The 113,286-nt window shown below is 69.0% G+C and carries 96 protein-coding genes and 1 pseudogene; 49 read left to right on the plus strand and 48 right to left on the minus strand.

Annotation, left to right across the window (positions count from 1 at the left end):
* Together ABWV53_RS15990 and ABWV53_RS15995 are read right to left on the minus strand one after the other, a co-directional pair.
* The coding region (locus ABWV53_RS15990) for a branched-chain amino acid ABC transporter permease (RefSeq protein WP_353367146.1) at nt 1-940 on the minus strand (940 nt) is incomplete at its 3' end.
* Between the two features lie 31 nt (nt 941-971).
* Nucleotides 972-2,189, minus strand: a complete 1,218-nt coding sequence (locus ABWV53_RS15995) for an ABC transporter substrate-binding protein (RefSeq protein ID WP_353367147.1) — start codon at nt 2,187-2,189, stop codon at nt 972-974.
* Nucleotides 2,190-2,419: 230 nt separating this feature from the next.
* Between ABWV53_RS15995 and ABWV53_RS16000 the strand changes: the two genes are divergently transcribed.
* Nucleotides 2,420-3,193: a ferredoxin--NADP reductase gene (locus ABWV53_RS16000; protein WP_056665029.1), complete on the plus strand. Its 774-nt coding sequence runs from the start codon at nt 2,420-2,422 to the stop codon at nt 3,191-3,193.
* A gap of 108 nt (nt 3,194-3,301) precedes the next feature.
* Here ABWV53_RS16000 and ABWV53_RS16005 read toward each other — a convergent pair whose 3' ends face one another.
* A complete protein-coding gene (locus tag ABWV53_RS16005) occupies nt 3,302-4,090 on the minus strand; it encodes an outer membrane lipoprotein (RefSeq protein ID WP_353367148.1) in 789 nt (262 codons plus the stop codon).
* Between the two features lie 286 nt (nt 4,091-4,376).
* Here ABWV53_RS16005 and ABWV53_RS16010 point away from each other — a divergent pair, with 286 nt between their 5' ends.
* Complete coding sequence (locus ABWV53_RS16010; protein WP_353367149.1) at nt 4,377-5,288, plus strand: DUF72 domain-containing protein; 912 nt, start codon at nt 4,377-4,379, stop codon at nt 5,286-5,288.
* A gap of 23 nt (nt 5,289-5,311) precedes the next feature.
* Here the strand turns inward: ABWV53_RS16010 and ABWV53_RS16015 are convergent, their stop codons facing one another.
* Nucleotides 5,312-6,250 carry a YihY/virulence factor BrkB family protein gene (locus ABWV53_RS16015; protein ID WP_353367150.1) on the minus strand — a complete coding sequence of 313 codons (939 nt, stop codon included), beginning with the start codon at nt 6,248-6,250 and terminating at the stop codon, nt 5,312-5,314.
* A 148-nt stretch (nt 6,251-6,398) separates the two neighbouring features.
* Here ABWV53_RS16015 and ABWV53_RS16020 point away from each other — a divergent pair, with 148 nt between their 5' ends.
* Nucleotides 6,399-6,917 (plus strand): shikimate kinase, encoded by a 519-nt coding sequence (locus ABWV53_RS16020; protein WP_353367151.1) that lies wholly within the window; start codon nt 6,399-6,401, stop codon nt 6,915-6,917.
* A gap of 31 nt (nt 6,918-6,948) precedes the next feature.
* Nucleotides 6,949-8,367 carry a GntP family permease gene (locus ABWV53_RS16025; protein WP_353367152.1) on the plus strand — a complete coding sequence of 473 codons (1,419 nt, stop codon included), beginning with the start codon at nt 6,949-6,951 and terminating at the stop codon, nt 8,365-8,367.
* A 138-nt stretch (nt 8,368-8,505) separates the two neighbouring features.
* Here ABWV53_RS16025 and ABWV53_RS16030 read toward each other — a convergent pair whose 3' ends face one another.
* The 7 genes from ABWV53_RS16030 to ABWV53_RS16060 form a co-directional block, all read right to left on the minus strand.
* Complete coding sequence (locus tag ABWV53_RS16030; RefSeq protein ID WP_353367153.1) at nt 8,506-8,865, minus strand: HdeA/HdeB family chaperone; 360 nt, start codon at nt 8,863-8,865, stop codon at nt 8,506-8,508.
* Between the two features lie 407 nt (nt 8,866-9,272).
* Nucleotides 9,273-9,683 carry an energy transducer TonB gene (locus tag ABWV53_RS16035; protein ID WP_353367154.1) on the minus strand — a complete coding sequence of 137 codons (411 nt, stop codon included), beginning with the start codon at nt 9,681-9,683 and terminating at the stop codon, nt 9,273-9,275.
* Nucleotides 9,684-9,825: 142 nt separating this feature from the next.
* The gene (locus tag ABWV53_RS16040; RefSeq protein WP_353367155.1) at nt 9,826-10,062 is read right to left on the minus strand and encodes a cupin domain-containing protein; all 237 of its coding nucleotides are present in this window, start codon (nt 10,060-10,062) and stop codon (nt 9,826-9,828) included.
* A 171-nt stretch (nt 10,063-10,233) separates the two neighbouring features.
* Nucleotides 10,234-10,491 (minus strand): hypothetical protein, encoded by a 258-nt coding sequence (locus tag ABWV53_RS16045; RefSeq protein ID WP_353367156.1) that lies wholly within the window; start codon nt 10,489-10,491, stop codon nt 10,234-10,236.
* 480 nt (nt 10,492-10,971) lie between these two features.
* Complete coding sequence (locus ABWV53_RS16050; RefSeq protein ID WP_353367157.1) at nt 10,972-11,880, minus strand: hypothetical protein; 909 nt, start codon at nt 11,878-11,880, stop codon at nt 10,972-10,974.
* Between the two features lie 33 nt (nt 11,881-11,913).
* Nucleotides 11,914-12,357, minus strand: coding sequence for a hypothetical protein (locus ABWV53_RS16055; protein WP_353367158.1), 444 nt, complete (start codon nt 12,355-12,357; stop codon nt 11,914-11,916).
* Nucleotides 12,358-12,918: 561 nt separating this feature from the next.
* Complete coding sequence (locus tag ABWV53_RS16060; protein WP_353367159.1) at nt 12,919-13,218, minus strand: DUF1010 domain-containing protein; 300 nt, start codon at nt 13,216-13,218, stop codon at nt 12,919-12,921.
* Nucleotides 13,219-13,422: 204 nt separating this feature from the next.
* Between ABWV53_RS16060 and ABWV53_RS16065 the strand changes: the two genes are divergently transcribed.
* Both ABWV53_RS16065 and ABWV53_RS16070 read left to right on the plus strand, forming a co-directional pair.
* A complete protein-coding gene (locus ABWV53_RS16065; RefSeq protein ID WP_353367160.1) occupies nt 13,423-13,608 on the plus strand; it encodes a phage integrase N-terminal SAM-like domain-containing protein in 186 nt (61 codons plus the stop codon).
* A 392-nt stretch (nt 13,609-14,000) separates the two neighbouring features.
* Nucleotides 14,001-14,540 carry a tyrosine-type recombinase/integrase gene (locus ABWV53_RS16070; protein WP_353367161.1) on the plus strand — a complete coding sequence of 180 codons (540 nt, stop codon included), beginning with the start codon at nt 14,001-14,003 and terminating at the stop codon, nt 14,538-14,540.
* A 231-nt stretch (nt 14,541-14,771) separates the two neighbouring features.
* Here the strand turns inward: ABWV53_RS16070 and ABWV53_RS16075 are convergent, their stop codons facing one another.
* Both ABWV53_RS16075 and ABWV53_RS16080 read right to left on the minus strand, forming a co-directional pair.
* Entirely contained in the window at nt 14,772-16,196 is a 1,425-nt protein-coding gene (locus ABWV53_RS16075) for an FAD-binding oxidoreductase (RefSeq protein ID WP_353367162.1), read from the minus strand.
* Nucleotides 16,197-16,388: 192 nt separating this feature from the next.
* Complete coding sequence (locus ABWV53_RS16080) at nt 16,389-17,312, minus strand: LysR family transcriptional regulator (protein WP_353367163.1); 924 nt, start codon at nt 17,310-17,312, stop codon at nt 16,389-16,391.
* 181 nt (nt 17,313-17,493) lie between these two features.
* Between ABWV53_RS16080 and ABWV53_RS16085 the strand changes: the two genes are divergently transcribed.
* The 7 genes from ABWV53_RS16085 to ABWV53_RS16115 all read left to right on the plus strand — a co-directional run bounded on the left by ABWV53_RS16085 (nt 17,494) and on the right by ABWV53_RS16115 (nt 23,621).
* A complete protein-coding gene (locus tag ABWV53_RS16085; RefSeq protein ID WP_353367164.1) occupies nt 17,494-18,192 on the plus strand; it encodes an orotate phosphoribosyltransferase in 699 nt (232 codons plus the stop codon).
* 32 nt (nt 18,193-18,224) lie between these two features.
* Entirely contained in the window at nt 18,225-19,448 is a 1,224-nt protein-coding gene (locus ABWV53_RS16090) for a hydantoinase/carbamoylase family amidase (RefSeq protein ID WP_353367470.1), read from the plus strand.
* Nucleotides 19,449-19,630: 182 nt separating this feature from the next.
* A complete protein-coding gene (locus ABWV53_RS16095) occupies nt 19,631-20,479 on the plus strand; it encodes a GntR family transcriptional regulator (protein ID WP_353367165.1) in 849 nt (282 codons plus the stop codon).
* Between the two features lie 20 nt (nt 20,480-20,499).
* Nucleotides 20,500-21,303, plus strand: a complete 804-nt coding sequence (locus tag ABWV53_RS16100) for a transporter substrate-binding domain-containing protein (protein WP_353367166.1) — start codon at nt 20,500-20,502, stop codon at nt 21,301-21,303.
* Nucleotides 21,304-21,507: 204 nt separating this feature from the next.
* Nucleotides 21,508-22,170 (plus strand): amino acid ABC transporter permease, encoded by a 663-nt coding sequence (locus ABWV53_RS16105; RefSeq protein ID WP_353367167.1) that lies wholly within the window; start codon nt 21,508-21,510, stop codon nt 22,168-22,170.
* 13 nt (nt 22,171-22,183) lie between these two features.
* Nucleotides 22,184-22,840, plus strand: a complete 657-nt coding sequence (locus ABWV53_RS16110) for an amino acid ABC transporter permease (protein ID WP_353367168.1) — start codon at nt 22,184-22,186, stop codon at nt 22,838-22,840.
* Nucleotides 22,824-23,621, plus strand: a complete 798-nt coding sequence (locus ABWV53_RS16115) for an amino acid ABC transporter ATP-binding protein (protein WP_353367169.1) — start codon at nt 22,824-22,826, stop codon at nt 23,619-23,621. The genes ABWV53_RS16110 and ABWV53_RS16115 overlap by 17 nt, the downstream gene beginning before the upstream one ends.
* A 77-nt stretch (nt 23,622-23,698) precedes the next feature.
* On the opposite strand, the gene ABWV53_RS16120 is transcribed toward ABWV53_RS16115, so the two are convergent.
* A complete protein-coding gene (locus ABWV53_RS16120; protein ID WP_353367170.1) occupies nt 23,699-23,971 on the minus strand; it encodes a hypothetical protein in 273 nt (90 codons plus the stop codon).
* A gap of 158 nt (nt 23,972-24,129) precedes the next feature.
* On the opposite strand from ABWV53_RS16120, the gene ABWV53_RS16125 reads away from it, so the two are divergent.
* A complete protein-coding gene (locus tag ABWV53_RS16125) occupies nt 24,130-24,693 on the plus strand; it encodes a cob(I)yrinic acid a,c-diamide adenosyltransferase (RefSeq protein ID WP_353367171.1) in 564 nt (187 codons plus the stop codon).
* A 51-nt stretch (nt 24,694-24,744) separates the two neighbouring features.
* Here ABWV53_RS16125 and ABWV53_RS16130 read toward each other — a convergent pair whose 3' ends face one another.
* Nucleotides 24,745-25,737: a YihY/virulence factor BrkB family protein gene (locus tag ABWV53_RS16130; protein WP_353367172.1), complete on the minus strand. Its 993-nt coding sequence runs from the start codon at nt 25,735-25,737 to the stop codon at nt 24,745-24,747.
* 368 nt (nt 25,738-26,105) lie between these two features.
* Here ABWV53_RS16130 and ABWV53_RS16135 point away from each other — a divergent pair, with 368 nt between their 5' ends.
* The 5 genes from ABWV53_RS16135 to ABWV53_RS16155 are packed head-to-tail and all read left to right on the plus strand — an operon-like array spanning nt 26,106 to nt 30,024.
* Entirely contained in the window at nt 26,106-26,798 is a 693-nt protein-coding gene (locus ABWV53_RS16135; protein ID WP_353367173.1) for a glycosyltransferase family 2 protein, read from the plus strand.
* Nucleotides 26,795-27,904, plus strand: a complete 1,110-nt coding sequence (locus ABWV53_RS16140) for an acyl-CoA dehydrogenase family protein (RefSeq protein WP_353367174.1) — start codon at nt 26,795-26,797, stop codon at nt 27,902-27,904. The genes ABWV53_RS16135 and ABWV53_RS16140 overlap by 4 nt, the downstream gene beginning before the upstream one ends.
* Nucleotides 27,892-28,749, plus strand: a complete 858-nt coding sequence (locus tag ABWV53_RS16145; protein WP_353367175.1) for a PIG-L deacetylase family protein — start codon at nt 27,892-27,894, stop codon at nt 28,747-28,749. Before ABWV53_RS16140 ends, ABWV53_RS16145 begins: the two co-directional genes overlap by 13 nt.
* The gene (locus ABWV53_RS16150) at nt 28,746-29,369 is read left to right on the plus strand and encodes a methyltransferase (RefSeq protein WP_353367176.1); all 624 of its coding nucleotides are present in this window, start codon (nt 28,746-28,748) and stop codon (nt 29,367-29,369) included. The genes ABWV53_RS16145 and ABWV53_RS16150 overlap by 4 nt, the downstream gene beginning before the upstream one ends.
* Nucleotides 29,370-29,415: 46 nt before the next feature.
* A complete protein-coding gene (locus tag ABWV53_RS16155; protein WP_353367177.1) occupies nt 29,416-30,024 on the plus strand; it encodes a sugar O-acetyltransferase in 609 nt (202 codons plus the stop codon).
* 104 nt (nt 30,025-30,128) lie between these two features.
* On the opposite strand, the gene ABWV53_RS16160 is transcribed toward ABWV53_RS16155, so the two are convergent.
* Entirely contained in the window at nt 30,129-30,551 is a 423-nt protein-coding gene (locus tag ABWV53_RS16160; protein ID WP_353367178.1) for a hotdog fold thioesterase, read from the minus strand.
* Nucleotides 30,552-30,679: 128 nt separating this feature from the next.
* On the opposite strand from ABWV53_RS16160, the gene ABWV53_RS16165 reads away from it, so the two are divergent.
* Nucleotides 30,680-31,450 (plus strand): zf-TFIIB domain-containing protein, encoded by a 771-nt coding sequence (locus tag ABWV53_RS16165; protein ID WP_353367179.1) that lies wholly within the window; start codon nt 30,680-30,682, stop codon nt 31,448-31,450.
* 40 nt (nt 31,451-31,490) lie between these two features.
* On the opposite strand, the gene ABWV53_RS16170 is transcribed toward ABWV53_RS16165, so the two are convergent.
* The gene (locus tag ABWV53_RS16170) at nt 31,491-32,774 is read right to left on the minus strand and encodes a solute carrier family 23 protein (protein WP_353367180.1); all 1,284 of its coding nucleotides are present in this window, start codon (nt 32,772-32,774) and stop codon (nt 31,491-31,493) included.
* A 323-nt stretch (nt 32,775-33,097) separates the two neighbouring features.
* Between ABWV53_RS16170 and ABWV53_RS16175 the strand changes: the two genes are divergently transcribed.
* The 5 genes from ABWV53_RS16175 to ABWV53_RS16195 all read left to right on the plus strand — a co-directional run bounded on the left by ABWV53_RS16175 (nt 33,098) and on the right by ABWV53_RS16195 (nt 42,812).
* The gene (locus ABWV53_RS16175; RefSeq protein WP_353367181.1) at nt 33,098-34,438 is read left to right on the plus strand and encodes an AsmA family protein; all 1,341 of its coding nucleotides are present in this window, start codon (nt 33,098-33,100) and stop codon (nt 34,436-34,438) included.
* 51 nt (nt 34,439-34,489) lie between these two features.
* Nucleotides 34,490-37,099, plus strand: coding sequence for a PAS domain-containing protein (locus ABWV53_RS16180; RefSeq protein WP_353367182.1), 2,610 nt, complete (start codon nt 34,490-34,492; stop codon nt 37,097-37,099).
* A gap of 943 nt (nt 37,100-38,042) precedes the next feature.
* The gene (gene ubiM, locus ABWV53_RS16185) at nt 38,043-39,356 is read left to right on the plus strand and encodes a 5-demethoxyubiquinol-8 5-hydroxylase UbiM (protein ID WP_353367183.1); all 1,314 of its coding nucleotides are present in this window, start codon (nt 38,043-38,045) and stop codon (nt 39,354-39,356) included.
* Nucleotides 39,357-39,481: 125 nt separating this feature from the next.
* On the plus strand, nt 39,482-41,218 hold the full coding sequence (locus tag ABWV53_RS16190; protein ID WP_353367184.1) for an ABC transporter permease: 1,737 nt from the start codon (nt 39,482-39,484) through the stop codon (nt 41,216-41,218).
* A gap of 271 nt (nt 41,219-41,489) precedes the next feature.
* Nucleotides 41,490-42,812: an ABC transporter ATP-binding protein gene (locus ABWV53_RS16195; RefSeq protein ID WP_353367185.1), complete on the plus strand. Its 1,323-nt coding sequence runs from the start codon at nt 41,490-41,492 to the stop codon at nt 42,810-42,812.
* A 23-nt stretch (nt 42,813-42,835) separates the two neighbouring features.
* Here ABWV53_RS16195 and ABWV53_RS16200 read toward each other — a convergent pair whose 3' ends face one another.
* Nucleotides 42,836-43,891, minus strand: coding sequence for an MBL fold metallo-hydrolase (locus ABWV53_RS16200; protein WP_353367186.1), 1,056 nt, complete (start codon nt 43,889-43,891; stop codon nt 42,836-42,838).
* Nucleotides 43,892-43,965: 74 nt separating this feature from the next.
* On the opposite strand from ABWV53_RS16200, the gene ABWV53_RS16205 reads away from it, so the two are divergent.
* The gene (locus tag ABWV53_RS16205) at nt 43,966-44,991 is read left to right on the plus strand and encodes a GGDEF domain-containing protein (protein ID WP_353367187.1); all 1,026 of its coding nucleotides are present in this window, start codon (nt 43,966-43,968) and stop codon (nt 44,989-44,991) included.
* Nucleotides 44,992-45,044: 53 nt separating this feature from the next.
* Here ABWV53_RS16205 and ABWV53_RS16210 read toward each other — a convergent pair whose 3' ends face one another.
* Nucleotides 45,045-45,968 (minus strand): LysR family transcriptional regulator, encoded by a 924-nt coding sequence (locus tag ABWV53_RS16210; protein WP_353367188.1) that lies wholly within the window; start codon nt 45,966-45,968, stop codon nt 45,045-45,047.
* Between the two features lie 49 nt (nt 45,969-46,017).
* On the opposite strand from ABWV53_RS16210, the gene ertE reads away from it, so the two are divergent.
* Entirely contained in the window at nt 46,018-47,385 is a 1,368-nt protein-coding gene (ertE, locus tag ABWV53_RS16215) for an N-carbamyl-l-glutamate amidohydrolase ErtE (protein WP_353367189.1), read from the plus strand.
* 141 nt (nt 47,386-47,526) lie between these two features.
* Nucleotides 47,527-49,437 (plus strand): B12-binding domain-containing radical SAM protein, encoded by a 1,911-nt coding sequence (locus ABWV53_RS16220; RefSeq protein ID WP_353367190.1) that lies wholly within the window; start codon nt 47,527-47,529, stop codon nt 49,435-49,437.
* 626 nt (nt 49,438-50,063) lie between these two features.
* Here the strand turns inward: ABWV53_RS16220 and ABWV53_RS16225 are convergent.
* Nucleotides 50,064-51,548 carry an aldehyde dehydrogenase (NADP(+)) gene (locus tag ABWV53_RS16225; protein WP_353367191.1) on the minus strand — a complete coding sequence of 495 codons (1,485 nt, stop codon included), beginning with the start codon at nt 51,546-51,548 and terminating at the stop codon, nt 50,064-50,066.
* 199 nt (nt 51,549-51,747) lie between these two features.
* Between ABWV53_RS16225 and ABWV53_RS16230 the strand changes: the two genes are divergently transcribed.
* The 4 genes from ABWV53_RS16230 to pssA all read left to right on the plus strand — a co-directional run bounded on the left by ABWV53_RS16230 (nt 51,748) and on the right by pssA (nt 60,805).
* Nucleotides 51,748-51,984: a DUF6139 family protein gene (locus ABWV53_RS16230; RefSeq protein WP_056669480.1), complete on the plus strand. Its 237-nt coding sequence runs from the start codon at nt 51,748-51,750 to the stop codon at nt 51,982-51,984.
* A gap of 244 nt (nt 51,985-52,228) precedes the next feature.
* Nucleotides 52,229-54,403 (plus strand): acetoacetate--CoA ligase, encoded by a 2,175-nt coding sequence (locus tag ABWV53_RS16235; protein ID WP_353367192.1) that lies wholly within the window; start codon nt 52,229-52,231, stop codon nt 54,401-54,403.
* 81 nt (nt 54,404-54,484) lie between these two features.
* Nucleotides 54,485-60,076: a diguanylate cyclase gene (locus ABWV53_RS16240; protein ID WP_353367193.1), complete on the plus strand. Its 5,592-nt coding sequence runs from the start codon at nt 54,485-54,487 to the stop codon at nt 60,074-60,076.
* Nucleotides 60,077-60,181: 105 nt separating this feature from the next.
* Nucleotides 60,182-60,805: a CDP-diacylglycerol--serine O-phosphatidyltransferase gene (gene pssA, locus ABWV53_RS16245; RefSeq protein WP_353367194.1), complete on the plus strand. Its 624-nt coding sequence runs from the start codon at nt 60,182-60,184 to the stop codon at nt 60,803-60,805.
* Nucleotides 60,806-60,851: 46 nt separating this feature from the next.
* Here the strand turns inward: pssA and ABWV53_RS16250 are convergent, their stop codons facing one another.
* Entirely contained in the window at nt 60,852-64,805 is a 3,954-nt protein-coding gene (locus ABWV53_RS16250) for an IPTL-CTERM sorting domain-containing protein (RefSeq protein ID WP_353367195.1), read from the minus strand.
* Nucleotides 64,806-65,003: 198 nt separating this feature from the next.
* On the opposite strand from ABWV53_RS16250, the gene minC reads away from it, so the two are divergent.
* The 3 genes from minC to minE all read left to right on the plus strand — a co-directional run bounded on the left by minC (nt 65,004) and on the right by minE (nt 66,924).
* Nucleotides 65,004-65,765 (plus strand): septum site-determining protein MinC, encoded by a 762-nt coding sequence (minC, locus tag ABWV53_RS16255; protein ID WP_353367196.1) that lies wholly within the window; start codon nt 65,004-65,006, stop codon nt 65,763-65,765.
* A 71-nt stretch (nt 65,766-65,836) separates the two neighbouring features.
* Complete coding sequence (minD, locus tag ABWV53_RS16260) at nt 65,837-66,652, plus strand: septum site-determining protein MinD (RefSeq protein WP_056669508.1); 816 nt, start codon at nt 65,837-65,839, stop codon at nt 66,650-66,652.
* 5 nt (nt 66,653-66,657) lie between these two features.
* Nucleotides 66,658-66,924 (plus strand): cell division topological specificity factor MinE, encoded by a 267-nt coding sequence (minE, locus tag ABWV53_RS16265; protein WP_056669510.1) that lies wholly within the window; start codon nt 66,658-66,660, stop codon nt 66,922-66,924.
* Between the two features lie 66 nt (nt 66,925-66,990).
* On the opposite strand, the gene ABWV53_RS16270 is transcribed toward minE, so the two are convergent.
* Nucleotides 66,991-67,470, minus strand: coding sequence for a flavin reductase family protein (locus ABWV53_RS16270; RefSeq protein ID WP_353367471.1), 480 nt, complete (start codon nt 67,468-67,470; stop codon nt 66,991-66,993).
* Nucleotides 67,471-67,658: 188 nt separating this feature from the next.
* Between ABWV53_RS16270 and ABWV53_RS16275 the strand changes: the two genes are divergently transcribed.
* Entirely contained in the window at nt 67,659-68,444 is a 786-nt protein-coding gene (locus ABWV53_RS16275) for an alpha/beta fold hydrolase (RefSeq protein ID WP_353367197.1), read from the plus strand.
* Nucleotides 68,444-69,619: a M14 family zinc carboxypeptidase gene (locus tag ABWV53_RS16280; RefSeq protein ID WP_353367198.1), complete on the plus strand. Its 1,176-nt coding sequence runs from the start codon at nt 68,444-68,446 to the stop codon at nt 69,617-69,619. The genes ABWV53_RS16275 and ABWV53_RS16280 overlap by 1 nt, the downstream gene beginning before the upstream one ends.
* 68 nt (nt 69,620-69,687) lie before the next feature.
* On the opposite strand, the gene ABWV53_RS16285 is transcribed toward ABWV53_RS16280, so the two are convergent.
* Nucleotides 69,688-70,047: an H-NS histone family protein gene (locus ABWV53_RS16285; RefSeq protein WP_353367199.1), complete on the minus strand. Its 360-nt coding sequence runs from the start codon at nt 70,045-70,047 to the stop codon at nt 69,688-69,690.
* Between the two features lie 282 nt (nt 70,048-70,329).
* On the opposite strand from ABWV53_RS16285, the gene ABWV53_RS16290 reads away from it, so the two are divergent.
* Entirely contained in the window at nt 70,330-71,943 is a 1,614-nt protein-coding gene (locus ABWV53_RS16290; protein WP_353367200.1) for an alkaline phosphatase D family protein, read from the plus strand.
* A gap of 22 nt (nt 71,944-71,965) precedes the next feature.
* On the opposite strand, the gene ABWV53_RS16295 is transcribed toward ABWV53_RS16290, so the two are convergent.
* Nucleotides 71,966-73,312, minus strand: a complete 1,347-nt coding sequence (locus tag ABWV53_RS16295) for a D-amino acid dehydrogenase (RefSeq protein ID WP_353367201.1) — start codon at nt 73,310-73,312, stop codon at nt 71,966-71,968.
* Between the two features lie 89 nt (nt 73,313-73,401).
* Here ABWV53_RS16295 and ABWV53_RS16300 point away from each other — a divergent pair, with 89 nt between their 5' ends.
* On the plus strand, nt 73,402-74,319 hold the full coding sequence (locus ABWV53_RS16300) for a LysR family transcriptional regulator ArgP (RefSeq protein ID WP_353367202.1): 918 nt from the start codon (nt 73,402-73,404) through the stop codon (nt 74,317-74,319).
* Between the two features lie 99 nt (nt 74,320-74,418).
* A complete protein-coding gene (locus ABWV53_RS16305) occupies nt 74,419-75,036 on the plus strand; it encodes a TetR/AcrR family transcriptional regulator (protein ID WP_353367203.1) in 618 nt (205 codons plus the stop codon).
* 25 nt (nt 75,037-75,061) lie between these two features.
* Here the strand turns inward: ABWV53_RS16305 and ABWV53_RS16310 are convergent, their stop codons facing one another.
* Nucleotides 75,062-75,910, minus strand: coding sequence for a metallophosphoesterase (locus ABWV53_RS16310; RefSeq protein ID WP_353367204.1), 849 nt, complete (start codon nt 75,908-75,910; stop codon nt 75,062-75,064).
* Nucleotides 75,907-76,896, minus strand: coding sequence for a LysR family transcriptional regulator (locus ABWV53_RS16315; RefSeq protein ID WP_353367205.1), 990 nt, complete (start codon nt 76,894-76,896; stop codon nt 75,907-75,909). The genes ABWV53_RS16310 and ABWV53_RS16315 overlap by 4 nt, the downstream gene beginning before the upstream one ends.
* A gap of 129 nt (nt 76,897-77,025) precedes the next feature.
* Between ABWV53_RS16315 and ABWV53_RS16320 the strand changes: the two genes are divergently transcribed.
* Nucleotides 77,026-77,466 (plus strand): hypothetical protein, encoded by a 441-nt coding sequence (locus tag ABWV53_RS16320; RefSeq protein WP_353367206.1) that lies wholly within the window; start codon nt 77,026-77,028, stop codon nt 77,464-77,466.
* 311 nt (nt 77,467-77,777) lie between these two features.
* On the opposite strand, the gene ABWV53_RS16325 is transcribed toward ABWV53_RS16320, so the two are convergent.
* From ABWV53_RS16325 to ABWV53_RS16365, 9 genes are all read right to left on the minus strand, one after another.
* Nucleotides 77,778-79,640, minus strand: a complete 1,863-nt coding sequence (locus ABWV53_RS16325) for a phosphoenolpyruvate carboxykinase (GTP) (RefSeq protein WP_353367207.1) — start codon at nt 79,638-79,640, stop codon at nt 77,778-77,780.
* Between the two features lie 320 nt (nt 79,641-79,960).
* Nucleotides 79,961-82,495: a TonB-dependent siderophore receptor gene (locus ABWV53_RS16330; RefSeq protein ID WP_353367208.1), complete on the minus strand. Its 2,535-nt coding sequence runs from the start codon at nt 82,493-82,495 to the stop codon at nt 79,961-79,963.
* Between the two features lie 84 nt (nt 82,496-82,579).
* Entirely contained in the window at nt 82,580-83,569 is a 990-nt protein-coding gene (locus ABWV53_RS16335; RefSeq protein WP_353367209.1) for a FecR domain-containing protein, read from the minus strand.
* Nucleotides 83,566-84,078, minus strand: coding sequence for a sigma-70 family RNA polymerase sigma factor (locus ABWV53_RS16340; RefSeq protein WP_353367210.1), 513 nt, complete (start codon nt 84,076-84,078; stop codon nt 83,566-83,568). The genes ABWV53_RS16335 and ABWV53_RS16340 overlap by 4 nt, the downstream gene beginning before the upstream one ends.
* Before the next feature lie 86 nt (nt 84,079-84,164).
* The gene (gene queC / locus ABWV53_RS16345; protein WP_353367211.1) at nt 84,165-84,869 is read right to left on the minus strand and encodes a 7-cyano-7-deazaguanine synthase QueC; all 705 of its coding nucleotides are present in this window, start codon (nt 84,867-84,869) and stop codon (nt 84,165-84,167) included.
* Between the two features lie 91 nt (nt 84,870-84,960).
* Nucleotides 84,961-85,113, minus strand: a complete 153-nt coding sequence (locus ABWV53_RS16350) for a hypothetical protein (protein ID WP_200933137.1) — start codon at nt 85,111-85,113, stop codon at nt 84,961-84,963.
* A gap of 122 nt (nt 85,114-85,235) precedes the next feature.
* Entirely contained in the window at nt 85,236-86,837 is a 1,602-nt protein-coding gene (locus ABWV53_RS16355; protein WP_353367212.1) for an OpgD/OpgG family glucan biosynthesis protein, read from the minus strand.
* 147 nt (nt 86,838-86,984) lie between these two features.
* Nucleotides 86,985-88,184, minus strand: a complete 1,200-nt coding sequence (locus tag ABWV53_RS16360) for a threonine ammonia-lyase (RefSeq protein ID WP_353367213.1) — start codon at nt 88,182-88,184, stop codon at nt 86,985-86,987.
* A 108-nt stretch (nt 88,185-88,292) separates the two neighbouring features.
* The gene (locus ABWV53_RS16365; protein ID WP_353367214.1) at nt 88,293-88,781 is read right to left on the minus strand and encodes an Lrp/AsnC family transcriptional regulator; all 489 of its coding nucleotides are present in this window, start codon (nt 88,779-88,781) and stop codon (nt 88,293-88,295) included.
* Nucleotides 88,782-88,959: 178 nt separating this feature from the next.
* On the opposite strand from ABWV53_RS16365, the gene ABWV53_RS16370 reads away from it, so the two are divergent.
* The 5 genes from ABWV53_RS16370 to ABWV53_RS16390 all read left to right on the plus strand — a co-directional run bounded on the left by ABWV53_RS16370 (nt 88,960) and on the right by ABWV53_RS16390 (nt 98,732).
* Nucleotides 88,960-92,532: an indolepyruvate ferredoxin oxidoreductase family protein gene (locus ABWV53_RS16370; RefSeq protein WP_353367215.1), complete on the plus strand. Its 3,573-nt coding sequence runs from the start codon at nt 88,960-88,962 to the stop codon at nt 92,530-92,532.
* Nucleotides 92,533-92,793: 261 nt separating this feature from the next.
* Nucleotides 92,794-93,129: a preprotein translocase subunit YajC gene (gene yajC, locus ABWV53_RS16375; protein WP_056669574.1), complete on the plus strand. Its 336-nt coding sequence runs from the start codon at nt 92,794-92,796 to the stop codon at nt 93,127-93,129.
* A gap of 164 nt (nt 93,130-93,293) precedes the next feature.
* Entirely contained in the window at nt 93,294-95,192 is a 1,899-nt protein-coding gene (gene secD / locus ABWV53_RS16380; RefSeq protein ID WP_353367216.1) for a protein translocase subunit SecD, read from the plus strand.
* A 13-nt stretch (nt 95,193-95,205) separates the two neighbouring features.
* On the plus strand, nt 95,206-96,159 hold the full coding sequence (secF, locus tag ABWV53_RS16385) for a protein translocase subunit SecF (protein ID WP_353367217.1): 954 nt from the start codon (nt 95,206-95,208) through the stop codon (nt 96,157-96,159).
* A 149-nt stretch (nt 96,160-96,308) separates the two neighbouring features.
* Nucleotides 96,309-98,732 (plus strand): DUF1631 family protein, encoded by a 2,424-nt coding sequence (locus ABWV53_RS16390; RefSeq protein ID WP_353367218.1) that lies wholly within the window; start codon nt 96,309-96,311, stop codon nt 98,730-98,732.
* A gap of 12 nt (nt 98,733-98,744) precedes the next feature.
* Here the strand turns inward: ABWV53_RS16390 and ABWV53_RS16395 are convergent, their stop codons facing one another.
* The 3 genes from ABWV53_RS16395 to recA all read right to left on the minus strand — a co-directional run bounded on the left by ABWV53_RS16395 (nt 98,745) and on the right by recA (nt 101,565).
* Nucleotides 98,745-99,722 carry a Bug family tripartite tricarboxylate transporter substrate binding protein gene (locus tag ABWV53_RS16395; protein WP_353367219.1) on the minus strand — a complete coding sequence of 326 codons (978 nt, stop codon included), beginning with the start codon at nt 99,720-99,722 and terminating at the stop codon, nt 98,745-98,747.
* 158 nt (nt 99,723-99,880) lie between these two features.
* Nucleotides 99,881-100,366: a recombination regulator RecX gene (gene recX / locus ABWV53_RS16400; protein ID WP_353367220.1), complete on the minus strand. Its 486-nt coding sequence runs from the start codon at nt 100,364-100,366 to the stop codon at nt 99,881-99,883.
* Between the two features lie 95 nt (nt 100,367-100,461).
* Entirely contained in the window at nt 100,462-101,565 is a 1,104-nt protein-coding gene (gene recA, locus ABWV53_RS16405; RefSeq protein ID WP_353367221.1) for a recombinase RecA, read from the minus strand.
* Nucleotides 101,566-101,705: 140 nt separating this feature from the next.
* Between recA and ABWV53_RS16410 the strand changes: the two genes are divergently transcribed.
* Nucleotides 101,706-102,215, plus strand: coding sequence for a MarR family winged helix-turn-helix transcriptional regulator (locus tag ABWV53_RS16410; protein WP_353367222.1), 510 nt, complete (start codon nt 101,706-101,708; stop codon nt 102,213-102,215).
* Between the two features lie 137 nt (nt 102,216-102,352).
* Nucleotides 102,353-103,936, plus strand: a complete 1,584-nt coding sequence (locus ABWV53_RS16415; RefSeq protein WP_353367223.1) for a methyl-accepting chemotaxis protein — start codon at nt 102,353-102,355, stop codon at nt 103,934-103,936.
* A 116-nt stretch (nt 103,937-104,052) separates the two neighbouring features.
* Here ABWV53_RS16415 and ABWV53_RS16420 read toward each other — a convergent pair whose 3' ends face one another.
* Nucleotides 104,053-104,202 carry a hypothetical protein gene (locus ABWV53_RS16420; RefSeq protein ID WP_353367224.1) on the minus strand — a complete coding sequence of 50 codons (150 nt, stop codon included), beginning with the start codon at nt 104,200-104,202 and terminating at the stop codon, nt 104,053-104,055.
* Between the two features lie 19 nt (nt 104,203-104,221).
* Here ABWV53_RS16420 and ABWV53_RS16425 point away from each other — a divergent pair, with 19 nt between their 5' ends.
* Entirely contained in the window at nt 104,222-104,425 is a 204-nt protein-coding gene (locus tag ABWV53_RS16425) for a hypothetical protein (protein WP_353367225.1), read from the plus strand.
* 110 nt (nt 104,426-104,535) lie between these two features.
* Here the strand turns inward: ABWV53_RS16425 and ABWV53_RS16430 are convergent, their stop codons facing one another.
* The 9 genes and pseudogenes from ABWV53_RS16430 to ABWV53_RS16470 all read right to left on the minus strand — a co-directional run bounded on the left by ABWV53_RS16430 (nt 104,536) and on the right by ABWV53_RS16470 (nt 112,944).
* Nucleotides 104,536-104,856: a hypothetical protein gene (locus tag ABWV53_RS16430; protein ID WP_353367226.1), complete on the minus strand. Its 321-nt coding sequence runs from the start codon at nt 104,854-104,856 to the stop codon at nt 104,536-104,538.
* Between the two features lie 11 nt (nt 104,857-104,867).
* Nucleotides 104,868-105,809, minus strand: a complete 942-nt coding sequence (locus tag ABWV53_RS16435; protein ID WP_353367227.1) for an RHS repeat-associated core domain-containing protein — start codon at nt 105,807-105,809, stop codon at nt 104,868-104,870.
* Between the two features lie 42 nt (nt 105,810-105,851).
* Entirely contained in the window at nt 105,852-106,307 is a 456-nt protein-coding gene (locus ABWV53_RS16440) for a DUF4279 domain-containing protein (RefSeq protein WP_353367228.1), read from the minus strand.
* 3 nt (nt 106,308-106,310) lie between these two features.
* Nucleotides 106,311-107,420, minus strand: a pseudogene (locus ABWV53_RS16445) (RHS repeat-associated core domain-containing protein); the annotation flags it as partial.
* Between the two features lie 74 nt (nt 107,421-107,494).
* A complete protein-coding gene (locus ABWV53_RS16450) occupies nt 107,495-107,893 on the minus strand; it encodes a DUF6258 family protein (RefSeq protein WP_353367230.1) in 399 nt (132 codons plus the stop codon).
* Between the two features lie 9 nt (nt 107,894-107,902).
* Nucleotides 107,903-110,335 (minus strand): RHS repeat-associated core domain-containing protein, encoded by a 2,433-nt coding sequence (locus tag ABWV53_RS16455; protein ID WP_353367231.1) that lies wholly within the window; start codon nt 110,333-110,335, stop codon nt 107,903-107,905.
* A gap of 6 nt (nt 110,336-110,341) precedes the next feature.
* A complete protein-coding gene (locus ABWV53_RS16460) occupies nt 110,342-111,649 on the minus strand; it encodes a hypothetical protein (protein ID WP_353367232.1) in 1,308 nt (435 codons plus the stop codon).
* A 95-nt stretch (nt 111,650-111,744) separates the two neighbouring features.
* Nucleotides 111,745-112,227: a hypothetical protein gene (locus ABWV53_RS16465; RefSeq protein ID WP_353367233.1), complete on the minus strand. Its 483-nt coding sequence runs from the start codon at nt 112,225-112,227 to the stop codon at nt 111,745-111,747.
* 72 nt (nt 112,228-112,299) lie between these two features.
* The gene (locus tag ABWV53_RS16470; protein ID WP_353367234.1) at nt 112,300-112,944 is read right to left on the minus strand and encodes a hypothetical protein; all 645 of its coding nucleotides are present in this window, start codon (nt 112,942-112,944) and stop codon (nt 112,300-112,302) included.
* Nucleotides 112,945-113,286: the final 342 nt, after the last annotated feature.

The following is a 113,286-nucleotide window of genomic DNA, read 5'->3' on the forward strand; positions in this document are numbered from 1 at the left end:
GGGCCTCGGCGGCGCCCGCCATGCGCGGCGGCGGCAGGGGCCGGCCCAGCAGGCCCCAGGGGCGCCACACCAGCACGGCCGCCATCACCAAAAATTCCACCACCAGCGTCAGGCGCGGGAAGGCGATGGCCACGCCCGCCACCTCCACCACGCCCAGCCAGATGCACACCGCCTTCAACTCGGCGATCAGCAGCGCCGCCACGAAGGCGCCGGGCATCGACCCCATGCCGCCCACCACCACCACCACGAAGGCGGCGCCGATGGTGGTCATGTCCATGTCGAGATGGGCCGGCTCGCGCGGCAGCTGCAGCGCGCCGCCCAGGCCGGCCAGCAGCGCGCCCAGCGCGAAGACGGCGGTGAACAGCCACGCCTGGTTCACGCCCAGCGCGCCCACCATCTCGCGGTCCTGCGTGGCGGCGCGCACCAGCGTGCCCCAGCGCGTGCGGTGCAGCAGCAGCCAGAGCAGGCCCAGCACCAGCGGTCCCACGCCGATCAGGAACAGGTCGTAGACCGGGAACTGCCGGCCCAGCAGCGGCACGGCGCCTTCCAGGCCGGGGGCACGCGGGCCGAAGAGTTCTTCCGGGCCCCAGGCCCAGAGCACCGCGTCCTTGATGACCAGCACCAGCGCGAAGGTGGCCAGCAGCTGGAAGAGTTCCGGCGCGCGGTAGATGCGGCGCAGCAGCGTCAGCTCGACCAGCGCGCCGAGCAGCCCCACGGCGAGGGGCGCCAGCAGCAGCGCGGGCCAGAAGCCGATGGCGCCCGCGAGGCGCTCCACCAGCGAATAGGCGATGTAGATGCCCAGCATGGTGAACGAGCCATGCGCGAAGTTGACGATGCGCGTGACGCCGAAGATCAGCGACAGGCCCACCGCCACCAGGAACAGGGTGGAGGCGCCGGCCAGCCCGTTCAGCAGCTGCAGCAGCAGGCCGGAGAAATCCACGGTCGCGGCGTGCGGGTCAGGTGAAAAGGTCTCAGGGCGCGGCCGGCCGCAGCTGGCGCACCTGGGCGTCGGAGGGCTGGAACTTCGCGCCGTCCAGGTAGCGGAAGTCCACCATCACGCCGCGGCCGTTCTCGTTCTTCGTTTTGCCGACGAAGGCGCCCATGGTGGACTGGTGGTCCTGCGCACGGTAGGTGATGGGGCCGAAGGGCGTGTCCAGCTGCAGGCCGCGGAAGGCGGCGATCAGCCGCTCCGTGTCGGCCGAGCCGGCGCGCTGCAGGCCGGCCGCCAGCGACAGGATGGCGTTGTAGCCCACCACCGAGCCGGCGCGGGGGTAGTCGCCAAAGCGCTTCTGGTAGGCGTCGAGGAAGGCCTTGTGTTCGGGCGTCTGGATGGCCTGCCACGGGTAGCCGGTGACGATCCAGCCGTCCGGCGTCTCGCTTTTGAGCGTGTCCAGGTATTCGGGCTCGCCCGACAGCAGGCTCACTACGCCCCGGCCCTGGAACAGGCCGCGTGTGTTGCCTTCGCGCACGAACTTGGCGAGATCTGCGGCGAAAAGCACGTTGAAGATGGCGTCCGGCTTGGCGTCCTGCAGTGCCTGCACGACGCTGCCCGCATCCACCTTGCCCAGCGGCGTGGCCTGCTCGGCGACGAATTCCACGTCGGGCTGGGCCGCCTTCATGAGTGCCTTGAAGGTGGCCACGGCCGATTGGCCATATTCGTAGTTGGGATAGACCAGCGCCCAGCGCTTCTTGCGCAGCTGCACCGCGTCGGGCACCAGCATGGCGACCTGCATGTAGGTGGAGGGGCGCAGGCGGAAGGTGTAGCGGTTGCCGTTCTCCCAGACGATCTTGTCGGTGAGCGGCTCGGCCGCGAGGAAGAACACCTTCTTCTGCCGGGCGAAGTCGGTCATGGCCAGGCCCACGTGCGACAGGAAGGTGCCCGTCAGCACGTCGACCTTCTCGCGCGCCAGCAGTTCCTCGGCCGCCCGCACGGCGTCGCCGGGGTTGCCGTTGTCGTCGCGGGTGACCAGCTGCAGCTTCTTGCCCTGCACGCCGCCGCCCGCGTTGACCTGCTCGATGGCCAGCTCCATGCCCTTCTTGTAGGGCTCCAGGAAGGCGGGCTGGGCCTTGTAGCTGTTGATTTCGCCGATCTTGTAGACCGACTGGGCATGCGCCTGGCCGGGCAGCAGGGGGGTGGCCAGGGCGAGGGCGGCAAGGGCTGCCAGGGAGGCGCGGCGGGTCGAAGGCATGGTGTGTCGTCCTGGGTGCGTAACCGGGGGCATAAGCTTCTGCAATATGGGAATGTACCCGCGCTGCCGGTTTGCCCGACAATGCTGGGGTTTGCCCGCATGGCAGGGGGCAGCTTCAGGAACGCTCCACCCCTTGGTGCGTGGGCCCGTTCCGGCCACCGGCCCTGCCGCCCGAGACGGGTCGACCGTCATCGTCGTCGAATCTTTTCTATTCCGGACACAGCCATTCCATGAGCGCCTTTCTCGAAGAACGCGTCTTGACCGTTCACCACTGGACCGACCGCCTGTTTTCCTTCACCACCACGCGGGACCCGGCCCTGCGCTTCTCCAACGGCCACTTCACCATGATCGGCCTGAAGGTGAACGACAAGCCGCTGCTGCGCGCCTACTCCATCGCCAGCCCGAACTACGAGGAGCACCTCGAGTTCCTGTCGATCAAGGTCGAGGACGGCCCGTTGACCTCTCGCCTGCAGCACATCCAGGTGGGCGACACCATCATCGTCGGCAAGAAGCCCACCGGCACCCTGCTGATCGACTACCTGCTGCCCGGCAAGAACCTGTATCTCATCGGCACCGGCACCGGCCTGGCTCCGTGGCTGGCCGTGGCGCGCGACCCCGAGACCTATGAGCGCTTCGACAAGGTCGTTGTGGTGCACGGCGTGCGCCAGGTCGAGGAGCTGGCCTACCAGGACCTGTTCGAGAAGGAGTTGCCCGAGCACGAACTGCTGGGCGACATCGTGCGGGACAAGCTGGTGTACTACCCCACCGTCACGCGCGAGCCCTTCCGCAACCAGGGCCGCATCACCGACCTGATCGAGAACGGCACCTTCCCGGCCAACATCGGCCTGCCGGCGTTCGACCCCGCCGTGGACCGCGTCATGCTCTGCGGCAGCCCCGCCATGCTGGCGGACCTGAAGGAGATGCTGGAAAAGCGCGGCTTCCAGGAAGGCAACACCAGCACGCCGGGCGACTTCGTGGTCGAACGCGCCTTCGTCGAAAAGTAAGCCAGGGCGCTGCGCTCAAAGCCCAGTCCCCAATGCAAAAGGCCGGCCCGGAAACTCCGGGGCCGGCCTTTTTGCTGGCGCGCGCGGCCGGCGACCGGCCGCAGGGCATCAGTACGCGTTCACCACGCGCACCGGCTGGCCGTTGCCGTAGCGGGCGTCACCGCCCTGGTCCACGCGGAACGAGCGGCCATCGACGCGCACCTGCGTGCCTTCGGCCACCGGCTGCGAGCGCGTGAAGGTGCGCAGCGAGCCGTCGTCCATGCGCACACGTACCTGGTAGGCCGTGGTGGTGCGGGTGCGCTGTTCCACGGTGTGGCCCAGGTAGCCGCCGCCCACGGCGCCCAGCACCGTGGCCGCCGTGCGCCCATTGCCCTTGCCCACCTGGTTGCCCAGCACGCCGCCCAGCACGCCCCCGGCGACCGCGCCGATGCCGGTGGCCGGCGCCGCCTGCTGCACGGCCTGCACCGACTCCACCCGGCCGCAGCTGGCGCACACGGGCTGGGCCGAGACGGGGCGGGAATACTGGGGCGACGCATAGCCGCCGCCCTGGGCATAGTCCTGTCGCGCGGGAGCGGTGGCCGGAGCGCGATTTGCTACGGAATTGGTAGCGGGCTGCGCCCGCTGCACCGGCGCTGCAGGCACTTTTGCCGCAGTATTTTCGTCCACCAGCGCGGTGTGTCCGGCCGCGCCTTCCGGCAGCGGCGCAGCGGCCGCAACGGACTGCACGGCCGCTGCGTTGCGGCCCGACTGCTGCACCACCAGGGTGGCGCCCAGCGCCAGCACGCTCACGCCCAGCGCGCCGACGGCGGCCCAGAGCCACTTGGTCGATGCGCCCGCCGGGGCGGCCTGCGCCTGTGCGGGGAAGAGGGGGTTGGAAGGTCGAACGATGAGACCCATGATGAAAGTCCTCCTTGGAGTAGTCGTCGGCAGCGTACCCGCGACATCGCTTTACAAGCCGAGGCCATTTGTAACGGCCGTAAGAAGCCGTCGGGGCCGCCTGCCGTGCCTGTAGGCGGTCTTCCAGCCTGTGTGTCCGCCGGTGGCGCACCTTCGGTTTGCGGCGTGCAGAGGGTGGTGACATCGGCGGCGCAAGTCCGTAGGCTGGATCGGTCCCCTGGCCCATGTGACCCGCTTTGCCACGCAGAGCGCACCAGGCACCTGCATACTCCTACGCACCGATCCCATGCAAGCACAGATCCGCATCGGCATCTCCGGCTGGCGCTATCCGCCGTGGCGCGGCCCGTTCTACCCGCCCGGGCTGGTGCAATCGCAGGAGCTGCGCCACGCCGCGCACCAGTTTCCGGCCATCGAACTGAATGGCTCGTTCTACGCGCTGCAGCGCCCCGCCAGCTACGCCCGCTGGGCGGCAGACACGCCCGAGGGCTTCGTGTTCACCGTGAAGGCGCCGCGTTTCATCACCCATGTGCTGCGCCTGCGCGATGCGCGCGCGGCGGTGGCCAACTTCTTCGCGTCCGGTCTGTTCGGCCTGGGCGCCAAGCTCGGGCCCATCCTGTGGCAGCTGCCGCCGAACCTCGCGTTCGATGCCGAGCTGCTGGACGCCTTCCTGGCCCTGCTGCCCCACGACACCACTGCCGCCGCCGCCCTGGCCGCCGACCGCGACGCGCAGCGCATGCGCGGCCGCGAGCTGCTGGAGCCCGAGCGGCCCTGGCGCGTTCGCCACGCGCTGGAAGTGCGGCACGACAGCTTCTGCCACCCCGACTTCGTCGCGCTGCTGCGCCGCTACGGTGTAGCGCTGGTGGTGGCCGACACGGGCGGCCGCTGGCCCGAGCTGGGCGACGTCACGGCCGACTTCATGTACCTGCGCCTGCACGGCGCGAGCGCGCTCTACGCCAGCGGCTACGGCGACGCGCAGATCGACCGGTGGGCGGCGCGCATCCGCGCCTGGGCCGCAGGCGGTGTGCCGGCCGATATGCGCACGGTGGCGCCCGCGGCACGCAGGGCTTCGGCCCCCGGCCGCACGCCACGCAACGTGTTCTGTTTTTTCGACAACACCGAGAAGATCCACGCGCCCGCCAACGCGCTGCGGCTGGCCGACCGGCTGGGGCTGGGCACGGGGCTGCAAATCACCCGCTGACCGGCGGGCGTGGCCTTGCCGCGTCAGGCAGAACGTTTCTCGGGCGGCAGCCCGGTGCGCAGGGCGTTCTCTTCGCGCACTTCCTGCAGCGCACGGGCGCAGGCGGCAGAAAACAGCAGCACGGCCGACGAGAAGAAGATCCACATCAAGAGCACCACCAGCGACCCCGCGGCGCCGTAGGCCGACACCACCGCCGCCGTGGAGAGATAGAGCGCCAGCAGCTGCTTGCCCACCGTGAACAGGATGGCGCCCACCACGGCACCGAACACCAGGCAGATCATGGACGGCTTGGGGCCGCCGCCGATGCGCATCAGGCCCACGAACAGGCCCACGGCGATGGCGAACGCCACCAGCTCGTTGACCACCAGCAGCAGCGTGCCCGAGCCGACCGGCAGCGCATCGCTGGCCCAGTGGCCCACCATGTTGATGCCGGTGGACACCACCAGCGACACCAGCAGCAGGAAGCCGATGGCCAGCACATAGCCCAGCCCGCGCAGCCGCAGCGACGCCATGCGCCACCAGGCCTTGGTGGTCTGCGGTGCCGGAGGCTGGCCGCCCAGCCAGAGGCGCTCCAGCGCCGACTGCAGCTCCACGAACACCCCGGTCGCGCCGGACAGCAGCAGGCCGAAGCCGAACAGCGACGCCAGCCGGCCCTGCGACGGCTCCTGCGCGCTCGCCAGCGCCACGCGGATCGCGTCCGCGCCGCGGTCGCCTACCACGTGCTGCACCTGGGCGATGAGATTCGTTTCGAGGTAGGCCTTGTCGATCCACCAGCCCATCACGCCCACCAGCAACAGCAGCAGCGGCGCCAGGCTCAGCATGCCGTAGAACGACATGGCGGCGCTCATGCGCGGGCCGTCCACGTCCATCCACAGATTGGCGGCGCGAATCAACGGGGCGATGGGCCGCAGCATGCGCTGGACGCGGTCGGCCACACGTTCCTTGAAAGAAGAAAGTGCCATGGCTGATTGTCGGCCACGCAGGCTGGGGCGACTGTCAGTTGATGCCGACAGGCCGGCCGTGGCGCAGAGGGCCATCGACCGAGAATGCGGGCCGTACACTCCACGGCTCCGATCGCACCCACCGATAACGACAGACAGGACACAAAGAATGCAGACGCGCTGCGCACTGGTTGGCATGCCAGGCTCGGGCAAATCCACGGTCGGCCGTCATCTGGCGCGGCGGCTCGATGTGCCCTTCGTGGACCTGGACCAGCGGATGGAAAGTGTCCTGGGCACCAGCATCCGCTCGTACTTCGAGCAGCACGGCGAAGACAGCTTCCGCGAGCGCGAAACCGCCTTGATGGCCGAGATCGCCGCCGAGCCCGGCGACATGGTGCTGTCGACCGGCGGCGGCATCGTGCTGCGCCAGCCCAACCGCGTGGCGCTACGCGACTTCGGCCACGTGCTGTATCTGCGCGCCTCGCCCGACGAGATCTTCAAGCGCGTGCGCCACGACAAGGCCCGCCCGCTGCTGCAGGTGGCCAACCCGCTGGAGCGCCTGCGGGAGCTCTATGCCGTGCGCGACCCGCTCTACCGCGAGGTCGCCCATTTCACGGTGGAGACCGGCCGCCCGACCGTGAGCACGCTGGTCAACATGATCATCATGCAGCTGGACATGGCCGCCTGACCCCTTCGCTTCCTCCTGCCCAGGTCCACCCATGACTTCCCACGACATCCAATTGCTGGTCACCGCGCTCGTCAGCGTGCTTTGCCTGGTGGCGCTCATCGTGTCGCGGCTGCGGGTGCACCCGCTGCTGGCGCTGCTGATCGTGTCGGTGGGCGCAGGCCTCTTCACCGGCATGCCGCTGGACAAGCTGGTCGCCGCCATCTCGGGCGGCGCGGGCAAGACGCTGGGCGCGGTGGGGCTGGTGGTGGCCCTGGGCGCCATGCTGGGCAAGGTGCTGGCGGACTCGGGCGTCACCGACAGCCTGGCCAGCGCCATCCTCGACCGCGCATCCCGCAGGGCGCTGCCCTGGGCCATGGCCGGCGTGGCCTTCATCGTCGGCATTCCGATGTTCTTCGAGGTCGGCCTGATCGTGCTGCTGCCGCTCATCTTCGGCGTGGCCCGCAAGCTGGAGGCCGAGCAGCAGGGCAGTGGGTCGGCGTACGTCTACGTCGGCGTGCCCGTCATCGCCGCGCTGGCCGCCATGCACGGCATGGTGCCGCCGCACCCCGGCCCGCTCACCGCCATCGCCACGCTCAAGACCAGCGTCGGCGCCACCATGATCTACGGCTTCATCGCCGCGCTGCCGGCCATCGTGCTGGCCGGGCCGGTGTATGGCAGCTTCATCGCCAAGCGGCTGACGGTGCGCCCGGACGACGCCCTGATCGCGCAGTACGCACCCGACACCACCGCCGACGCCACGGCGGCAACGGAAGCCGCCCACAGCGCCCCGGCGGCGCACAGGCAGCCTCCCGGTCTGGCCCTGGGCGTGCTGGCGGCGCTGGCGCCGGCCCTGCTCATGCTGATGCATGCGCTGGGCGAGATGCTGCTGCCCAAGGGCTCCGCGCTGCTGCACTTCACCGCCTTCGTGGGGAACCCGATCATCGCCATGCTGCTGGGCGTGGTCTTCGCCGTGCTGGCGCTGCGCCCCGGCCAGCCCGAGGCCGTGCGCAAGGCGCTCAGCGACAGCATCAAGCCCATCGCCAACGTGCTGCTCATCATCGCGGGCGGCGGCGCCTTCCAGCAGGTGCTGACCGACGCGCGCGTGGGCGACGCCATCGTCCACCTGAGCCAGCAACTGCCCGTGTCGCCGCTGCTGCTGGGCTGGCTGATTTCCATGCTGCTGTCGGTCTCCACCGGCTCGGCCACCGTCGGCATCGTGGGCGCAGCGGGGCTGCTGGCGCCGCTGGCTGCCTCCGGCACGGCCGTCAACCAGCCGCTGCTGGCGCTCTCCATCGGCTGCGGCTCGCTGTTCTTCAACTACGCCAACCATGCGGGCTTCTGGCTGGTGAAGGAATCGTTCGGCATGAGCCTGGGCGAAGCCACCAAGACCATCTCGGTCGTGCAGTCCATCGTCGCGCTGGTGGGGCTGGGCATGGTCCTGCTGATGAACCTGCTGCCGCCGCTCGGGTGAGGGCGCCGCCATCGATCCGCGCTGGCAGGCGGTCAGAACGACGTAAAACAAAGAGCCCTGCACCGCATCGCTGCGGTGCAGGGCTCTTTGTTTTGGGGCCGGAGCCTGCGGTGGGGTCAGGCGTGTGCCCTTCCGTGCTTACTTCGACGTCTTGGGCGCGTGGTAGTTGTTGCCCACCGGGTCGGTGGCCATGCTGCTGGCCAGCACCTTGTCGTAGGCCGACTTGCTCAGGTTCACGGCGCAGTACTGGTCCAGTTCGGGCTTGATCTTCTCGATGGCCTCTTCCTCGAACACCACCTCCTTCGCGCCCTTCTTGCCGTGGCCCACCGCGTAGTAGATGAACTTGGGCTTGATGGTTTCGTTCAGCGCCACATAGTCCGCGCAGGTGGTCTTCACGACCGGCTTGGCCGGTGCGGCGGGTGCTGGCGTCTGGGCCATGGCGGCGGTGGCGGTCACGGCGGAAACCGTCAGGGCGGTGAGGTAGGCGAGAACTCGCATGGTGTGACTCCTTCATTCAGTGGTTCATCCGATTCGGCCCCGGCACTGCGGTGCGCCGCGCCGGACCCATTGCGTTGACGCTGCCCGGCGGGTGGATTGCAGCGACGAATTCACTGTAGGAGCGGCCACTTAGGCGGCGCTTAAATTCGCGCCGCGTCGGGAAGACTGGTGCACCAGATCGCATTGGCATTGCACCCGCGCTTTCACCGCGTTGGCGATAAAGCACGCCGCTTCTCTCAGATCCCGCCACCGGTGCCGCTATCAGGTCCTGGGCACAACGCATTCGTCGTGCAAGTGCCGTTCGGCGCAACCATCGCCCCTGGCTAGCAGCTGCCGTAGGAATCGGCGTTCGAGTTGCTCACGATGCGCACGGGCACGCCGCTGGTGCCGCCAGCGAACGCCCGAGCCTATTCAAGAACGAACCGATAAGGCGCGCTGATGCAGCTTTTCACCCACTTGCCCGACGCCGTCTGCGCAGGCCGGAACCGCGAACGCTTCACCGCATCGACCGCCGCGCCGTCCAGCTCCGCGCTGCCAGAGCTTTCCTTGACGTGGATATCCACCACCGCGCCATCGGCCCGCACGCAAAACTGTACGCGCACGGCGCCTTCGATACCGTACAGCCTGGCAGTCAACGGATAGACCGGTACGGCAGCCTGCACACTCGCCACCGGATGAACGATGGCATCGGTGGGTAGCGTGCAGGCGGTCAGCATCGCTGCGAGCAGGGTTGCGGCGAGCAGGAGCGTGGAGCGGCCTCGGTAGGGCTGGGCGCCAGGCTTGGAAGGACGGCCGGGGAAAAAGGGCGAAATGGTCATACGCCATTTTCCTGAGTCAGAGTTCGACTCTGAAATCGGTACGCGTGCCAGCGGCCGCGATGGGTTTGATTTATTGAGCGGTCTAACGCCCGAGTCGACAGGCACCAGAGCGTGCACCGGAGGCGTCCGCTGCGATGACTAATTATGACTCGCCGCTCTGAGGCCCACAAAACACAACCCACGTAGAAAAGTCGGCACTGAATTTCACAAACTTGTGGTCAGCACCCGCTGGAACAAAGGCAATCGTGCCTGGATGGCACTCATGGGAATCGGATCCAATGAGAAGGGTCGCGTGACCCGAATGTACGAAGTAAAGCTCGTCTTGCTCATGTGGCGTTTGCGGGTCAGTGCCGACCGGTGAGTAGATCTCGACTGACATGGTTCATGCGCGAGCGCATGAACAAAGCGCTTGCCGTCCCGCCCTTTCGAACTGACGACGCTTGGCAATTGCGCAAGTAGATCTGCGGCGTGGGAGATGAGCGCCATGGCTACAGTGTCCTAACGAATCAGCTAAGCCGACCGCCGAAGGCGGTTCGGCTTGAGCGCCGTGTTAGATCGCGACGGCGTATGCAACGAGCCCTCCAGCGAGCAGCACATAGAACGCTATTCCAACAAACAGCTGGCCAGTAGTTGTTATCACACGATGCCCTTCTCGTACAAATGAAAGAGCACCTGCAGCACCGTGGATTCGACCCTCTTGACCATCGAACGATTCGCCTCGCCAACGTCTGAGAGTGAGGATCGAAATAATCATCCTCCCCGTGAGGCTCACCACCATGCCCAAAGAGATTCCGATCACTTCATCCATGTGATCTAACGCTTACGGTAAGCCGCGCCGGAGTGCAAAGCACGGAGGGTACCCACAAGCGGAGCTTGTGGGCGTCGGCTTGACCAACCGGTTAGACTGGTGGCAAAGACTCGTTCGGTGGGAGCACTCACCCGCGCGACCTCTTTTGCCTGTCGTTAGGAGGAACTAGCATCGGTTCAAGCCATGCCTTGTTTGCAGGCGTTGAGAACATTGAAAGTTCTCGGAGTTTGCCTTGATATCGGCGGTAGAGAGCAACCAACTCTAAGATAGAGCTACGGCTCAAGCGCGTGGATCGAATTTGGATATGAAGCTCTCGTCCCAAACCCTTTACGGAAAGGATGCCGGGAATGTATTGCAGGCAGTTGAAGAAAGCTGCTTCTTCCCCTGGTGCGTAGTAGCTCATTGGAGCCTTGTTGCCATAAAAAGGCCTAACGAAATAGGTAAGCTGCCCGCAGTGTGCGGGTCGGCTTGAGTGCTAGGTTAGCTTGTTTTGGCCTTCCATTGTGCACTAATCTCCTTGCAAGCCGCTTCAATATCAATCATTCTCTTCTTTTCCGCTTTCGGTGCAGAAATAACACTTGAAGAGGGTACGTCAATGATAATGCATAACTTATGATCAATCGTATTTTCTGAGTTTTCTTGAACAAATGTTTTTAAAGTGGTTGCAACATATTCTCCAGAAATTTTATCCAGGGGATTTGATTTTGGAAAATGAAGCTTTAATGCGCCAATCACTTCATCATTGTCATTTTTTATATAAGCATCGGGTCTGATGGAGACGTCAACACCTGCTATTCCCATAGTTGATTTTTCATTTGCAGGTGCTTTTTCAAATTTGTAATTTTCTGGCAATTGATCCGATATTTCAAGAAAACTATCTATAGCATCAGCCGATAGATTCTTGTCTTGTGCAATAAATTTGCTTTCATATTCTTTATTTCGTAGATCTTCTGCTACCTGAGTTAGCTGGTCTTCAGAAATAATTCCTGCAATGCAGTTGACAATGCTTTCGCGTGCATCGGTGTATCGAGCCACAACAAAATCCTTCGGGGCAATCTGATCTTCAATGATGCGCCGCCGTCTTGCTGGTGTGGCACTCATATACTCGCCAAGCTTATTCAAACTGATTTTTGGAGCTGACATTGAAAGCCCTTCAAAGCTAACGTACGAGCTAAGCGGCGAAGCAAAAGCGCAGCTTTTGCGTAGTCCGCTTGCGCGAAGGGTTAGATCACACGGTTCACCACTTGAGGCGAAAGTAGTGATGCAAGAGGGCAAAGAATACATCTGTGTCTGCCAGCGTACTAACCCCATGCCGTCTACCGCTGAGTTCTTGCTTCGACTTGCGAAGAACTCTTGCGGCAAAGCTCTCTTGCTTTGGGACCAACTCAATAAATCCGTAGCTCCGCAAGAATTGCAGCTCATCTATGGAATGGGCAAGACCTGAACTCTCATGGATGAGCTTCTGCTGCTTAGGCGAGAACCGCCAACCGCCATAGGAGAAGAAGCCGCTAGCATCAACTTGACTGACATATTTTTGACGCGCTGATCAAAAGTCTTCGCGCATATGGCATCGAACGCCTGTTGCAACTGGTCGACACGAGCGTGCTTAGTTGACGACGTGAGCGTGGATTGCTCAGTCACTTGGATATGTTCTCCATCGCGCATGACAAGCAAGAACGACATGGCTGGGTCGTGACTTTCAGTAACGCCTACCGAGATATGCCGCGTCTGATGGATAACCCGGGAGCTTCGGGTTTCCACTACATCGGCAAATGCATACTTCCGACCGCGAAAGTTGAACCCCGCTTCATCCACTTGGAAACTCGTTTGCTCAAGCGTATTCTTCTTGAATAATGGGGCGATCATGGATGTGGGCTTTTTGAGGACTAACGGACAAAGTAAGTCGCCCCCCGTAGGCGGGTCGGCTTGACTGCAATGTTAGAACTCAACAATGGACAACTAAATGCCCAAAATGGCAGAGTATGACTACCTGCCCTCCAGTTTCAATCATATGAAGGCCTCGTGCTTGAGCCTTTTAAATAATTTCCAAGAGCGATGAATATTGATCGACATCAGCACGCGAGCGACGAACAACACCACCGTTTGCGGCAACTGCTTGAAAAATTTGATCAGACCATGCACTCATAGATTATCCTTAAAATTATAATGCACCAAGCTAAAAGGCGGAGTAAACGTCCGCTTGAGCGACGGGTTAGAAAAGCAATTTAACGAGAAAAGCTTCATTTATTTTTTTGGGGATTAATCCATTTGCTAGGTTTGAGGTTTGGTGTATTGCCTGGTGTAGTTTTGTTATCCCGACGGCGCTTATCCAGCTCTCCTGTTGAGGGTGCTATCGGCTTTGGTCCTGGTTTAAGTGGCATGAGTTATCTCCTTAGTGGTTAAAAAATTACAGTGCTCGCATATCGTCTAACGGCGGAGGTAAGCCGCCCGCCGGAGGCGGGTCGGCTTGACCGAATGGTTAGGCGAGGACGCCAAGAGGGAGAGCCACGATGTGCAGACGTGCGCAGCCCGAGAAAAAGCGCTGTGCCACGGAAGAGGCGCAGCGCTGCCAAAACGATAGCAGGTGGCGGTGGGTGAATGGGCGCCAACAGCCAAAAAGGCTTGAAATTGACGAAGCGAACGCAGGCGAAGCCCAGCAAAGCGCCAAAACCCCCAAGGAGAAACCTTCGAGAAAGGCGAAACGCTGGAATGGGTGCGGGCCTGCATGAAGCGGAATACGAGGCTAACTAGAAATAGACGACGTTCATCCTACCGTTCGCAGTCCGCCAACACAACACACTTGGTCGCATCCACTCGCAAACCCCAACATCATCACATTTAGGCAAACCTAAAATTTTGCAGGTGGCATCCATGCAGCCTCTACTATCCGATCCGCTGGCGGAAAGGCCGCCGCCCAAGTTGCTAGACCGAATGCGCATCCACCTGCGCACCCGGCACTACAGCATTCGCACGGAGCAGGCGTACGTTGACTGGGCGCGCCGCTTCATTCTCTATCACGGCAAACGCCATCCGCAGGACATTGGCGCGGTGGAGGTCGAGGCGTTTCTGAGCAATTTGGCGGTCGACAGGCACGTTGCGGCATCCACGCAAAACTAGGCCAAAGCGGCGGTTCTGTATTTGTACAAACAGGTTTTGGGAATGGAGCTGCCCTGGCTGAATGAAGTCGCACAGGTCAAGCGGCCACAGCGTCTGCCGGTGGTGCTCACGCCGACCGAGGTGCGCGGACTGCTGTTGCACGTCGATGGCACGCCGGGGTTGGTGGCGCAGTTGCTATACGGCACGGGGATGCGGCTGGTAGGGAACCTCTGCACGAATCGCCGCGTCGCGTGCATCTGCGGACTCGGGCAGTCTTCGGCGTTGCCAATCCTCGCGATAGCTACGGCTATCACTGCGGCTTGCGCCTTGCAGCCCTCCCGATCCGCAGCGCCCACTTTCCGCTTGATTCGTGCAGAGCTTCCCTGGAGGCGCTCCGCCTGCGGGTCTAGGACGTGGAATTCGCCCGGCGCGAGGTGATCGTGCGCGAAGGCAAGGGCAACAAGGACCGGGTGACGGTGCTGCCGGAGAACCTGATTGCGCCCTTGCAAGCGCAATTGCACAAGGCTCGGGCTTTGCACGACAAGGATGTGGCGGCGGGGTTGGGCCGGGTGTATCTGCCGCATGCGCTGGCGGTGAAGTACCCCGACGCAGACCGCAGCTGGGCGTGGCAGTGGGTGTTTCCGTCACCGGTGCGATCCATCGACCCGCGCCCGGATGCGCGTACCGGGCAGTCGGTGGAGCGGCGCCACCATGTGTATCCGGAGTCGGCGCAGCGTGCGGTGCGAGAGGGTGCGCGGCGTGCGGGCAGTGACAAGCCAGTGTCGCCCCATGTGCTGCGGCATTCGTTCGCTACCCATCTGCTGCAGGCGGGCTATGACATTCGCACAGTGCAGGAGCTGTTGGGCCACGCGGATGTGAGCACCACCATGATCTACACCCACGTGCTGAACAAGAGTGGGCGCGACATCTTGAGTCCGCTGGATGCGCTGTGAACCCGCGAACTTGCGGCCGAAACGCCTGCCTGATGGAGTACGCCAGGGCAACACTGTTCGCTCGCCAGCCCTCCAGCCGTGATGTCCAAAACGTGCCCTGGCTTCGACAAGCTCAGCCCGAACGGTGGAGGCGCGGCTGGGACACGTTGCTTGATAGTCAGGCCAAAATGGCTTGTGGCGCCCGCCCATCCAGCGCGGGTAGCTACCAAATCAATAGCGACCAACGCTCGATCACATCGCAAAGATCTTCCCCGGATTCAAAATGTTCTTCGGGTCCAGCGCCTGCTTGATCGCCCGCATCATCGCCACGGCCCCCGGCCCGGTCTCGTCCAGCAGAAACCCCATCTTGTGGATGCCCACGCCGTGTTCACCGGTGCAGGTGCCGCCCAGCGCCAGGGCACGGGCCACCAGCTGGTGGTTCAGCGCTTCGGCCTTCTGGCGTTCTTCCGCGCTGTTCGGGTCGATCAGGTAGCCGAAGTGGAAATTGCCGTCGCCCACGTGGCCGACGAGGAAGTACGGAATGCCGCTGGCGTCGGCTTCGATCACCGAGTCGAGCAGGCAGTCCGCCAGGCGGCTGATGGGCACGCAGGTGTCGGTGCTGATGGCGCGGCAGCCGGGGCGGCTTTGCACGGCGGCGAAATACGCGTTGTGCCGCGCGGTCCAGAGGCGGGTGCGCTCCTCGGGCGTGGTCGCCCATTCGAAGGCGTTGCCGTTCCATTCCTGCGCGATGGCCTGCACGGTCTCGGCCTGTTCCTGCGCGCCGGCGGGGGAGCCGTGGAATTCCATCAGCAGCATGGGCTCTTCGCGCAGGCCCAGCTTGCTGTGGGCATTCACCATGCGCACGGTGTGCTGGTCGATCAGCTCCACGCGGGCAATCGGCACGCCCAGCTGGATGGTCTGGATGACGGTGCGCACGGCCTCCTCGATGCTGGGGAAGGAGCAGATGGCGGCGCTCACCGCTTCCGGCAGGGGGTACAGGCGCAGGGTGACTTCGGTGATCACGCCCAGCGTGCCTTCGCTGCCCACGATCAGGCGCGTCAGGTCGTAGCCGGCGGCGCTTTTCTTGGCGCGGGTGCCGGTGCGGATGGCCTCGCCGCTGGCGGTCACCACTTCCAGCGCCAGCACGTTCTCGCGCATGGTGCCGTAGCGCACGGCGTTGGTGCCGCTGGCGCGGGTGGCGGCCATGCCGCCGATGCTGGCGTCGGCGCCCGGGTCGATGGGGAAGAAGAGGCCCGTGTCCTTGATGGCTTCGTTCAGCTGCTTGCGGGTGATGCCGGGCTGCACGGTGACGGTGAGGTCGTCCGCATCCACGCGCAGCAGGCGGTTCATGCGGCTCACGTCGATGCTGATGCCGCCCTGGATGGCCAGCAGGTGCCCTTCCAGCGACGAGCCGGCGCCGTACGGAATCACCGGCACGTCGTGCTCGGCGGCCAGGCGGATGGCATCGGCCACGTCCTGCGTGCTTTCGGCAAACAGCACGGCCGAAGGCGGCGGCGCTTGGATGGAGCCTTCGTCGCGGCCGTGCTGTTCACGCACCGCCAGCGCGGTGGACAGCTGCGCGCCGAAGCGTGCCGCGAGCGCATCGAGCATCGCAGGGGGCACCGGGCGCAGGGGCACTTCGGGCAGCAGATGGGTGGCGGTGGCAGGGGCGTTCATGGCGGCGGTCTTTCGGCAAGTCGCAGGCGGTGGGCTGCCCCCGGCAGGGCGTGGGGCGCGCCGGGGGCCCGAAGGAAGAAGAGGCAGGGGTGACCTTCATTCTAGAAGCCGCTGCCCGCGGGCGTGCGCCCCGTGTCGCTTCACCCCGCGCAGCGGCGGCGTGTCCGCCGGGCCGGGCCGGTGCGGTGGCGGTCAGGTCCGCTGCGGCGTGACGTGGTCCGCAAAGCGCTGCGCGGCCACGGGCAGGTCGGCAAAGCGCAGGGCGTACAGATTCAGCTCGCGGTCGGCCCAGGCGTCGGTGAGCGCGACGGAGCGCAGCTGGGTGGCCTCGCCCAGCGCGCGGAAGGCGCCCTCGGGCATGACGCCCAGGCCCAGGCCGCTTTCCACCATGCGGCACAGCGCGCTCAGGCTGTCCACCTCCATGCGGCGGGCCAGTACGCGGCGGGTGGCGCGGGCTTCCTGCGCCAGCGACTGCTGCACCGTGCTGCTGTCGCGCAGGCCGATCTGCGGGTAGGCCAGCGCGCGCTCGTATGGCACCTGCTTGAGCCGCGCCAGCGCGTGGCCGCGCGGCACCACCAGCACCAGGCGCTCGCACCGGTAAGGGCGCGACTCCAGCCCCAGCACTTCGTCGCTGGCGCCGCAGATGCCGATGTCGGCCGCGCCTTCGCGCACCGCCTGCGCCACGGCGCGGCTGGCCGCCTGGCGCAGGTCGATGCGGATGTCGGGATGGCGCTGCATGAAGCCGGCCATCTCCGCCGGCAGGAACTGCTCGACCACCGACGCGCTGGCGCACACCCGCACGTGGCCGCGCACGCCGCGCGCGAATTCGCCCAGGTCGGCGTGCAAATGCTCCACCGCCAGCAGGATGGCGTGGGCGTGCTGCAGCAGCTGCTCGCCCGCCGGGGTGGGGCGGGCGCCGCGCGCGTGGCGAGCCAGCAGCGGCGCCTGGGCCAGGGTTTCCAGCTCGGCGATGCGCTTGCTCACCGCCGAGGGCGCCATCTGCCCGCGCTCGGCCGCGCGCGCGATGCTGCCGGCCTCGCAGACCATGATGAAGAGATCGAGCGTGCCCAGATCGAGCTGGCGCAGAAAGCTGCGGGATGAGAGGAGACGGGACATGGGAAAGGGAAGGGGCTGGCGGGCACTGCTGCGACCGGCCCTCGATGCAAGAGCCAAGCCAGCGCAGCCGCCGGGGTCGGGCGAGCCATCGCGTTTCGGAACGGCTGGCGGAGATTTTTGCACTTCTCCCCACCCGCGCCTCTGCCTACAGTGCATCACTTGCTCATTCAGCAGGTAGCCGATGGTCTTCTCACCCTCCGATGCGGAGCGCACCGCCCGCGCCCTGGTCGCCACCGATGCCGTGCGCATCGCGGGCGACACGCCCTTTTTCTACACCTCCGGCTGGGCCAGCCCGGTCTATGTGGACGTGCACGCCCTGCTGAGCGACGTCGCCTGGCGCACCGACCTGATGGACGCCGCCGCGCGGGCCGTGGCGCCGCTCGTCACCCAACAGGGCATCGGCGCCGTGGTGGGCTCCGAAAGTTCCGGCATCGCCTTCGCGGCCTGGCTGGCCGACCGGCTCGCGCTGCCCATGCTGTATCTGCGCAAGCGGCCGATCGGCTGGGGCGTGCAGGCGCAACTGCAGGGGCGGCTGCCGCAGGCGGGCGCCAACGTGCTGCTGGTGGACGACGTGACCACCGACGGCCGCTCCAAGCGGGCCGCCGCCGCCGCGCTGCGCCAGGCCGGCACGCAGGTCACCGATGCGCTGGTGCTGTTCGACTACGCCATCTACCCGCACGCCGCCACCGGGGCGGCCGCGCAGCAGGCGCTGCAGCTGCACGCGCTGGCGTCGTGGCCGCACCTGCACGCCGCGCTGATCGCATCGGGGCGGCTCGGCGCGCAGCAGTTGCGCACGCTGGCCGACTTCACCGCATCGCCCACGCAGTGGTCGCTGGCCCACGGCGGCACCGGCGGCGCGCCGGTCGGAGGTGCCGCGTGAGCGCCGCCGCGTGGCGCGTGCAGGCCGTGGCGATGCTCACCGAGGTGGCCGACGCCACCCGCGACGGCCCCGGCATCACCCGCGAAAGCTACGGGCCCGGCGAAGACGCGGCCCTGCAGGTGCTGGAGCGGCATGCCGCCGCCCTGGGCCTGGCCTGCGAATACGACCGCGCGCGCAACCTGTGGATGCGGCTGCCCGAAGACACGCGCCCCGGCCCGGTGGTGGTCATCGGCTCGCACGTCGATTCCGTGCCCCAGGGCGGCAACTACGACGGCCTGGCCGGCGTGGTGGCGGGCATGCTGGTGCTGGCCGCGCTGCGCGGGCGGCATGACCGCGGCGCGCCGCTGCGCGTGCTGGCGCTGCGCGGCGAGGAAAGCGCCTGGTACGGCCGCGCCTACATGGGCTCGATGGCGCTGCTGGGGCGCCTGCCCGCCGCCGCCCTGCGCCTGCCGCACCGCGCGGACGGCGGCACGCTGGGCGACGCCATGGCGCGCTGCGGCGCCGACGTGGAGGCCATCGCGCAGGGCACGCCGCTGCTGCCGTGCGCCGTGGCCGCCTATCTGGAGCTGCACATCGAGCAGGGCCCGGTGATGGTCGCACGCGGCTGGCCGGTGGCGGCCGTCACGGGCATTCGCGGCAACGTGCGCCACAACCGCGTGCGCTGCATCGGCGAGACCGGCCACTCCGGCGCCGTGCCGCGCTGGCTGCGCAAGGACGCGGTGCTGGCCGTCTCGCAACTGCTCTCCCGCATGGACGAGCACTGGCGCGTGCTGCTGCAGATGGGCATGGACCTGGTGATGACCAGCGGCATCTGCACCACGCCCGCCCAATCGCACGCCGTGTCGGTGATTCCTGGCGAGGTGCAGTTCAGCTTCGAGGCCCGCAGCCAGGACGCGGCCACGCTGGAGCGTTTTCACCAGCTGATGCAGGCCGAGTGCAGCGCCATCGCGGCCGACCGGGGCGTGCGCTTCGAATTCGACGAGCGCCTGACCACGGCCCCCGCCACCATGGACGAGGGCTGGATCCAGCGCTTCGAAGCCGTGGCCGCGCGTGCCGGGCAGACGCTGGAGCGCATTCCCAGCGGCGCCGGCCACGACGCGGCGGTGTTCGCCGCCGCCGGCATTCCCGCCGCCATGCTGTTCGTGCGCAACGCCCATGGTTCGCACAACCCCCAGGAGGCGATGGAGATCGACGACTTCCTGCTGGGCACGCAGTGGCTGGCGGAGGGGTTGCTGCAGGGGCCGCTGGCCGACTGATCGGCGCGCGGGTGTGCCCCGCAGGGGGGCGCCCGCCGCCCCGGGCGGCGCCACCCTGGTGCGCTGGCGGCGCCTGGCCCGGTTCAGGGGCGGGCCCAGTCCCTGGTATGGCGCGCTGAGTGAACCAGTGCTGTGCACGCAGCTTGCATACAAGCAGGCACGGTTCCTGCTGAGACCTGGGCATGGCTCCTGCCGCATCCGTTCCCTCTTCCTCTGCTCCCGCCTCTTCCGCGTCCGCCATCAGCGACCGCATCATGGAAGCCGTGATGGCGCAAAAGCTCGCGCCCGGCACCCGGCTGGGCGAGCAGCAGCTCGCGGCGCTGTTCGACTGCAGCCGCACCGTGGTGCGCGAGGCGCTGATGCAGCTATCGGTGCGCGGCATCGTCACCGTGAGCGCACGGCGCGGGTGGTACGTGGTGGAGCCCTCGCAGGACGAAGCGCGCGAGGCCTTCGAGGCGCGCCGCGTGATCGAGCTGGGCCTCATCCGGGGCTTGAAGCAGCCGCTGGAGAAATCGGCCCTGCAGTCGCTCAAGGCCCATCTGCGGCGCGAGAAGGCCGCCGTGCGCGGCACCGACGTGGCCGCCCGCAGCTTTCTGCTGGGCGACTTCCACGTGTGCCTGGCCGAGTGCCTGGGCAACCACCTGCTGGCCGATACGCTGCGCGATTTCACGGCCCGCACCACGCTCATTGCCATGCTCTACCAGTCGTCGCACGACGCGGCCCAGTCCTGCGACGACCACGTGCGCATCGTGGCCGCGCTGGAGTCGGGCGACGTCGCCGCGGCCGAGGCGCTGATGGCCGAGCACATCGGCACCGTGCAGGCCCATCTGCGCCTGCCGGCCCTGGCCGACCCGCTCGCCCGCCTGCGCGGCGCGCTGGCGCCGCTGGGCACCAGTGCGGTGCCCGGCGGCGGCGCGCCCGATGCGGCACAGCCCTTGCATTCCCCGACGCCGCGCACGCCGCGGCGCACTCCCCGCCGGCCTGCGGACCCCGCACGGACGGCCCTGCCTCTCGCCGATCCTCTGTCCTGACCTTCCACTGGAGCGCTCCCATGACCTTCTCTCTTTCCCGCCGCTACATCGCCCTGGCATTCGCCGCCGCCTCGCTGCTGGGTGGCACCGCCGCCCACGCGCAGACGGTGCTCGACAAGATCACGCAGACCAAGACGATCAAGATCGCCGTGCCCACCGACTACCCGCCCTACGGCTTCGTCGGCCTCGACCTCAAGCCCCAGGGCCTGGACATCGCCATGGCCGAACTGATCGCCAAGCAGATGGGCGTGAAGCTGGAGATGGTTCCCGTCACCAGCGCCAACCGCATTCCCTACGTGCAGACCAAGCAGGTCGACCTGGTGATCTCCACGCTGGGCAAGAACCCCGAACGCGCCAAGGTGATCGACTTCACCCACGCCTACGCACCGTTCTTCCAGGGCGTGTATGCGCCCAAGAGCCTGTCCATCAAGTCGTTCGACGACCTGGCCGGCAAGACCATCGCCGTGGCCAAGGGCGCGATGGAAGAGCAGGAGCTGGCCAAGGTCGGCCCCGCTTCCATGCAGTTCAAGCGCTATGAAGACCAGGCCGCGTCCACGGCGGCCTTCGTGGCGGGGCAGGCGCAGGTGCTGGCCACCAGCGTGTCCAACGCCGGCCTGATGGCCCAGAAGAACCCGCAGCTGGGCGCCGAATACAAGCTGCTCATCAAGGACAGCCCATGCTTCGTGGGCGTGGCCAAGGGTGAAGACGCGCTGCGCGCCAAGGTCAACGAGATCATCCTCGCCGCCAAGAAGGACGGCACGCTGGACGCCATGGCCGAGAAGTGGCTCGGCCGTCCTGCGGGCGATCTGCCATTGAGCGAGTGAACACCCCCCTGAGCGGCTGCGCCGCTTCTCCCCGCTCTCTCCGCGCTGCGCGCTACGGGCAAGGGGACGACGCCAGTGGCCGGGCGAAGCCCGTTCCACGGCGTCTGCTGGCGTGGCCTGCTTCGCGGCCATCGGACGGGGGAGAGCGTGACGGTTTCAAAGGGTTGTGTGCTGCGCGCGGCGCAGCCCACGGGATGAATTGATATGCAAATCCAACTCGATTTCGCGGCCGTGCTGGTGCAGTGGCCATTTCTGCTGCGCGGGGTGCTCTGGACGCTGGGCCTGACGGCCGTGTCCATGGCCGTCGGCATGGTGGTGGGCATCGCCTGCGCCTGGGCGCGCTCCAGCGGGCCGGCGCCGCTGCGCGTGGTGGTGGGCGCCTATGTGGAGCTGATCCGCAACACGCCCTTCATCGTGCAGCTGTTCTTCATCTTCTTCGGGCTGCCCTCGCTGGGCGTGAAGCTGGGGCCGGAGGTGGCTTCGGTCATCGCCATGGTGCTGAACCTGGGTGCCTACGCCACCGAGATCATCCGCGCCGGCATCGAGAACACGCCGCGCGGGCAGATCGAGGCCGCGCAGAGCCTGGCCCTCAACCGCATGCAGGTCTTCACCCGCGTGGTGCTGCCGCCCTCGCTCAAGCGCGTGTGGCCGGCCATGGTCAGCCAGATCATCATCGTCATGCTGGGCTCGGCCGTGTGCGGGCAGATCTCCACCGAGGAGCTGAGCTACTCAGCCAACGTGATCCAGGCGCAGAACTTCCGCACCTTCGAGGCCTACATCGTCGCCACCGGCATCTACCTGCTGCTGTCCATCGCCGTGCGGCACCTGCTCCACTGGGCGGGTCCCCGGTTCATCTTTGGCCGCTGAAGGGAGCATCGCCATGGTCGAATTCACCTTCTGGGACATCTTTCGCAACCTGCTGCTGGCCGCCCGCTGGACGGTGGTGCTGTCGCTCATCGCCTTCATCGGCGGCGGGCTGGTGGGCGCGCTGCTGCTGGTGGGCCGGCTCACCCGCATCGGCTGGCTGGACCGCGCCATCGCCGGCTACGTGCAGCTCTTTCAGGGCACGCCGCTGCTGATGCAGCTCTTTCTCGCCTACTTCGGCATCGGCCTCTTCGGCATCAACGTGTCGCCCTGGGTGTCGGTCACGCTGGCGCTCACGCTCTACACCAGCGCCTATCTCGCCGAGATCTGGCGCGGCTGCGTGGCCGCCATCCCCAAGGGGCAGTGGGAGGCCGCGCAGAGCCTGGCGCTGTCTTTCGGCGAGCAGCTGCGCCACGTGGTCTTTCCGCAGGCGCTGCGTATCGCCATCCCGCCCACCGTGGGCTTCATGGTGCAGGTCATCAAGGGCACGGCGCTCGCGTCGGTAGTGGGCTTCGTGGAGCTCACCCGCGCCGGCAACATGATCTCCAACGTCACCTACCAGCCCTTCACCGTGTTCGCCTGCGTGGCGCTGATGTACTTCGCGCTCTGCTACCCCATCAGCCTCTACGCCAAGTTCCTCGAAAGGAAGATCTCCCATGCCAACCGTCGCTGAAACCCCGCTGGCAGGGGGCCGCCCCGCCGCTGCGCCCGTGGCCGGCGCGCCCATCGTCAACATCACCGCCCTGCGCAAGTCCTACGGCGCCAACGAGGTGCTCAAGGGCATCGACCTGCAGGTGGCGCGCGGCGAGGTCATCGCCATCATCGGCAAGAGCGGCTCGGGCAAGAGCACGCTGCTGCGCTGCATCAACGGGCTGGAGCAGTTCCAGGACGGCGCGCTCACCGTGGACGGCAAGCCCCTGCTGCACGACAGCGCCATGGCCATGCGCGAGCTGCGCCAGCGCGTGGGCATGATCTTCCAGAGCTTCAACCTGTTCCCGCACCTGTCGGTGGGCCGCAACGTGATGCTGGCGCCCACGCTGGTCAAGAAGACCGACAAGGTGGACGCGGCCGAGCAGGCCCGCCGCCTGCTGCTGCGCGTGGGCCTGGCCGAGAAGTTCGACGCCATGCCCGAGCAGCTCTCGGGCGGCCAGCAGCAGCGCGTGGCCATCGCGCGCGCCCTGGCCATGGAGCCGGCGGTGCTGCTGTGCGACGAGATCACCTCCGCGCTCGACCCCGAACTGGTGGGCGAGGTGCTGCGCGTGGTGGAGAGCCTGGCCGACGAAGGCATGACGCTGCTGATGGTCACGCACGAGATGAGCTTCGCGCGCAAGGTGAGCGACCGGGTCATCTTCATGCACCAGGGCCGGGTGCACGAGATGGGCCCGCCGGCCGAGATCTTCGGCGCGCCCAAAACGCCCGAGCTGCAGCAGTTCTTGTCGTCGCTGCACGACTGAGCCAGGGTGAAATAGCCCGACCTGCCCGCTCGTGCCGCTCCCGCCGGGTGGGCAGGACGTCGGAGCGCCCGCCTCCCCTAGCTGCCAGCGTCTGCGGCAGGAGCGGCCTTCACCGCCAGGGCGCCAGAGGAGGTCGCGGTGCCCCCGAACACGGCGCGCTGGGCGGCGGGGGACGGCGGGGTCCGTGGGCTCGCGCCCTGGCTGCGGGAGGCGGAGGCGGACGTCTTCGCGCCGGACTTCGGGGCGGGGCCTTGCGCATGCGCTCCCAAGCCGCTGACCGCGATCGCCGCGAACAGCACCACACTGCGGGCATCGAACGCATTCGGCCGGTTGCGTCGGATTCTGGACATGGAATCGGTCTCCTGAAAGGCGTTGAACAGGCGGCCATTGCAGCGCCTTCGCCCGGTCAGCGCCAGTACTCTTGCCGCTGGTTGCTTGCCTCCACAATTGGGCAGGGGGTGTAACGCCCAATCCGAGCATCCAAAGCCAACCGAGGAGATACCGACCCATGGGAAACCGACTGACACAGATCGCCACTCGCACGGGCGACGACGGCACCACCGGCCTGGGCGACAACACGCGCGTGTCCAAGGCCAGCCTGCGCCCCCATGCCATGGGCGACGTGGACGAGCTCAATTCGCACATCGGCCTGCTGCTGTGCGAGCCGCTGCCCGATGACGTGCGCACGCTGCTGGGCGACGTGCAGCACCAGCTCTTCAACCTGGGCGGCGAGCTGTCCATTCCGGGCTTCGAGCTGCTCAAGGACGATGCCCTCTCGCAGCTCGACGACGCCCTCTCGCACTACAACGCCGCCTTGCCGCGGCTGGCGGAATTCATCCTGCCCGCCGGCACCCGCGCCGCGTCGCAGGCCCATGTCTGCCGCACCGTCGCCCGCCGCGCCGAACGCGCGGTGGTCGCCCTGGGCGAGCAGGAGGACGTGCGCGCCGCGCCCCGCCGCTACCTCAACCGCCTGTCGGACCTGATGTTCGTGCTGGCCCGCGTTCTCAACCGCATGGAAGGGGGCGACGACGTCTACTGGAAGAGCGAGCGCATGGCGCAGGCCACGCCCTGAAGCACCGGCAGCGCATTGGCGCAGTGGCGCAGTGGCGTGCGCCGCCCGCCTTCAAGCCGCTGGCGCCGAGCCGGGTCCGGCGTGGGTGGAGGAGGCCGCGGCGGCTGCGGCGCCCGGTGGATCGGCGGGCGGCGACGCATCCGCAGGCGCGGGCATCTCGCGGTCCCTGTCCCTGGCCCGGCCGCGCTCGTGCAGCACCCCGTTCACCTCGGCCCCGAAGATCAGCGTCGTCGCGCTGATGTAGAGAAACACCAGTGTGGCCACCACGCCCGCAAAGCTGCCGTACACCAGTGCCAGCTTGCCTGCGCTGCGCAGCGTGTACGACAGCGTGGCGGCCGCGGCCACCCAGAAGGCCGCGCCCACGATGGCGCCGGGAATGACCGTGCGCAGGCGCTGCCGCAGATCGGGCAGCCAGCCGTAGAGCAGCGCGTACAGCACCGTCAGCACGATAAAGGCCGAGCCGTAGCGCACGCTGTTGCGCAGCCAGGGCGCATCGGCATCCACCATGGCGCTGTTTTCCAGCAGCTGCCAGACATAGGGCATGACGATCACCGAACTGAAGGCCGCCACCACGCCGCCGCCCACCACCACGGTGAACAGCGTGACCTTGATGCGCGCCTTCCAGAAGGGCAGGCCGCGCTGGATGCCGTAAGAGCGGTTCAGCGCCGTGCGCGCCGCCTGCATGCCCGATGACGCCGTCCACAGGGTGACGACCACGCCGATGGTCACCAGCGCCTGGTTGCGCTGCGCCATCACCTGCTCGATGACCGGCTGCATCGCCTCGCGCACCAGCGGCGGCGCGTAGTCCATCACCCGCTGCGCCAGCGCGGCCGCGTCGCCCGGCTGCCCGATGTAGGCCGCCGTGGCCGACAGCAGGATGAGCAGTGGGAACATCGCCAGCACCGAAGAGAACGCCATGCTGCCGGCCTGATTGGCGCTCTGGTGCAGCACGTAATTGCGCACGGCGAACACCAGCACGGGCAGGCCGGGCAGGGCCATCGCCTTGTGCCGGATGCGCTGCAAGGCGGCGGTCCAGGGGCTCATGGGGCAGGGTCCGGTGGGTGATGGAAGGTGGGGGCGAGGGGAGCGGTGGCGCCGCCACCCGCTAATGTGCGCGAGCGGCGGCGCGCGACCTGTAGGACGCCAGGATCAAGCAGCGGGGCGATCCATGGCCTGCGGCCCATGGCCCATGGCCCGTCGCCGGGAGGCCGGCTTCCGATGGTTGAGCTAGCGTTCCTCCTACGGCCCGGCGCAAGGGCAGGCCTTAGGTTGAAGGCTCCGAATTCGAGGGAGCCTCCCATGGCCGGACCATTCGCGCTCGCCACCCAGATACACAGCACGGCGGGCAGACCAGCTCACTCTGCCTTCCCGTCGTTCCATCCGCTTTCGCTGTGGCCGGCCGGAGCGCGTCCATGATCGGCGTGGTCGTTCCGGCCCACGACGAAGAGGCCGTGCTGGACGCCTGCCTGCAGTCGCTGCAGGTGGCCGCCACGGACCCCGGCCTGTATGGCGAACCGGTGCGGATCGTGGTGGCGCTGGACGCCTGCTCCGACCGCTCCGAGGACATCGCCCTGCAGCGCGGCGTGCAGACGGTGCGAGTCGATCGGCGCAACGTGGGCGCGGCGCGCTCGGCCGGGGTGGACCTTGCCCTACAGGCGGGTGCGCGCTGGCTCGGCTTCACCGATGCCGATTCCACCGTGGCGCCCGACTGGCTGGTGCAGCAGTTGCGGCATGCCGAGGGCGCGCAGTGCGACGCGGTCTGCGGCACCGTCGAAGTGCGCCAGTGGGGCGGCTACGGCCTGGCCGTGCAGCAGCGCTACCACGCGGGCTATATCGACGCGCCGGGCCACCGCCACATCCACGGCGCCAACCTGGGCGTGAGCGCACGGGCCTATTGCCATGTCGGCGGCTTCGCCGAACTGCGCACCGGAGAGGACGTGGCGCTGGTGGGCGCGCTGGAGGCCGCGGGCCTGCGCATCGCCTGGACCAACGCGCCGCGCGTGGTGACCAGCGCACGGTCGCACTTCCGCGCGCCCGCGGGCTTCGGGGCGCACCTGGCCGGGCTGGTGGTGCCGGCGCTGCTGACCGCGGGGGCCGCCGCATGACGCCGCAAATTCCGGATGATTTCACGGATATCGAAGCGCTGCGGCAGGCACTGGCCGGCAGCCGCCATCTGGGCGCCGGCGTGCGCATGCAGCAGCTGGTGGCCGGTGGCCACGCCCGCCTGCCGCTGCCGGGCCAGGGTGCCACCCTGCAGCGCTGGCGCGCGCTGGCCGAGGTGTCGCGGCACGACCTGTCGCTGGCGAAGCTGTACGAAGGGCATACCGACGCGATCGCCATCCTGCGCGAGCTTGAGGCCCCGGACGGCGTGGCCGGCAGCGGTGCGGATGCCCTCTGGGGCACCTGGGCGTCCGAGGCGCCCGGCGAGCGCGTGACCTTCACCGAACGATCCGTGGGCGACGATGGCGGCGGCCCTGCCGATGCCGATGCGGGCGCCCACGCGCTGCACGGCCAGGCCGTCTGGCTCACCGGCACCAAGGCCTGGTGTTCCGGCGCCGAGCACGCCACGCACGCGCTGCTGACCGCCTGGCGCCCCGACGGGCGCGGCCCGCAACTGGTGGCGGTGGACCTGCTGCAGCCCGGCGTGACGGTGTCCACCCAGGCCTGGCGCGCCATCGGCATGGCCGACAGCGCCAGCGCCGACGTGACCTTCCAGCAGGTGCGCGCGGTGGCGGTGGGCGGCGAGGGCGACTACCTCCACCGGCCGGGCTTCTGGCACGGCGGCGCTGGCATTGCCGCCTGCTGGTGGGGCGGCGCACTGGCGCTGGGCCGCGTCTTGCAGGCGGCGGTGGCGCAGGCTCCGACCGCGCAGCGAACACCGTTCCGCCTGGCCGCCCTGGGCCGCGTGGACGTGGCGCTGGGCGCCACCGCCGCGCTGCTGAAGGACACAGCGGACTGCATCGACCGCCAGCCCACGGCCGACGCCTTCGCGCTCGCCCTGCGCGCCCGGCAGGCCGCCGAGGCCTGCGCCCGCCGCGTGCTGGACGACACCGGCCGCGCCCTCGGCGCCACGCCCCTGTGCCGCGACGCCGACTTCGCCCGCATGGCGGCCGATTTGCCGGTGTTCATCCGCCAGAGCCATGCCGACCGCGACGACGCCGCGCTGGGCGAGCGCCTGGCCAGCCAGGAGGGCGCGCCATGGACGCTGTGACGCCCCTGCTGCCCGACGCGCCCGACCGGCCCGGGGAGGGTGCTGCCGACCGGCTGCCGCCGCGCCATATCGGCCCCCATCCGCGCCATGCGCCGGGCGTCTGGCAGGAATGGCTGGCCGGCCGCACCGTGCCGGCGGTGTCGGCGGCCGACATCGTCACCCCCGCGCGCCGCCTGGTCGTGGTGGCGCCGCACCCGGACGACGAACTGCTGGCCTGCGGGCTGCTGCTGCAGGCCCACCTGCAGCAGGGCGGGCGGGTGTACATCGTCGGCGTGACCGACGGCGAGGCCAGCCACGCCGGCGACCCGGGCTGGCCCGCATCGGCCCTTGCCACCACCCGGCGGGCCGAGCGGCGCTCCGGCCTGCGCGCCCTCAGGCTGCAGTCCGCGCCGCTGCTGCGGCTGGGGCTGCCCGATGGCGGCGTGGCCGCGCACGAGGCGGCCCTGTCCCGCACGCTGCGCGAAATGCTGCGTGCGGACGACGTGGTCGTCAGCACCTGGCGGCTCGACGGCCACCCCGACCACGAAGCCTGCGGCAGGGCCGCCGCCGACGCGGCCCGCGCCGCGGGCGCCACCCTGTGGGAGGCGCCGGTCTGGATGTGGCACTGGGCCGACCCCTCGCATGCGGAGATTCCGTGGCACCGGCTGCGCACGCTGCGCGCCGCCCCCGGCGTGACCCGTGGGCAGGCCGCCGCGCGCAAGGCGACGGCGCTCGCCTGCCACCTGTCGCAACTGGCGCCGCGCGCCGGCGGCGACGGCCCGGTGCTGGACGACGCGATCCGCCAGCGCGCCCGCTGGCCGTTCGAAACCTTCCTCGCCCCCGCACCCGCGTCCGCATCCGTATGAATCTGGCGCCTCCACCCGGTCCGCCCACCGCGCACGACTTCGACGCGCTCTATGCGCGCAGCGCCGACCCCTGGCACTTCGACGGCAGCTGGTACGAGGCGCGCAAGCGCCGGCTGCTGCTGGCCAGCCTGCCGCATGCCCGCTACGGCCGCGCCTTCGAGCCGGGCTGCGCCACGGGCCTCCTGACGGCGGAGCTGGCGCCGCGCTGCGGCCACCTGCTGGCCAGCGACGGCGCCGAGCGGGCGCTGGCCACCGCCACGGCCCGCCTCGCCGGGCAGCCGCAGGTGGCGTTCGCCAGGCTCTGGCTGCCCGGCGACTGGCCGGCGGGCCGCTTCGACCTCGTCGTGCTGAGCGAATTCGTCTATTACCTCGTGCCTGCCGACATCGACCGCCTGGCCGACTGCGTGCGCGAGGCGCTGGCGCCGGGCGGCGTGGTGGCCGCCTGCCACTGGCGCCGCCCCATCGACGGCTGCGTGCTGGCGGGCGACGCCGTGCAGGAGCGGCTCGATGCACGGCTGGGGCTGCGGCAGGTGACCGATGTGCGCGACGCCGACTTCCGCCTGGGCGTGTGGACCAGCGCGGCCAGCGCCTCGGTGGCCGACACCGAGGCGCGGGGCTGACCCGCGACGCGCCAGACCACGCCGCACCACACCGCATGCCCGCCCCATGAACCCTTCCAGCTCACCGCCCGCCCCGCTCACCGAGAAGCAGAAGATGCTCGCCGGCGCGCTCTACCTGGCCTGCGACCCCGAGCTGCGCGCGGACAGCGAGGCCGCCATGCGCTGGCTGGCCCGCTACAACGACGCAGCCGCCCATGCCGCGCTCGACGCCGCCGGCCGCCACGCGCTGCTGGCCGAGGGCCTGGGCGCCCTGGGCGAGGGCAGCGTGGTGCGCCCGCCGTTCCACTGCGACTACGGCTTCAACCTGCGCATCGGCGCGGGCGTGTTCCTCAACTTCCACTGCGTGGTGCTGGACGTGGTGGAGGTCACCATCGGCGACGGCACGCAGATCGGCCCCGGCGTGCAGATCCTGGCGGCCGACCATCCGCGCGATGCGGCCGTGCGCGCCACCGGGGCCGAGTTCGGCCGGCCGGTGCACATCGGCCGCCACGTGTGGATCGGCGCGGGCGCGCTGCTGCTGCCCGGGGTGACGGTGGGCGACGGCGCGCTGATCGGCGCCGGCAGCGTGGTCACCCGCGACGTGCCGGCGGGCGTGGCGGTGGCCGGCAACCCGGCGCGGCCCTTGCCGCCGCGCCGCCCGGCGGTGCAGGCCTGATCGGTGGTCGATTTGCTATCGAATTAATAGCTTAGTGCGCTTGATTAATCGGCGCTGGAGGCCGATTGGGCTATGAAAATCGCGCTTGCGGCCCGGCGCGCCGGTCAGCCGCGCGGCGCCAGCATCGCCATCGTCAGGCGCGATACGCAGGTCAGCTCGCCGGCCTCGTTGGCCATGTCGATCTGCCAGACCTGGGTGGTCTTGCCGATGTGGATCGGCCGGGCGGTGCCGGTGACCCAGCCGTGCGTGGCGGCGCGCAGGTGGTTGGCGTTGATGTCCAGGCCCACGGCGCGCCAGCCTTCGGGCGAGGAATACACCGCGCCCACCGAGCCCAGCGTCTCGGCCAGCACCACGCTCACGCCGCCGTGCAGCAGGCCATAGGGCTGCTTCGTGCGGTCGTCCACCGGCACGCGGCCGCGCAGGAAGTCGTCGCCCAGCTCGGTGAATTCGATGCCCAGGTGGGTGATGGCGTTCGGCGCGCCGCTGTTGAGCTGCGCGAGGTCGATGGGGCGTTTCCAGATGGGCATGGCGTCGGGGTGATGGGGCGTGGACGAAGGGCAGCGGCTGCGGGAGATGGTAGCAGCGGGGCCCGGGACCGCGCAGTCGCGCCGGGCTCGCGGCCGCAGCGGCTACAGCGGCTAGGATGTGGCCACCCATGTCCACGCCGCATCCTCCCGCCGCCACCGCTTCGTCCCGCACGGCCGCGCCATCGCCCTGCGCCTCCTGCCGCCAGCCGGCGGCGGTGCACCGCTTCGCCGCGCACGGCAGCGGCACGGTGGACCTGGACCTGTGCTTCGCCTGCCAGGGCCTGTGGTTCGACCCGCAGGAAAACACCCGCCTGGCGCCGGCCGGCGTGCTGGCGCTGTTCGAGCTGCTGCACGACCACCGGGGCGACGCGCACCGGCCCATCGCGCAGCGGCTGCAGTGCACCCGCTGCCCGCGCACGCTGGAAGGCGGCTTCGACGTGGCGCTGGGCGGGCGCTATCGCACCTACCGCTGCCCGGCCGGCCATGGCCGATTCAGCACCTTCGGCTCGTTCATGGTGGAAAAGGGTTTCGTGCGCCACCTCTCGGCCCGCGAGATCGAGGCGCTGGCCGACCGGGTGGGCACCATCCAGTGCACGCATTGCGGCGGCACGGTCGACATCCGCCGCGACCATGCCTGCCCGTACTGCCGCTCGGCCCTCTCGCTGCTCGACCCCCAGGCGGTGGACGCGGCGCTGCAGCGCCATCGGCAGGCCGCCCGGCGCGCCGAGGAGCCGGTCAGCCCGCCCGCGCTGGCCGACGCGCTGGTGGCGCTGGAGCGCGAGCGCAACCGGGAGGAACGCCGCCGGCAGCAGGAGCGCTTCACCGAAGGCACCACGTCCGACCGCTTCGATCTGCTCGCGGCCGGGGTGGAGCTGGTCTGGAACATCCTGCGGCGTTGACCGCCCGCCAGGCCGGTCACCCCAGGCCGCCGGCCGCCGGTCAGCGCCGGCGGTTCAGCAGCGCGTAGAGGATGATGGCGCCGAAGGTGGCGGTGCCGATGCCGCCCAGCGCGAATTCACCGAACTTCAGCGTGAAGTCGCCCGTGCCCAGGATGAGCGTGATGGCAGCGACGATGAGGTTCTTGTTGTCGGAAAAGTCGACCTTGTTGTCCACCCAGATCTTGGCGCCCGCCACGGCGATCAGGCCGAACACCACGATGGAGACGCCGCCCATCACCGGCAGCGGAATGGCCTGGATCAGCGCGCCGAACTTCGGAGAGAAGCCCAGCACCAGCGCGATCAGCCCGGCCACCAGGAACACGGCGGTGGAATAGATCTTGGTGGCGGCCATCACGCCGATGTTCTCGGCATAGGTCGTCACTCCCGTGCCGCCGGCGCTGCCGCTCACCATGGTGGCGAGGCCGTCGCCGATGAAGGCGCGGCCCATGTAGCGGTCCAGGTTCTGGCCGGTCATGGCCGTCACCGCCTTGATGTGGCCCAGGTTCTCGGCCACGAGGATGATGGCCACCGGCGCGATCAGCAGCATGGCGGGGCCGCTGAAGACGGGCGCGGTGAAGGAGGGCATGCCCACCCAGGCCGCCGCGGCGATGGGCGACAGGTCGAGCGGCTTGCCCCAGCCCAGCACGTTGGTGAACACCGCATAGATCACGCTGGCGGCGATCAGCCCGAGCAGGATCAAGAGGCGCTGCGCCATGCCGCGCGTCAGCACGGCGACCAGGCCCACGCAGACGAAGGTCACGGCCTGCATCCAGCTCTCGAAATTGTTGGCCGCCATGTTCTTGATGGGAATGCTGGCCAGGTTCAGGCCGATCACCGCCACCACCGCGCCCGTCACCACCGGCGGCATGAAGCGCTCGATCCAGCCGGTGCCGATGGCCTGCACCAGCGCGCCGATCAGCGTGTAGACCAGGCCGCAGGCGATGATGCCGCCCAGCGCCACGCCCATGTTGGCGTTGGGCCCCTTGCCGGCATAGGCCGACGCGGCGATCACCACGCCGATAAAGGCGAAGCTCGAACCCAGGTAGCTGGGCACGCGCCCGCCCGTCACCACGAAGAAGATCAGCGTGCCCAGGCCGCTCATCAGGATGGCCACGTTCGGGTCGAACCCCATGAGGATGGGCGCCAGCACCGTGGCGCCGAACATGGCGATGACGTGCTGCACGCCCATGACGGCGGTCTGGCCCCAGGGCAGGCGTTCGTCGGGCGCCACGACGGCGCCCTCGGTGGCGTGGGTCTCGCGCCAGCGCGGGAAGTAGGTGGACAAGGCAGGGCTCCTCGATGAAGGAAGGAAAGAAAGAAAAGAGAAGAAAGGGCCGGGACAGGGTCGGCGCGAAGTGTAGGGGCTGCGCGCGGGCACGGCGGGCCGTCCCGCCCGGAGTTCGAGCCTTTGGCGCACAGGGGCTGTAGGCGCGCACTCACGGGGTCCGCCGGCGGCGGCCCGTAAGGTCGTTCCAGCCTGGGTGGACCGGCCCCGGCCGGCGCCCCATCGGCCGCCGGCGGCAGCCCTCCCCAACCTCTCCCTGGCCGGGGCCGCTCCGGCCCGATGCCCCTTTATCCTGTCGCCCCTCGCCACCACCAGCTCCTTCCATGCCCCAGCGCCGTACCGTCCTTGTCGCCTCGGGCACCTCCGCGGGCCTGTTGCTGCTGGCGGCGCTGGCGGTCTGGGCCTGGCTGCCGACCGACGAGGAACTGGCCCGGCGCGTGGAGGCCGAGGCGACCGAGAGGCTGGGCGTGCGGGTCACCGTGCAGCGCCTGCACTGGAGCCTCTGGCCCGCCCCCCGGGTGGAGCTGCAAGGCGTGGCCACCGAGCAGCCCCAGCCGCTCACCGCCGCCCGCATCACGGCCCAGGCGCAGTGGTCGCAACTGCTGCGCCTGCGCCTGGCCCTCAGCCACCTGTCGCTGGAAGACGCATCCCTGCCGCAGCGCTCACTCTCCGGCTTCCAGATCGCGCCTGCGGAGGACGGCGCCCGCTCCGGCTCGCCCTTTCAGCTGGCCGAGGTGCCGGTGCAGCAGGTGCGCTGGCGCAACGTGCGCTGGGTGTCGCGCACCGACCGCACGCTCGCCTACGCGGGCGAGGCGCAGTTCGATGAACCCGGCTGGCGGCCCCGGCATGCGCGCATCGAGCGCGAGGGTGCCTCGGTGCCGGCGGCGCTGGACATCACCCGCGAGGGCACCGAGGACCGCTGGCGCGCCGAGGTGACGGCTGGCGGCCGCACCGAACGGGGGGAGCTGCGGCTGAGCGTCATCGAAGGCCGCTACCGCGTCACCGGCGCGCTCGACTTCACCGGTGTGGACATCGCAGGGCTGATGTCCGCCTTCGAGCGCCGCGCCATCGTGGCTGGCCAGGCCGACGGCCATACCGACCTGATCGCCGAGGGGGCCGACCCCGCCGAGGCGCTGCGCTCGCTGCAGACCCGCACCCGCTTCGACGTGCGCCGCGCCCGGCTGCTCACCTTCGACCTGGAGCAGGCCGTCAAGAGCGCCGGCCAGAACCACAAGGGCACCACCCCGCTGGACCAGCTCACCGGCATCGTGCGCACCCAGGGCGACCGGGACGGCACCATCGTGCGCTATTCCGACCTGAAGGCCACCTCGGGCGTGCTCACCGCCACCGGCAGCGCGGTCATCCAGAACCGGCAGGTGCGCGGCGATGTGGCCGTGGACCTGGTGGAGGGCGTGGTGGGCGTGCCGCTGGAGTTCGGCGGCACGGTGTCGGACCCGACGCTCAGCCTGCCGCCCGCGGCCCTGGCCGGCGCGGCAGTGGGCACCGCCGTGGCGCCCGGCATCGGCACCGCCATCGGCGCCCGGCTGGGCGAGACGCTGCGGCGGCTCTTCGGCGGAGGCAGCAGCGGCAGCGGCAGCGGCAGCGGCAGCGGCAACAGCGCCAAGGGAGGCCGCGCCACGCCGGCCCCCGTCATCCGCGACTGAATTCACCGAAACGGCCCGCACCCTGCCATCCGTCCATCAGAATCCACCGCCATGCCGTGCATCGACCGCCTGCCGTCCACGTTGCCGCCTCCGGCCCCCGAGCTGCCGCCTTTTCTGCGCGGCGGCGGGCCGATGGCGTCCCTGATCGCCGGGTTCGACTGGGCCGCCACGCCGCTGGGCCCCATCGGCGGCTGGCCCGCCCATCTGCGGCTGGCCGTCTCCAGCATGCTGCGCTCGCCGGTGCCCATCGCCACGCTGTGGGGCGCGCAGGGCATCCTGATCTACAACGCCGCCTACGGCGAATTCAGCGGCCAGCGCCACCCCGGCCTGCTGGGCATGCCGATCCGCGAGGCCTGGCCCGAGGCGTGCGAATTCAACGACCGCGTAGTGCGCGAGTGCATGGCGGGCGGCACGCTCGACCTGCGCGACACCGCGCTGCAGCTGAACCTGCACGGCGTGCCGCAGACGGTGTGGTTCAACCTCAGCTACTCGCCCATTCCCGACGAGGAGGGCGTCATCGCCGGCGTGCTGGCCATGGTCACCGACAACACCGCCAAGGTGCAGATGGAGCGGCGCCTGGTCGCCGAGCGCGAGCAGTTCGCGCAGCTGTTCGAGCAGTCGCCCAGCTTCATGGCCATGCTGGAGGGCCCCACGCACCGGCTGACCCTGGCCAACCCCGGCTACCGGCGCCTGGTGGGCCCCCGCGAGCTGATCGGCCTGACGGTGGCGCAGGCCCTGCCCGAGGCGGTGGAGCAGGGCTACGTGGATCTGCTCGACCAGGTCTACCGCAGCGGCGAGGCCCTGACCGCCCATGGCGCGCGCTACGACTCGCCCGAGGGCGAGCACTACGTGGATTTCGTCTTCCAGCCCATCCGCGACGCGCAGGGCGCGGTCACCGGCATCTTCGTGGAGGGGGTGGACGTCACCGGCCGCATGGCGGCCGAGGCGCGCCGCACCGCGCTGGCCGAATTCACCGACCTGCTGCGCTCGCTGACTTCGGCGCACGCCATCTGCGCCGCCGCCGCCGAGCTGCTGGGCCGCACGCTGCGCGTGAGCCGCGCGGGCTATGCGCGCGTCGAGCACGCCAGCGACGACGTCGAGATTCCCTGCGACTGGACGCAGCCGGGCGTGGCGTCCATCGCCGGCACGCTGAACCTGCGCCACTACGGCAGCTTCGTGGACGACCTGAAGGCCGACCGCGTGGTGAGCATCGCCGACGTGCGCGACGACCCGCGCACCCGCGATGCGCTGGAGGCGATCGGCAAGCGCGGCGTGGCCGCCTTGCTCAACCTGCCGGTGCTGGAGCAGGGCCAGCTGGTGGCCCTGGTGTTCGCCAACCATGCGCAGCCGCGCAGCTGGTCGGCCGAAGACGTGGCCTTCATGCGCGAGGTGGGCGGCCGCACCCGCACGGCGGTGGAGCGCGCGCGCACCGAGGCGCAGCTGCGCGAGATGAACGAGCTGCTGGAGCGCAAGGTGGCCGAGCGCACGCAGGAGCTGATGGAGGTGGAGGCGAAATTCCGCCAGGCGCAGAAGATGGAAGCCATCGGCCAGCTCACGGGCGGCATCGCGCACGACTTCAACAACCTGCTGGGCAGCATGAGCGCCAGCCTGCAGGTGCTGGAAAAGCGCCTGGCCGCGCAGCGCTTCGACAACGCCGAGCGCTACATCGGCATGGCCCAGTCGTCCGTGCGGCGGGCCGCGTCGCTCACCCAGCGGCTGCTGGCCTTCTCGCGCCGCCAGACGCTGGACCCCAGGCCCACCGACGTCCACCGCCTGGTGAGCGGCATCGAGGAGATCGTGCGCCGCACGGTCGGCCCGTCGGTCGAGCTGGAGGTGGTGAGCGCGGGCGGGCTGTGGCTGACCCGGGTCGACGCCTCGCAGCTGGAGAACGCCGTGCTCAATCTGTGCATCAACGCCCGCGACGCCATGGCGCCCCACGGCGGGCGCCTGACCATCGAGACGGCCAACCAGTGGCTGCATGAACCCGAGGCCAGCGAGCGCGAGCTGCCGCCCGGCCAGTACGTGATGATCTGCGTGACCGACACTGGTGCGGGCATGACGCCCGACGTCGTCGCCCGGGCGTTCGACCCCTTCTTCACCACCAAGCCCATGGGCCAGGGCACCGGCCTGGGCCTGTCGATGGTGTATGGCTTCGTGCGCCAGTCGGGCGGGCAGGTGCGCATCCATTCCATGCCGGGCGAGGGCACGCGCATGTGCCTGTACCTGCCCCGCCACCTGGGCGAGGCCGAGCCCGACGCGGAGCAGGAGCGCAGCCGCTACACGCACCAGGCCGACGGCGAGGTGGTGCTGGTGATCGAGGACGAGGCGTCCATCCGCAGCCTGGTCACCGAGGAGCTGCAGGACATGGGCTACCAGGTCATCTCCGCCGCCGACGGGCCGGCGGGGCTGCACCTGCTGCAGTCCGAGCGGCGTGTGGATCTGCTGCTGACCGACGTCGGACTGCCGGGCGGGCTGAACGGCCGGCAGGTGGCGGACGCGGCGCGGATCTCGCGGCCGCAGCTGAAGGTGCTGTTCATCACGGGGTACGCGGAGAACGCGGCGGTGGGGAACGGGTTGCTGGAGGAGGGGATGGAGGTCATCACCAAGCCGTTCGATATGGGGGTGTTGGCGGGGCGGGTGAAGGAGATGATTGGGCACTGAGTGCTGGTGCTGGCGGGCGGCTGATCTGCGGCTCTACCGTTTACCGGGGTAGCTCACCTGCTGACCGTTCGGGGTGAGCCTGTCGAAGCCTTGTCGGAGTCGGGGCGGTGCTGGCACGTGCTGGGTGGTTGCTTCCCGGGGCCGGGATGTGCGCCCGGCGGCGCACTCACTTTCTTTCGTTTCGCCGAAAGAAAGTAAGCAAAGAAAGGGCGACCCCCAGTCTGCGACCCCTTCGCTGCGCTACAGGGCGACCTGCGTCGGGGCGCTTGCGGGGTGCCGCCGCAGAACTCACTGCGCGCACTGCGTGCGCTCCATTCAAACAGCTGCGGCGAGTCAGAACTTGAAGCATGCGCGCTCCGACGCGCATGCGCACCCCGCAAGCGCCCCGCCGCAGGCGCAGCCAGCAGGGGTGGGACAGCCCGCACGGGCCATCGCTGCGCTCGGCCCCCAACGCGCGCGCTGCGCGCTGCGCTCCAGGCCGAGCGCAGCGACGGCCCGGAGCGGGCGGTTGGGTTCCCTTCTGTGCGTGCCGAAGGACACGCATGCTTCAAGCTCTGACTTGCCGCAGCTGTTTGAACGGAGCTGCAAAGCAGCGCAGTGAGTTCTGCGGCAGCCCTCCACGCGCGAGCATCGCAGGTTGCCCGTAGCGAAGCGAAGGGACACGCACAGCAGGGTCGCCCTTTCTTTGGTGACTTTCTTTCGGCGAGACGAAAGAAAGTCACTCGCCCGCCGGGGCGAAATCCCGGCTCCGGGAGGCAACCACCCAACACGTACCGGACCGCCCCCGCAGCGCCCCCCGGCTCCGGGAAGCAATCGCCCAGCACGTGCCAGCACCACCCCCACAGCGCGCCGCGGCATCGACAAGCACCCCTTGCGACACATCAAGCCCCCCCACCCCTGGCGACCCACAATGCTCGCGCACTCACCCCGCCCCGGAACACGCATGCCCTCCAAACCCCAGCACCACCGCAACCACCGAATCGAGGCCGACGCAACCGCCCCCGCCAGCGACGTGCTGATCGTGGGCGCCGGCCCGGCCGGCCTGTCGCTGGCGACCGCGCTGGGCCAGGCGGGCCTGCAGGTCACGGTGCTCGAGCGGCAGGACGAGGCCGCGCTCGCCGACCCCGCGCCCGACGGCCGCGAGATCGCCCTCACCCACCCCAGCGCCGACCTGCTGCGCCGGCTGGGCAGCTGGCAGCGCCTTGCCAGCCATGAGATCGGCCGCATCGCCGAGGCGCAGGTGCACGACGGGCCGGTGGGCCACCGGCCGGCGCTGGAGCTGACCGCACGGGGCGGCGGCGCGGCCCACCTGGGCTGGATCGTGCCCAACCAGGCGCTGCGCCGCACGGCCTGGCAGGCGGCCCGGGCCACGCCGGGCGTGCGCATCGTCTGCGGGGCGCAGGTCGGCAGCGTGGCCACGCTCGCCACCCATGCCGAGGTGGACTGCCGCCTACCCTGCGGCGGCGACGGTGACGATGGACAGGTCACGCGCCTGCGGGCACCGCTGGTGGTCGCCGCGGACAGCCGCTTGTCCGCCACGCGGCGGCAGCTGGGCATCGGCGCGCAAATGACGGACTTCGGCCGCAGCGTCATCGTCTGCCGCATGCGGCACGCGCAGCCGCACGGCGGCGTGGCGCACGAATGCTTCGACTACACCCGCACGCTGGCCGTGCTGCCGCTGCCGGACGACCCGGCCAGCGGCGCGCACCAGTGCTCGGTGGTGGTCACCACCGGCACGGCCGATGCCGAGGCGCTGATGGCGCGGGGCGCGGGCGCGTTCGCCGCCGAGGTGCAGGCGCAGTTCCGGCACCGCCTGGGCGGCATGCAGCTGGTGGGCGAGCGCCATGCCTACCCGCTGGTGGCCGTCTACGCGCACCGGTTCGCGGCGCCGCGCTGCGCGCTGCTGGGCGATGCCGCAGTCGGCATGCACCCGGTGACGGCGCATGGCTACAACCTGGGTTTGGCGGGGGTGGACACGCTGGCCCGGGTGCTGGCGGACGCCAGGGCGCGGGGGCGGGACCTCGGCGCGGCGTCGGTACTGGCGGGATATGCCCGCGCCCACCACCGCCGCGCCCTACCGATTTACCAGGGCACCAACGCCATCGTGCGCCTCTATACCGACGCCCGGCCCCTGCCCCGGCTGCTGCGGCAGTGGGTGCTGCAGGGCGCGCGCCGGTTGCCGCCCCTGCAGGCCGCCATCACCCGGCAGCTGACCGGGCGCGGCACGCCAGCGGGCGGGACGCCCACCGGCCGATAGGCCGGCCGGCCCCATCGCCTCCACACAACCGACAAGGAAAGGGTTTACCCTTGCGCCCTTTGCGGCGTGTGGCTTTTTCGCCGGCCCGGCCGCCGTTGCTACCCCTTCCTGTTGCCGGCACCGCCATGACCCAGCCCCAGCGCCGCGAATTCCTTGCCCGCCAGATCGTGGACGCGCCGCCCAACCGGTGGGACTGGGCGCTGCTGCCGCTGGTGCTGGCCGCCATCGTGCTGCTGGCCTACGGCGCCGCGCAGATGGCCCAGCCCTTCCACATGGGCGACGCGCTGCCGCTGTCGCTCGACCCCCGGCAGTTGCCCTACTACCTGCTGCGCACCACGCTGCGCATGTTCATCGCGCTGGGCGCCTCGCTGGTCTTCGCCTGCGTGTTCGCGGTGCTGGCGGGCAAGTACCGGCTGGCCGAGCGGGTGCTGGTGCCGCTGCTGGACATCCTGCAGTCCATTCCCATCCTGGGTTTTCTGTCGATCACGGTGACGGGCTTCATCGCGCTCTTTCCGGGCAGCCTGCTGGGCGTGGAGTGCGCGGCCATCTTCGCCATCTTCACCTCGCAGGCGTGGAACATGGCCTTCAGCCTCTACCAGTCGCTGCGCACCGTGCCGGCGGAACTGCAGGAGGCCGCGCGCGTGTTCCAGCTCTCGGGCTGGCAGCGCTTCTGGCGGCTGGAGCTGCCCTTCGCCATGCCGGGCCTGCTGTGGAACATGATGATGTCCATGTCCGGCGGCTGGTTCTTCGTGGTCGCGTCGGAGGCCATTTCCGTCTCGCACCAGGACATCAAGCTGCCCGGCGTGGGCTCGTACATCGCCCTGGCCATCGAGGCGCGCGACCTGCCGGCGATCGGCTGGGCCATCGCCTGCATGCTGGTGGCCATCCTGCTCTACGACCAGTTGCTGTTCCGCCCGCTGGTGGCCTGGGCCGAGAAGTTCCGCTTCGAGGAAGGCAGCGCCGACGCCGCCCCGCGTTCGTGGCTGCTGGACTGGCTGCGCCGGGCGCGCACCACGCAGCAGTTGGCCGGCTGGTGCCAGCGGCAGTTGGGCCGCACGCTCACGCTGTTCAAGCGCAGCCACGACGGCACCTCCATCCGCGCCCGGCCGGCCGTGCCCTCGGCCCGCGCCGAACGGGTGTGGGACGCGGTGCTGGCGGCCGGCGTGCTGTTCGCCATCGCCCGGCTGGTGCAGTTCGTCCACACCGAAGTGGGCTGGCACGAGGTGGCGCATGTCTTCACCCTGGGCGGCTACACGCTGGTGCGGGTGCTGGTGCTGATCGCCCTGGCGGCGCTGGTGTGGGTGCCCATCGGCGTCTGGATCGGCATGAACCCGCGCTGGTCGGGCCGGCTGCAGGCGGTGGCGCAGTTCCTGGCCGCGTTCCCGGCCAACCTGTTCTTCCCAGTGGCGGTGATGCTGGTGGTGCACTGGAAGCTCGATCCCGACGTGTGGCTGTCGCCGCTGATGATCCTGGGCACGCAGTGGTACATCCTCTTCAACGTGATCGCGGGCGCATCGAGCATTCCCAACGAGCTGCGCCTGGCCGCGCAGAACCTCGGCCTGTCGGGCTGGCTGAAGTGGAAGCGCTACCTGCTGCCGGCCGTGTTCCCCAGCTTCGTGACCGGCGCCATCACCGCCAGCGGCGGGTCGTGGAACGCCTCCATCGTGGCCGAATACGTGACCTGGGGCGACACGACGCTGCAGGCCCAGGGGCTGGGCAGCTATATCGCGCAGATGACGGCGACGGGCGACTTCCCGCGCATCGCGCTGGGCATCGGCGCCATGGTGGTCTTCGTGATGGGGCTGAACCACTTCCTGTGGCGGCGCCTCTACCGCCTGGCCGAAGACCGAATGCACATATGAGCTCACCCCGTTTGAATGTCTCACTGCGTGTAGACATTCCATCCCCCTCAAGGGGCCGAGAGCCGCGGCTCCCGGCCTGCCTGTGCAGGCCGGGACGGCACGAGGAGGCGGCGCCTCTGGCGGTGCCGCGGCCTGCAAGGCACGCCAGCGGCCTGGCAAAGCCAGTTCCGCGGCGTCTGCTGGCATGGCCTGCTTCGCGGCCCCCAGTACCTTGGTGCGCACGCAAGTTCTGTGCGGTTGGAGCGCCGTGTAGCGCATGGAGCACTGATATATGACGCAATCCATCATCGAACTCCAGGGCGTGGGCAAGCGCTTCCGCTCGTCCGACGGCCGCGAGCGCCCCGTGCTGAGCGGGGTCGACTTCACGCTGCGCGAAGGCGAGATCGTCGCCCTGCTGGGCCAGTCGGGCTCGGGCAAGAGCACGCTGCTGCGCATCATGGCCGGGCTGGTGCCGGCCGACGAGGGCAGCGTGCGCTACCGCGGCCAGCCGCTGCACGGGCCGGCGCGGGCGATCAGCATGGTGTTCCAGTCGTTCGCCCTGTTCCCGTGGCTCACGGTGCAGCAGAACGTGGAGCTGGGCCTGGAAGCACGTGGCGTGCCGCAGGCCGAGCGGGCGGTGCGGGCCGAGGCCGCCATCGACCTCATCGGCCTCGCCGGCTTCGAGGGCGCGCTGCCGCGCGAGCTCTCGGGCGGCATGCGCCAGCGGGTGGGCATCGCCCGGGCCTTGGTCACCCAGCCCGACGTGCTGCTGATGGACGAGGCGTTCTCCGCGCTGGACGTGCTGACCGGCGAGCGGCTGCGCGAAGACATCTTGCAGCTCTGGCGCAGCGGCACCATGCCCACCCAGGCGATGCTGGTCGTCTCGCACAACATCGAGGAGGCCGTGATGATGGCCGACCGCGTGCTGATCTTCGCGAGCGACCCGGGCCGCATCCGCTGCCAGCTGGCCATCCAGCTGCCGCAGCCGCGCGAGGCCGACAGCCCGCAGGTGCGCGCGCTGATCGACGAGGTGTATGCGCTGATGACGACGGGCGCCACGCGCCACGCGGCCGTGGCCGGCGGGGCGCCGGCCGAGCAGCCGGCACCCGCGAGCCTGACCGACCGCCTGCCCGAGGCCGACGTGGCGCGCATGGACGGCCTGCTGGAGCTGCTGGCCGAGCCGCCGTTCGGTGGCCGCGCCGACCTGCCGCCGCTGGCCGAGGCCACCGGCCTGACCGATGCCGAGCTGCTGCCCCTGGCGCACGCCGTGGCGCAGCTGGGCCTGGCCACGCTGGAGGGCGGCGACCTGCAGATCACCCCGCTGGGCCGCCGCTACGTGGACGGCGGCCACCGCCTGCGCCAGCAGCTCTTCGGCCAGCAGCTGCTGGCCCACGTGCCGCTGGTGGCACACATCCGCCACAGCCTGGAGCAGGAGGCGCAGGGCGAGCTGCCCGAGGCGCCCTTCCTGCGGCTGCTGGCCGAGCAGCTGGGCGGCCCGCAGGCCGAGAGCGTGCTGCGCACGGCCATCACCTGGGCGCGCCACGGGGAAGTGTTCGAGTACGACTTCCATACCGGCGTGATGCGCCTGCCCACCGGCGACGCGGCGGCGGCCTGAGCGGCCAGGCCGCCTCCCCGGGTTCAGTTCGAGGACCGCGGCGCCTGGGGCGCGCGCCACCAGCGGGCCGTGGCCACCGGTGCGCCGATGTCCACCCGCTCGCCCATGGCGGGCGTGAGCAGCGGCACGCCCTGCTGCGCCGCCAGGGCCTCGATGCGGTCGAACGGTTCGTTCCACGGGTGCATGGACAGGTCGAACGTGCCGTTGTGGATGGGCAGCAGCTGGCGGCCGCGCACGTCCAGGTGCGCCTGCAGGCTCTGCTCGGGCTGCATGTGCACGTCGGGCCAGTCCTCGTTGTAGGCGCCCGTTTCCATCAGCGTCAGATCGAAGGGGCCATGGCGCTCGCCGATGGCGCGAAAGCCGCCGAAGTAGCCCGAGTCGCCGCTGAAGAAGACGCGCCGGCCCCGGGCCAGCAGCACCCACGACGCCCAGAGCGTGCGGTTGCCGTCGGACAGGCCCCGGCCCGAGAAATGCTGCGCCGGCGTGGCCACCAGCTCCACGCCCTCGATGGCGGTGCGCTGCCACCAGTCGAGCTGCTGCACCTTCTGCGCCGGCACGCCCCAGGCGATGAGCCGGTCGCCCACGCCCAGCGGCGCCACGAAGTGCGCCACCCGGGGCGCCAGCGCGCGGATGGCGGCGCAGTCCAGATGGTCGTAGTGGTCGTGCGACAGCACCACGCCGGTGATGGGCGGCAGATCGTCGATGCCGATGGGCGGCGCATGGAAGCGCCTGGGGCCGGCGAAGCGGACCGGCGAGGCGCGCTCGGAGAACACCGGGTCGGTCAGCCAGAAGCCGCCGGCGAGCTTCAGCAGCACCGTGGAATGGCCGAGCCGCCAGAGGCTCATGTCGGGCGCGGCCAGCAGCGCGGCGCGGGTCAGGGGGCGCACGGCGATGGGCTGGCGGGGCACGGTGCCGGCGGGCTTGCGGCCGGTCGCGAACTTCCAGAAGACCGCCACCGTTCGGGCCAGGCCCAGCGCGTGGCGCGGTGCCTGGTTCCGGAACCGCCCGTCCAGGGCCCGCGACGCGTGTGCGTCGGTCGGGGAGGGCGGCGCGTCGCTGGAGGAGGGGCGTTCGGTCATGCACCCAGCATAGCGGAGGCAGACGGGGCCTGAACCCACAAGCGGCCCGCCGCGCGCACGCTACATTGCGCCGCATGAATCCGTTCATCGAGCAACTGTCGGAGTCGGTGTCCCAGGCCCGCACCCTGGAGGAACTGACGCGCCCGCTTCTGGAGCTGCTGGAGTCCATGACGGGCCTGGAGTCCGCCTTCCTCACGTCCATCGACGAAAGCCGGGGCGTGCAGCACATCGTGTACGCCCACAACTCGCGCGACCTGCGCATTCCCGAAGGCCGGTCGCTGCAGTGGCAGGACTCGCCCTGCCGGCGGGCGCAGGACGAGGGCGTGGTCTTCACCGACCAGGTGCTTGCCCGGTGGCCGGACCTGGCCGTGGCCCGCGAGATCGGCATGCAGACCTACGCCGGCGTGCCGGTGCGCACCAGCGACGGCGCCATGTACGGCACGCTCTGCGCGGTGGACGGCGAGGCCCGCCCGCACCTGCCGCACACGGAAAGCGTGCTGAAGCTGTTCGCCTACCTGATCGCCCAGCAGGCCGAGCGCGAGCAGCTCATCCGCCAGCTGCTGGCCACCAACGCCCAGCTGGCCGCGGCCGCCTCCACCGACCAGCTCACCGGCCTGCCCAACCGCCGCACGCTGATGGCGACGCTGGGCCGCATGCTGGCCTATGGCCAGCGCCAGCAGGCCAGCGTGCTGATCGCCTTCATCGACCTGGACGGGTTCAAGGCCGTCAACGACCGCCACGGGCACGACGCGGGCGACCAGTTGCTGATCGCGATGACGCAGCGGCTGCAGGGCGTGCTGCGCGCCGAGGACATCGCGGCCCGGCTGGGCGGCGACGAGTTCATCGTCGCGGGCATGGGCTCCACGCCGGACGACGCCGCGCCGGCGACGCAGCAGGCCTGGGCCGAGCGCATCGCCCAGGCCACCCGGGGGCGCTTCGAGCTGCCGGGCGCGTCGCTGGACTACCCCGGCGCCAGCGTGGGCGTGGTCACCGTGGCGCCCGGCCAGGTGCGTGACGCGGAAGAGGCCCTGCGCCTGGCGGACCAGGCCATGTACCGCGTCAAGCTGGCGCGCAAGCGGCCCGCCGGCGCGGACCGCTGAAGCAGGCCGGGGCGAACCTCCACGGCAGCGATACGGCGGAAGGCGGATCCGTGTCAGGCCACGGGCCGGCCGGCCTCGGTGATGGCCTGCACCACCGCGTGGAGCGCACGGCCCAGCGGCTTGTCGTTGCGCAGCACCAGGCCCATGCGGCGCTGCAGCCGGGGCACGAGGGGGCGCACTTCCAGCTCGTGCGGCAGCCCCGGCCCGCCCACGGCCATGCGCGGCAGGATGCCCACCCCCAGGCCCGCGAAGACCATCGCCTTGATGGCCTCCACGCTGTCGAACTCCATCTGCGGCCGGGGCACGGCGCCGCTCCTGCGCAGCCAGGCGTCGACGATCTGCCGGGTGGTGGCCGTGGCGTCCAGCGCCAGCAACGGCAGGCCGGCCAGCGCGCCGGGGGTGCAGCGCGCCGGCAGCGCGGGCGTGCCGCCCCTGCGGCCCACGGCCACCAGCTCGTCCTGCAGCACGTCGACCACGGCCAGCGCGCGCGAGGCGACGGGCAGCGTCACCAGCGCCAGGTCCAGCGTGTTTGTCTCCACGCCGCGCAGGCACTGCTCGGTGTTGCCGGTGCTGACCACCACCTCCAGCCGCGGATGGGCGGCCCGCAGCTGGTGGAGCACCGGCGGCAGCAGGTACAGGCAGGTGGTGAGCCCCGTGCAGAGGCGCACGCGGCCGGCCACCTCGCTCGCGTGCGAGCCCACCGCCCGCAGCGCCGCCTGCAGCGCCGCGGCGATGGCGGGCACGTGCTGCAGCAGCTCCGCGCCGGCGGCGGTGGGGCGCACGCTGCGGCCCACGCGCTCCAGCAGGCGCACGCCCAGGCGGCGCTCGAGCTGGCGCACCTGCAGGCTCACGGCCGGCTGGGTCAGCCCCAGCCGCTCGGCGGCGGCGGAGAAGGTGCCCTCGCGCGCCACCAGATCGAAGGCGCGCAGCGGGTCCAGCGGCAGCTCGGAAGGCAAAGAAAATTTTATGCTTTGCATGCGTTACCCCAGATTCCTTCGCACAGCATAGCGCGGCACGATCGGCGGCATGGACACCTCCTGCGCCCCTCCCACTCCCGCCACCCCTGCCACCCCCGCCACCACTCCGCAGGCGGCTGCCGCCGCGCTGCTGCAGCCGCTGCGGCAGGCGCTGCCCGATCTGCCCCTGCGCGGCGACCGGCTCTGGCGCCGGCTGGAAGCGCTGGCCGGCTTCACCCGCCCCGACCTGCCGTGGACCCGGCGCGCCTTCTCGCCCGAGTTCATCGCCGCCCGCGCCTGGCTGCGCGAGGAATTCGCCAGCGCCGGCCTGGCGGTGCGGCTGGACGCGGCGGGCAACCTGATCGGCCGGCGCGAGGGCCGCATGCCCGGCGCACCCGCACTGGCGAGCGGCTCGCACAGCGACACCGTGCTGCAGGGCGGCCGGTTCGACGGCATCCTGGGCGTGGCCGCCGCGCTGGAAGTGGCCCACGCGCTGCACGACGCCGGCCAGACCTGGCACCACCCGCTGGAGGTGATCGACTTCCTGGCCGAGGAGCCCACCGACCACGGCGTCTCCTGCGTCGGCAGCCGCGCCATGGCGGGCCTGCTGGACATGCCCCTGCTGCAGGCCGCCGACGCAGGCGGCGAGACGCTGGCGCATGCCATGCGCCGCATCGGTGGCATGCCCGAACTCATCGACACCGCCCGCCGCGAGCCCGGCAGCCTGGCCGCCTTCGTGGAGCTGCACATCGAGCAGGGCCCGGTGCTGGAGCAGGAGCACCTGGCCATCGGCGTGGTGACGCACATCGTCGGCATCCACCGGGTGGAGATCACGGTCACCGGCCAGCCCGACCACGCCGGCACCACGCCCATGCACCTGCGTCACGACGCGCTGGCCGGCGCGGCCGCGCTCATCACGCTGGCGCACCACCGCGCCCGGGCGCTGAACCAAGCGGAGCGCTACGTGGTGGCCACCGTGGGGCGGCTGGCCGTGGAGCCCAATTCCACCAACACCGTGCCCGGGCTGGTGCGCATGAGCCTGGAAGTGCGCAGCGACGACCCCGAGGTGCTGCGCAGCTTCGCCGACGACCTGCTGCACGGCGCGCAGGGCGAGATGCAGCGCTGCCGCGTCTCGGCCACCGCCCGCACCCAGACGCTGACGCCGCCCACCCGCGCCGACGACGGTGTGATCGCCGCCATCGAGCAGGCCGCCCGCCGGCACGGCCACACGCATCGGCGCATGCCCAGCGGCGCCGGCCACGACGCCGCGCCCCTGGCCCGCATCGCCCCGATGGGCATGGTGTTCATTCCGTGCCGGGGCGGCCGCAGCCACTGCGCGCGGGAGTGGAGCGACCCGGAACAGGTGCTGGCGGGCACCCAGGTGCTGGCCGCCACGCTGCAGGGGCTGGACCGGCAGCTGGCGACGGCGGCTGCCTAGCCCCGCATCGTTCTCGCTCTTTCCCCCCGCGCCCGCCTTGCGATCGCACGGCGCGGCGGCCCGGTGGCCCGGCAGTAACCCGGCCCGCACGGGGCCGGCCGGCGGCCCGGATAATCGGGGGCCTTGCCGCCCACGCCGTCCATGCCCGATTCCGCCTCCCGCGTGCTGGCCGTCATCCCGCCGATGACGCAGCTGAACACGCCGTATCCCTCCACCGCCTACCTCACGGGTTTTCTGCGCTCGCGCGGAATCACCGCGTTCCAGGAGGACCTGGCCCTGGCCCTGGTGCTGCGGCTGCTGTCGCCCGAAGGCTTGCAGCAGGTGGCCGCGCAGGTGGCGGCCCTTCCCCCGTCGCGGCGCAGCCCGGCCGTGCAGTCGTTCGCGGCGCAGCAGGCGCGGTATCTCGCCACCATCGGCCCGGCCATCGCCTTCCTGCAGGGGCGCGACAGCACCCTGGCGCACCGCATCGTCGGCCGCCACTACCTGCCCGAGGGGCCGCGCTTCGCCACGCTCGACGTCTATGTGGACGACGAGGGCGGCGACCCGCTGGGCTGGGCCTTCGGCGCCCTGGGACTGCACGACAAGGCCAAGCACCTGGCCACGCTGTACCTGAACGACCTGGCAGACGTGCTGCGCGATGCGGTGGACGAACGCTTCGAGTTCGTGCGCTATGCCGAGTCGCTGGCCGGCAGCCAGCCCACCTTCGACCCGCTGGCGAGCGCCCTGGCCGCGCCGCCCACGCTGGTGGACGCGATGCTGGTGCAGCTCACGCACGAGGCCATCGAGCGCCACCAGCCCAGCGTGGTGCTGCTGTCGGTGCCGTTTCCCGGCTCCGTGTATGCGGCCTTCCGCATCGCCCAGGCCGTGAAGGCGCGGCACCCGCACATCGCCACCGTGCTGGGCGGCGGGTTCGTGAACACCGAGCTGCGCGAGCTGGCCGATCCGCGCGTGTTCGACTTCGTCGACTACGTGACGCTGGACGCCGGCGAACGCCCGCTGCTGGCGCTGCTGGAGCACCTGGAAGGCCGGCGCGGCAGGCAGCGCCTGGTGCGCACGTTCGTGCGGGACGATGCCGGCGCCGTGCAGTACGTCAACATGATGGAGGCCGACGTGGCGTTTGCCGAAGTCGGCACGCCCACCTGGGACGGCCTGCCGCTCGACCGCTACCTGTCGCTGCTGGACATGCTCAACCCCATGCACCGGCTCTGGAGCGACGGGCGCTGGAACAAGCTGACGGTGGCGCACGGCTGCTACTGGAAGAAATGCAGCTTCTGCGACGTGAGCCTGGACTACATCAGCCGCTACGAGGGCGCCAGCGCCCAAGTGCTGGCCGACCGCATCGCGGCCATCGTCGCCGAGACGGGCCAGACGGGCTTTCACTTCGTGGACGAGGCCGCGCCGCCCAAGGCGCTCAAGGCCCTGTCCACCGAACTCATCGCGCGCAACGCCGGCATCAGCTGGTGGGGCAACGTGCGCTTCGAGAAAACCTTCACGCCAGAGCTGGCCGAGCTGATGGCCGATGCGGGCTGCATCGCCATCTCCGGCGGGCTGGAGGTGGCGTCGGACCGGCTGCTGCAACTGATGAAGAAGGGCGTGTCGGTGGACCAAGTGGCGCGCGTGACCAAGGCGTTCTCGGACGCCGGCATTCTGGTGCACGCCTACCTGATGTACGGCTTTCCGACGCAGACGGTGCAGGACACGGTGGATGCGCTGGAATACGTGCGCCAACTCTTTGCCAACGGCTGCATCCAGAGCGGCTTCTTCCACCGCTTCGCCTGCACGGTGCATTCACCCGTCGGCAAGAACCCCGAGGAATACGGCGTGACGCTGGCGCCGCTGCCGGCCGGGGCGTTCGCCAGGAACGACGTGGGGTTCATCGATCCGACGGGGGTGGATCACGATGCGCTGGGGTTGGGGTTGAAGAAGGCGATCTACAACTACATGCATGGGATCGGGCTGGAGGAGGATGTGCGGGCGTGGTTTCCGTTCCATGTGCCGAAGACGACGGTGCATCGGCGGCGGATCGAGAAGGCGCTGGCTTCTTCTTCTTAAATTTTTGGCTGGGTCGGGGCTGGGAGGTGCTGGGCGGTTGCTTTCCGGGCCCGGGGTGCGCTGCGGGGGGGCGGTGCTGGCACGTGTTGGGTGGTTGCCTCCCGGAGCCGGGATTTCGCCCCGGCGGGCGAGTAACTTTCTTTCGTTTCGCCGAAAGAAAGTCACCAAAGAAAGGGCGACCCTGCTGTGCGTGTCCCTTCGCTTCGCTACGGGCAACCTGCGATGCTCGCGCGTGGAGGGCTGCCGCAGAACTCACTGCGCTGCTTTGCAGCTCCATTCAAACAGCTGCGGCAAGTCAGAGCTTGAAGCATGCGTGTCCTTCGGCACGCATGCGCCCTCCACGCGCTGCGCTTCTCGGCACGCACAGAAGGGAGGGGGGAGCCAATCGGGCCGTCGCTGCGCTCGGCCTGGCGTTCGCGGCGCACAGCGCCTGCGTGGGGGTGATCGCTTTGCGGTGCGCAAACTCACCCCCTCGGTTGAACCCCCGCCCGTTCGGGCTGAGCTCTGCAATTGCTATCGATTCAATAGCTGCAGGCGCTGATGGATCAAGCGCTGGAGGCTCAAATGACCTTCGAAAATGGCCGCCCGGGACCACCTAGCGGGCAGGGGGCCCCGGGCGAGTTTCATCACACCGGAACGCCCTGCCGCGCGGCCAGCCAGCCCGGTGCGTCCTGCAGCACCACCGGGCGCAGGAAGCGGTCCAGCGCCGCGTAGCCCACCGAGGTGGTGAACGGCGCGGTCGATGCGGGGAAGGGGCCGCCGTGGTGCTGGGCGGCGGTGACGGCCACGCCGGTGGGCACGCCGGTGAAGAGCACGCGGCCGGCCACCTGGGTGGCGGCGCGCACCAGGTCGCGGTGCTCGGCCGTGTCTTCGTCGGCGCCCCAGACCGTCACGGTGAGCGAGCCGCCCACGGCCTTGAGCACGGCGATGGTCTCCGCCACCGAGGCCACGCGCACCACCAGGGCGGCGGAGCCGAAGACTTCTTCATGCAGCTGGTGGTCGGCGATGAAGTCGGCCGCCCGCACTTCGGCCAGGAAGGGGCGCGGCGTGGCGCCGGCGTCGGCCACGTCGCTCACCAGGGGCTTGAGCCGGGCGTGGCCCTTCCAGGCGGCCACGCCCTTGTCGAAGGCGCTGCGGATGCCGGGCGTGAGCATGGCGTGCGGGGCCAGCGCGGCCAGCTTCTCGGCCAGCGTGGCGACGAAGGCGTCGCCGGAGGCATCCTGGCGCACGACGATCACGCCGGGGCTGGTGCAGAACTGGCCCGCGCCCAGGCAGATGGAGCCGGCCAGCGTCTCGGCCAGGGCGGCGCCGTTGGCCTGCAGGGCAGCGGGCAGGGCGACCAGCGGGTTGACCGAGCCCAGCTCGCCGTAGAAGGGGATGGGTGTGGGGCGCTCGGCCGCCACCTTGGCCAGGGCCGTGCCGCCCTTGAACGAGCCCGTGAAGGCCACGGCCGCGATGGCGGGCGCCCGCACCAGCGCCACGCCGGCGTCGATGGAGCCGCCTTCGACCAGCTGGAACACGCCTGCCGGCAGGCCGCGCGCGGCCACCACCTGCTGGGCCAGGGCTGCCGTGCGGCGCGTCAGCTCGGGGTGGGCCGGGTGGCCCTTGACGACCACCGGGCAGCCGGCGGCCAGCGCCGAGGCGGTGTCGCCGCCCAGCACCGAGAAGGCGAAGGGGAAGTTGCTGGCCGAGAACATGGCGACCGGGCCCACCGGCACGCGCACCCGCAGCATGCGCGGGCGGCCGGCGGGTGGCGCGCCGGCGACGGCCGGGTCGTCGATGGTGGCGTGGGCATCGCCGCGCTCGATCACATCGGCGAAGCCGCGCAGCTGGAAGGCGGTGCGGTCCAGCTCGCCGTTCAGCCGCACGGGCCCCAAGCCGCTTTCGCGGTCGGCCACCGGCACCAGAGTGTCCCGCTGCGCTTCCAGCGCGCCGGCCAGGTCGCGCAGCAGGGCGGCGCGGTCGGCGGCCGGGGTGGCGGCAAAGGCATCGGCCACCTGTGCGGCGGCGGCCACGGCGGCATCGATCTGGGCGGGAGTGGATTCGGGCCAGGCTTCGCCGTGGGGCTGGCCGGTACGGGCGTCGATGGACTGGAGGGTGTGTAAGCTCATGGCGTTGTCTGATGTCTGATGAGTAGCAGGGCGGGCGGAGCATAGCCTGTCCGGACCTGGCAACGCAAGTTGCGGGCCGGCAGGGCGTGTCCAACGCCGGGCCGCTTCTGCCGACGCCGGCTGGGGTGCGAATTCCTACGTGTCGCGGGGCGCGCCGTCGCTAGAGTGGACGTTTCTTCAACCGACCCAGGAGTGACCCATGCGCGTGGACATCTATCGCCGAACCGAAGCCGAAGGCAAGTTCTCTCATCTGGTGGTGCCCGAGGGCCGCCCCATCCCGCAGGAGGCGATCAACACCGACTGGGAGAGCGAGATGTCCGGCCAGGAACTGGACGAGTCCGCTGCGCACTGGGACGATTTCGGCATCGCCGAACCCGGCCGCCAGATCAGCGAGAAGGGCTATGCCATCACCAGCGTGAAGGAACAGACGGACTGACCGGTCTTTCGCCGGGCGGGCGCGGGCTGTAGCTGTATGACGAGCCCGGTCGCCCGCTCCAAAAACGATCCGCTTCCTGCCCACCCGCGCCCCCCCTCCGTTCGGGCTGAGCCTGCCGAAGCCAGGGCACGCTCCCCGTGCCCGAGCGCTCGCCGGCCGCGCCCACACTGCTTGTCCGGTGCGTGACGCCCCGCCACCCGCCCCCGTTGTCGCCCCTGCCGCCGCGCTGCTACGCTGCGCCGCCATGGAGACAAAAAAACCTTCCCCCCCGCCATCCGCCACGCCGCCCTACATCCCGCAGATCCGCCTCTACCAGCAGTGGCTGGAGCGTGAGCGCGGCCTCGCCTTCGGCGACTACGACGCCCTCTGGCGCTGGTCCACCACCGACCTCGACGCCTTCTGGCAGAGCCTGTGGGACTATTTCGACGTGCAGTCGCCCACGCCGCACACGGCGGTGCTGGCACGCAACGCCATGCCGGGGGCCCGGTGGTTCCCCGGCGCGCAGGTCAACTACGCGCGGCAGGCGCTGCGGCACGTGGACGCGGCCCACGCCGCCGGCCAGCCCGCCGTCATCAGCCGCAATGAAAAAGGCCAGCACCGCGAACTGGGCTGGCCCGAGCTGCGCCGGCAGGTGGCGGCGCTCGCGCTGCACCTGCGCCGCCAGGGCGTGGGCCCGGGCGACCGGGTGGCTGCCTACCTGCCGAACGTTCCCGAAACCCTGGTCGCGCTGCTGGCCACCGTCAGCCTGGGCGCGGTCTGGAGCGTCTGCGCGCCCGACATGGGCACGGCCGCCGTGCTCGACCGCTTCCGCCAGATCGAGCCCAAGGCGCTGATCGCGGTGGACGGAGTGACCTATGGTGGGCGCGACCTGGACCGCACCGGCGTGCTGGCCGAGCTGCGGGCCGGCCTGCCCACGCTGCAGCACGTGGTGCTGGTGCGCCAGACGGGTGCTACTGAAATGATAGCTGGCTGCGCAGACTACATCAGCGCCACGGCCCAAAACGATGCCGAAGTGGCGGCCTTCGAGCCGCTCTGGGTGGCGTTCGACCACCCGCTCTGGATCGTCTATTCCAGCGGCACCACCGGCCTGCCCAAGCCCATCGTGCACGGCCATGGCGGCATGGTGCTGGTGGCGCTGCAGCTCAAGTGCCTGCACAACGACATCGGCTGCAGCTACGAGCCCAATTCCTGGGGCGAGCGTTACCACTGGTACAGCTCCACCGGCTGGGTGATGTGGAACGCGCAGGCCAGCGGGCTGCTGTCGGGCACCACCTGCGTGATCTACGACGGCAACCCCGGCGGCAGCAAGGACCGGCCCGACTGGGGCGTGCTGTGGCGCTTCGCCGCCGAGACGGGCGTGACCTTCTTCGGCGCCGGCGCGGCCTTCTACGCCAACTGCATGAAGGCGGGGCTGGAACTGGCGGACTGCGGCGACCTGCGCCGCGTGCGGGCCCTGGGCACCACCGGCTCGCCACTGTCGGCCGAGGTGCAGGAATGGGGCAGCCGGCAGTTCGAGCGCCTGCGCGATGGAGCCACCGCCGACCCCGCCGCCGCGCCGGGCCGCCCCAAGCAAGGCGCGGCCCCCTTGGGGGGCAGCGACCCATGCGAAGCAGGGGAGCGTGGGGGCGATGCGATCTGGTGGAACAACATCTCAGGGGGCACCGACTTCTGCGGCGCCTTCATCGGCGGCCACCGCGAGCTGCCCCAGGTGCCCGGCGAGATGCAGTGCCGCATGCTCGGGGCCGCCGTCGAGGCCTGGGACGCCGAGGGCCACCCGGTGGTCGACGCCGTGGGCGAGCTGGTCTGCACCCAGCCCATTCCGTCGATGCCGCTCTACCTCTGGGGCGACACCGACGGCAAGCGCTACCTGGCCAGCTACTTCGACATGTACCCGCCCGGCCACGGCCGCCGGCCCGGGGGCGGCGACGGCCCGGCCGAGATGGGCGCCGTCTGGCGGCACGGCGACTGGCTGAAGGTCACCTCGCGCGGCAGCTGCATCATCTACGGCCGCAGCGACGCCACCATCAACCGCCACGGCCTGCGCATGGGCACCAGCGAGCTCTACAGCGCCGTCGAGGCGCTGCCGGAAGTGCTCGACAGCCTGGTGGTCGACCTGGAATACCTGGGGCGCGAGAGCTTCATGCCGCTCTTCGTCGTGCTGCGCCAGGGGGCGGTGCTGGACGACGCCCTGCGCCAGCGCATCGCCGGCGCCATCCGCACGGCGCTGTCGCCCCGCTTCGTGCCCGACGACATCGTGGCCGTGGCCGAGGTGCCGCGCACGCTCACGGGCAAGAAGCAGGAGCTGCCCGTCAAGAAGCTGCTGCTGGGCCAGCCGCTGGACAAGGTGGTCAACAAGGACGCCATGGCCAACCCGGGCAGCCTGGACTGGTACGTGGCCTACGCGGCGCGGCGGGCTTAGGCAGGGCCCGGTTCCGCCCTGTCAAAGGTACATGACGCGAGAGACGGCGCGGCTATCATCCGCCAACCCCGCCGCATCGCCATGTACCCTCCCACGCCACCTGTCGCCGGCGCGCAAGATGCCGTGCCGGTTCCCGACTTCGCCCGGCCTGGCCGGGCGTTCGCGGGCTACAACGTGTCGGCGGTGCTGTACGAGGGGCCGCGCTCCGTGGTGCTGCGCTGCCACCAGGCCGACGGGCAGCCGGCCATCGTCAAGCTGCTGCGCTGCGAGCGGCTGGGGCCGGGCGAGGTGGCGCGGTTCAGGCGCGAGTACGAGCTGTCGCGGCAGGTGGCGCATGAGCGCGTGGTCAGCGCCAGCGCCCTCGGCAGCCATGACGGCGTGCTCTTCATCGCCATGCCCGACGACGGCGCCGCCGCCCTGCGCGACTGGCTGCGCGCCGGCCCGCTGCCCATCGCCCGGGCCCTGGACGTCGCCCTGGCCGTGGTGGACGGGCTGGAGGCCATCCACCTGCGCAACATCGTGCACAAGGACGTGGCGCCCGGCAACATCATCGCCCGCCCGGACGGCACCGTGCGGCTCATCGACTTCGGCATCGCGGCCAACGTGTCGGTCGAGCGCACCCAGGCCGTGAGCCTGCGCGAGCTGGAGGGCACGCTCTCCACCATGGCGCCGGAGCAGACCGGCCGCATGAACCGCGACCTGGACTACCGGGCGGACTTCTACGCGCTGGGCGCCACGCTGTACGAACTGCTGACCGGCGCGCCGCCCTTCGGCGCCATCGACGACCCGCTGCAGGCCGTCCACGCCCACCTGGCGCTGCTGCCGCCGCCGCTGCAGGCGCGCTGCCCCGGTGCGCCCGCGCTGCTGGGCGCGCTGGTGGACCGGCTGCTGGCCAAGGAGCCCGAGTCGCGCTACCAGAGCCACCACGTGCTGCGGCGCGACCTGCGGAGCATCCGCGCCGGGCTGGACGACCCGGAGGCACTGCAGGGCCTGGTGCTGGCGCAGGGCGACCTGCCGGAGCGCCTGCACACGGCGGGCCGCCTCTACGGCCGCGCGCCCGAGGTGCGCCGGCTCCTGGCCGCCTTCGACGCGGCGGCGGCCGGCGCCGCCCGGCTGGTGACGCTGGCGGGCGCGCCGGGCGTGGGCAAGACCGCGCTGGTGCAGGAGGTGCAGCGCACCCTGCTGGCGCGCCAGGGCCACATGGCCAGCGGCAAGTTCAACCAGTTCGGCCAGCCCGCGCCCTGCGCGGCCTTCGTGCAGGCGCTGGCGCAGCGCACCCGCCAGGTGCTGGCGCTGCCGCCGGACGAACGCGCGGTGTGGGGCGCGCGGCTGCAGGCGCTGCTGGGCGCCAACCGGGCGCTGGCGCTGTCCACCCTGCCCGAGCTGGTGGCGCTGCTGGAGCCCGCCGCGGCGCACGAGCACGCGCTGGGCCCCGTCGAGGCCGAGAACCGGTTCGTGCGCACCATGCAGCTGTGTTTCGCGGGCCTGTGCAGCGCGCAGTCGCCGCTGCTCGTGTTCATCGACGACCTGCAGTGGAGCGACCGGCTGTCGCGCCGGCTGCTGCGCGAGATGGTGCTCGACGACGGCTTGCGCCACCTGCTGGTGATCGGCGCCTACCGCGCCGACGAGGTGGTGGGCGACCACCCGCTGGCGCAGGACCTGGCCCTGCTGGCCGAGCCGGCGGCCGGGCTCGACGCGAACGATGGCCGCTACCTGGCGCTGCGGCTCGATCCGCTGGCACCGGGCGATGTCGCCCAGTGGCTGGCCGACATGCTGCAGCACCCGCAGCCCGAAGTGCAGGCGCTGGCGCAGCTGTGCCATGCCAAGACGGGCGGCAACCCGTTCTTCCTCGGCCGCTTCCTGCACGATCTGCACCAGCGCGGCCTGATCTGGCTGGACCGGGCCGGCCCGCGCTGGAGCTGGGACGCCGACCGCATCCGCCACGAACATGTGGCCGACAACGTGGTGGCGCTGATGCTGGAGCAGCTGCGCCGCCTGCCGCCGGACACGCGCGACGTGCTGGCCACCGCCGCCTGCCTGGGCAGCCGGTTCGACCCGCACCTGCTGGGCGTGGCCAGCGGTAGCTCCACGCAAGGCGTGGCCCGTGCCCTGCACCCCGCCCTGGAGGCCGGCCTGGTGCTGCCGCGCGACGCCCGCTACAAGTGGCTGCCGGTGCTGGACGCGCAGGAAAGCGAACAGGTGCAGGCCGAGTTCGCCTTCGCCCACGACCGCGTGCAGGAGGCCGCGTACCTGCTGTCGCCGGCCTCGGCGCGGCCGGCGCTGCACCTGCGCATCGCCCGCCTGCTGCGCGATGCGCGGCCGGGCGGGCAGCCCGACTTCGCCATCGTCAACCACTTCAACCTGGGCCAGGCGCTGCTGGATTCACCGGCCGAGCGCGCGCTGCTGGCCGGCTACAACGCCCGCGCCAGCCAGCAGGCGGCCGACGCGGCCTCGTTCGATCTGGCCGCCCACTACGCCGGCCAGGCGGTGGCGCTGGGCGGCGCGGCCGGCTGGGTGGCCGACGCGGCCGGCACCCTGGCGCTGCACGTGCATGCGGCCCGCATGGCGGCCCTGACCGGCGATGCGGCGGGCATGGAGGCGCTGATCGACTCCGCGCTGCCGCATGCCGCCACGCCACTGGACCGGGCGCGGCTGCTGGACGTGCGCATCGAATCGTTCTATGCCTCGGGCCGGCTGGACGACACGCTGGAACTGGGCCTTTCCGTGCTGGCCCTGCTCGGCGCCTCGCCCCCGGCCGCCGCGTCGCCCGCCGATGCGGTGCAGCTGGTGACCGACGTGCGCGCAGAGATCGAGGCCCTCGGCTTCGACGCGCTGGCCGCCCGGCCCGTCATGACCGACCCGCTCTGCCTGCAGCAGCTGTCGGTGGTGGCCAAGATGACCGCCGCCGCCTACATTGCCCGCCCCGCGCTGCTGCCGCTGCTCACGGTGCTGCAGGTGCGCCTCATGGTGGCCCACGGCCATGCGCCGGTGGCGCTGTCGGCTTATTCGGTGATGGGGCTGATGGTGGCCGAATTCCTGCAGGACTACCCGTTCGGCTACCGGCTCGGCCGCCTGTCGATGGAACTGGTGGAGCGGCAGGACTGGCGCCATGTGCAGGCGCATGCCGGCTTTTCGTTCAACGCCTTCCTGCGCCACTGGATCGAGGGCATCGCCAGCGGCCTGCCCGGCCTGATGGCGGTGCACCGCGGCGGGCTGGAGACCGGCAACCTGCGCCACGCGGGCCTGGGCCTGTACGTGCACGGCTACCACGCTCTGCTCGCGGGCATGCCGCTGGCCGACCTGGAGGCGCAGCTGCAGGCCGACGCCGCCACGCTGCAGCGCATCCGGCAGCCGGTGGCGCACGACTACCTGGGTGCGCTGCTGGCCGTGGTGCGCGCCCTGCGCCGCACCGTCCCGGACGACGCTCACCCCCTGGAGCAGCCCGCGGCCGGCTTCTCGGCCGAGGCGCTCGCGCGCACCTACGCCGCCCGCGCCGACCAGACCGGCAGCATGTTCCTGCATGCCTGGCACTGCATGCTGCACGCGCTGGCCGGCCGCGCCGATGAAGCCGTGGCGGCCGGCGACGCGGCCCAGGCGCTCTTTGCCGCCGGGCGCGGCATGGTGATGGTGCCGTTCTGCGTGTTCTTCTCCGCCATGTCGGCGCCGCGCAGCGGCCGGCCCGATGCGGCGCAGCGCTGCCAGGCGGCGCTGCGCCGGCTCGACCTCTGGGCCCACCACTGCCCCGACGTGCGGCCGCTGGCGCACCTGCTGCGCGCGCGCATGGGCGCGAGCGGCATCCGCCCGCCCGGCCCGCCCATCGACGTGGCGGCGGAAATCGAGGCCGCCCGGCGCACCGCGCAGGGGCTGGACAACCTGTTCCTGCAGGCGCTGGTGCACTGGTGCGTGAACGCGCAGGCAGCGCCGGCCGACCCGGCCGATGCCGCTGCGCGCGCCGAGCGGGCCGAGGCCCGGGCGCTGTGCCTGCGCTGGGGCGGGGCGGCGCTCGCCGGGCGCATCGAAGAGCCCGCTGCGGCGTCGGCCGGCCCGGTGCGCCCGGCCGCCAAGGTCGCGCTGCCCCAGGGCACCGTGCCGGTGGCGCCGGGCAGCGCCCTCGATCTGTCCACGCTGATGAAGGCCGTGCAGGCCGTCACCGCCGAGATCGCGCTCGACGCGCTGCTGCACCGCCTGCTGCGGGTGCTGCAGGAAAGCGCTGGCGCCAGCCGCGTGGCCGTGGTGCTGGGCGACGGCACCGGCTCGGGGGCCGCGTGGTCGCTGCGGGCCGACAGCGCCACGGCCGACGCCGCCGCGCACGCCGAAGGCCTGCCGCTGGAAGCCGCTGGCGCGCACCTGCCGCTGGAGGTGCTGCGCACCGTGCTGCACCTGGCCGCGCCGGTGCTCATTCCCGACGTGCTGCAGGCCCATGTCTGGCGGCGGCTGCCGTACTTCGGCACGCGCTCGGTGCGGTCGGTGCTCTGCGTGCCGCTGGTGCGGGTCGGCAGCACCCTGGGGGCGCTCTACCTGGAGAACGACGCGCTGCCGGGCGTGTTCTCGCAGGAGCGCATCGAATTCCTGGAGCTGCTGTCGGGCAACGTGGTCAACGCCATCGACAACGCCCGGCTGTATGCCCAGTGGCGCGGGCTGGCGCAGACGCTGGAGCAGCGCGTGGCCGAGCGCACCCGGGCGCTGGCCGAGAGCGAATCGCGGCTCTTGTCCATCCTGCACAACGCGCCGCTGCCCATGGCCGTGACGCGCCTGTCCGACAACACCTTCGTGTACGTCAACGAGCGGGCGGCGCAGCTGTCGGGCATGAGCGTGGAGGAACTGTTGGGGCGCGAGCCGCGCAGCCTGTACCGCAACCCCGCCGAGCGCGACCGCGTGATCGCCCGCTACCAGCGCGACGGCGTGCTGCGCGACTACGAAACCGGGCTGATCGCCGCAGAGGGGCGCGAGGTGTGGGCGCTGCTGTCCATGGTGCCCATCACCTACGACGGCGCGGCCTGCGCGCTCTCGACCATCGTCGACATCACCGAACGCAAGGCCATGGAGGACGCGCTGCGCGTGGCGGCCACCACCGATGCATTGACCGGCACCGCCAGCCGCCGCAGCTTCATGGAGCGGGCCGGCGCGGCCGTGGCGCAGGCGCGCCGCGCGGCCGCCGGCAGCGCCGCGGCGGCGCTGTCCATGGTCATGCTCGACGTGGACGACTTCAAGCGCGTCAACGACCGCCATGGCCATGCGGCGGGCGACGCCGTGCTGCGCGCCGTGACGGCCACCTGCATGGGGCGGGTGCGGACGGGCGATCTGGTCGGCCGGCTGGGCGGCGAGGAGTTCGGCATCCTGCTGCCCGCCACCCCGCTGGACGCCGCCACCGCGCTCGCCGAGGCACTGCGCGCCGCCATCGCCGCGACAAGCGTGGCCGTGCCGCCTGCGGCCGCCGCCGACGCGCAGCCGCCCGGCCCCGTTGCGGTGCGGGTCACCGCCAGCTTCGGCGTCAGCACGCTGGCCGCCGGCGACACGCTGGACAGCCTGCTCGCGCGGGCCGACGGCGGCCTCTACCGCTCCAAGCAGCAGGGCCGCGACCGGGTGAGCTGCCTGCCCACGCCCGGGCCGGGCGAGGCCCCGGGTGCCCTGGGCGCGGCGGGTTCGGCTGCCGAGCCGCCGCCGGCGCCGTAGGATTCGCCTGACGGGCCGCGCCATGCCCGCGTTCCATAATGGCTCGCACCGCCGGCCGCACCATCTTTCACGGGCCGGCCGCCGATCGCCCATGCAAGGAGCCCCATGAACGCCCCCGCCCCCAAGCGCTTTTCGATGATCCGCGAGTTCCATCTCGCGGACTGGTTCACGCTGGGCAATGCCGTGTGCGGCGTGGGGGCGCTGTTTTCCTGCATGACCTACCTGGCCGCGGGCGACGTGCGGCACATCTACTTCGCCGCCGCCCTGGTGCTGGCCGCGCTGATCTTCGACGTGCTCGACGGCCGCATCGCCCGCTGGCGCCAGAAGTCGTCGGCCATGGGGCGCGAGCTGGACTCGCTGGCCGACGTCATCTCCTTCGGCGTGGCGCCGGCCATCATCGCCTACGCCTGCGGCATGCAGGGCCTCTACGACCGCATCGTGCTGGCCTACTTCGTCGCCTGCGGCGTGTCGCGCCTGGCGCGCTACAACGTCACGGCGGAAACGCTGTCCGAAGGCTCGGGCAAGGTGAAGTATTTCGAGGGCACGCCCATTCCCACCTCCATCGTGCTGGTGGGCCTGCTGGCGCTGGCGGCGGCGATGGGCGCCGTGGGCCCGAACCTGTGGTTCGGCCGGGTGCTGGTGGGGGGCTTCACGCTGCACCCGCTGGTGTTGCTGTTCGCGGTGTCGGGCTCGCTGATGATCAGCCGCATCCGCATCCCGAAATTCTGAACGGCCCCGCCCGCAGGGGCGGCGGCCGCCGGGTGCCGGATGGGATTCACCCCATGCGCCGGCGCATCCTCCACGCCGCCAGCGCCGCCAGGCACAGGCCCAGCAGTGCCTGCGCGGCCTGCGACAGCGTGGGAACGGCTCTCGCGTCGTCCGGCGCGGCGGCCACGCCGACGGCCACCGGGTCCACGATGATGCCGTTGACGGCGAAGTCCTCGTCGCCCGCACCGCCGTCGGTCACGGCGTAGCTCACCGACCGTTGGTCAGCGGACCAGCTGGCGGCGACGGCGTACCAGCGCGCCGCTGCGCCGGCCGTGGGGCGGCCGTATTTCCAGAGCGTGGCGCCCGCGGGGGCCGGCTGCGGCAGGTCCAGCCGGAGCGTGGCCGTGGAGCCCGGCGTGCCGCTGGCCAGCGAGAAACTGAAGATGCCGAACGGAAAGGCGATGCCCGGCGGAGGCCCGGCCGGCAGTGACGACGCGGGCTGGAACCCGGCCGACTGCGCCGTGAACCGCCAGATGCTGCCGCTCACCGCACCGCTGCGCCCGCCGCTGCCCGCCAGCGTGGCGCCCGCGATGTTGGGCGGGGCCACGGCGAAGCTGCGGTCCACCGGGTCCGAGGCGCCGTAGAGGGCGTTGCCGGCCTGCGTGGCCCGCAGCGTGCACGTGCCCGCCGTCAGCAGCGTCACCCGGAGACCATCCACCCGGCAGACGGCCTGCGACAGCGACGACAGCACCAGGGGTTGGCCCGAGGGGCCGCCCGCGACGCTGGCATCGAAGGGAAAGGCACCGAGCATGCGGTTGCCGGGGTCGTCGAAGGCGATGGATTGGGGCAGCCCGCTCGCCGCCGTCGTGAAGGCCTGCACGGCGATCGCCCCGGGGTGGCCCGCTGCCGTCACGGCCACGCCGTACAGGCGGTAGCCGGTGGCCGCCGCCAGGCCCGTCGCCAGGCGGCTGGCCGGCACGCCGGCCGAGAGGGCGACGGGGCCGCTGGCCCAGGGTGCGGCTCGGCCCTGGGCATCCTGCCCGGCAGCCACCTGCTCCCAGCTGGGTGCGGCGGCGGCGGCCGGCAGCACCACGGCGTGGAACGTGCCGTCCACGGGCAGCGCGGCCCGGAAGGCGAGCGAGGTGGCGCCGGTCGCGGTGTCGCCCAGCGTCACGCCGGCCAGCGGCGCCAGCGTGATCGGGTCCAGGCGGAACTTCTTCCACGCGGCATGGGGCAGGTCCTTGGCGGCCTGCCCGTCGCCGTAGAAGTCGGCATCGCCGCAGTCGCCGATCACGTCCACCGTGCCGCCGGCGTCCAGGCGGTCCGGTATCGCCGCCAGCCCTTCGGGCGAGCAGCCGGTCAGGGGGGCGGCCACGGCGTTCACGTCCGCATCGCGCAGCCGCAGGTCCAGCGCCAGGCCGGCGGCGCTGGTGCGGCCGCTCCAGGAGTAAAGACGGAAGTCGCGCGGCGCCGTGCCCGTCGCGCCGTTGGGCGGGCCCGCGATGATGAGGTATTCGCCCGCGCCGTTCTTGCGGATCTCGCGGATGCCGCGCCCGCCCAGGTCCAGCCGGATCGGCGCGCCCAGCGTGGCCGAGCCCGCGGTGCCGCCTGCCGCCGCGGGAAGGGCGGCGTAGTTGGCCACCGGCACGATCAGGGCGTGCGTGCGGCCGGCGGCGCTGTCGGCGGCCGCGGCAGGCTGGCCCGGCGCCGCCACCAGGGGCGCGCGGAAGGCCAGCCACGCGGCGCCGTCGCCGGGGCTCGTGGACATGCCCTCGATCGAGAACCCGCTCAAGGTGTCGGTCTCGGGCGCCTTCAGCGGATCGCCGTCGCCGCCGTTCGAGCTGGCGACCAGGCCCAGGTAGTCGGCGCCCAGGCCGTGGCTGCCGGCCCGGTCCCAGGCACGCAGGTCTTCGCGCAGCCACCGGTAGTAGCCGGCGGTGGACAGCGCCGGGCCGGCGCCCGCATCCACGGCCACGAAGCGCCACCGGTCGGGGCGCGACCGGCCGCTCTTGTTGTTGGAGTGCGACCCCGCCATGTAGATGCGGCTGCCGACGGAGAAGCTGGCCTCGGTGTCCATCTCGCCGTCCGTCTTGCAGTTGGCCAGGCCGCTGTAGCCCGGCGTGGCGCAGTCGGCATTGCCGGCGCTGCCGAGGCCCAGTGCGCCGGCATCGAGGGTCAGGGGCGCCGTCGGCGCTCCGCCCGTACCGCGCGCATAGGCCATGAAGCCGTTGCCGCCCGGCAGGGCTTGGGGTGCGGCGTCCTGCGCGGGCGCCTCGTCGTCGCCCACCAGCATCGTGGCCGCGTCGAGCACGATGGCCGTGGAGGCGTCGGAGCGGCCGGTGAACCAGCGCGTGCCGGCGGAGGCCGCCACCGCTGCGGAGGCCGCGTACCGCAGCGTGCGGGTCGCCGTGGCGCCCGACGGATTGGCCACGGTGACGGTGATGTCCGCATAGCCCCTGCCCGCCGGGGTGATGCGCAGCAGCGCCTGCCCACCGGTGTGGGTGAGCGCGAGGCCGGCGGGCGGCACCACCGCGGGGTTGCTGGAGCTGGCGCTCACCGTGAGGCTGCCGGCCGTGGCCACCGGGTCGCCGAGGGTGAAGGCGATGCCCGTCGTGGCGACAGGATCGTTCGGGTCGCCGGCCACGCCTGAAAAGGCGGAGCCGTCGGCCAGGGAGAGCTGCGGTGGATCGGCCGCCGTGAAGGCCGCCGCCGCCGTGGCCGGCCCGCCGCCGCGGCTGTTCACGGCCCGCACCCGCGCCCGGTAGCTGCCTGCGGACAGCCCGCCCACGGTCTGGCGGGTGCCGAAGACGGCCAGGGTGCGGTCCACGGTGGCGAAATCGTCGCGCGAGAGCTCGACGAGGTAGTAGGCCGGTGCAGCCCCGTCCGCTGGCGCGCCCCATTGCACCGTCACGGCGTTGCCGGAGGGCGTCGCGGAGACGGCTGCCGGCGCATTCGGCGTGGCGGCGGGGGCCGTGTCCTCGGGCGCCCAGGCCAGGCCCATGAACCGCTGGCCGGCCGCCGCGCTGGCCAGCAGCTGCGGCGCACCGGCGAGCGTGCCGCCGTGCCCCGAGGTGTCGAAGAGCCGGTAGAGGCTGCCGTCCGCGGCCGTCGCCAGCAGCATCACCGTGCCGCCGCCGGTATCGAGGGCGGCCAGGCCATGGGCGTTGGCCAGGGGCACGGAGCCCCGCGCCGTCCAGGTGCTGCCGTCGAAGGTGAACTTGCGCAGCGTGCCCGTGCCGTCGTTGTTGGCGGCCGCATAGAGCGTGTCGACGCCGGGCACGCCGGCATCCAGGTCGAGGAACGCGATGCCCCGGTAGTTGAAGGCCGTCACGCCGGGCAGGGCGGCCAGGGCGGGTGTTCCGCTCGTGGGCAGGCCCGATCCCACGCGGTTGATCGTGGCCCCGCCCGCGAAGGCGGTGTAGAGCTGTCCCGCCGCGATCGTGATGCCCTGTGCATTGGTGGCATTGAGGCGGCTGGCGGTGCCAGCGCCCTTGGCCGCATACCAGAGCCCCCGGCCGGCGCTGTTGCCGTTGCCGCTCAGCCAGGCGGCGGTGCAGTCGGCCGTGGCCGCGCCGCGGATCGCATCGGTGCCGAAGGCGGTGCTGCCCAGGGTGGTCGTGGCGTCGACGGCGCCCCCGGCTGCGACGAACGCCACGGCCCGGGCCACGGCGCTGGCCGCCGCGCCCTTGGGGTCACTGCCCCCGGCCACGGCCGCATAGCCCGGTGCGACCAGGCAGCGACCGTCGGCCGACCGGCCGAGCAGGCCTTCGGACGTGGTGCTGCTGGCCGTCAGCGGGGTCGATCCGCCCGAAGGAAGCGGCAGGGATTGCACCAGGGTGCCGTCGGGCCGGTACTCATCCAGGTAGACGGGAAGCGCGCCCGTGCCCGAGGCATCCACCCGGTAGGCGACGATGTTGCCGCCCATGAAGGCGGCGGCGCCAGCGGCCACTGGAAGGGCGGCAACAGCGGCGGCGGCCGTGGCGAAGGCCAGGCTGCGGGCGGCTCGCGGCGTCGGCTGCACGGGGCGGAGGTCTGGGGTCCGGAGGCGTGGCACGGTGGAAATTCCCTGGAAACTGACAAAAGCCCGCCAATCTAGGGCTGCCGCATGGCAGTTGCGTGACAGGGTGCCGACATGTCCGCCGGACCGCCAGGCGGTCGCATTCCCTGGTGACGGTAAACTTCGCCGCTTTGAGCCGCGTCCTTCGCACTCCTTTCTTCCATGGCCGTTGACACGGCGGGCGCCGCCCGCACCAGCTTTGACCTCAAGAGCGCCCAACTGCCCGTGGTGGCGGTGGCGCTGCGCACGACCGACGCCGCCGTGCTGGCCGCCGATCTGGCGGCACGCCTGGCCGACGACCCCGAATTCTTCGACAACGACCCGGTGCTGATCGACCTGGCGGGCGTGCGCGACGCGGCCGAGCCGGTGGATTTCGCCGCGCTGACCGCCTCATTGCGGGCGCTGCGCACCCGGCCCGTCGCCGCCCGCGGCGGCAGCCCCGAGCAGATGCAGGCCGCGCTGGCCGCCGGCCTGGTGGCCGCCCCGGAAGCCGCCCCCGCACGCGCTGCCGCCGCGCCGGCCGCCCCGGCCCGCGAAGTGGTGCGTGAAGTCGTGCGCGAAGTGGAAGTGCCCGCCCCGGTGCCGGTGGCCGGCCCCGCCACCGTGGTGGTGGACAAGCCGCTGCGCTCGGGCCAGCAGGTCTATGCCCGGGGCGGCGACCTGGTGGTGATGGCGGTGGTCAGCTTCGGCGCCGAGGTGATCGCCGACGGCAACATCCACATCTACGCGCCCATGCGCGGCCGGGCGATCGCCGGTGCGCGGGGCAATACCGAGGCGCGCATCTTCAGCACCTGCCTGGAGCCGCAACTGGTCTCCATCGCCGGCATCTACCGCACCACCGAGACCGAGCTGCCCGAGAACGTGCGCGGCAAGCCGGCCCAGGTGCGGCTCGAAGGCGAGAAGCTGCTCATCGAGCCGCTCTGAAGCCACCCCCCTTTTTTTTGACTTAGAACCATCCGTAGCTTCGGATCACCAACGCAGGGAATCAGCACACCATGGCCAAAATCGTCGTCGTGACCTCCGGCAAGGGAGGCGTGGGCAAGACCACCACCAGTGCCAGTTTTGCATCGGGCCTGGCCCTGCGCGGCCACAAGACCGCCGTCATCGACTTCGACGTCGGCCTGCGCAACCTCGACCTCATCATGGGCTGCGAGCGCCGCGTGGTCTATGACCTCATCAACGTCATCCAGGGCGAGGCCAACCTGAACCAGGCCCTCATCAAGGACAAGCAGTGCGACAACCTGTTCGTGCTGGCCGCCAGCCAGACGCGCGACAAGGACGCGCTCACGCAGGACGGCGTCGAGAAGATCCTGAACGACCTGGCCGCAATGGACTTCGAGTACATCGTCTGCGACTCGCCCGCCGGCATCGAGAGCGGCGCGCTGATGGCCATGCACTTCGCCGACGAGGCGCTGCTGGTGACCAACCCCGAGGTTTCCTCGGTGCGCGATTCCGACCGCATCCTGGGCATGCTGGGCAGCAAGACCAAACGCGCCATCGAGGGCAAGGAGCCGATCAAGGAGCACCTGCTCATCACCCGCTACAACCCCGGCCGCGTGCAGGACGGGCAGATGCTGAGCCTGGAGGACATCCAGGACATCCTGCGCATCGATCTGATCGGCGTGATCCCGGAATCGGAAAGCGTGCTGCAGGCCTCCAACCAGGGCACGCCGGCCGTGCACCTGCAGGGCTCGGACGTGTCCGAGGCCTACAAGGACGTGGTGGCCCGCTTCCTGGGCGAAGACAAGCCGCTGCGCTTCATCGACGCACAAAAGCCCGGCTTCTTCAAGCGCATCTTCGGCGGGAGGTAACCGGCATGGCATCGTTTCTCTCCTTCCTCCTGGGCGAAAAGAAGAAGACCGCCAGCGTCGCCAAGGAGCGGCTGCAGATCATCCTGGCGCACGAGCGCAACGGCCGCAACGCCGCCGAGCCCGACTACCTGCCGGCGCTGCAGCGCGAGCTGGTCGCCGTCATCTCGAAGTACGTGAAGATCAGCCCCGACGACCTGAAGGTGCACCTGGAGCGCCAGGACAACCTGGAAGTGCTCGAGGTGAAGATCGAGCTGCCCGACGCGGCGAAATAGCCCCCGAGCCGCTGTTTTGCAGGTTGAAATGGGCTCTGGCGCTTATGGAATAAGCGCCTGCTGCTATCATTTTTGATTTGCGCTCGCCAGCTGCGGCGCGGCGCCCAGCGGCAGTTCGGCGTAGAACATGCCGCCGTGGTAGAGCAGCGGCGAGACGCCTGCCAGGTGGCTGCAGCGCTCCACCTCGCCCACGAAGATGGTGTGGTCGCCCTCCACATACTGGCTGCGGTTGAAGCATTCGAACACCGCCACCGCGCCCGCCAGCACCGGCGCGCCGGCCACGCCGGGCGCGTGGTCCACGCCCGCGAACCGGTCGATGCCGCGCGTGGCGAAGCGCTCGGCCAGGGCCTGCTGGCCGGCCGCCAGCACGTTGATCGCATAGTGCGAGCCCGCCGCGAACGCGGCCAGCGACGACGCCCGGTGCGCCAGGCTCCACAGCACCAGCGGCGGATCGAGCGATACCGAATTGAACGAGCTGGCCGTCATGCCCACCAGCGTGCCGTCGGCCGCGCGCGCGGTGACGATGGTCACGCCCGTGGCGAACATGCCCAACGCGTCGCGGAACTCGCGCGGTGAGAAACCCGGCGGGCGGGCGGCGTGGGAGGCGGGCGTCGGGGAATTCACGGGTGGCGGGTGGCGGCGCGGCGTGCGCGGCGGCAGGGAAAAGGGTGGGCTATTATGGTCCGGTGGCCCCTCCCCACGGCGCGGGCCGCCGGCTTCCCACTCTGTAGTCCATGGCTCTTCTTCCCCACTTCACCACCCTCGGCTCCGGCCACACCGTGCTCATGCTGCACGACGCGGACGGCAGCCACCTCAGCTTCGCTCCCCAGGTCGAAACCCTCGCCAGCGCCGGCTACCGCGCCGTCGCGTGGGACATGCCCGGCTACGGCCACAGCGCGCCCATCGAACCCTATGGCTTCATGGGCCTGGCGCAGAGTTGCCTGCGCCTGATCGAGGCGCTGCAGGGCGGCGCCGTCACGCTGGTCGGCCATGGCCTGGGCGCCATGCTGGCGCTGGAAGTGGCCCTGCGCCAGCCGCAGGCCGTGCGCCGGCTGGTGCTGTGCGCCGGCGGCCCCGCGCTGGACGCCGCCAGCGAGGCCGCCTGGGTGGCGCCGCGCCTGGCCGCGCTGCAGTCGGGTGCGTCGATGGAGGCCATCGCGCAAAGCCTGGTGCCGCGCCAGGTCGGCACCGGCTCGCTGCCCGAGGGCGTGCGGCTGGTGAGCCACGCGCTGAGCCAGGTCAACCCCTCGGCCTGGCGGCGGGCGCTGCAGGCCCTGCCCACCTTCTCGCGCGGCGCCGCCGAATTGGCCCGCGTGCAGGTGCCGGTGCTGATCGTCGGCGGCGCGCAGGACCGGTGCACCCCGCCCGAAGCCCTGCAGGCGCTGGCGCACGTGTTGCCCGATGCGCGCCACCTGTCCCTGCCCCACATCGGCCACTGGCCGCCCCTGGAAGACCCCGACAACTTCGACGGCGCGCTGCTCGGCTTCCTGGCCGAGGCGTCGGGCCGGGTGCTGCACTGATGCGGCCGGGCAGGGGACCGGCGGCGGCGCCCGGCGCCGCGCCACGCGCCAGCGGCGCGCAGGCATGGCGCTGGGCCGGGCCCGCGCTCGCCGCCATCGCGCTGGCCTGGGGCGGCTGGCACCTGCAGCCGTCGTGGCAGAAAGGCGAGCCCATCGCGCGCGGCCCGGTGGGCGCGGCGCTCTTCGCCAAAGGGGCAGATGCACCGCTGCAGCTGCTCGGCCCCCGCGCCCTGCCGCAGGCCGGCGCCGCCTCGGCCCAGGCCGCGCCGCCCCCGGGTGCCACGGCCCCTGCTTCGCCGGCGGCCGGCCAGGGCGCCGCGCGCCCGGCCGCGCCGCTCCAGGCCGCGTCACCCGAAGCGGCGGCCGCCGCCTGCCAGCGCTTCCTCAAGCGCCTGCCCACCATCGACGCGGCCACCTGCGCCGCTGCGCGCCTGGCCGACGGCGGCGCGGCGTCGGTGCGGGGCACGCCGCTCTATGGGCGCGACGTGGGGCCGCCGCCCGCATCGCGCGCTGCTGGCGGCGGCGCCGAACCGCTGCGCGTGCTGGTGGTGGGCGCCATGCATGGTGACGAGCTGACGTCGGCCTCGCTCGCGCTGCGCTGGGTGGGTCTGGCCGAAGCGCAGGTGCGCGATGCGGGCTCCAACCTGCCGGTGCACTGGCGTTTTCTTCCCATCCTCAACCCGGACGGCCTGCTGGCCCGGCAGCCGACGCGCGTGAACGCCCGGGGCGTCGATCTGAACCGCAACTTTCCCACCCCGAACTGGGAGAGCGACGCGCCCATCTACTGGGAAAAGCGCACCCGCCGCGACCCGCGCCGCTGGCCCGGCCCCGAACCGCTGTCCGAGCCGGAATCACGGTTCCTCTACACGCAGATGGAGCAGTTCGCTCCCGATCTGGTGGTGAGCATCCACGCCCCTTACGGCGTGCTCGACTACGACGGCCCGGTGCCGCCGCCCAGCCGGCTGGGCCGGCTGCGCCTCGATCAGCTGGGCATCTTCCCGGGCTCGCTCGGCCACTACGGCAGCGTGCGCCAGGGCATGCCGGTGGTCACCATCGAGCTGCAGCACGAGCTGCGCATGCCCGAGGACGGCCAGGTGCGCCAGATGTGGCGCGACCTGCTGCGCTGGATGGGCACCCATCTGGCGCGGGATGGAGCCCCGCGCCCGACACCTTGAGCCTGCACCAAAGCGGGCGGCGCAGCGCGAATGTCGGGGCCGCCGTGCGGCGCCCGGCCGGCGACGGCCTACCGCCGCTGGTTGCGATAGGCCGCGGCCGCCATCTCGGCCAGCAGCGGTGCCTGGCTCTGCGGCTCCTGCCGGGGTTTGTCGATCAGGAAGTCGTCGCGGTTCTTGCCCTGGATCCAGGCCGGCGGCTTGCCGCGCCCGGTCCAGGTGGCGCCGGTCTTCTCGTCCAGGTACTTGGCCGCCACCTTCTGGGTGGCCGGGGCCTTCCACGGGAAGACCTGCTGGGCCGTGAAGCCGAAGTCGTCGATCCAGGCGTGGATCTGGGCCAGCGCCGCCTTCGATTCCACGGTGCGGGCTTGCGCGATCTGCGCTTCCAGGGCGGCGCGAGCGGCCAGCAATTGCTTCAAGTCAGTTGTCATCGGGTTGCAGGAATGTGGCAGGGAACGCGCCGGCCGGGCAGGCCGCCGCGGTGCATGAGAGGCCGGTGCGCGGGCTTGGCGGCGGATGCCGGGAACGTCGTCCCGCTCCCGGCGCCGTGGCGCGTCGAAGCCCCGATTATCCCGTCGGCGCGGGCCCAGGCCGGCCTGGGGAAGGAAAGTCCGTTCCGGCCGGGCAGACGGTCACCGGCCGTCGCCTGCGGGGTGGAAAATCCGGGCTACCTCCGCGCCCACCCTTTCCAGCCTGTCTCCACGGGCCTGTCCATGCACCGCCGTGACCTGATCCGCATCGCCGCCGCCGCTGCCGCTGCCACCCCCATGCCGCGCTGGGCTTGGTCGGCCACCCTGCGCCAGCGCGACCTGTTCCCGCTCGGCGTGGCGAGCGGCGCACCGACGCCGGACGGCTTCGTGCTGTGGACCCGCGTCGCTGCCCCCCCTGCCGCTCCGGCGGCCGATGCCCTGCCCGGCACGCTGACCGTGCGCTGGGAAGTGGCCGAGGACGAGGCGTTCCGGCGCATCGTCCGCCAGGGCCAGGCGCAGGCGCTGGCCGTGCTGGGGCATGCGGTGCATGTCGAGGTGGCGGGCCTGGCGCCCGGCCGCTGGTACTTCTATCGCTTCCTGCATGGCGACGCCGTCACGCCCCCGGCCCGCACGCGCACCGCGCCGGCCCCGCACGAGATGCCGCGCCACGCCCGCCTGGCCTTCGCGTCGTGCCAGCGGTGGGAGCAGGGCCACTACGCGGCCTACCGCCATCTGGTGCAGGAAGACGTGGACCTGGTGCTGTTCCTCGGCGACTACATCTACGAGTACGCCATGCCGCGCCGGCCGCCCGTGCCGCCCGAGCCGCCCCCCGTGCGCACGCACGACCTGCCGGTCGCCACCACGCTGCAGGACTTTCGCGACCGCTACGCGCTCTACCGCAGCGACGAGGCGCTGCAGGCCGCGCACCGCGCCTGTCCGTGGCTGGTGACGTGGGACGACCACGAGGTGCAGAACGACTATGCCGGACTGGCCGGACTGGGCGGACTGGGCGGCGTGGACGCGGCGGCCGGCTTCCTCGCGCGGCGCAATGCCGGCTACCAGGCGTTCTACGAGAACATGCCGCTGCGCGCCTCGGCGCTGCGGCGCGGCCTGGCGGGGCTGGGCACGCTGGACGGCGTGCGCGTGCACGACCGGCATGCCTGGGGCCGGCTGATGGACTTCCACGTGCTGGACACGCGCCAGTACCGCGATCGGCAGGCCTGCCGGCCGGCGGGCGGCGCGGCGCAGGGTTCCGTGTCGCCCACGCGCTGCGGCGAGCTGCGCGAGCCAGCGCGCTCCATGCTCGGGGCCGACCAGGAGCGCTGGCTGGCGCAGGGCCTGGCGCAGGACGCGGCCGGCGGCGTGCGCTGGAGCGTCATCGCGCAGCAGACGCTGTTCTCGCAGCGCAACACGGCGCAGCCGCCCGCCGAGCGCTTCGGCACCGACACCTGGGACGGCTACCCCGCCAGCCGCCAGCGCGTGCTGGACGCGCTGCGGGCCGCCGGGCCGCGCAACACCGTCTTCCTGGGCGGCGACATCCACCAGAACTATGTCTGCCGGGTGCTGGCCGACTTCGCCGATGCCCGCTCGCCCGTGATCGCGAGCGAGTTCTGCGGCACCTCCATCACCTCGCTCAGCCGGGTGCCACCGGAGCGGGCCGCCGAGATCGTGCGCCGCAACCCGCACATCCTGCTGGCGCGGCCCGAGCAGCGCGGCTATGCCGTGGCGGACATCACGCCCGAGCGCTGGACCACCACGCTGCGGGTGGTGGACGACGTGGCGCGGCCCGACAGCGGCATCGCCACCCAGGCGCGCTTCGTGGTGGACGACGGCGTGCCGGGGCCGCGCCCGGCCTGAAAGGCGAGGCGGCTTCGCCGGTTCAGGCCGCCAGCGCGGTGGCGGCCGGGCCGCGACGCGGCGCATCCATGCCCAGGAAGCCGAAGGCCATCGCCGGGCGCTCGCCGCTGATGAGCTCGGCCATCGCCTTGCCCGAGCCGGCGCCGTGCGTCCAGCCCAGCGTGCCGTGGCCGGCGTTCACCCAGAGCCGGCCCACGCGGGTTCGGCCGATGAACGGGATGTTGGTCGGCGTGGCCGGGCGCAGGCCCGTCCAGTACTGCGGGTTGCCGCCTTCCTCGGGCGTGCGGGTGTCGCACACGCCGGGCAGGATTTCCTCGATGCGGCGCGACAGCATGTGGCAGCGCGCGCGGGCCAGGGGGCTGTCCAGCGACAGGTCGTAGCCGCCCAGCTCGATGGTGCCGGCCACGCGCAGGAAGTTGCCCAGCCGGCTCATGGCGATCTTCTTGCCGTCGTCGATGGTCGAGACCATGGGCGCGCCCTCGGCCTTCAGCAGCGGGAAGGTGGCGCTGTAGCCCTTGCCGGGGTAGATCGGCAGGTGCACGCCCACGCTGCGCAGCAGCGGCGCGCTGTAGGAGCCGCAGGCCACGACGATGGCGTCCGCCGCCAGGTTTTGCAGGTCTTTCGTGCCCGCACCGCCCATGGTACGGGCGCGGACTGCTACGGATTCGATAGCGCCGCCGGCCTGGTTCAGCCGCACCACGTCATGGCCGTAGAGGAACCGCACGCCCCGCTCGGCGCAGCGCCGGGCCAGGGCCTGGGTGAAGACACGGGCGTCGCCGCTCTCGTCCGTGCGGGTGTAGGTGCCGCCGGCGATGCGGTCGCCATAGGCGCGGAAGGCCGGCTCGATCTGCAGCAGCTCGTCGCGGCTGACCAGGCGGCGCTGCACGCCGTGGCGGCGCATCACGTCCACCGCATGGCCGGCGGCGTCGAATGCCGCCTGGTCGGTGTAGAAGTGGGCGATGCCGCGCTCCAGCCGGTCGTATTCGATGCCGGTGGCGCGCACCACGTCCTTCAGCGCGGCGTGGCTGTAGGCGCCCAGCGCCACGATCTGCTGCACATTCCGCTCGAAGGCCGCGTCATTGCATTGCGCGAGGAACTTCAGGCACCAGCGCCATTGCTCGGGGTCGAGCTGCGGGCGAAACAGCAGCGGCGCCTCCTTGTCGAACATCCACTTCAGCGCCTTCCAGGGCGCGCTGCGGTTGGCCCAGGGCTCGCAGTAGCTGACCGAGATCTGCGCCGCGTTGGCGAAACTCGTCTCCAGCGCCGCGTCCGGCTGGCGGTCGACGACGATGACTTCGTGGCCGCGCTCGAGCAGGTGCCAGGCGGTGGAGATGCCGATGATGCCGGCGCCGAGAACGAGGGTTTTCATGGCTGGGCAGTGTGCTGCGCGTTGCCGGGAAATAAAAGCAAAATTAAACTTGCTCCGATTTCATCAGCAGAACTAATCGAAGGCACGCCATGAGCACCTATGACCCCGCCGCGCTGGAGTGCCTGGCCGCCATCGTGGAAGAAGGCGGCTTCGAGCGCGCCGCTCAGCGCCTCAACGTCACCCAGTCGGCCGTGTCGCAGCGCCTGCGCGCGCTGGAGGCGCAGGTCGGCTCTGTGCTGATCGTGCGCAGCCGGCCGCTGCGGCCCACCACCGCCGGCCAGTTGCTGCTCAAGCACACCAAGCAGCTGCGCCTGCTGCGCGCCGACCTGGAGCGCGACCTGCAGGAGCTGGCGCCCAGCGCGCCGGGCGGCGGGCGGGAGGACGAGCGCATCTCCATCGCCGTCAACGCCGACAGCATCGCCACCTGGGCGCTCGACGCGCTGCAGGGCCTGGTGCGCCAGCGGCTGCCGCTCGAGATCATCGCGGACGACCAGGACTTCACCCAGGAATGGCTGCGCTCCGGCCAGGTGCTGGGCTGCGTCACCACGCTGGGGAGCGCATTGCGCGGCTGCAAGGTGCTGCCGCTGGGCGCCATGCGCTATGTGGCGGTCGGTTCGCCCGACCTCGCCAACCGCTACCTGCCGCAGGGCCTGACGGCGCACAACTTCCGCGACGTGCCGTTCATCGCCTTCAACCGCAAGGACGACCTGCAGGCCGAGTTCGTCGCCCGCACCTTCGGCCTGAAGCGCGTGGCGCTGAACCAGCTCTTCGTGCCCAGCTCCGAAGGCCAGGTGCGCGCCGTGGCCGCCGGCTGGGGCGTGAGCGTGGTGCCCGAGCTGCTGGCCCGCCCGCTGCTGGCCGAGGGCCGGCTGGTGGATTTGGCGGCGGGCCAGGCCCTGCCCGTGCAGCTGTACTGGCACTGCTGGAACCTCGAGTCGCAGGTGCTGGACGCGCTGACCGAAGCCCTGACCGGCGCCGCCGCGCGCCAGCTGTCGCCGCCCCGTTGACGCTGCGGGCCGCCCGCCCGTGACGCTCTTGCAACAGCATGTATCAGCCTGTGGGGTCTTGACAGCGCGATGACAGAGGCTATCGATAAGATCGGTGTGATGAACATCCCTCAGCTCCGCCGCTCCTTCAAGGAGCAGATGCACCAGGCGCGCGAGGAAGCCATCGTCACCGCCGCCAGCCGCCTGATGGGCAAGAAAGGCTTCGAGGCCATGACGGTGGACGACGTGGCCTGCGCCGTCGGCATCGCCAAGGCCAGTCTGTACAAGCATTTCGCCGGCAAGGACGAACTCTGCGCGGCCGCCATGGTGCACGTGGTGGACCGGGCCGCCCGGTTCCTGCGGGAGCTGCCGGCCAGCCTGCCGCCGCTGGAGCGCATGCGCGCCCTGCTGCGCTGGCTGCTGGAACTGCAGCTCACCGACGAGATGCCGCTGATGCTCAGCCGCAATTCCGGCCTGGCCGGGCCGCTGAAGGCTTGCGAGGCGTACCAGGCGGCCCTGCGGGACCTGCACGGGCTGGTGATCGGCTGGATCGAGCAGGCGCAGCAGGCCGGCCAGATCAACCCGGCCCTGCCTTCGGACGTGGTGATGTGCGCCATCTTCGCCCGGGCCGCCGACCCCATGCTCAGGCTGCTGCGCGACCGGGGCACTTACAGCGACGCGCAGATTGTCGACTGGGCGGTGGACAGCTGCCTGTCGGGCCTCGCCGCACGCGCCTGACCGAGCCTGCGGCCGGGGCGGTCGTTCAGAGGGTCACGGTTCCGTGCGGCTGGAAGGCCGCCTGCTCGCCCTTGCGCGCATAGCCCAGCGGGTTGGCCACCACGCGGCAGCGCCAGGGCGAGCCGTCCGCATGGGTGCCCTGCACGGTGTAGTCGCTCGGCGCATGCAGGTGGCCGTGCAGCCACAGGTCGGCCTGCGGCAGCAGATCGTCCAGCGCATTGCAAAAGCCCGCCGTGCCCGGCACCAGGCCGTAGCGCGGGTCGGCGCTGCGCAGGCTGGGCGCGAAGTGGGTGACGACCACCGTCGGCCCGCCCGCCCAGGGCGCGGCGAGCGCATCGCGCAGCCAGCGCTGGCAGGCCAGCGATTCCTCGCGCATCGGCTCGGCCAGGAAGGGCTCGCCCGCGCGGGTGCCGCCGGTCTTCTTCAGGTAGAAATTGGCGGCGCGGAAGGCCTTGTCGCGCTGGCGCAGGCGGCGCGTGGCGTCCGCGCTGCCTTCTTGCCCGGCCAGCGCGTCGAAGTCGCTCCAGAGCGTGGTGCCGACGAAGCGCACGCCCTGCAGCACCACCGTCTCGCGCTCCAGCCAGACGATGCCCAGGCGCTCGCAGGTGCGGCGCAGCCGGTCCTGCGCGGCGTCGAAGTCCTGCGCGTCGTACTCGTGGTTGCCGGGAACGAACAGCACCGGCACGGGCCAGCCCGCGTGCTGGGGCAGAGGCGAGAAGCGCGCCAGGCCGAAGTCCTCGTCCGCGAGCATCGAGCCCTGCTGGTAGGAGCCGATGTCGCCGGCAAGCACCAGCACGTCGGCGCCCGGCGCAGGCGTGGCGGTGAAATGCGGGTGCGTCTCCAGGTGCAGGTCGGACAGCAGTTGAATCTTCATGCGTCCGATTGTGGCGGCGGTACCGATTCATGCGGCGCGCCGCTGCGCAAGCCCGACTGTTCCATCGCCTGCCGCAGCCAGCGGTGCGCCGGGTCGTGGCGGCGGCTGTGGTGCCAGAGCGCATCCACGTGCACGGTGGGCAGCGGCATGGGCAGCGGGCGCCACACCAGCTCGTCCTTCAGGCTGGCCACGCCGACGAAGTGGCGCGGCAGCACGGTGAGCAGATCGCTCGCGGCCACCACCCGGCCGGCGGTGAAGAACTGGTTGACGGTGAGCACGATGCGCCGCTCGCGTCCCAGCGCGGTCAGCGACTCGTCGATGAAGCCGTAGGGCCGGCCCGAGAAGCTCACCAGCAGGTGGCGTGCCGCGCAGAAGCGGTCGAGCGTGAGCGGCACCCGCGCCAGCGGATGGCCCTGGCGCATCACGCACACGTATTCGCCGTCGTAGAGCCGCGTGCTTTCGTAGGCGACCAGGTTGCCCGACTGCGCCCGCGCCGTGAGGTCGGCCATCACGGCCGGAAAGTAGCCCACGGCCATGTCGGCGGCCTCGTCGTCCAGCAGGCGGCGCGGGTCGCGTGTGGTGAGTGGCACCACGCGCAGCGACACGCCGGGCGCGTCGCGCTCCACGATCTCGATCAGCGGCGGGATCAGCGTGGCCCCGGTGGCGTCGGCCATGGCCAGCACGAAGGTGGTGTTGGCCGTGGCCGGATCGAACGCGCCGGGCGCCAGCGACTGTTGCAACTGCGCCAACGCGGCACGCACTGCCGGCCAGAGCGCCAGGGCCCTCGGCGTGGGCTCCACCCCCTGGCCGCGGCGCACCAGCAGATCGTCGCCCAGCGCGTCGCGCAGGCGCCGCAGCGCGTTGCTCACGGCCGGCTGGGTGAGCGACAGGAGCTCCGCCGCCCGGGTGAGGTTGCGCTCGGACATCACCGCGTCGAAGACCCGCAGCAGGTTCAAATCGAACGTGCGGAAGTTGAGCGGCTGCATGGCTGAATCATCACTGATGTGAATGACTGAGATTCAAAATATAAAGTGGAGTCTATCTGGGGTAAACCCTAAGATACAGCCCATCAGCCCGGCAATTTCGCCACAAGCGGCTTAAAAAGGGTACTCATCATGACCAGCTTCGTCCAAGTCGACTATCGCACCGAACATCCTGGCGTGGAACGCGCTGAAAACGCCGTCGCCACCGTCAAGAACTTCGTCGCTCAATTCAACGGCGCCCGTGTCGGCGCTTCCCTGCTGCTCGCCGCCGTCGTGGCGTCGCTGCTGGTGGTGGCCAACCAGGTGATCGACACCTGGGGCGAAGGCCACCTGCTGGCCGCCTGGATGGTGCTGTGGATGGTGGCGTTCGTGGCCCTGGCCCTGCTGGCCGGCCCGGCCCGCAGCGCGGTTGCCAGCCTGCGCGTGCAGTACGCCCACTGGGCCGAAGCCCTGCGCCGCCAGGAAGAAGACGAGCGCACCTGGAACGCCGCCCTGCGCGACGCCCGCATCATGGCCGACCTGAGCCGCGCCATGAACGGCATGGCCGTGGACAACATCCGCCGCTACTACTGATCCGCCAGACCATCCCACGGGCCGTGGCCCGGGGATCGGACGCAACGAAGGGCACCGCGGGGTGCCCTTTTTTTCGTGGTGGGCCGCCGCGTCCCCCAGGCTGCATCGGCGCAGCGGCAAGGCGCCGCAGGCGCACGGCAACCTGGCGTTGCAAGGGTCGCTCGCGCAGCGCCAATGCATTGGTGCTGCTATATTTTTCATAGCTGCAGGCGCCCACTGGATCAGCGAACGGGCTCTAAAAAGCCCCGGCCACGGGTGTGGTGCGGGGCTTCGGCTGCCGCCTGCGGGCGGTGGGCGGCAGAGGGTGCAGGTCAGGCGCCCAGGCGCTCTTCCAGGGCGGCCTTGGTCTTGAGCATCTGCGCCGGCAGGTGGTAGGCGAGCTGGTCGAAGTGCGCGGTGTGCAGCTTCAGCTCGTCGGCCCAGGCGGCGCGGTCGATGCGGGTCACGGTGTCGAACTGCTCGCCGGTGAAGTCCAGGCCCGTCCAGTTGATCTCGCCGTACTGCGGCGCCACGCCGAAGGCGGTTTCCTGCCCGGTAGCGCGGCCTTCGATGCGGTCGATCATCCACTTCAGCACGCGCATGTTCTCGCCGTAGCCGGGCCAGACGAACTTGCCGGCCTCATCCTTGCGGAACCAGTTGGTGGTGTAGATGCGCGGCAGCGCGGCGCCCGAGGCGGCGATCTTCTCGCCCAGGTTCAGCCAGTGCTGGAAGTAGTCGCTCATGTTGTAGCCCATGAAGGGCAGCATGGCGAACGGGTCGCGGCGCACCACGCCCTGCGCGCCGAAGGCGGCGGCGGTGGTCTCGGAGCCCATGGTGGCGGCCATGTAGACGCCTTCCTGCCAGTCGCGGGCCTCGGTCACCAGCGGCACGGTGGTGGAGCGGCGGCCGCCGAAGATGAAGGCGTCGATCTTCACGCCCTTGGGGTCGTCCCAGGCCGGGTCCAGGGCCGGGTTGTTGGTGGCGGCCACGGTGAAGCGGGCATTGGGGTGGGCGGCCTTGGCGCCGGTTTCCTTGGCGATCTGGGGCGTCCAGTCCTTGCCCTGCCAGTCGATCAGGTGGTCGGGCAGCTTGCCGGTGTCCTTTTCCATGCCTTCCCACCACACGTCGCCGTCGTCGGTCAGCGCCACGTTCGTGAAGATCACGTCACGGTCCAGGCTGGCCATGCAGTTGGGGTTGGTGTGGTAGTTGGTGCCGGGGGCCACGCCGAAATAACCGGCCTCGGGGTTGATGGCGCGCAAGGAGCCGTCGGCCTGGGGCTTGATCCAGGCGATGTCGTCGCCGATGGTGGTGACCTTCCAGCCCTCGAAGGCCTTCGGCGGCACCAGCATCGAGAAGTTGGTCTTGCCGCAGGCGCTCGGGAAGGCGGCGGCCACGTGGTATTTCTTGCCCTCGGGGTTGGAGACGCCCAGGATCAGCATGTGCTCGGCGAGCCACCCCTGGTCACGGCCCATGGTGGAGGCGATGCGCAGCGCGAAGCACTTCTTGCCCAGCAGCGCGTTGCCGCCGTAGCCGGAGCCATACGACCAGATCTCGCGCGTCTCGGGGTAGTGCACGATGTACTTGGTCTTGTTGCAGGGCCAGGACACGTCCTGCTGGCCGGCCTGCAGCGGCGCGCCCACGGTGTGCACGCAGGGAACGAAGTCGCCTTCCACGCCCAGCACGTCGTACACCGCACGGCCCATGCGGGTCATGATCTTCATGTTGACGGCCACGTAGGGGCTGTCGGACAGCTCGATGCCGATGTGCGCGATCGGCGAACCCAGGGGCCCCATGCTGAAGGGCACGACGTACATCGTGCGGCCGGCCATGCAGCCGTCGAAGAGGGGCTGCAGCGTGGCGCGCATCTCGTCCGGGGCCATCCAGTTGTTGGTCGGGCCGGCGTCTTCCTTCTGGGCCGAGCAGATGTAGGTGCGGTCTTCCACGCGGGCCACGTCCGACGGGTCGGACCAGGCCAGGTAGCTGCCGGGGCGTTTGGCGGGGTTGAGCTTCTTGAACGTGCCGGCGTCCACCAGCTGCTGGCAGAGGCTGTCGTACTCCTGCTGCGAGCCGTCGCACCAGTGGATTTTTGCGGGCTTGCAGAGGGCGGCCATGTCGGCGACCCAGGCGACCAGCCGAGCGTTCTTGACGTATGCGGGTGCGTGGAGGTCGAGGCCTTGCATGGTGGGTGCGTTCATCGGGGAGCTTCCTAAGGTTGAAAAACGGTCTTTTCAAAGGAAGCGCACGCACCGCCCAAGCGGTGGTCGTCGGCCTGCCGGCGCACGCTGTCGAGACTCCTGAGCGCTGCCTTTGAGAAAACGGCTGGATGCTCAGTCGGCGGGTGGATGGAGTGGCGGCCGGTGCGTTCAGGGAGCGCCGGCACCGAGCCTTCCACGGGTCGGCTGGGATGACGATTTTATGAACCCACCCCCCGCGTGTCTGTCAGACACCGGGGAAATCCATGCAAAAGATGCATGGGGTTATGTCGTAAGCTCCAAGCCGTTTTCCGAGGAACGACCTACCAGCTGTAGCGTGCGGTGAGGTACACCGTGCGGCGCTCGCCGTAGTAGCAGCCTGCCGATGCCAGGCAGGACGCCACGTATCGCTTGTCGGCAAGGTTGGCAAGGTTCAATGCCAGCCGCACTCCCTTCCATGCAGGCTGCAGGCGGCCCAGGTCCCAGCGCACGGCGGCGTCGAACAGCGTGACGCCGGGCACACGGTACACATTGGCCGTATCGCCAAAGGTGGTGCTGGTATGGCGCACGCCCCCTCCGAGCGACAGGCCGGCGAACGCTTCGCCCTGCACCGCATAGTCAAGCCACAGCGCGGCCTGCTGCTGCGGAACGAAGGCGAACCGGTTGCCCTGGATGTTCACGCCAGCGGCATTCGGCTGGGCTTGGGTGACGCGGCTGTCGGTGTAGGCATACGACGCGACGGCATCCAGCCCCCGGGCCACCGGGCCGCGGGCTTCCAGTTCAAGGCCGCGCACGCGCACTTCACCCGTCTGCTCGCTGAACGAACGGCTCAGCGGGTCGGGCGTGAGCACGTTCTGCTGCGTCAGCTGGTACGCGGCTGCGGTGAACAAGGCGGTGGACCCGACCGGCTGGTACTTCACGCCCGCCTCGATCTGCCGGCCGGTGGTGGGGCGGAACACCGCACCGAGCCGGTCGGTGCCGGTGGCGGGCTGGAACGAGGTCGAATAGCTCACATAGGGCACCACGCCTGCGTCCAGCGTGTACATGACGGCCGCGCGCCCGGTGAACTTGCCATCGCTTTGATCGGTCGTCACGGTACGGCCCGTCGCCAGGGTGGACGTCCGGGTGTCCGTGTCGGCACGGTCATGGCGGGCAGCGAACACGCCGATCCAGCGGTCCCACTGCATCTGGTCCTGCAGATAGAACCCCAGTTGCCTGCGCTTTTGCGCTATGTGCGTGGCGACTGAAGGAACCACTCCGCTGTCGGTGCCGTAGACAGGCTGGTAGGCATTGAAGGGCGTGGCCAGCACGCGGAGATTGCTCTCGTCGTAGGTGGCCTTTTCATCGGAGAAATCCATGCCTGCCAGCACGGTATGGGCCACGGAGCCGCTGCGGAGGTTGAACTGCGCCTGCGTGTCGACGGTCAGCAGATCGGCCTGTTCGGGAAACGCCCAGGCGTAGCGTCCCAGCGCGGAGGGATCGCAGGCCGTCTGGCAGAACGCCTGGATGCGGCGTGTTTCCGCCGTGACCTTGCCGTAGCGCAGGTTCTGCCGCAGCGTGGTCTGGTCGTTCAGCCGGTGCTCCGCCTCGTATCCGACGAAACGCTGGCGGTTCCGATAGCGGTCGAAGGCGGGCTCCCCGACGAAGGCGCGGGTCGGCAACGCGGCATAGCGGCTGGTGTCCAGCGTGCCCGACACCGGCAGGGCGGGCGCTCCGCCGCCGCCGGGTGAATCGAGCGACTGCCACTGGCCCAACAGGGTGATCTGCGTCGCATCGCTGGGACGAAATGCCAGCGACGGCGCCAGGTAGGTTTTTTTCTCGGACACATGGTCAAACGAGGTGTCGGCCTCGCGGCGCAGGGCGACCAGGCGGTAGCTCCAGACGCCTTCTTCGTCCACCCTGCCGCCGATGTCGATCGCCGCCTGCCGGCGTTGGTGGCTGCCGGCCTGCAGCTCGATGTCGCGCACGCGCTCGCCGGTGGGGCGCTTGCTGACCATGTTGATCAAACCGCCCGGCGCGGCCTGCCCATAGAGCACCGACGACGGGCCCTTCACCACCTCGGTCCGCTCCAGGCCCCAGGGTTCGATCCGGGGCTGCGAGTAGCCCCGCGCACCGAAGGGCAGGCGCAGGTTGTCCAGATAGCGCGCCGGGGGCGTGAAGCCGCGCAGGGTGAGCCAGTCGTAGCGCAGGTCGGTGTTGCCGTACTGCGCCACGATGCCCGGCGTGTAGCGCAGGCTTTCCACCAGGGTGGTGGCGCCCTGGGCCTCCATCTGGCCTCGGGTGACGACCGAGATCGACTGCGGCGTGTCGAGCAGCGAGGTTCCGGTCTTGGTTGCTCCGGTGGCGCTCTGGGCCACGAAGCCCGTGCCGGGCCCCTTGCTCGATTCCTCCGCCCCACTGGCCGTGACGGTCACCGGGGCGAGCATGGCCGTGCGCTGGCCGGTCACGCGTACCTCCGACATGGGGGGGCCGCCAGCGACCGTCTGCAGCGCATAGATTCCGTCCGGCCCGCGCACCGCCTGCAGGCCGGTCCCGGCGAGGGCCGCCGCCAGGCCGTCGCCCACGCTCAGGCGGCCGCGCACGCCAGGGCTGACGACGCCGGAGGTCACGGCGGCGTTGGCGGACAGAAGAATGCCGGCCTGGCCCGCAAACTGGCTCAGCACGGTGCTCAGGGGCCCGGCGGGAATGGCGTAGTCGCGCGTGGCCGGGGCCGTGTCCTGGGCTTGCACGGGCAGGGCGGTTGCCGCGGCCACCGCCACCGGCAAGGCCAGCAGGGCGGCGCGCAGCGCGTGGGCCGACGCCGTGCGGCGCAACGGCGGGAGCGGCGAGCGGGAGGGCGAAAGAAGATGAACAGGCATGGTGCGATCGGGTCCGGTGAAGTGGTCGGCACCCGGTATGCCCACCGGCTCCATCGAAAAGGGAACCGCTGCCCGAGAAAAATTTCAGCGAAGCGGAGCGGGCGCCTCGACCACGGTCCACCACGGCCAAGGCTGCCGGACCTGCACCGGCAAGGTCGACTGGAGAGCCGCCAGCACGCGGCCGGTGTCCGCCAGCGGGTAGGCGCCCACGATGCGGAGGTCCGCCACTTCGGGCGCGCAGGCAAGGTGCCCGCGCCGGTAGCGGGCCAGTTCCGCGATGAAGTCGCCCAGGCGCATGCCGTCGGCCACCAGCATGCCTTGCTGCCAATCCACGGCGTAGCCGGCCGCATCGCTCGGGGCGTCGATGCCGTCGCGCCGCAGGCGCACCTGCTGTCCGGCGTGCAGAACGCGGGTTTGGGCGGCGCCGGCAGGGCGTACTTGCACCGCGCCGTCGAAGACCGCCACCCTGAAGGCGCCGTCGTCTTGATCTCGCACCGCAAAACGGGTCCCGAGCGCCGTCAGGCGCCCGGCGGCGACGTCCACGACCAAGGGGCGTGGCGGCGTCAGCGTGTCGTGCCCGGACGTGACGAGCAGTTCTCCCCGGTGCAGCACGATGCGGCGTAGCGTGGCGGAATAGTCCACATCGACGGCGGTCGCGGTATTGAGCAGCAACTGGCTGCCATCCGCCAGTGTCCAGGCGCGCTGCTGGCCCGTGTCGGTCCGGTAGGCGGCCGTCCATTCCTGCCAGGGCGCCTGGCGCGTCACCGCCCATCCGGCCAGGCCGGCTGCCGGCGCCAGCAGGAAGGCGCGCAGCACGGCGCGCCGCCGGCGCGACACGGCAGGCCGGGCCTCCAGCGCCTGGCGCACCAGGGGACCCGACACTGCCGACATCTCGCTGGCCACTGTTTCGACCCGCCGCCATGCCGCCTGCTGGCGCGGCCCGGTGTCGAGCCAGCGCTGCCATTGGCGCCGGTCCGCGTCGGTGACGCGATCGTCCTGGAGAACGGCGAACCAGTCCGCTGCCTGCCGCAGATCCTCCAGGGCCGGCGGCTCGTCGGCCGCGTGGCTGTTCATTCCCTGGCCAGCAGCAGGCACTGCAGCATCGCTTGCGCCATGTACTTCTTCACCATCCGCTCCGACACGCCGAGCTGCTGGCCGATGTGCGCGTAAGTCAGTCCATCGATCTGCGACAGCAAAAAAGCGCTGCGGGCCTTGGGGTTGAGCCGGCCCAGCATGGCATCGATGCGGCAGAGGGTTTCCATCACCAGCGCGCGTTCTTCCGGGGAAGGCGCTTGCGGTTCTGGCTGGGCGGCGAGCGCCTCGCTCCATGCGCGCTCGATGTCGAGCCTGCGCCAGTGGTTGACGACCACTCCGTGCGCCAGCGTGCGCAGGAAGGCCTGGGGTTCGCGCAACGCCACGACATCGCGTGACGCCATGAGCCGCAGGAAGGTGTCGTGCGCCAGGTCCGCCGCATGGGACGCACTGCCCAGCCGCCGGCGAAGCCAGCCCAGCAGCCAGCCGTGGTGAGCGCGATAGATGGTTTCGACGGCGGCAGCGGCGCAAGGGTGCAAGGAGGCTGACATCAGGAGGGTCGCCGAGAGAACAAACCGTGTGGATGGGAATTGTTCTCATTCTAATCGCCCCGTTCCGGCCACCCATGGACGGTCCGCTATCGGTGTCCGGCCTTCCAGCGCTCGTATCCGGCGCGGCGCAGCGCGCAGGCCGGGCACTCGCCGCAGCCATGGCCCCAGGCGTGCAGCGTGTCGCGCACGCCGTGGTAGCAGGTGTGCGACTGGCGCACGATGACGTCCACCAGGGCATCGCCGCCCAGCTGCCGGGCCAGCTCCCAGGTGTCGGCCTTGTCGATCCACATGAGCGGCGTCTCGAAGGTGAAGCGCCGGCCCATGCCCAGCGACACGGCTACCTGCAGCGCCTTGAGCGTGTCGTCGCGGCAGTCGGGGTAGCCCGAGAAATCGGTCTCGCACATGCCGCCCACCAGCGTGTGCAGGCCCCGGCGGTAGCCCACGGCCGCGGCCAGCTGCAAGAACAGCAGATTGCGGCCGGGCACGAAGGTGTTGGGCAGGCCGGCTTCCGTCATCTGGATGGCGGTGTCGCGGGTCAGGGCGGTGTCGCTGATCCGCCCCAGCACGGCCAGGTCGATCATGTGGTCCTCGCCCAGCCGGCCCGCCCACTGCGGGAAGCGCTCGCGCACGGCGCCCAGCACCTCGGTGCGGGCGGTCAGCTCGATCTGGTGGCGCTGGCCGTAGTCGAAGCCGATGGTCTCGACCCGCGCGAAATGGGTCAGCGCCCAGGCCAGGCAGGTGGTGGAATCCTGCCCACCGGAGAACAGGACGAGTGCGTGGCCATCTCTCATGGCGGTGATCCTCATGTCAAAGAACGGGCGCGTCGAAAAAAGAAAAAGCCCCGCTGGGCGGGGCTCCGGGCGATGCCAGGGCGGGGGACGGTCAGGCCATGTAGATCGCGATGAACGCCAGCAGGAACATGATGACCGCGCCGACCGCGGGCAGCACGATGGGCATGAGCGGCACGATCGCCTCGATGGCGTCGGGTGCGTGCGTTTCGCCGGCGTGGGGTGCCGTGGTGCTGTCGTGGGCCATGCGGTTGTCTCCTGCGGTGTTCTGCCTAAAAGTTACGCAATTCTAGCCACGCCGGGGCCGGGGTGCATGCGGCCTTTCCCGGAGGGCCGGGCCGCCCGGCCATGCCAGGGCACAGCCGCCGATCAGACCAGCTTGCGGTCTGCAGCGGCCGGGGGTACCCACTGGTAGAGCCAGGTCTCGGTGATGGGGCGGCCGTTCTCCCGCAGGAAGAGGCGGATGGTGATGGGCGCCGTGCTGTCGTCGTCCGGCCGCACGTCGAACATGGCGCGCCAGCCGTTGACGGCGTCCAGCGGCCGGGCCGAGGTGATTTCGATCTGGCCCCGGCTGACGGTGATCACCGGCTCCACCTTGGCATCGCGGCCCAGGCCGGCCAGGCTCTCGCCCGCGAAGTCCACGGCGAAGCGCCACGAGAAATACTTGCGCGGCTGGCCCACCACGCCGCCCAAGCCGGTGCGGGTGGCCACGCAGCGTGCCAGCTGCGGCTTGGCCGGCGCGTCGGCGCCCCAGAACAGGCGGTAGCCGATCAGCCATTCCTCGCCGGCCTGCGGCTTGCGTTCGGGGTTCCAGAAGGTGACCACGTTGTCGAAGGTCTCGTCGACGGTGGGAATCTCCACCAGCTGCACCGAGCCCTTGCCCCAGTCGGCCTTGGGCTCCACCCAGAGCGAAGGGCGGCGCTCGTAGAACACGCCGTCGTCCTGGTAGTGGTCGAAATTGCGGTCGCGCTGCAGCAGGCCGAAGCCGCGCGGGCTTTCGTCGGCGAAGGCGTTGAACTGCAGGGTCGGCGGGTTGGTGATGGGCCGCCAGACCCATTCGCCGTTGCCGCGCCACATTTGCAGGCCGTCGGAGTCGTGGATCTCCGGGCGCCAGTCGTTGGCCATGCGCCGGTCGTTCTCGCCGTGCTGGAACATGCTGGTGCAGGGCGCGATGCCGAGCCGCTCGATGGCCTTGCGCGGGTAGAGCGCGGCGTCGATCTCCATCACCTGGGTGTCGCCGGGGGTGATGGCGAAGCGATAGGCGCCGGTGATGCTGGGCGAGTCGAGCAGCGCCAGCACCACGACGGTGTTGGAGCCCGGAGCGGGCCGCTCGAGGTAGAAGGCGGTGAAGTCGGGGAATTCCTCCGGCCGCTCCATGCCGGTGTCGATGGCCAGGCCCCGGGCCGACAGGCCGTACTGCCACTCGCCGCCCACGGCGCGGAAGTAGCTCGCGCCGAGGAAGGCCGCCACGTCGCGCACCGGGTCGGTGTGGAAGTTGAGCCGAAAGCCCGCGAAGCCCAGGTCGGGCGGCAGGTCGCCGGCCTTCAGGCCGCTCTTGCCGTAGTCGAACATGGCCGGGTCATAGGCCAGCTCCTGCGCCTGGCCGTTGGCCAGTTCGTACATGTGCACGGGCTTCTTGAAGAACAGGCCCAGGTGGAAGAACTTGGCCTGGAAGCGCAGCTTTTCGTCCGCCCACAGGGCATGGTCGGCCTGAAACTGCATCGACTGGTACTGGTCCCAGTCCAGCGCCGACACCGACGGCGGGATGGTGCCCGCGGGCGGCGTGTAAGGCTTGGCGGCCAGCGCCCGGGCATCACCCTTCAACGCGGCGAAGTCGAAAGTGCGGGGCTGGCCCAGAGGCTTCATGGCGGCGAAGGCCTGGGTCCAGTTCAGGCCCAGGCCGCCGGCGGAAGCCAGCGCGGCGCCGCGGCCGAGGGTGCGCAGGAAGTGGCGTCGTTGTGGTTTTTGCATGGGTGGGCAGTGTGCCGAAAACGGGGGCGCCGGATGCAACGGCCTGTGAAAGATCGGGGTTTTCTCGCCGAACGGCGGCGTTTTCCTACAAGGCGGCACGGTGGCGTCCTGCAGCGATCGGCCGGCCCGGCGGCCCCGCCCGGGCTGCTACATGAGCTCGACCTGCATCTGCGCGCTGCGCAACTGCTCCATCACCTGCTGGGCATGGGCGTGGCCCCGGGTCTGCAGCACCAGTTCGATCTCCACGTTCTGCGCGGCCAGCATGGTGAAGGCCCGCTGGTGGTGCACCTCTTCCACGTTGGCGCCGGCCTCCGCCACGGTGGCGGTGATGCGCGCCAGCGCGCCGGGCACGTCGCGCACGCTGACCTTGATGCGCGCCAGCCGGCCCGAGCGCACCATGCCGCGTTCGATGATGGCCGCCAGCAGCAGCGGATCGATGTTGCCGCCGCAGAGGACGAGGCCGATCTTGCGGCCCCGGAAGCGCTCCGGGTAGCGCAGCAGCGCGGCCAGGCCCGCGGCGCCGGCGCCTTCAACCAGCGTCTTCTCGATCTCCAGCAGCATCAGCACCGCCTGCTCGATGTCGCCCTCGTCCACCAGCACCAGGTCGTCCACCAGGCGGGTGATGATCTCCTGCGTGATCTTGCCGGGCCGGCCCACCGCGATGCCCTCGGCGATGGTCGAGGTGCCCTGTTCGTAGTGCGTGCCCTTGACGGCATTGACCATGGCCGGAAAGCGCGAGGTCTGCACGCCCACGATCTCGATGGCCGGATTCAGCGCCTTGGCGGCGGTGGCGATGCCGGCGATCAGCCCGCCGCCGCCCACGGCGATGACCAGCGTGTCCAGGTCGGGCACGGCGCGCAGCATCTCCAGGCCCAGCGTGCCCTGGCCGGCGGCCACGGCCTCGTCATCGTAGGGGTGCACGAAGGTCAGCCCGCGCTGCTCGGCCAGCGCATAGGCGTGGGCGCGGGCTTCTTCCAGCGTGTCGCCATGCAGCACGACTTCGGCGCCGAAGCCGCGTGTGCGCTCCACCTTCACGCCGGGGGTGAAGCGCGGCATCACGATCACGGCCTTCAGCCCCAGGCGCTGCGCGTGGTAGGCCACGCCCTGGGCGTGGTTGCCGGCGCTCATGGCGATCACGCCGCCGGCGCGCTCTTCGGCCGACAGCTGGCTGAGCTTGTTGCAGGCACCGCGTTCCTTGAAGGTGGCCGTGAACTGCAGGTTCTCGAACTTGAGGAACACCTGGGCGCCGACGATCTGCGAGAGCGTCTGCGATTCGACGCACGGGGTGTCGAGCACCTGGCCCTGCAGGCGGGCGGCGGCGGCTTGGATGTCTTGAAGGCTGAGCATGGGCGGTATTGTGGTGCAGGCGGCCGGGGTGCGGGCTGCCTGCTGGTTTGCTATGAAAATAATAGCTATAAGCCCATGATGAATGGGCGCGGGAGGGCGATATGGCGCTTATTTTCGGGGCGCGGGCCGCAGGTGCGACAGCGGCAGCGCGCCGCTGGCCTTCACCTCGCCCAGCGAAAAGCTGGTGTGCATGTCCTTCACGTTGGGCAGGTTCAGCAGCACGTTGCGGGCGAACTGCGAGAAGCTGTCCAGGTCACGCGCCACCACCTGCAATTCGAAGGTGCCGGTGCCGCTGATGTAGTGGCAGGCCACCACCTCCGGAATCTGCGCGATGGCCTGCTCCATCTCGCGCGTCAGCCCGCCGGTGCTGCGGTCGGCGTCCAGCCGCACGAAGGCCAGCACGCCCAGGCCGATCTTGTGGCGGTCGATCTCCGCCCGGTAGCCCTTGATGTAGCCGGCCTGCTCCAGCGCCCGCACCCGGCGCCAGCAGGGCGCGGCCGACAGGCCCACCCGCTGGGCGAGCTCGGCATTGGTCAGCCGGGCGTCCGTCTGCAGTTCTTCGAGGATGGCCAGGTCGTATTTGTCCAGTTCTTCCATTCTTGGATTGTTTCAAGAAAGGATCTTTCTGAAACGAGGGTAAACACGGCACGAATGAGAAAGGACATATCCGCCCCGCGTGCCTAAACTGCCCTGAAGCACCAGGGCGCCCGCCGACCCGGCGCGTGCCCGACCCCAGCGCCCACGAAGCGCCGCCCACCACGATAGGAAAAACCCCATGAACGCCCCGCTGCCAGAGCACATCCGCCGCGCGATCGAGACAGTGACTCTTGACGACAAATACGCGCTACCTGAAGGCCGTGCGTTCATGAGCGGCGTGCAGGCCCTCGTCCGCCTGCCCATGCTGCAGCGCCAGCGCGACGCGATCGCCGGCCTGAACACCGCCGGCTTCATCAGCGGCTACCGCGGCAGCCCGCTGGGCACCTACGACCAGGCGCTGTGGTCGGCCAAGAAGCACCTGGCGGCCAACCACATCGTCTTCCAGCCCGGCGTGAATGAAGAGCTGGGCGCCACGGCCGTGTGGGGCACGCAGCAGCTGGACCTGTACCCGCAGTCGAAGAAGTTCGACGGCGTGTTCGGCATCTGGTACGGCAAGGGCCCCGGCGTGGACCGCTGCTCCGACGTGTTCAAGCACGCCAACATGGCCGGCACGTCCAAGCACGGCGGCGTGATCGCCATCGCGGGCGACGACCACATCAGCAAGAGCAGCACGGCGCCGCACCAGAGCGACCACATCTTCAAGGCCTGCGGACTGCCGGTGTTCTTTCCCAGCAGCGTGCAGGACATCCTGGACATGGGGCTGCACGCCTTCGCCATGAGCCGTTTCTCCGGCGTGTGGTCGGGCATGAAGACCATCCAGGAGGTGGTGGAGTCGTCCAGCAGCGTCTCGGTGGACCCGGACCGCGTGAAGATCGTGCTGCCCGAGGACTTCGCCATGCCGCCCGGCGGCCTGCACATCCGCTGGCCCGACGCGCCGCTGGAGCAGGAAGCGCGCCTCATGGACTACAAGTGGTACGCCGCGCTCGCGTACATCCGCGCCAACCGGCTCAACTACAACGTCATCGCCGGCTCGCAGGACCGCTTCGGCATCATCGCCAGCGGCAAGGCCTTCAACGACACGCGCCAGGCGCTCATCGACCTGGGGCTCCACGATGACGTCTGCCACCAGCTGGGCATTCGCCTGCACAAGGTGAACGTGGTCTGGCCGCTGGAGGCGACCATCACCCGCGACTTCGCCCAGGGGCTGCAGGAGATCCTGGTGGTGGAGGAAAAGCGCCAGGTCATCGAATACCAGCTGAAGGAAGAGCTCTACAACTGGCGTGCCGACGTGCGCCCCAACGTGCTGGGCAAGTTCGACGAGGTGCCGGGCGACAACTCCGGCGGCGAGTGGAGCATGCCCAACCCCAGCCAGAACTGGCTGCTGCGCCCCAAGGCCGACCTGACGCCCGCCATCATCGCCCGCGCCATCGCCAAGCGCCTGAAGAAACTGGGCGTGCCGGCCGACGTGGCGGCCCGCATGGACGAGCGTCTGGCCGTGATCGACGCGCGCGAACGCGGCATGGCCGAGCTGAAGGGCGAAACCGGCGACCGCACGCCCTGGTTCTGCAGCGGCTGCCCGCACAACACCAGCACCCGCGTGCCCGAGGGCTCCCGCGCCGTGGCCGGCATCGGCTGCCACTACATGGTCAACTGGATGCCCGACCGCAACACGTCCACCTTCACCCAGATGGGCGGCGAGGGCGTCACCTGGGTCGGCCAGGCGCCGTTCACCACCGAGAACCACGTCTTCGCCAACCTGGGCGACGGCACCTACTTCCACAGCGGCCTGCTGGCCATCCGCCAGAGCATCGCGGCGGGCACCAACATCACCTACAAGGTGCTCTACAACGATGCCGTCGCCATGACCGGCGGCCAGCAGGTGGGCGAGCGGCCCGAGGGGCACTCGGTGCTGCAGATCATGGCCAGCCTGAAGGCCGAGGGCGTGGCCAAGCTGGTCATCGTGACCGACGAGCCGCAAAAGTACGACGGCGTGCAGCTCGCCGACGGCGTGACGGTGCACCACCGCGACGAGCTCGACCGCATCCAGCGCGAGTTGCGCGAGATCCCCGGCTGCACGGCCATCATCTACGACCAGACCTGCGCCACCGAAAAGCGCCGCCGCAGGAAGCGCGGCACGCTCGCCACGCCCGACAAGACCGTCGTCATCAACGAGCTGGTGTGCGAGGGCTGCGGCGACTGCTCGGTGCAGTCCAACTGCCTGTCTGTCGAGCCGGTGGAAACCGAATTCGGCCGCAAGCGCCGCATCAACCAGAACAGCTGCAACAAGGACTATTCCTGCGTGAAGGGCTTCTGCCCCAGCTTCGTCACCGTCGAGGGTGGCCAGCTGAAGAAGCCGAAGAAGGAGAAGAAGGGCGATCTGTCGCTGCTGCCGCCCATCTCCGAACCCGTGCTGCCCGTGGCCGAGAGCGCCTGGGGCATCGTCGTGGCCGGCGTGGGCGGCACGGGGGTCATCACCATCGGCTCGCTGCTGGGCATGGCCGCGCACCTGGACGGCAAGGGCGTGGTCACGCAGGACGCGGCGGGCTTGGCGCAAAAGGGCGGCGCCACCTGGAGCCACATCCAGATCGCCAACCGGCCGGATGCCATCTACACCACCAAGGTGGACACGGCCAAGGCCGACCTCGTCATCGGCTGCGACCCCATCGTCGCCGCCACCAAGACCACGCTGGCCGCCATGCAGCCGGGCCGCACCTATGTGGCGTTGAACACGCACGGCACGCCCTCGGCGTCCTTCGTGCACAACCCCGACTGGCAGTTCCCGGCCGGCAGCTGCGAGGCCGCCATCGCCGGCACCGTGGGGCCGCAGGGCCTGGGCGCGTTCGATGCCGACCAGGTCGCCGTGCAGTTGCTGGGCGACAGCATCTACACCAACCCGCTGATGCTGGGCTATGCCTGGCAGCAGGGCCGGGTGCCGCTGTCGCATGCCGCGCTGATGCGGGCGATGGAACTGAACGGCGTGCAGGTCCAGAACAACCAGGCCGCCTTCGAATGGGGCCGCCGCTGCGCGCACGACCTGGCGTCGGTGCAGGCGCTGTTCAAGGCCGCTCAGGTCATCCAGTTCGTGAAGAAGCCCGGCCTGGCGGAAATGGTCGCCCGGCGCGTGGAGTTCCTCACCGCCTACCAGAACGCGGCCTATGCGGCCGAGTACCAGGCCTTCGTCGGCAAGGTGCAGGCGGCGGAAGCGCGGCTGGGCGCTTCGCCCGCCACGCGGCTGAGCGAAGCCGTGGCCCGCTACCTCTTCAAGCTGATGGCGTACAAGGACGAATACGAAGTCGCCCGGCTGCACACCGACGCCGCCTTCGCCGCGAAGATCGACGGCATGTTCGTGGGCGACTACCGCGTGGTGCACCACCTGGCGCCACCGCTCACGGCCCGCAAGAACGACAAGGGCGAGCTGGTCAAGCAGGCCTACGGCCCCTGGATGCGCCGCGCCTTCGCGGTGCTGGCCCGGCTCAAAGGCCTGCGCGGCACGGCGCTCGACCCGTTCGGCCGCACCGAGGAGCGCCGCACCGAGCGCGCGCTGATCGGCGAATACCGCGCCGCCATCGACGAGGTGATCGCCGGGCTGACGGCCGAACGCCTGCCGCTGGCCGTGGAGATCGCCAGCCTGCCCGAGGGCATCCGCGGCTACGGCCACGTCAAAGAGCGCCACTTGAAGGCCGTGCGGCCGCAGTGGGCGGACCTGATGGCGCAGTGGCGCGACCCGCAGGCCGAGCGCCGCATGGCGTGACCCGGCGGTGCCAACCGGTCGCCCCGCCGATCTGCTATTAAAAGCATAGCTTCCAGCGCTTGTTCCACAAGCGCTGGAGCTGTTTTTGGGCATGGTTGGGCGGTCCGCATCGGCGCCTGGCCCGCGAAAGCCCGGCAGGGGGCGGGTTATGGCCGGCCACTTTCGGCGGCCCCGAATACAATGCCCGGTTACGCCCGCCCGGCCGCGTTGGCCGCAGCGCGGGCGTCCGAATCGACCCCTCACTCCGTGGAGCTTCCCGCCGTGTTCATTTCTTCCGCCTTCGCCCAGACCGCCCCCGCCGCCACCGCCACCGGCGGCGGCCTGATGGGCTCGCTCACCGGCATGCTGCCGCTGGTGCTCATGTTCGTGGTGCTGTACTTCATCATGATCCGGCCCCAGATGAAGCGCCAGAAAGAGCACCGCGCCATGATCGAAGCCATCGCCAAGGGCGATGAAGTGGCGACCTCCGGCGGCCTGCTGGGCCGAGTGTCGCGCCTCTCGGAAGGCTATCTGCACCTGGAGATCGCCTCGGGCGTGGAAGTGCAGGTCCAGCGCAGCGCCGTGGCGCAGGTGCTGCCCAAGGGCACGGTGAAGTAAAGGACAACCCCCTGGATAGAGGACAACCCCCTGAGCGGCTGCGCCGCTTCCCCCTTCTCTCATCACTGCGTGATGGGAAGGGGGACGACGCCAGCGCTGCGGGGCGGCCCTTGCGCGGCGTCCGCTGGCCTGGGCTCATGGATAACTGAGTAAAGAGCGCGATCATGAACCGTTACCCGGTCTGGAAATACGCGATCCTGGTGATCGTCCTGCTGGTGGGGGTGCTCTACACCCTGCCCAATTTCTTCGGTGAAGCGCCTGCGGTGCAGGTCTCGTCGGCCAAGGCGACCGTCAAGGTGGACACGGCCGTGCAGCAGCGCGTGGAAGCGGCGCTGCAGGCGGCGGGCGTCACCGCCGACCAGATCGTGCTGGAAGGCAACTCGGTGCGTGCGCGCTTCGACACGCCCGACAACCAGCTCAAGGCCAAGGACGCCATCCAGCGTGCCCTGGTCCCCGACGCGAACGATCCGCCCTACATCGTGGCGCTGAACCTCGTCTCGCGCTCGCCCGCCTGGCTGACCGCGCTGCACGCCCGCCCCATGTACCTGGGGCTGGACCTGCGCGGCGGCGTGCACTTCATGCTGCAGGTGGACATGCAGGCCGCGCTGACCAAGCGGGCCGAGTCGCTGGCGGGCGACCTGCGCACCACCATGCGCGATAAAAACATCCGCCACGGCGGCATCAGCCGCGACGGCCAGACGGTGGACATCCGCGTGCGCGACGAAGCCACGCTGACGGCCGCGCGCAACCTGGTCTCCGACCAGTTCCAGGACCTGCAGACCACCAGCACGCCGGACGGCAGCGGCTTCTTGCTGCGCGCCACCATCAAGCCCGAAGCGGTGCGCAAGGTGCAGGAGCAGGCGCTCAAGCAGAACATGACCACGCTGCACAACCGGATCAACGAGCTCGGCGTGGCCGAGCCGGTGATCCAGCAGCAGGGTCTGGACCGCATCGTCGTGCAGCTGCCCGGCGTGCAGGACACGGCCAAGGCCAAGGACATCCTGGGCCGCACCGCCACGCTGGAAGTGCGCATGGTGGACGAGGGCGCCGATGCGCGCTCCGCCGAAATGGGCTCCGGCCCCGTGCCCTTCGGCTCCGAGAAGTACCTGGACCGCAACGGCCAGCCGATCATCGTGAAGAAGCAGGTCATCCTGACCGGCGAGAACCTGACCGACGCGCAGCCCGGCTTCGACGGCCAGACGCAGGAAGCCACCGTCAACCTGACGCTCGACGCCAAGGGCTCGCGCATCTTCCGCGACATCACGCGCGAGAGCATCGGCAAGCGCATGGCCATCGTGCTGTTCGAAAAGGGCAAGGGCGAAGTCGTCACCGCGCCGGTCATCCGCAGCGAGATCGGTGGCGGCCGCGTGCAGATCTCCGGCCGCATGACCACGGCGGAAGCCAACGACACCTCGCTGCTGCTGCGCGCCGGCTCGCTGGCCGCGCCCATGGAAATCATCGAGGAATACACCATCGGCCCGAGCCTGGGCGAAGACAACATCCAGCGCGGCATCCACAGCGTGGTCTGGGGCTTCGTCGCCATCTCGGTGTTCATGTGCATCTACTACGCGCTCTTCGGCGTGATCTCGTCCATCGCGCTGTCGGTGAACGTGCTGCTGCTGCTGGCCATCCTGTCGATGCTGCAGGCCACGCTCACGCTGCCCGGCATCGCCGCGCTGGCGCTGGCGCTGGGTGTCGCCATCGACTCCAACGTGCTGATCAACGAGCGCATCCGCGAGGAACTGCGCGCGGGCGTCGCGCCGCAGGCGGCCATCCATGCGGGTTACGAGCGGGCCTGGGCGACGATCCTCGACTCCAACGTCACCACGCTGATCGCCGGCCTGGCGCTGCTCGCCTTCGGCTCCGGCCCGGTGCGCGGCTTCGCGGTGGTGCACTGCATCGGCATCCTGACCAGCATGTTCTCGGCCGTGTTCTTCTCGCGCGGCCTGGTCAACCTCTGGTATGGCCGCAAGAAGAAGCTCAAGAGCGTGTCCATCGGCCAGGTATGGAAGCCCGCTCCCGATGCGGTTCCTGGCACCGGCACCGTTGCCAAGAACGTCTGAGGAAGCTGAGTCCATGGAATTTTTCCGCATCAAAAAAGACATCCCGTTCATGAAGTACGCGTTGGTCCTCAACGCGATTTCCTTCCTGACGTTCGCACTGGCGGTGTTCTTCCTGGTCACCCGGGGGCTGCACCTGTCGGTCGAATTCACTGGCGGCACGGTGATGGAGGTGGCCTACACGCAGACCGCCGACATCGGCAAGGTCCGCGACACGGTGACGAAGCTCGGCTACCCCGAGGTTATCGTGCAGAACTTCGGCACCTCGCGCGACGTGATGATCCGCCTGCCGGTGCAAAAGGGCGTCACCTCGGCCCAGCAGAGCGAGCAGGTGCTGGGCGCCCTGAAGGCGGCCGACCCCGAGGTGACGCTGCGCCGCACCGAATTCGTCGGCCCGCAGGTGGGCGAGGAACTGGTGCACGGCGGCCTGATGGCGCTGGGCGTGGTGGTGCTGGGCATCGTGATCTACCTGGCCTTCCGCTTCGAGTGGAAGTTCGGCGTGGCGGCGGTGATCGCCAACCTGCACGACGTGGTCATCATCCTGGGCTTCTTCGCCTTCTTCCAGTGGGAGTTCTCGCTCGCCGTGCTGGCCGGCGTGCTGGCGGTGCTGGGGTATTCGGTCAACGAGTCGGTCGTGATCTTCGACCGGATCCGCGAGGCCTTCCGCAAGTACCGCAAGATGAACACGCACGAGGTGATCGACCATGCCATCACCAGCACGATGAGCCGCACCATCATCACCCACGCCTCGACCGAGGCGGTGGTGCTCTCGATGTTCTTCTTCGGCGGCCCGAGCCTGCACTACTTCGCGCTGGCGCTGACCATCGGCATCCTGTTCGGCATCTACTCGTCGGTGTTCGTGGCCGCCGCCATCGCCATGTGGCTGGGCGTGAAGCGCGAAGACCTGGTCAAGACGCCGGCCCGCAAGGAAGGCGACCCGAACGATCCGAACGCCGGCGCGGCGGTCTGACCCCGTTCCCGGCGCCCGCCGTGGCCGTGTTCGCCCAGTCCTCGCGGGCCTGCCGCTCCGGCGGCCGCGCAGCAGTGTCCCCGCGTGCCGTGTGCCAGGGTTCACCATGCTTTCGGCCCCGGGGGCCGCGCGACTAAGATCGAACGCGTATGCCAGCAGCCACGCCGCCTCCCGTTCCATTCCGCCGCCTGACCCGCCTGGTGCGGCACCGGTTCGCGGAGGGCCTGTGCGCCGGACTGCCGGCGCTCGACCGGCGGCTGCAGGGCTTCTTCGACGAGACGCCCGCCGTCTCGGCCTCCCCGGCGGCCGTGCAGAGCCACCGAGAGGCGGGAAGACGCTACCACCTGTTCCGGTCGAAGTGGATCGAGGGCCTGGCCCAGGCCTGGCGCAGCAGCCTGGCGCCGCTGGTCAGCACGTCGCCCGGGCCCCTCGCCCTGGGGGCCGACAGCTTCGAGCTGGTCACCGACGACATGGTCGAGAACAAGATCTTCGCTTCGCGCCTGGCGCTCGTCGTGGCCGAGCATGCCGGCGGCCAGGACGACATATTGCGCCGCCTCGTCATGCAGGTGGAGGGTCAGGAGCTGGACGCGCGCGATCTCCTGCGGCCCGAGGTGCAGTGCCTGGCCGTGCTGGACCAGTGGGTGCATGCGGGGCTGCTGCGTGCCGATCTGCAGCTGGTGCTAGACCCGCTGCAAAAGGGGCTGGCGGACCTCGTGCGGTCGCAGTGCGAGGAGGCGGTGGCGTTCCTGAACGCCCAGGGCATACAGGCGGACGGCGATCTGCGTGCCCGCGTGCGCCGTGCGGCCGACGCGCCCGCCACCGGCGCGGGCGCCGTGGCGCCTGTGAGCGCCGCGAGCCCCCTGGCGCCGTCCAGCTCCGTGGCCGGCGGCCTCGCCAGCCAGATGCTGGCAGCCTCCCGCGAGGCGATGGCCGCCCGGCGGTCCGGCTTCAACCCGCCCGCCGCCCCGACGGGCGGATCGGCGCCGGGCCTCTTCGCCACGCCGCTCGTGCGGGCGCGGCAGCGCGCGCAGGGGGTGATGAACCAGCTGCGCCGGTTGCTGCTGCAGCCGGGGAGCGGCATCGACCCCTCGGTCTTCGGCGCCACGCTCGCCCCTGGCGCCACCCGGCCTGCCGGCATGGGCGGCGCGGGCGGTGGCCGTCCCGCCATACCCGCCTCGGCCGCGCTGGCGCAGGCGCTGGCCGCGCAGCGCCTGCAGGCCGACAGCTTCTACGACGCCGCGGGCGGCGGCGTCCTGGTGCAGGACTACAGCCCGGTGGCCGTGGTGCGCCTGGCGGGCGAGGTGCGCGAGCGCTCGGCCGAGCTCAAGCAAAAGGCCGGCACGCCCAGCGAGAAGGCCGTCATCGAGGTGGTGGCGCTGATGTTCCAGAGCATCCTGAGCGAGGACCGCCTGCCCCCGTCGGTGCGGGTCTGGTTCGCCCGCCTGCAGGTGCCGGTGCTGCGCGTGGCCTTGGCCGAGCCCGAGTTCTTCAGCGACCTGGCCCACCCGGCGCGGCAGCTCATCGACCGCATGGGCGCCGTGGTGCTGGGCTTCGACGCCTCGGCCATCAGCGGCAGCGCCATGGAGGCCGAGATCCGCCGCGTGGTGCAGGTGATCGAGCAGTACCCCGAGACCGGCCAGCGCGTGTTCCAGCTGGTGTACGACGAATTCGAGAAATTCCTCTCTCGCTTCCTCACCGAGAAGCAGTCCACCGCCCGCGTGGTCACCGTCGCGCAGCAGGTCGAGCAGAAGGAGGCGCTGGCGATCCAGTACACCATCGAGCTGCGCACCATGCTCAAGGACATGCCGGTGCGCGACGAGATCCGCGAATTCCTCTTCAAGACCTGGGCCGAGGTGCTGGCCATGTCCGCCGTGCGCGACGGCCCGCAGCATGCCGACACGGCCGTGCTCAAGCAGACGGCGGCCGACCTGGTGTGGGCGGCCAGCGCCAAGCCGCAGCGCGCCGACCGCGCCAAGGTCATCCAGGCGCTGCCCTCGCTGCTGCAGCACGTGCGGCGCGGACTGGCGCTCGTGGGCATGCATGGCCAGGCGCAGGACGCGCAGGTGAAGGTGCTCACCGACACGCTCACCGATGCCTTCCTCTCCAAGACTGCGTCCATCCCGCAGGCCCAGATCGACGCCATCGCGCGCCGGCTGGCGCACCTGGAGGACTACCTGACCGACGCCACGCTCGGCGAGATGCCGCTCAACACCGACAGCATCGAGATGCTGCTGGGCATCGACGCCTCGTCCATCCACGTGATGGCCGACAACGGCACGGCGGTGCAGCCCGAGATGCTGGCCTGGGCCCACCAGCTGCCGCTCGGCAACTGGTTCACGCTGGACCATAGCGGCGCATCGGCCCAGGTGCAGTACATCTGGCACAGCGAACGCAAGCAGCTGCACCTCTTCGCCACCACCGACGGCAGCAGCTACCTGCTGCAACTTCAGCGGCTGGGCGCCTACCTGCAGGCCGGCCTGCTGGTGGGGCAGGACGAGGAAGGCATCACCACGCGCGCCACGCGCGACGCGCTGGCCAAGATCGACGCCAACCCCGAGCGCCTGCTGAGCTGACGCGCGCCGCGGCTACTGCTTCGGAATGCCGACCCGATCGATCACGCCGCTCCAGCGGCGGATCTCGCCGGCCAGCAGGGCGCCCAGCTCGGCCGGAGTGCCGCCCCGGGGCTCCACGCCCAGCTCCTGCAGCTGCCGGCGCAGCGCCGGCCGGGCCAGCGCGGCCTGCACTTCGCGGTTCAGCCGCGCGACGACTTCCGGCGGGGTACGGGCGGGCGCCGCCAGAGCGTTCCAGGACGACACGTCCAGCCCCGCCGCGGCGGCGTCGCTCTGCGCCACCGTGGGCACGTCCGGCAGCGCCCGGGCCCGCTGCCCGCCCAGCACCGCCAGCACGCGCAGCGCCTGACCCGTCACCTGCGGCATGACCGGCGCGAGGATCTCCACCGCCGCATCGATCTGCCCACCCCGCAGCGCGGTCACCACGGCGGGCGTGCCGTTGAAGGGCACCACCTGCACGTCGATGCCCAGCGTGCTCTTGAGCAGCTCGGCCGCCAGGTGCTGCGTGCTGCCGACGTTGATGGTGCCGATGTTGAGCAGGCCCGGGCGCGCCCGCGCCTGCTGGATCAGCGCCTGCAGTGAAGCGAGCCGGCCGTTCGCCGCCGCCAGCACCGCCAGGTCGAACGTGCCCAGCGTGGAGATGGGCGCGAAGTCCTTGAGCGTGTCGTAGGGCAGGGTGGCAAAGAGGCCCGCGCTCACCGCCGTGCCGTTGGACATCAGCAGCAGGGTGTGGCCGTCGGGCGCCGCCGTGGCCACCGCGGTGGCGGCCACCACGCCGCCCGCGCCGGGTTTGTTGTCCACCACGATGCTCTGGCCCATCGAGGCGGCCATGGCCTGCGCCACGCTGCGCACCGTCAGGTCGGCCACGCCGCCCGGCCCAAAGGGCACCACGATGCGGATGGGCCGCGAGGACAGGGGCTGCGCCGCTGCCCCCAGGGCGGAAAAGCCCAGCGCGAGCAGCGCGCCGCACACCGGGCGTCTCTGAATGTTCATGGCAGCAAACCTTGTGGATGGGAACACCGGAGCATGGGTGCCGTACCGGCAGAGCGCCCGGGGCCCTGCACTATGCCGGCCCGCTGCCGGCCTGGCTAGCGGGGGCCGGCGCTGGCTGCTATGCCGTGGCGGCATGGCATGCGGCAGCGCACGGCGACTCAATCCAGCCCGCCACCCTCTTCGCCCTTTTCATCGTCGTCGCCCGGCGCGCCGTTCAATACCTTGCGCACCGTGTCGCCGCCAAAGCCCCGCGCCAGCAGAAAGCGCGTCTGCCGCGCCCGCTCCTGCAGGCTTTGCGGCGGGCCGTCGAAGCGGCGGCGCCAGACGCCCCGGGCGCGTTCGAGCTCGGTGTCCTTCAAGCGCTCGGCGGCGGCGCGCACCAGCGCTTCGTCCAGGCCCTTGCTGCGCAGTTCCTGCAGCACCCGCTGGGCGCCCAGCCGGGGCGCGCGCCGGTGCACCACCGAATCGGCGACGCGGGCGGGGTTGATGAAATCCCGGGCTTCCAGCTCGTCGAGCACGGCGGCCAGGTCCTCGCCCTCCTGCACGTGGCGGGCCAGCTTGGTCTGCAGCTCGGCGCGGGAATGCTCGCGCTGCGCCAGCAGGCGCAGCGCCCGGCCCTTGATCGATAGCGTGTTGAAACCCATTTGCTATTAAAAAAATAGCTGCATGCGCTTGCCAATCAAGCGCTGCAGCCTGTTTTCATGCCATTTTGGGGCCGGTGCCGGCCCCTCCGGCCGGGTTACTTGTCGGCCTTCTCGGCCTTGGGCGCCTTCTCGGGCTTGCCTTCGGCGGCCGGCGTGCCGCCCGGCAGCAGGGCGATGCCCAGGCCTTCGCGCACCTTGTTCTCGATCTCGATGGCGAGGTCGGGGTTCTCGCGCAGGAATTCCCGCGCGTTGTCACGGCCCTGGCCGATCTTCTCGCCGTTGTAGGCGTACCAGGCGCCGCTCTTCTCGACGATACGCGCCTCCACGCCCATGTCGATGATCTCGCCCTCGCGGCTGATGCCCTCGCCGAAGAGGATGTCGAACTCGGCCGTCTTGAAGGGCGGGCTGACCTTGTTCTTCACCACCTTGACCTTGGTCTCGTTGCCGATGGCCTCGTCGCCCTTCTTGATGGTGCCGGTGCGGCGGATGTCCAGGCGCACGGAAGCGTAGAACTTCAGCGCATTGCCGCCGGTGGTGGTTTCGGGGCTGCCGAACATCACGCCGATCTTCATGCGGATCTGGTTGATGAAGATGACCATGCAATTGGTCTTCTTGATCGTGGCGGTGAGCTTGCGCAGCGCCTGGCTCATCAGGCGGGCCTGCAAGCCTGGCAGGGCGTCGCCCATCTCGCCTTCGATTTCGGCCTTGGGCGTCAGCGCGGCGACCGAGTCGATGACGATCAGATCGACGGCGCCCGAGCGCACCAGGCTGTCGACGATCTCGAGCGCCTGCTCGCCGGTGTCCGGCTGGCTGATTAGCAGGTCGGACAGCTGCACGCCCAGCTTCTGCGCGTACTGCACGTCCAGCGCGTGCTCGGCATCGACGAAGGCGCACTGGCCGCCCAGCTTCTGCATCTGCGCCACGACCTGCAGCGTCAGCGTGGTCTTGCCCGAGCTTTCCGGGCCGTAGATCTCGACCACGCGGCCGCGGGGCAGGCCGCCCACGCCCAGGGCCACGTCCAGGCCCAGCGAGCCGGTGGAGACCACCTGGATGTCCTCGATCACCTCGCCTTCGCCCAGGCGCATGATCGTTCCCTTGCCGAACTGCTTTTCGATCTGCGCCAGGGCGGCCTGCAAGGCCTTGGCCTTCTCGCTGTTCACGGGTTGGGCGGGGTTGGGGTTCTTGACGGCGACGTCCATGGGAAACTCCTGTAGAAACAATGGGTTATGCGTTTCATCCCGGACGCCGTGGGTGGCGGGCTGGATGCTTGAACAGTAGTTTATGGCCCGAGCTCCGGATTTCAAACATCAATTTGGTCAGTTTGGCTGACAATCCGGAGATGAACGATCCCACTTTTGCGCTCCGCGCGCCGCCTGAAGACGGCTGGCGCCAGACCCACCTGGGGCGCCTGCTGGGCCACGCCATGCGCCGCTTCGACGCCCGCGTGCTGCAGCTTATGGCGCACGACGTGGAGGTGCCGCTGGCCCTCTCCAACCTGGCGGCGCGCGATCAGGTCAGCGCCGCGCACATCCACATCACGCGGCACCTCGCGCTGCAGGGCGACCGGCTCACCGACCTGGCGCGCCGCGCGGGCATGACCAAGCAGGCCATGGCCAGCTTGGTGGACCAGTGCGAGGCCTGGGGCCTGGTGCGGCGCCTGCCCGACCCGGGCGACGCCCGCGCCCGTCGCGTGTGCTTCACGGGCACCGGCCTGGCGTGGCTGCAGGCCTTCCAGCGCGCCGTGGCGCAGGCGGAGGCCGAGTTCCGCGAGGCGGTCGGCCAGGACGTGGCCGTGGTGGTCGCCATCGGGCTGGAGGCTTACGCGGGCGGTGATGACTGGGCGGACTGATCTAGCGCCCACCCGGTGAAGAACGAAAACATGGCGCCATCTGTCGGCAGCCCGCTACGGCGGCACCCTCCGCCACCGCGATGCGTGAAATCTGTGTAAGGATGTGTAGCAAATCTTTGTCAATCGTCGGTGCTCGCATGAATCTCCACAACCTTCGCATGGGCGCCAAGCTGGCGCTTGCCTTCGCCGTCACCACGCTCATCACCCTCGTGCTGGGCGCGGTGGCCTGGAACCAGATGGTCCACATCAACGCCAGCGCCGAGGAACTGGGCGACAACTGGCTGCCCAGCATCCAGGCCGTCGGCAACGTCCGCGTGGCCGCCAACCGGTTGCGGCGGGCGGAAAGCGAGGCGCTGCTGCAGGCGAGCGCCGCCGGCCACGACCGGATCAAGGCCGAACTGGAGAAGCGCCGCAGCCAGCTGACCGACGCCGAGAAGGTGTACGAGCCGCTCATCACCGACGGCGACGAGCGCCGGGCCTATACGGTCTACCAGACCGACCGCACCGAATACCTGAACGTGCAGCGCCGCCTGATGGACCTGCCTTTCGACGCGCGCGATGGCAAGGTGGAGCTGTTCCTGGGCGAATCCGACAAACGCTTCGAGGCCATGGTGCAGGTGCTGGGCCAGCTGGCCGACATCAACCGGCGCGGCGGCGACATGGCGCACAAGGACGCCGAGCGCGTGTTCGTGCGCGCCCAGGTGGTGCTGCTGGTCATGCTGCTCGTGGCGGTGGGCGTGGCCGTGCTGCTCGCCTGGTGGATCACCCGCCAGATCACCCGGCCGCTCGCATCGGCGGTGGAGGTGGCGCGCGGCGTCGCGGCGGGCGACCTGACGATGGACATCGCCGTGCGCGGCAAGGACGAGGCGGCGCAGCTGATGCAGGCGCTGAGCGACATGCGCGCCAGCCTGGCGGACGTGGTGGGCTCGGTGCACGGCGCGGCCGGCGGCGTGGCCACGGCCAGCGCGCAGATCCAGCAGGGCAACCACGACCTGTCGGCCCGCACCGAGCAGCAGGCCTCTTCGCTGGAGGAGACCGCCGCATCGATGGAGGAGCTCAGCTCCACCGTGCGGCAGAACGCCGACGGCGTGCAGCGCGCCGCCCAGCTGGCGACCGAGGCCTCGGCCGTGGCGCAGCGCAGCGGCGAGGCCGTGACCGGCATGGTGGGCACCATGAAGAGCATCGACGAAGCCTCCCAGCGCATCGCCGAGATCATCGGCGTGGTGGACGGCATCGCCTTCCAGACCAACATCCTGGCGTTGAACGCGGCGGTGGAGGCGGCACGCGCCGGCGAGCAGGGACGCGGCTTCGCCGTGGTCGCCTCCGAAGTGCGCACGCTCGCCCAGCGCAGCGCCGAGGCCGCCAAGGAGATCAAGGGCCTGATCGGCACCAGCGTCGAGCGCGTCGGCCAGGGCTCGGCCCAGGCCCACCGCGCGGGCGACACCATGCGCGAGCTGGAGCAATCCATCCAGCGGGTGGCCACCATCGTGGCGGAGATCAGCATCGCCACCCGCGAGCAGAGCGAAGGCATCAGCCAGGTCGGCGAGGCCGTGGCGCAAATGGACCAGGCCACGCAGCAGAACGCCGCCCTGGTGGAGGAAAGCGCGGCGGCCGCGTCGAGCCTGAAGATGCAGGCCGACCAGCTGGTGCAGGCCGTGTCGGTGTTCCGGCTGGCGTCCGCGCAGGGCACGGCGGCCGTGAGTCGGGTTGCTCCGCAATGAGCATTTGCGGGCTGTAGAAGTTGACGTGGCTTTTTTCGCTCTGGCGAGTGCCTGACTGGGGACGTGGCTATTGCGCGCCGTTGACTATGTCGTCCTGGACCTTGGCGTCCGTTGATTTACGTCGCGACTAGCGTGGGCCCGCTGGCGGTGGGCAGGTAGATGATCTTGGTGCTGTCCATCTCTCCCGTCGGGGCGGCGCTGCCGGTGCTGCGCTGGTTGCTGTACTGGTCCAGCACGGTGGAGCCGATGTCGTCGTCGACGTACACGGGGCGCAGGCGTATCCCGGTGTTGGCCCTGCCCCAGGTGGCCAGGACGCTTGCCGTGTCGCTGGAGGAACTGTTCGGGCAGGCCCGGCAGGCTTCACGCTCCAAGCGCGGGCCGGCTTCCAGGCTGGAGCAGCAGGTCGAGCGCATCGCCACGCTGTCCAAGCCCCGACAGCGCGCCGTCATCGAGGTGATCGGTGCCCTGCTGGCCCAGCAGGCAAGGTAGAGCCAACAGCGCCGCTAGTCAGAAGAACAGAAGCCACCCGAAACCCCCAGCTTCAGCGGCTGATGGGGGTTGGGGGTGGCTTTTTGGTTTGAAGAAGAGTGATGAGGAACTTACTGCCGCGTGGCTTGGCTTTTGAAGAAGGCCCGGTTTCTGCTCGCGGCGTCTCCTAACTGTTCTAACTCAACCATTGATTTATTAATTATATCTTTTTCGGAATCGGTTAATTTTCTGCTGTTGTCTATGGCGTCGGCATTTATTTGCTCCATCGACAACAAAATAGGAAAGGTACTATCTCTAAATTCCGCCGAGTCTACCGCCGCAACAATTCCCTCCATTCTTTGAATGAATAAGTTTAGCGGCAAAATGCCATCCTTATATTCGCAAATAAATGAATTCAACAGATCCAACTGTCTTTGAAGAAATTCTTCCACAATCGAACTTTCTAACGTGGAATGACGGTAACTACTCGTCCACCGGTGCCAGTGATCACAACAACCCCGTTTGACCCATTATTGACTGTAGTGCCAGGAGTATTTCCCGGCGACTTGGTGCCGTTATTTATTGCATCCTCAACGGCAGACGGTAGTATACCGCGCCCCTGCATGCGATCAAGTGAGTGACCAGAATAATCGCGCCCCCCGATATTTGTCGGGCTATTCGCGCCTGGCGTAACATCTAATGGATTTCCTCTGCGTCCTGTGGGGGTGCTAGGATCTTTGTCGCCGTCATCCGCACTTTCATTAAAACAAGCGTCTACAGTTCTACGAATAAAGTCGCGGCAACCCTGAGATAAATAACAGCCGATCGCTATGGGAATTAAGGTGCCTGGATTAAAGATGGCTTGCGCTTGACGGCCGTCACGATCGACGTAACTCAGCGGATTCCCGCCTACATAGGCATACGTGTTGATGCCACCCTGAAGTCCTATCGGGTCACTTTGCACATACCGCCCGGTCCCCGGGAAGTAGTCCCGCATGTAGTTGTAATGTAGCCCCGACTCCTGATCGAACACTTGCCCAGGCAACCTCAGACTCACCTTCAGAGGCGCCATCGATGCCGTGGGCGCCTCATTGGCCGCACTGGCCCCAAACGGATCAGCCAGCCAGCTCCAGCGGACATTGCCCGATGTGTCCATGGCCACCCGAGGTGTTCCCAGATGATCTGCATGCAGGTAGTACACCACCGGGGGCGCTGTCACCGCGTGTAGGCGTACGTGTTGAAGCCACCCTGAAGCCTTCAGTGGGTCACTTTGCACATAGTTCCGCCCGGGCACGCATCCGTCGTAATCGAAGAACGTTTTCCTAAGCCTTGGCGAAAATTTACGGAGCGAAGAAGCAGGCAGACTTCCTATGGCTAGGAATTTCTCGAAGGACTTATCTTTCACTGTCTCCCAAATTAAATAGGGAGGGTAAATGACAATGGTGCCTTATATTTCTATCGAACAGCTGCTCGTCAAATCGCCAGGAATGTATTGATATATATCCCACCAAATATCTAAGCAGAGAGCACCCAATTCTTTCATGTGCTCAAAACTCATCGTCGGTCCTCCTTGACCCTCCGACAAATAGTAGCAGCAAATATCCATTTCGACGCCTTGTCCTCTTAGAAAATCAAGCGCAACAGCCTGCTCTTTTAGCCTTTCTATAATCCATGCAATGTGACGCCTTGAATCAAGAGAGGTAACCATGTTTCGTGAGCTAAGCAACCATCCGGTTTGCGTGCGCACGTGATTGCTTTTGCCAAATAAATCACCTCTTGAAAAACATTCGGTTGGCTTTAATTTTATAACATTTGATATTTCATCTGCAATTAATGTCTTGGAAAAAGCCCTAAATGTTACGTAGGTTTCTTTACAGGAGGGGTAGTCGTCATCAAAATCCATGAGTCACTTCCTTGGTGCATCGTCCAAATCTCCAACAATATCCCCATTAGGGTCGCAAACCTCTCCCGTTTGAGGATTGACGCCATATCTGTCACGACCCCGACCCTTATTGCTCTGCTTGATTCCATGAAAGCGCCCGCGGGCGTCGTTTGGGTCCACTCCATTGTTCCTTCCCCATTGCTCTGCACCTTTGTCGCCGGGAATAAATCCACGGGGGAGGCCAGAGCTCAGCATTCTGTCAAGTCCAATCATTGCGCTTGCCCCGGCTAAGCCCGCTGCAACGTCCGCCGCAGTGATGCCCCCTCCAACTAGCGGCACGGCCAGAAACAAAGGACACAAGCCACTAGGGTCCGAATAGCTAAGTGGGTGTCCGCCAACGTAGGCAAAGGTGTTGACGCCGCCTCGCAACCCGATGGGGTCGGACTGCACATACCGCCCGGTCCCCGGGAAGTAGTCCCGCATGTAGTTGTAATGTAGCCCCGACTCCTGATCGAACACCTGCCCAGGCAACCTCAGACTCACCTTCAGAGGCGCCATCGATGCCGTGGGCGCCTCATTGGCCGCACTGGCCCCAAACGGATCAGCCAGCCAGCTCCAGCGGACATTGCCCGATGTGTCCATGGCCACCCGAGGTGTTCCCAGATGATCTGCATGCAGGTAGTACACCACCGGGGGCGCTGTCACCGCGCTGGTGGCGCTTTGCGGGGTGAAGATCGCCACTGGCATGCTGTGCAGCCACACATATTCCCGAATCGCTCTGCCGGCGCTGTCGTACTCTCCCAGCAGTTGCCCTTGCGGATCGTAGACATACAGCACGGTGCCCGTCGCCGGCCCCGCCTTGCGCACACGCTGGCCGCCAGCGTCGTAGGTGTAGCGAGTCGTGCCGGCCGTGGTGGTCAGGGTTGCGAGACGCTGGCGCAAGTCGTAGCCGAGAGTGATTCCGTTGCCATCCGCGGTCATGCTTCCTGCCGCGTCGTAGCTGAAGTTGGCTGTGGGTACGGCTGTGGCCAGCAGGCGGTTGCTGGTGGACGCGATGGTGTAGGCCGCTGGAGCACCTGAGCCAGTGGCAACGCTGGTGCGCTTGCCGTTCGCGTCATAGATGTAGTTGGCGGTAGTTTTTCGGGTATTGCCGCGCGCGGCCTACCAGGCCGGCTATCGTCGAATACCCGGGGGACAGGCCTTGGTTTTCAATAACATAATCGAACGCCATCTTTAGTTTCAATTACAAGTCTCTCCGCAATTACCGTCAGAAGATTTTCACTGGACCTCCCCTGTGAATCAACTACACCAAGACCAAAGACAAACTCCCACGCATCCGCTTTATCATTCAATTGCGTGACAGAAACTGGCTCAATCCAATCATTTGGTAATTGCCCATTAACCTCCAACCTACAGCTAGATACGCCTTCAAAAACTAAGAATCCTTCTTGCACGTCTTCAGCAGCGTAATAATTCCATGAATTTCCACGCACTCTGGATATGCAATCGACTTTCAATAGCAATCTCTTCTTCGTGCCTTCCATCGCAATAGAAAGACACAAGCGATCACCAAGATAAATCGTTTTAATGAATTGATCTGGAGTCATTGCACGCACCTAATTAATCGGCCAGTGTGCCGCGCCGCTATTTGCTGGAACCACATTGCCATTGACATCAACTGATGGACCTTGTCCGGCCCGTCCTGGCCCTGTCCCCATTAGATGCCCATGACCATGAGGCGTTGGATTGTTTGGATGGCCGTTGGGATTTATCCGCTGGAAGTTTGAACCGTTCGGGAACAATGTATGAGTATCAACCCCAAAGCGACCGTATGGAACGGTTGATCCACCCGCAGGTTCAATCATCACGTTAGCGTTGTGGCCAGCAATAAACCTGCCAATAGGGACTCCATCCCTCGTACACACCTGCGCGTTTTGATAACCACGAAGAACACCCATCAACAAAGCAATGTCTGCGTGGGTGTAACCACTTTCAGGCCCCGCGCTTGGGCGAATTGCTTGATATGAGTAACTGGAGTTGTATTGCCTAATTTGACTCAATAATGTTTGTACACGCGACGCAGTAATTGTTCCTGAATATGGCAGTACCGGAGACCCCTGTCGCACCTGCAACCCTTTTGGATCCAGGTATGAAAGTGGACTCCCCTCCACATAGGCATAAGTATTAATGCCACCCTCAAGTCCTATCGGGTCACTTTGCACATACCGCCCGGTCCCCGGGAAGTAGTCCCGCATGTAGTTGTAATGTAGCCCCGACTCCTGATCGAACACCTGCCCAGGCAACCTCAGACTCACCTTCAGAGGCGCCATCGATGCCGTGGGTGCCTCATTGGCCGCACTGGCCCCAAACGGATCAGCCAGCCAGCTCCAGCGGACATTGCCCGATGTGTCCATGGCCACCCGAGGTGTTCCCAGATGATCTGCATGCAGGTAGTACACCACCGGGGGCGCTGTCACCGCGCTGGTGGCGCTTTGCGGGGTGAAGATCGCCACTGGCATGCTGTGCAGCCACACATATTCCCGAATCGCTCTGCCGGCGCTGTCGTACTCTCCCAGCAGTTGCCCTTGCGGATCGTAGACATACAGCACGGTGCCCGTCGCCGGCCCGGCCTTGCGCACACGCTGGCCGCCAGCGTCGTAGGTGTAGCGAGTCGTGCCGGCCGTGGTGGTCAGGGTTGCGAGACGCTGGCGCAAGTCGTAGCCGAGAGTGATTCCGTTGCCATCCGCGGTCATGCTTCCTGCCGCGTCGTAGCTGAAGTTGGCTGTGGGTACGGCTGTGGCCAGCAGGCGGTTGCTGGTGGACGCGATGGTGTAGACCGCTGGAGCACCTGAGCCAGTGGCAACGCTGGTGCGGTTGCCGTTCGCGTCATAGGTGTAGGTCAGGGCTCCTGTGGCGCCCGTCACAGAAACCAACCGATCAAGCTTGTCGTGACCGAATTGCTGGTCCAGGGCAGGAGCCGCGGTCCCGGTAGAGGCGGAAGCTCGAAGATAGTGGGTATAGCGGCTGATCCGGCCTGCGGCGTCGTAGCTCACATCCCGCACATGCTTGCCCAACGGGTAACGCACCAAGCGCCCACTGGCGTCGAACACCCGCGTGTGGGCCACAGCCCCACCCGTCGTGGCCCAGTTCCAGCTTTGCACGCTGCCAAAGGGGGCAAACTTGATGGCACTCATCAAAACGTTGGAGCTGGCGCCAGTCGCCGCAGCCAGGCTCAGCGTGGTGGGCAAGCCTTGCGCGTAAGCGGTGGTGAGCACCCGCCCGGACGGGTAACCGACACTGGCCAAGTTTCCCGATGGGCTGTATGTATAGCTGGCCGTCAGGCTGACCGTGGATGTGTTGGCGCCCGTCGCCGGGTCCAGCGTCTGCAAGGCGGAGGTCAGCCGCCCCAATGCGTCGTAGGCGTAGCGGGTGCTGCCACCGGCAAACGTGCTGGATGTCAGGCGGCCAATGCCGTTGGTGAAGCCCGTGCCCGTTTGGTCATACGTCCAGGCGAAGCTTTGGGTGGTCTGACCGGTCAGGCTGTAGCTGGCGCTTCGCAGACGGTTCAGTCCGTCGTAGGCGTAGTTCGCCACGATGCCGCGGCTGTCGGTACGCCGCGTCACGTTGCCCGCAGTGTCGGTGACTACAGTGGCTGTGCCGGTGTCCGGGCTTTGGGTTTTCCGGACTTCTCCGAACCCATTGCGCGGGTAGAAAGTCTGCAGGCTGCGCGGGTCTGTGACACTGATGACGTTATCGGCTGCGTCATAACCTACGCTGGTGGTGCCGGCGTCGGGATCAGTCCAGTCCTTTGGACGGGATAGCTGGTCGTAGGTAATGCTGTTGGTAAAGCCAAAACCAGCGACATCGGGAGCCTTGATGATATGGGTTGGATTTCCGCGAGTGTCGTATTCATAACGGATCACCGGCACTGGCGAGGCAGGAGGGATGGGAAGCGTCTGGGCTATGGCTGCCTGACTGGCGCACAAGGCTGCCACATGGACAAACACATAGCTGATACGGGCCATGATGCAGGCATTCAAATTGCTCATACACCCTCAGTCCGTACCGGTAACTTGATATGTGCGGCTTAGGGCGTCGTAGCTGCGAGCCATTTGCCGTCTCAATACACCAGCGGGATCCTTGACTATTTCCGCGGTTCTGTTGCCCGCGTTGTCCAAGGTGTAGTTCACGCTATTGCCCGCCCCATCGAAAAACCCCGTGAGGCGGTGGGCGGGATCATAGTTGTACCCAATATAGCTGTTGTCAGGCAATGTGACGCGTGTGAGCTGGCCTATTGGATCGTATGAATAATTGGTAGTTTTTCCGCCCACGGTCGAGCTGAGCAGTCGCTGGCGCAGGTCGTATTTGAAGCTGCTTACCACGCCGTTGAGGTCGATGCTCTCCAATAGCTGACCATGCTTGTTGTACTGGGTGTATTGGGTGACCTGTCCCAAAGCATTGGTGACGGACTTCAAGTCTCCCATTGTAACGCCCACGGCATAGGGATCAGAGCCGGTGAAGGCGGTGGCGCTATGATAGGTATAGCTGGTGATGTCTGCCAGATCGGTGCGTGGGCCATCTTCGGTCAAGACTTGGCCATACTGGTTGTATGTATATCTCCAGATGCGCGGGGCCAGTCCAGCTTCCGGTGTAGCGTTAAATCCCTTGGCTCCATTCTTGTCAGTAGTGGATGTCAGTACTTTTTTGCACACGGCGGCAATAGGTTTTCCGCCCGGTAAGATTGCTGAGGCAGGCGCACAAGATGCGATTGAATTGCCCGCCGTGGGGTCTGGCTGACCGTTGTATACTAGAGTGGTAATTTGGCCGGGTTCGGAAATTTTGCTTTTTATTCGCAGTTCGGGGAGCCACTGAATAGACGTCTTGCGTTCTGCGCCCGCAGGTAAATGTTCCTGAAGATCGTTGGGGCAGCTGGCTCCTCCCTCCAGAAAAATAACAGGTCGATTGATTTCCGGATCGAATTTTGAGCAGTTGGCGTGAATATCACCGCCATTATTCATTCCGGTGTCGATAAATTGGGTTGCATTGCCCTTTTCGTCATACGATAAATAGACGGTATGTGTGCAATTGGGGAATGCCGGATCATTGTGCATGATGGATGCCAAGTAATTTTTTTCGTTGGCAGCCTGAAAGAGAAAAGTTGCTGTCGAACCTAACGGAAAGGTGACGGAGTTTGATCCATTATCGTAGCTGAAATGGTGGCGATATGTACTTCCTGCCCGTTCTGAAGCTACTACCCGGCCTTGATTGTCATAATTAAAATTGGCATACGATCGTCCCAGCTCATCCACTTTACCGGTGAGGTTGAAGAATGATCTTCCGTAATGAAGTGCCTCCGTGGACATTATCGTTTCTCCCTCGCTGGGACTGTTTGCAGGAACTTGCCAGACGGCTAGACCGGCATATGACAAAGAACCATTTGACTGTAATGTCGGCAAAGTCATTCCAGGCGTATATTGAAAATTAACCGAATTTCCATCAGCGTAAGTGATTTACTGAGATACGTGCCAAAGATGTTTTTGCTGGAGTTGGACTCCACTTTGTAGGTCAATGCCAAAGCTAATATTGTGGCTTGTCGTATCCCGATCAGTCGATCGTCAGAGTATTCGAAGTGAATCTCATGACCCGTACTGCTGACAAGCTTGAGAGGATGAAGCTGGGATTCGACGTAAACCATGTCGAATCCACCGCCACCGAAGTACCGAAGTGACAATAACCGGCCTAGTGCATCGTAAAGCTCAATTTCGCCCGCATCGTAGTCGAGACGCTTCCACGGGGTGACGGTCGAATCGGTCTTTTGAAGAGTTACTTGGGAATCGAAACTTGTGTAGGAGCCATCAGCTTGAAGGTGAAACTCTTCAGACTGACCGTGACCGCGGTACGAAATTACACGAGACAGGTATTGGGAGGACGAATACCGCATATTCAATCGCCTGTCTATTGGGTCTAAAAACCAGCTCGGTTCACCTAGTACACCAGCCGTTGCCAGGTGAAATTAGTTGCCGTATCGAAGTTCGATTGGAACATATTTCGAGCCGCTGGGGAGGGAGATGATTGGAATTGATTCTTGTTTGCAGCCACTGCCTAAAGAAGTCGGATTTCCGCATTTTGGAGTGTGTTTGGAATATGGATATGATTCGGATGGTTTGTGGCATGTGTTCTGATCGAATTGCTGCCAGCCATCTGACTGTTCGCAAATGCGGACCTCTACTACCGTTCTTCTTTCTGCAATACTACCACCAGTCCATGTTCCGGGGCTGCTCCCACAAGCTTCTGGCTCGCCTGAAAGTGTGAGTGTACTAGTGAATTTGACCAGGCATGCAAATGCATTTGGATTTTGTTCGGACGCTTTGCTGCCAACATAAACAGCAGTGCTGGTCTGCTCCTGAATCATATTTGCCGTAGGCGAACATGCAATAATATCCTTGGTGCTATAGTTATGTACTTCAATGTCGCCTTTCACTCCGTCTGTGCAAGCTGCGTCAAGATCTTTAAATATTTCTGGAGGGTTCCAGGAATAAGCTTTCTTGGCTGGAATTATGTTCCTTTGGGCTAGTGCCAATGGGTTGGATAAAGTTGCAAAAACTAAAAAAATGATTTGCAGCCCGGTATGATATTTTTTGCGGTCGGGAGATTTCATTATTTGTACTCTCGGTATGATTTATTGAATGTTCGCCCGTCGAATGATGGTGTTATATGTGCCAAATGGTTGGCCGAAATAAGGTAATGTAAAATAGAGAAATGCAAATCGATTTTGACGAATAATCTATGCTCGTGGATCGCTGGGCGGCAAGTCAGATTTCGTCGAGTACTGTTGGTTGATCGATTAACGCACCGCAATCTTACTGCGTGCTTACTGTTGACTGATCAATTGTCAAGCGAATCCCTCTGGGGTCTTGAAAAATCGCATCGACTCGTAGTTGGTCGTGTGCTAAACGCCATCACAATTGAATGTCGCGGCCTCGATCGAGCGAGACCAATA

The organism is Acidovorax sp. FG27 (assembly GCF_040365715.1).
In the GTDB taxonomy this organism is placed as follows: domain Bacteria; phylum Pseudomonadota; class Gammaproteobacteria; order Burkholderiales; family Burkholderiaceae_C; genus Paracidovorax.

What these genes read in the sequence shown, in the direction of transcription:
- ABWV53_RS16040 (WP_353367155.1), bottom strand. Translation starts at nt 10,062, where the DNA reads ATGTCAGTCGAGATCTACTCACCGGTCGGCACTGACCCGCAAACGCCA.
- ABWV53_RS16145 (WP_353367175.1), top strand. Translation starts at nt 27,892, where the DNA reads ATGGACGCTGTGACGCCCCTGCTGCCCGACGCGCCCGACCGGCCCGGG.
- ABWV53_RS16230 (WP_056669480.1), top strand. Translation starts at nt 51,748, where the DNA reads ATGCGCGTGGACATCTATCGCCGAACCGAAGCCGAAGGCAAGTTCTCT.
- ABWV53_RS16155 (WP_353367177.1), top strand. Translation starts at nt 29,416, where the DNA reads ATGAACCCTTCCAGCTCACCGCCCGCCCCGCTCACCGAGAAGCAGAAG.
- ABWV53_RS16365 (WP_353367214.1), bottom strand. Translation starts at nt 88,781, where the DNA reads ATGGAAGAACTGGACAAATACGACCTGGCCATCCTCGAAGAACTGCAG.
- ABWV53_RS16315 (WP_353367205.1), bottom strand. Translation starts at nt 76,896, where the DNA reads ATGCAGCCGCTCAACTTCCGCACGTTCGATTTGAACCTGCTGCGGGTC.
- ABWV53_RS16370 (WP_353367215.1), top strand. Translation starts at nt 88,960, where the DNA reads ATGAACGCCCCGCTGCCAGAGCACATCCGCCGCGCGATCGAGACAGTG.
- ABWV53_RS16285 (WP_353367199.1), bottom strand. Translation starts at nt 70,047, where the DNA reads ATGACAACTGACTTGAAGCAATTGCTGGCCGCTCGCGCCGCCCTGGAA.
- ABWV53_RS16275 (WP_353367197.1), top strand. Translation starts at nt 67,659, where the DNA reads ATGGCTCTTCTTCCCCACTTCACCACCCTCGGCTCCGGCCACACCGTG.
- pssA (WP_353367194.1), top strand. Translation starts at nt 60,182, where the DNA reads ATGAACGCCCCCGCCCCCAAGCGCTTTTCGATGATCCGCGAGTTCCAT.
- ABWV53_RS16110 (WP_353367168.1), top strand. Translation starts at nt 22,184, where the DNA reads ATGGTCGAATTCACCTTCTGGGACATCTTTCGCAACCTGCTGCTGGCC.
- ABWV53_RS16105 (WP_353367167.1), top strand. Translation starts at nt 21,508, where the DNA reads ATGCAAATCCAACTCGATTTCGCGGCCGTGCTGGTGCAGTGGCCATTT.
- ABWV53_RS16035 (WP_353367154.1), bottom strand. Translation starts at nt 9,683, where the DNA reads ATGACCATTTCGCCCTTTTTCCCCGGCCGTCCTTCCAAGCCTGGCGCC.
- ABWV53_RS16460 (WP_353367232.1), bottom strand. Translation starts at nt 111,649, where the DNA reads ATGTCCACGGAGGCACTTCATTACGGAAGATCATTCTTCAACCTCACC.
- ABWV53_RS16410 (WP_353367222.1), top strand. Translation starts at nt 101,706, where the DNA reads ATGAACGATCCCACTTTTGCGCTCCGCGCGCCGCCTGAAGACGGCTGG.
- ABWV53_RS16340 (WP_353367210.1), bottom strand. Translation starts at nt 84,078, where the DNA reads ATGTCAGCCTCCTTGCACCCTTGCGCCGCTGCCGCCGTCGAAACCATC.
- ABWV53_RS16455 (WP_353367231.1), bottom strand. Translation starts at nt 110,335, where the DNA reads ATGAGCAATTTGAATGCCTGCATCATGGCCCGTATCAGCTATGTGTTT.
- ABWV53_RS16160 (WP_353367178.1), bottom strand. Translation starts at nt 30,551, where the DNA reads ATGCCCATCTGGAAACGCCCCATCGACCTCGCGCAGCTCAACAGCGGC.
- ABWV53_RS16465 (WP_353367233.1), bottom strand. Translation starts at nt 112,227, where the DNA reads ATGCGGTATTCGTCCTCCCAATACCTGTCTCGTGTAATTTCGTACCGC.
- ubiM (WP_353367183.1), top strand. Translation starts at nt 38,043, where the DNA reads ATGCCCTCCAAACCCCAGCACCACCGCAACCACCGAATCGAGGCCGAC.
- recX (WP_353367220.1), bottom strand. Translation starts at nt 100,366, where the DNA reads ATGGGTTTCAACACGCTATCGATCAAGGGCCGGGCGCTGCGCCTGCTG.
- ABWV53_RS16240 (WP_353367193.1), top strand. Translation starts at nt 54,485, where the DNA reads ATGTACCCTCCCACGCCACCTGTCGCCGGCGCGCAAGATGCCGTGCCG.
- ABWV53_RS16140 (WP_353367174.1), top strand. Translation starts at nt 26,795, where the DNA reads ATGACGCCGCAAATTCCGGATGATTTCACGGATATCGAAGCGCTGCGG.
- ABWV53_RS16280 (WP_353367198.1), top strand. Translation starts at nt 68,444, where the DNA reads ATGCGGCCGGGCAGGGGACCGGCGGCGGCGCCCGGCGCCGCGCCACGC.
- ABWV53_RS16310 (WP_353367204.1), bottom strand. Translation starts at nt 75,910, where the DNA reads ATGAAGATTCAACTGCTGTCCGACCTGCACCTGGAGACGCACCCGCAT.
- secF (WP_353367217.1), top strand. Translation starts at nt 95,206, where the DNA reads ATGGAATTTTTCCGCATCAAAAAAGACATCCCGTTCATGAAGTACGCG.
- ABWV53_RS16305 (WP_353367203.1), top strand. Translation starts at nt 74,419, where the DNA reads ATGAACATCCCTCAGCTCCGCCGCTCCTTCAAGGAGCAGATGCACCAG.
- minE (WP_056669510.1), top strand. Translation starts at nt 66,658, where the DNA reads ATGGCATCGTTTCTCTCCTTCCTCCTGGGCGAAAAGAAGAAGACCGCC.
- ABWV53_RS16450 (WP_353367230.1), bottom strand. Translation starts at nt 107,893, where the DNA reads ATGACTCCAGATCAATTCATTAAAACGATTTATCTTGGTGATCGCTTG.
- ABWV53_RS16165 (WP_353367179.1), top strand. Translation starts at nt 30,680, where the DNA reads ATGTCCACGCCGCATCCTCCCGCCGCCACCGCTTCGTCCCGCACGGCC.
- ABWV53_RS16095 (WP_353367165.1), top strand. Translation starts at nt 19,631, where the DNA reads ATGGCTCCTGCCGCATCCGTTCCCTCTTCCTCTGCTCCCGCCTCTTCC.
- ABWV53_RS16235 (WP_353367192.1), top strand. Translation starts at nt 52,229, where the DNA reads ATGGAGACAAAAAAACCTTCCCCCCCGCCATCCGCCACGCCGCCCTAC.
- ABWV53_RS16115 (WP_353367169.1), top strand. Translation starts at nt 22,824, where the DNA reads ATGCCAACCGTCGCTGAAACCCCGCTGGCAGGGGGCCGCCCCGCCGCT.
- ABWV53_RS16180 (WP_353367182.1), top strand. Translation starts at nt 34,490, where the DNA reads ATGCCGTGCATCGACCGCCTGCCGTCCACGTTGCCGCCTCCGGCCCCC.
- ABWV53_RS16030 (WP_353367153.1), bottom strand. Translation starts at nt 8,865, where the DNA reads ATGCGAGTTCTCGCCTACCTCACCGCCCTGACGGTTTCCGCCGTGACC.
- ABWV53_RS16150 (WP_353367176.1), top strand. Translation starts at nt 28,746, where the DNA reads ATGAATCTGGCGCCTCCACCCGGTCCGCCCACCGCGCACGACTTCGAC.
- ABWV53_RS16020 (WP_353367151.1), top strand. Translation starts at nt 6,399, where the DNA reads ATGCAGACGCGCTGCGCACTGGTTGGCATGCCAGGCTCGGGCAAATCC.
- queC (WP_353367211.1), bottom strand. Translation starts at nt 84,869, where the DNA reads ATGAGAGATGGCCACGCACTCGTCCTGTTCTCCGGTGGGCAGGATTCC.
- ABWV53_RS16325 (WP_353367207.1), bottom strand. Translation starts at nt 79,640, where the DNA reads ATGAACGCACCCACCATGCAAGGCCTCGACCTCCACGCACCCGCATAC.
- ABWV53_RS16210 (WP_353367188.1), bottom strand. Translation starts at nt 45,968, where the DNA reads ATGCAAAGCATAAAATTTTCTTTGCCTTCCGAGCTGCCGCTGGACCCG.
- ABWV53_RS16270 (WP_353367471.1), bottom strand. Translation starts at nt 67,470, where the DNA reads ATGTTCGCCACGGGCGTGACCATCGTCACCGCGCGCGCGGCCGACGGC.
- ABWV53_RS16130 (WP_353367172.1), bottom strand. Translation starts at nt 25,737, where the DNA reads ATGAGCCCCTGGACCGCCGCCTTGCAGCGCATCCGGCACAAGGCGATG.
- ertE (WP_353367189.1), top strand. Translation starts at nt 46,018, where the DNA reads ATGGACACCTCCTGCGCCCCTCCCACTCCCGCCACCCCTGCCACCCCC.
- ABWV53_RS16065 (WP_353367160.1), top strand. Translation starts at nt 13,423, where the DNA reads ATGCGCATCCACCTGCGCACCCGGCACTACAGCATTCGCACGGAGCAG.
- ABWV53_RS16330 (WP_353367208.1), bottom strand. Translation starts at nt 82,495, where the DNA reads ATGCCTGTTCATCTTCTTTCGCCCTCCCGCTCGCCGCTCCCGCCGTTG.
- ABWV53_RS16290 (WP_353367200.1), top strand. Translation starts at nt 70,330, where the DNA reads ATGCACCGCCGTGACCTGATCCGCATCGCCGCCGCCGCTGCCGCTGCC.
- ABWV53_RS16005 (WP_353367148.1), bottom strand. Translation starts at nt 4,090, where the DNA reads ATGGGTCTCATCGTTCGACCTTCCAACCCCCTCTTCCCCGCACAGGCG.
- ABWV53_RS16080 (WP_353367163.1), bottom strand. Translation starts at nt 17,312, where the DNA reads ATGTCCCGTCTCCTCTCATCCCGCAGCTTTCTGCGCCAGCTCGATCTG.
- ABWV53_RS16335 (WP_353367209.1), bottom strand. Translation starts at nt 83,569, where the DNA reads ATGAACAGCCACGCGGCCGACGAGCCGCCGGCCCTGGAGGATCTGCGG.
- ABWV53_RS16025 (WP_353367152.1), top strand. Translation starts at nt 6,949, where the DNA reads ATGACTTCCCACGACATCCAATTGCTGGTCACCGCGCTCGTCAGCGTG.
- ABWV53_RS16100 (WP_353367166.1), top strand. Translation starts at nt 20,500, where the DNA reads ATGACCTTCTCTCTTTCCCGCCGCTACATCGCCCTGGCATTCGCCGCC.
- ABWV53_RS15995 (WP_353367147.1), bottom strand. Translation starts at nt 2,189, where the DNA reads ATGCCTTCGACCCGCCGCGCCTCCCTGGCAGCCCTTGCCGCCCTCGCC.
- ABWV53_RS16355 (WP_353367212.1), bottom strand. Translation starts at nt 86,837, where the DNA reads ATGCAAAAACCACAACGACGCCACTTCCTGCGCACCCTCGGCCGCGGC.
- ABWV53_RS16360 (WP_353367213.1), bottom strand. Translation starts at nt 88,184, where the DNA reads ATGCTCAGCCTTCAAGACATCCAAGCCGCCGCCGCCCGCCTGCAGGGC.
- ABWV53_RS16470 (WP_353367234.1), bottom strand. Translation starts at nt 112,944, where the DNA reads ATGAAATCTCCCGACCGCAAAAAATATCATACCGGGCTGCAAATCATT.
- secD (WP_353367216.1), top strand. Translation starts at nt 93,294, where the DNA reads ATGAACCGTTACCCGGTCTGGAAATACGCGATCCTGGTGATCGTCCTG.
- ABWV53_RS16295 (WP_353367201.1), bottom strand. Translation starts at nt 73,312, where the DNA reads ATGAAAACCCTCGTTCTCGGCGCCGGCATCATCGGCATCTCCACCGCC.
- ABWV53_RS16125 (WP_353367171.1), top strand. Translation starts at nt 24,130, where the DNA reads ATGGGAAACCGACTGACACAGATCGCCACTCGCACGGGCGACGACGGC.
- ABWV53_RS16390 (WP_353367218.1), top strand. Translation starts at nt 96,309, where the DNA reads ATGCCAGCAGCCACGCCGCCTCCCGTTCCATTCCGCCGCCTGACCCGC.
- ABWV53_RS16320 (WP_353367206.1), top strand. Translation starts at nt 77,026, where the DNA reads ATGACCAGCTTCGTCCAAGTCGACTATCGCACCGAACATCCTGGCGTG.
- ABWV53_RS16190 (WP_353367184.1), top strand. Translation starts at nt 39,482, where the DNA reads ATGACCCAGCCCCAGCGCCGCGAATTCCTTGCCCGCCAGATCGTGGAC.
- ABWV53_RS16225 (WP_353367191.1), bottom strand. Translation starts at nt 51,548, where the DNA reads ATGAGCTTACACACCCTCCAGTCCATCGACGCCCGTACCGGCCAGCCC.
- ABWV53_RS16440 (WP_353367228.1), bottom strand. Translation starts at nt 106,307, where the DNA reads ATGGATTTTGATGACGACTACCCCTCCTGTAAAGAAACCTACGTAACA.
- ABWV53_RS16055 (WP_353367158.1), bottom strand. Translation starts at nt 12,357, where the DNA reads ATGATCGCCCCATTATTCAAGAAGAATACGCTTGAGCAAACGAGTTTC.
- ABWV53_RS16415 (WP_353367223.1), top strand. Translation starts at nt 102,353, where the DNA reads ATGAATCTCCACAACCTTCGCATGGGCGCCAAGCTGGCGCTTGCCTTC.
- ABWV53_RS16000 (WP_056665029.1), top strand. Translation starts at nt 2,420, where the DNA reads ATGAGCGCCTTTCTCGAAGAACGCGTCTTGACCGTTCACCACTGGACC.
- ABWV53_RS16200 (WP_353367186.1), bottom strand. Translation starts at nt 43,891, where the DNA reads ATGACCGAACGCCCCTCCTCCAGCGACGCGCCGCCCTCCCCGACCGAC.
- ABWV53_RS16350 (WP_200933137.1), bottom strand. Translation starts at nt 85,113, where the DNA reads ATGGCCCACGACAGCACCACGGCACCCCACGCCGGCGAAACGCACGCA.
- ABWV53_RS16220 (WP_353367190.1), top strand. Translation starts at nt 47,527, where the DNA reads ATGCCCGATTCCGCCTCCCGCGTGCTGGCCGTCATCCCGCCGATGACG.
- ABWV53_RS16300 (WP_353367202.1), top strand. Translation starts at nt 73,402, where the DNA reads ATGAGCACCTATGACCCCGCCGCGCTGGAGTGCCTGGCCGCCATCGTG.
- ABWV53_RS16090 (WP_353367470.1), top strand. Translation starts at nt 18,225, where the DNA reads ATGCTCACCGAGGTGGCCGACGCCACCCGCGACGGCCCCGGCATCACC.
- ABWV53_RS16175 (WP_353367181.1), top strand. Translation starts at nt 33,098, where the DNA reads ATGCCCCAGCGCCGTACCGTCCTTGTCGCCTCGGGCACCTCCGCGGGC.
- ABWV53_RS16205 (WP_353367187.1), top strand. Translation starts at nt 43,966, where the DNA reads ATGAATCCGTTCATCGAGCAACTGTCGGAGTCGGTGTCCCAGGCCCGC.
- ABWV53_RS16060 (WP_353367159.1), bottom strand. Translation starts at nt 13,218, where the DNA reads ATGCAGGCCCGCACCCATTCCAGCGTTTCGCCTTTCTCGAAGGTTTCT.
- minD (WP_056669508.1), top strand. Translation starts at nt 65,837, where the DNA reads ATGGCCAAAATCGTCGTCGTGACCTCCGGCAAGGGAGGCGTGGGCAAG.
- recA (WP_353367221.1), bottom strand. Translation starts at nt 101,565, where the DNA reads ATGGACGTCGCCGTCAAGAACCCCAACCCCGCCCAACCCGTGAACAGC.
- ABWV53_RS16015 (WP_353367150.1), bottom strand. Translation starts at nt 6,250, where the DNA reads ATGGCACTTTCTTCTTTCAAGGAACGTGTGGCCGACCGCGTCCAGCGC.
- ABWV53_RS16195 (WP_353367185.1), top strand. Translation starts at nt 41,490, where the DNA reads ATGACGCAATCCATCATCGAACTCCAGGGCGTGGGCAAGCGCTTCCGC.
- ABWV53_RS16120 (WP_353367170.1), bottom strand. Translation starts at nt 23,971, where the DNA reads ATGTCCAGAATCCGACGCAACCGGCCGAATGCGTTCGATGCCCGCAGT.
- ABWV53_RS16135 (WP_353367173.1), top strand. Translation starts at nt 26,106, where the DNA reads ATGATCGGCGTGGTCGTTCCGGCCCACGACGAAGAGGCCGTGCTGGAC.
- ABWV53_RS16010 (WP_353367149.1), top strand. Translation starts at nt 4,377, where the DNA reads ATGCAAGCACAGATCCGCATCGGCATCTCCGGCTGGCGCTATCCGCCG.
- ABWV53_RS16045 (WP_353367156.1), bottom strand. Translation starts at nt 10,491, where the DNA reads ATGGATGAAGTGATCGGAATCTCTTTGGGCATGGTGGTGAGCCTCACG.
- ABWV53_RS16075 (WP_353367162.1), bottom strand. Translation starts at nt 16,196, where the DNA reads ATGAACGCCCCTGCCACCGCCACCCATCTGCTGCCCGAAGTGCCCCTG.
- ABWV53_RS16395 (WP_353367219.1), bottom strand. Translation starts at nt 99,722, where the DNA reads ATGAACATTCAGAGACGCCCGGTGTGCGGCGCGCTGCTCGCGCTGGGC.
- ABWV53_RS16085 (WP_353367164.1), top strand. Translation starts at nt 17,494, where the DNA reads ATGGTCTTCTCACCCTCCGATGCGGAGCGCACCGCCCGCGCCCTGGTC.
- minC (WP_353367196.1), top strand. Translation starts at nt 65,004, where the DNA reads ATGGCCGTTGACACGGCGGGCGCCGCCCGCACCAGCTTTGACCTCAAG.